The sequence below is a fragment of the Polynucleobacter sp. P1-05-14 genome, assembly GCF_018881675.1.
Taxonomy (GTDB): Bacteria; Pseudomonadota; Gammaproteobacteria; order Burkholderiales; family Burkholderiaceae; genus Polynucleobacter.
Genome location: NZ_JACVPV010000011.1, coordinates 1 through 108110, shown reverse-complemented (window position 1 = coordinate 108110; position 108110 = coordinate 1). Strand labels below are relative to the sequence as shown.

The 108110-nt window shown below is 45.0% G+C and carries 98 protein-coding genes, 4 tRNA genes and 1 pseudogene; 81 read left to right on the top strand and 22 right to left on the bottom strand.

The annotated features are described in order from the left end of the window. The 3 genes from ICN37_RS07200 to ICN37_RS07190 form a co-directional block, all read left to right on the top strand. Nucleotides 1-1598, top strand: a 1598-nt coding sequence (locus ICN37_RS07200; RefSeq protein ID WP_216156132.1) for an autotransporter domain-containing protein, incomplete at its 5' end; no start/stop codon positions are given. A gap of 63 nt (nucleotides 1599-1661) precedes the next feature. After that, a complete protein-coding gene (locus ICN37_RS07195; RefSeq protein ID WP_216156129.1) occupies nucleotides 1662-2498 on the top strand; it encodes a peptidylprolyl isomerase in 837 nt (278 codons plus the stop codon). 16 nt (nucleotides 2499-2514) lie between these two features. Further along, on the top strand, nucleotides 2515-3636 hold the full coding sequence (locus ICN37_RS07190) for a peptidylprolyl isomerase (RefSeq protein WP_216156126.1): 1122 nt from the start codon (nucleotides 2515-2517) through the stop codon (nucleotides 3634-3636). Between the two features lie 14 nt (nucleotides 3637-3650). On the opposite strand, the gene ICN37_RS07185 is transcribed toward ICN37_RS07190, so the two are convergent. Next, nucleotides 3651-4298 carry a GDSL-type esterase/lipase family protein gene (locus tag ICN37_RS07185; RefSeq protein WP_216156123.1) on the bottom strand — a complete coding sequence of 216 codons (648 nt, stop codon included), beginning with the start codon at nucleotides 4296-4298 and terminating at the stop codon, nucleotides 3651-3653. A 471-nt stretch (nucleotides 4299-4769) separates the two neighbouring features. On the opposite strand from ICN37_RS07185, the gene ICN37_RS07180 reads away from it, so the two are divergent. Beyond that, nucleotides 4770-5099, top strand: coding sequence for a hypothetical protein (locus ICN37_RS07180; RefSeq protein WP_216156121.1), 330 nt, complete (start codon nucleotides 4770-4772; stop codon nucleotides 5097-5099). An 84-nt stretch (nucleotides 5100-5183) separates the two neighbouring features. Here ICN37_RS07180 and ICN37_RS07175 read toward each other — a convergent pair whose 3' ends face one another. Continuing rightward, entirely contained in the window at nucleotides 5184-6440 is a 1257-nt protein-coding gene (locus tag ICN37_RS07175) for a patatin-like phospholipase family protein (RefSeq protein WP_068948658.1), read from the bottom strand. 157 nt (nucleotides 6441-6597) lie between these two features. On the opposite strand from ICN37_RS07175, the gene ICN37_RS07170 reads away from it, so the two are divergent. Continuing rightward, on the top strand, nucleotides 6598-8709 hold the full coding sequence (locus tag ICN37_RS07170) for an alkyl/aryl-sulfatase (RefSeq protein WP_216156117.1): 2112 nt from the start codon (nucleotides 6598-6600) through the stop codon (nucleotides 8707-8709). Between the two features lie 72 nt (nucleotides 8710-8781). On the opposite strand, the gene ICN37_RS07165 is transcribed toward ICN37_RS07170, so the two are convergent. Genes ICN37_RS07165 through rph form a run of 4 tightly spaced genes read right to left on the bottom strand, consistent with a single transcriptional unit; the run spans nucleotide 8782 to nucleotide 12370 of the window. Next, nucleotides 8782-9795 carry a tripartite tricarboxylate transporter substrate binding protein gene (locus tag ICN37_RS07165; RefSeq protein ID WP_216156114.1) on the bottom strand — a complete coding sequence of 338 codons (1014 nt, stop codon included), beginning with the start codon at nucleotides 9793-9795 and terminating at the stop codon, nucleotides 8782-8784. Nucleotides 9796-9839: 44 nt separating this feature from the next. Further along, on the bottom strand, nucleotides 9840-11027 hold the full coding sequence (hemW, locus tag ICN37_RS07160; RefSeq protein ID WP_216156111.1) for a radical SAM family heme chaperone HemW: 1188 nt from the start codon (nucleotides 11025-11027) through the stop codon (nucleotides 9840-9842). Continuing rightward, nucleotides 11020-11610: an RdgB/HAM1 family non-canonical purine NTP pyrophosphatase gene (gene rdgB / locus ICN37_RS07155; protein ID WP_216156108.1), complete on the bottom strand. Its 591-nt coding sequence runs from the start codon at nucleotides 11608-11610 to the stop codon at nucleotides 11020-11022. Before rdgB ends, hemW begins: the two co-directional genes overlap by 8 nt. 19 nt (nucleotides 11611-11629) lie before the next feature. Continuing rightward, on the bottom strand, nucleotides 11630-12370 hold the full coding sequence (gene rph / locus ICN37_RS07150) for a ribonuclease PH (protein WP_216156105.1): 741 nt from the start codon (nucleotides 12368-12370) through the stop codon (nucleotides 11630-11632). A gap of 78 nt (nucleotides 12371-12448) precedes the next feature. On the opposite strand from rph, the gene ICN37_RS07145 reads away from it, so the two are divergent. Genes ICN37_RS07145 through ICN37_RS07130 form a run of 4 tightly spaced genes read left to right on the top strand, consistent with a single transcriptional unit; the run spans nucleotide 12449 to nucleotide 16713 of the window. Continuing rightward, nucleotides 12449-13378, top strand: a complete 930-nt coding sequence (locus ICN37_RS07145) for a YicC/YloC family endoribonuclease (protein ID WP_216156102.1) — start codon at nucleotides 12449-12451, stop codon at nucleotides 13376-13378. A 15-nt stretch (nucleotides 13379-13393) separates the two neighbouring features. Beyond that, entirely contained in the window at nucleotides 13394-14032 is a 639-nt protein-coding gene (gene gmk, locus ICN37_RS07140; RefSeq protein WP_216156099.1) for a guanylate kinase, read from the top strand. 44 nt (nucleotides 14033-14076) lie between these two features. Continuing rightward, on the top strand, nucleotides 14077-14280 hold the full coding sequence (gene rpoZ, locus ICN37_RS07135; RefSeq protein WP_011902918.1) for a DNA-directed RNA polymerase subunit omega: 204 nt from the start codon (nucleotides 14077-14079) through the stop codon (nucleotides 14278-14280). Nucleotides 14281-14295: 15 nt separating this feature from the next. After that, nucleotides 14296-16713, top strand: coding sequence for a RelA/SpoT family protein (locus ICN37_RS07130; protein ID WP_216156096.1), 2418 nt, complete (start codon nucleotides 14296-14298; stop codon nucleotides 16711-16713). Between the two features lie 3 nt (nucleotides 16714-16716). Here the strand turns inward: ICN37_RS07130 and greB are convergent, their stop codons facing one another. Then, nucleotides 16717-17217, bottom strand: coding sequence for a transcription elongation factor GreB (greB, locus tag ICN37_RS07125; protein ID WP_216156093.1), 501 nt, complete (start codon nucleotides 17215-17217; stop codon nucleotides 16717-16719). A gap of 18 nt (nucleotides 17218-17235) precedes the next feature. On the opposite strand from greB, the gene ICN37_RS07120 reads away from it, so the two are divergent. From ICN37_RS07120 to ICN37_RS07055, 14 genes are all read left to right on the top strand, one after another. Next, a tRNA-Arg gene (locus ICN37_RS07120) sits at nucleotides 17236-17312 on the top strand. Nucleotides 17313-17966: 654 nt separating this feature from the next. Then, entirely contained in the window at nucleotides 17967-18806 is an 840-nt protein-coding gene (locus ICN37_RS07115) for a sterol desaturase family protein (protein WP_216156090.1), read from the top strand. A gap of 11 nt (nucleotides 18807-18817) precedes the next feature. Next, complete coding sequence (locus tag ICN37_RS07110) at nucleotides 18818-19348, top strand: hypothetical protein (protein WP_216156087.1); 531 nt, start codon at nucleotides 18818-18820, stop codon at nucleotides 19346-19348. A gap of 770 nt (nucleotides 19349-20118) precedes the next feature. After that, nucleotides 20119-20649, top strand: a complete 531-nt coding sequence (locus ICN37_RS07105) for a hypothetical protein (protein WP_216156084.1) — start codon at nucleotides 20119-20121, stop codon at nucleotides 20647-20649. A 158-nt stretch (nucleotides 20650-20807) separates the two neighbouring features. Beyond that, entirely contained in the window at nucleotides 20808-21545 is a 738-nt protein-coding gene (locus ICN37_RS07100) for a carbonic anhydrase (RefSeq protein WP_216156081.1), read from the top strand. A gap of 183 nt (nucleotides 21546-21728) precedes the next feature. Further along, a complete protein-coding gene (locus tag ICN37_RS07095; protein WP_255538486.1) occupies nucleotides 21729-23117 on the top strand; it encodes an FAD-binding oxidoreductase in 1389 nt (462 codons plus the stop codon). A gap of 188 nt (nucleotides 23118-23305) precedes the next feature. Continuing rightward, entirely contained in the window at nucleotides 23306-23893 is a 588-nt protein-coding gene (locus ICN37_RS07090) for a hypothetical protein (protein WP_216156075.1), read from the top strand. Nucleotides 23894-24017: 124 nt separating this feature from the next. Next, complete coding sequence (locus ICN37_RS07085) at nucleotides 24018-25208, top strand: ABC transporter permease (protein WP_216156072.1); 1191 nt, start codon at nucleotides 24018-24020, stop codon at nucleotides 25206-25208. Continuing rightward, the gene (locus ICN37_RS07080) at nucleotides 25208-25993 is read left to right on the top strand and encodes an ABC transporter ATP-binding protein (protein WP_216156070.1); all 786 of its coding nucleotides are present in this window, start codon (nucleotides 25208-25210) and stop codon (nucleotides 25991-25993) included. Before ICN37_RS07085 ends, ICN37_RS07080 begins: the two co-directional genes overlap by 1 nt. Beyond that, entirely contained in the window at nucleotides 25990-26922 is a 933-nt protein-coding gene (locus ICN37_RS07075; RefSeq protein WP_216156067.1) for an MlaD family protein, read from the top strand. Before ICN37_RS07080 ends, ICN37_RS07075 begins: the two co-directional genes overlap by 4 nt. After that, nucleotides 26919-27545: a membrane integrity-associated transporter subunit PqiC gene (locus ICN37_RS07070; RefSeq protein WP_216156064.1), complete on the top strand. Its 627-nt coding sequence runs from the start codon at nucleotides 26919-26921 to the stop codon at nucleotides 27543-27545. Before ICN37_RS07075 ends, ICN37_RS07070 begins: the two co-directional genes overlap by 4 nt. 4 nt (nucleotides 27546-27549) lie before the next feature. Continuing rightward, nucleotides 27550-28539: a tripartite tricarboxylate transporter substrate binding protein BugE gene (locus ICN37_RS07065; protein ID WP_255538484.1), complete on the top strand. Its 990-nt coding sequence runs from the start codon at nucleotides 27550-27552 to the stop codon at nucleotides 28537-28539. Between the two features lie 28 nt (nucleotides 28540-28567). Then, complete coding sequence (locus tag ICN37_RS07060; RefSeq protein WP_216156061.1) at nucleotides 28568-29353, top strand: SDR family oxidoreductase; 786 nt, start codon at nucleotides 28568-28570, stop codon at nucleotides 29351-29353. Further along, a complete protein-coding gene (locus ICN37_RS07055; protein ID WP_216156058.1) occupies nucleotides 29350-31851 on the top strand; it encodes an ABC transporter permease in 2502 nt (833 codons plus the stop codon). The genes ICN37_RS07060 and ICN37_RS07055 overlap by 4 nt, the downstream gene beginning before the upstream one ends. Here ICN37_RS07055 and ICN37_RS07050 read toward each other — a convergent pair. From ICN37_RS07050 to ICN37_RS07035, 4 genes are read right to left on the bottom strand one after another with little or no spacing between them, the layout of a single operon-like run. Further along, entirely contained in the window at nucleotides 31848-32393 is a 546-nt protein-coding gene (locus ICN37_RS07050; protein ID WP_216156055.1) for an RDD family protein, read from the bottom strand. The genes ICN37_RS07055 and ICN37_RS07050 overlap by 4 nt on opposite strands. Nucleotides 32394-32404: 11 nt before the next feature. Continuing rightward, nucleotides 32405-33010, bottom strand: coding sequence for a DUF3106 domain-containing protein (locus tag ICN37_RS07045; protein WP_255538483.1), 606 nt, complete (start codon nucleotides 33008-33010; stop codon nucleotides 32405-32407). A gap of 25 nt (nucleotides 33011-33035) precedes the next feature. Beyond that, complete coding sequence (locus ICN37_RS07040) at nucleotides 33036-33497, bottom strand: DUF3619 family protein (protein WP_216156049.1); 462 nt, start codon at nucleotides 33495-33497, stop codon at nucleotides 33036-33038. Beyond that, a complete protein-coding gene (locus ICN37_RS07035) occupies nucleotides 33494-34063 on the bottom strand; it encodes an RNA polymerase sigma factor (protein ID WP_216156046.1) in 570 nt (189 codons plus the stop codon). The genes ICN37_RS07040 and ICN37_RS07035 overlap by 4 nt, the downstream gene beginning before the upstream one ends. A 193-nt stretch (nucleotides 34064-34256) precedes the next feature. On the opposite strand from ICN37_RS07035, the gene ICN37_RS07030 reads away from it, so the two are divergent. The 6 genes from ICN37_RS07030 to ICN37_RS07005 all read left to right on the top strand — a co-directional run bounded on the left by ICN37_RS07030 (nucleotide 34257) and on the right by ICN37_RS07005 (nucleotide 40974). Then, nucleotides 34257-36044 (top strand): acetolactate synthase 3 catalytic subunit, encoded by a 1788-nt coding sequence (locus ICN37_RS07030; RefSeq protein WP_216156043.1) that lies wholly within the window; start codon nucleotides 34257-34259, stop codon nucleotides 36042-36044. Beyond that, the gene (ilvN, locus tag ICN37_RS07025) at nucleotides 36044-36535 is read left to right on the top strand and encodes an acetolactate synthase small subunit (protein ID WP_215358998.1); all 492 of its coding nucleotides are present in this window, start codon (nucleotides 36044-36046) and stop codon (nucleotides 36533-36535) included. Before ICN37_RS07030 ends, ilvN begins: the two co-directional genes overlap by 1 nt. 51 nt (nucleotides 36536-36586) lie before the next feature. After that, entirely contained in the window at nucleotides 36587-37603 is a 1017-nt protein-coding gene (ilvC, locus tag ICN37_RS07020) for a ketol-acid reductoisomerase (protein ID WP_046329933.1), read from the top strand. 53 nt (nucleotides 37604-37656) lie between these two features. Next, nucleotides 37657-38304, top strand: a complete 648-nt coding sequence (locus ICN37_RS07015; RefSeq protein WP_215319888.1) for a phosphatidylserine decarboxylase — start codon at nucleotides 37657-37659, stop codon at nucleotides 38302-38304. Nucleotides 38305-38332: 28 nt separating this feature from the next. Then, on the top strand, nucleotides 38333-39196 hold the full coding sequence (gene pssA, locus ICN37_RS07010; protein WP_216156040.1) for a CDP-diacylglycerol--serine O-phosphatidyltransferase: 864 nt from the start codon (nucleotides 38333-38335) through the stop codon (nucleotides 39194-39196). A gap of 230 nt (nucleotides 39197-39426) precedes the next feature. Beyond that, nucleotides 39427-40974 (top strand): 2-isopropylmalate synthase, encoded by a 1548-nt coding sequence (locus ICN37_RS07005; protein ID WP_216156037.1) that lies wholly within the window; start codon nucleotides 39427-39429, stop codon nucleotides 40972-40974. 24 nt (nucleotides 40975-40998) lie between these two features. Here the strand turns inward: ICN37_RS07005 and ICN37_RS07000 are convergent, their stop codons facing one another. Next, on the bottom strand, nucleotides 40999-41595 hold the full coding sequence (locus ICN37_RS07000) for a YSC84-related protein (RefSeq protein WP_216156034.1): 597 nt from the start codon (nucleotides 41593-41595) through the stop codon (nucleotides 40999-41001). Nucleotides 41596-41811: 216 nt separating this feature from the next. Here ICN37_RS07000 and rpsO point away from each other — a divergent pair, with 216 nt between their 5' ends. From rpsO to ICN37_RS06890, 22 genes are all read left to right on the top strand, one after another. Continuing rightward, nucleotides 41812-42081, top strand: a complete 270-nt coding sequence (gene rpsO / locus ICN37_RS06995) for a 30S ribosomal protein S15 (protein WP_011902897.1) — start codon at nucleotides 41812-41814, stop codon at nucleotides 42079-42081. Nucleotides 42082-42350: 269 nt separating this feature from the next. Further along, nucleotides 42351-44510: a polyribonucleotide nucleotidyltransferase gene (gene pnp, locus ICN37_RS06990; protein WP_216156032.1), complete on the top strand. Its 2160-nt coding sequence runs from the start codon at nucleotides 42351-42353 to the stop codon at nucleotides 44508-44510. A 22-nt stretch (nucleotides 44511-44532) separates the two neighbouring features. After that, the gene (locus ICN37_RS06985) at nucleotides 44533-45531 is read left to right on the top strand and encodes an NAD(P)H-quinone oxidoreductase (protein WP_215319878.1); all 999 of its coding nucleotides are present in this window, start codon (nucleotides 44533-44535) and stop codon (nucleotides 45529-45531) included. 17 nt (nucleotides 45532-45548) lie between these two features. Beyond that, the gene (gene tpiA, locus ICN37_RS06980) at nucleotides 45549-46307 is read left to right on the top strand and encodes a triose-phosphate isomerase (RefSeq protein WP_216156029.1); all 759 of its coding nucleotides are present in this window, start codon (nucleotides 45549-45551) and stop codon (nucleotides 46305-46307) included. Nucleotides 46308-46329: 22 nt separating this feature from the next. Further along, nucleotides 46330-46674 (top strand): preprotein translocase subunit SecG, encoded by a 345-nt coding sequence (secG, locus tag ICN37_RS06975; protein ID WP_216156026.1) that lies wholly within the window; start codon nucleotides 46330-46332, stop codon nucleotides 46672-46674. 86 nt (nucleotides 46675-46760) lie between these two features. Beyond that, nucleotides 46761-46845, top strand: a tRNA-Leu gene (locus ICN37_RS06970). Nucleotides 46846-46954: 109 nt separating this feature from the next. Beyond that, nucleotides 46955-47314: an NADH-quinone oxidoreductase subunit A gene (locus ICN37_RS06965; protein WP_012357790.1), complete on the top strand. Its 360-nt coding sequence runs from the start codon at nucleotides 46955-46957 to the stop codon at nucleotides 47312-47314. 5 nt (nucleotides 47315-47319) lie between these two features. Further along, nucleotides 47320-47802 (top strand): NADH-quinone oxidoreductase subunit B family protein, encoded by a 483-nt coding sequence (locus tag ICN37_RS06960; protein WP_011902891.1) that lies wholly within the window; start codon nucleotides 47320-47322, stop codon nucleotides 47800-47802. Between the two features lie 3 nt (nucleotides 47803-47805). Then, a complete protein-coding gene (locus ICN37_RS06955) occupies nucleotides 47806-48405 on the top strand; it encodes an NADH-quinone oxidoreductase subunit C (protein ID WP_215319872.1) in 600 nt (199 codons plus the stop codon). Nucleotides 48406-48408: 3 nt separating this feature from the next. Continuing rightward, a complete protein-coding gene (locus tag ICN37_RS06950; RefSeq protein WP_216156024.1) occupies nucleotides 48409-49662 on the top strand; it encodes an NADH-quinone oxidoreductase subunit D in 1254 nt (417 codons plus the stop codon). 23 nt (nucleotides 49663-49685) lie between these two features. Further along, nucleotides 49686-50192, top strand: coding sequence for an NADH-quinone oxidoreductase subunit NuoE (gene nuoE / locus ICN37_RS06945; protein ID WP_216156020.1), 507 nt, complete (start codon nucleotides 49686-49688; stop codon nucleotides 50190-50192). Beyond that, on the top strand, nucleotides 50189-51487 hold the full coding sequence (gene nuoF, locus ICN37_RS06940; RefSeq protein ID WP_216156017.1) for an NADH-quinone oxidoreductase subunit NuoF: 1299 nt from the start codon (nucleotides 50189-50191) through the stop codon (nucleotides 51485-51487). Before nuoE ends, nuoF begins: the two co-directional genes overlap by 4 nt. Nucleotides 51488-51519: 32 nt before the next feature. Then, nucleotides 51520-53835 carry an NADH-quinone oxidoreductase subunit NuoG gene (gene nuoG / locus ICN37_RS06935; protein WP_216156014.1) on the top strand — a complete coding sequence of 772 codons (2316 nt, stop codon included), beginning with the start codon at nucleotides 51520-51522 and terminating at the stop codon, nucleotides 53833-53835. Between the two features lie 8 nt (nucleotides 53836-53843). Next, nucleotides 53844-54917, top strand: coding sequence for an NADH-quinone oxidoreductase subunit NuoH (gene nuoH, locus ICN37_RS06930; RefSeq protein ID WP_216156010.1), 1074 nt, complete (start codon nucleotides 53844-53846; stop codon nucleotides 54915-54917). 11 nt (nucleotides 54918-54928) lie between these two features. Further along, a complete protein-coding gene (nuoI, locus tag ICN37_RS06925; RefSeq protein ID WP_216156007.1) occupies nucleotides 54929-55420 on the top strand; it encodes an NADH-quinone oxidoreductase subunit NuoI in 492 nt (163 codons plus the stop codon). Between the two features lie 20 nt (nucleotides 55421-55440). Further along, a complete protein-coding gene (locus ICN37_RS06920) occupies nucleotides 55441-56088 on the top strand; it encodes an NADH-quinone oxidoreductase subunit J (RefSeq protein ID WP_215319860.1) in 648 nt (215 codons plus the stop codon). Continuing rightward, nucleotides 56085-56393 (top strand): NADH-quinone oxidoreductase subunit NuoK, encoded by a 309-nt coding sequence (nuoK, locus tag ICN37_RS06915; RefSeq protein WP_072582482.1) that lies wholly within the window; start codon nucleotides 56085-56087, stop codon nucleotides 56391-56393. The genes ICN37_RS06920 and nuoK overlap by 4 nt, the downstream gene beginning before the upstream one ends. A gap of 2 nt (nucleotides 56394-56395) precedes the next feature. Next, a complete protein-coding gene (gene nuoL, locus ICN37_RS06910) occupies nucleotides 56396-58456 on the top strand; it encodes an NADH-quinone oxidoreductase subunit L (RefSeq protein ID WP_216156004.1) in 2061 nt (686 codons plus the stop codon). 24 nt (nucleotides 58457-58480) lie between these two features. Continuing rightward, the gene (locus ICN37_RS06905) at nucleotides 58481-59947 is read left to right on the top strand and encodes an NADH-quinone oxidoreductase subunit M (protein ID WP_216121116.1); all 1467 of its coding nucleotides are present in this window, start codon (nucleotides 58481-58483) and stop codon (nucleotides 59945-59947) included. Nucleotides 59948-59957: 10 nt separating this feature from the next. Continuing rightward, nucleotides 59958-61457 (top strand): NADH-quinone oxidoreductase subunit NuoN, encoded by a 1500-nt coding sequence (gene nuoN / locus ICN37_RS06900; protein WP_216156001.1) that lies wholly within the window; start codon nucleotides 59958-59960, stop codon nucleotides 61455-61457. A gap of 123 nt (nucleotides 61458-61580) precedes the next feature. Continuing rightward, on the top strand, nucleotides 61581-62180 hold the full coding sequence (locus tag ICN37_RS06895) for an NUDIX domain-containing protein (protein WP_216155998.1): 600 nt from the start codon (nucleotides 61581-61583) through the stop codon (nucleotides 62178-62180). 64 nt (nucleotides 62181-62244) lie between these two features. Continuing rightward, the gene (locus tag ICN37_RS06890; RefSeq protein WP_216155994.1) at nucleotides 62245-62730 is read left to right on the top strand and encodes a DUF1178 family protein; all 486 of its coding nucleotides are present in this window, start codon (nucleotides 62245-62247) and stop codon (nucleotides 62728-62730) included. A 69-nt stretch (nucleotides 62731-62799) separates the two neighbouring features. Here the strand turns inward: ICN37_RS06890 and ICN37_RS06885 are convergent. Continuing rightward, nucleotides 62800-64315 (bottom strand): annotated as a pseudogene (locus tag ICN37_RS06885) (CoA-acylating methylmalonate-semialdehyde dehydrogenase). A gap of 162 nt (nucleotides 64316-64477) precedes the next feature. Between ICN37_RS06885 and ICN37_RS06880 the strand changes: the two are divergent. Further along, on the top strand, nucleotides 64478-65599 hold the full coding sequence (locus tag ICN37_RS06880) for an NADH:flavin oxidoreductase/NADH oxidase (RefSeq protein WP_216155992.1): 1122 nt from the start codon (nucleotides 64478-64480) through the stop codon (nucleotides 65597-65599). 32 nt (nucleotides 65600-65631) lie between these two features. Continuing rightward, nucleotides 65632-66606 (top strand): tripartite tricarboxylate transporter substrate binding protein, encoded by a 975-nt coding sequence (locus ICN37_RS06875; RefSeq protein ID WP_216155989.1) that lies wholly within the window; start codon nucleotides 65632-65634, stop codon nucleotides 66604-66606. A gap of 8 nt (nucleotides 66607-66614) precedes the next feature. Here ICN37_RS06875 and ICN37_RS06870 read toward each other — a convergent pair whose 3' ends face one another. After that, nucleotides 66615-67925 (bottom strand): amidase, encoded by a 1311-nt coding sequence (locus tag ICN37_RS06870; RefSeq protein ID WP_216155987.1) that lies wholly within the window; start codon nucleotides 67923-67925, stop codon nucleotides 66615-66617. Between the two features lie 76 nt (nucleotides 67926-68001). Between ICN37_RS06870 and ICN37_RS06865 the strand changes: the two genes are divergently transcribed. Both ICN37_RS06865 and ICN37_RS06860 read left to right on the top strand, forming a co-directional pair. Beyond that, the gene (locus ICN37_RS06865) at nucleotides 68002-68664 is read left to right on the top strand and encodes a SprT family zinc-dependent metalloprotease (protein ID WP_216155984.1); all 663 of its coding nucleotides are present in this window, start codon (nucleotides 68002-68004) and stop codon (nucleotides 68662-68664) included. Nucleotides 68665-68713: 49 nt separating this feature from the next. Continuing rightward, on the top strand, nucleotides 68714-69805 hold the full coding sequence (locus tag ICN37_RS06860; protein WP_216860927.1) for a tartrate dehydrogenase: 1092 nt from the start codon (nucleotides 68714-68716) through the stop codon (nucleotides 69803-69805). Between the two features lie 15 nt (nucleotides 69806-69820). On the opposite strand, the gene dnaQ is transcribed toward ICN37_RS06860, so the two are convergent. The 5 genes from dnaQ to ICN37_RS06835 all read right to left on the bottom strand — a co-directional run bounded on the left by dnaQ (nucleotide 69821) and on the right by ICN37_RS06835 (nucleotide 76340). Further along, nucleotides 69821-70531, bottom strand: a complete 711-nt coding sequence (dnaQ, locus tag ICN37_RS06855) for a DNA polymerase III subunit epsilon (protein ID WP_216155981.1) — start codon at nucleotides 70529-70531, stop codon at nucleotides 69821-69823. Next, on the bottom strand, nucleotides 70531-73629 hold the full coding sequence (locus ICN37_RS06850; protein ID WP_216155978.1) for an efflux RND transporter permease subunit: 3099 nt from the start codon (nucleotides 73627-73629) through the stop codon (nucleotides 70531-70533). The genes dnaQ and ICN37_RS06850 overlap by 1 nt, the downstream gene beginning before the upstream one ends. Beyond that, complete coding sequence (locus ICN37_RS06845; protein ID WP_216155975.1) at nucleotides 73626-74936, bottom strand: efflux RND transporter periplasmic adaptor subunit; 1311 nt, start codon at nucleotides 74934-74936, stop codon at nucleotides 73626-73628. Before ICN37_RS06845 ends, ICN37_RS06850 begins: the two co-directional genes overlap by 4 nt. A 111-nt stretch (nucleotides 74937-75047) precedes the next feature. Continuing rightward, entirely contained in the window at nucleotides 75048-75512 is a 465-nt protein-coding gene (gene rnhA / locus ICN37_RS06840; RefSeq protein WP_215319837.1) for a ribonuclease HI, read from the bottom strand. Between the two features lie 9 nt (nucleotides 75513-75521). Next, entirely contained in the window at nucleotides 75522-76340 is an 819-nt protein-coding gene (locus ICN37_RS06835) for a class I SAM-dependent methyltransferase (RefSeq protein WP_215319836.1), read from the bottom strand. A 6-nt stretch (nucleotides 76341-76346) separates the two neighbouring features. On the opposite strand from ICN37_RS06835, the gene gloB reads away from it, so the two are divergent. From gloB to ICN37_RS06800, 7 genes are all read left to right on the top strand, one after another. Beyond that, nucleotides 76347-77156, top strand: coding sequence for a hydroxyacylglutathione hydrolase (gene gloB, locus ICN37_RS06830; RefSeq protein ID WP_215319834.1), 810 nt, complete (start codon nucleotides 76347-76349; stop codon nucleotides 77154-77156). Then, complete coding sequence (locus tag ICN37_RS06825) at nucleotides 77156-78592, top strand: transglycosylase SLT domain-containing protein (RefSeq protein WP_216155972.1); 1437 nt, start codon at nucleotides 77156-77158, stop codon at nucleotides 78590-78592. Before gloB ends, ICN37_RS06825 begins: the two co-directional genes overlap by 1 nt. Nucleotides 78593-78624: 32 nt before the next feature. Next, nucleotides 78625-80508 carry a propionate--CoA ligase gene (locus ICN37_RS06820; RefSeq protein ID WP_216155969.1) on the top strand — a complete coding sequence of 628 codons (1884 nt, stop codon included), beginning with the start codon at nucleotides 78625-78627 and terminating at the stop codon, nucleotides 80506-80508. Nucleotides 80509-80752: 244 nt separating this feature from the next. After that, nucleotides 80753-81937 (top strand): glutamine-hydrolyzing carbamoyl-phosphate synthase small subunit, encoded by a 1185-nt coding sequence (carA, locus tag ICN37_RS06815; protein WP_215319828.1) that lies wholly within the window; start codon nucleotides 80753-80755, stop codon nucleotides 81935-81937. Continuing rightward, nucleotides 81937-85200: a carbamoyl-phosphate synthase large subunit gene (gene carB / locus ICN37_RS06810; protein WP_216155966.1), complete on the top strand. Its 3264-nt coding sequence runs from the start codon at nucleotides 81937-81939 to the stop codon at nucleotides 85198-85200. The genes carA and carB overlap by 1 nt, the downstream gene beginning before the upstream one ends. A 58-nt stretch (nucleotides 85201-85258) precedes the next feature. After that, nucleotides 85259-85735, top strand: coding sequence for a transcription elongation factor GreA (gene greA / locus ICN37_RS06805; protein ID WP_072582463.1), 477 nt, complete (start codon nucleotides 85259-85261; stop codon nucleotides 85733-85735). Beyond that, nucleotides 85735-86208: a DUF4149 domain-containing protein gene (locus ICN37_RS06800; protein WP_216155963.1), complete on the top strand. Its 474-nt coding sequence runs from the start codon at nucleotides 85735-85737 to the stop codon at nucleotides 86206-86208. The genes greA and ICN37_RS06800 overlap by 1 nt, the downstream gene beginning before the upstream one ends. Before the next feature lie 28 nt (nucleotides 86209-86236). On the opposite strand, the gene ICN37_RS06795 is transcribed toward ICN37_RS06800, so the two are convergent. Then, the gene (locus ICN37_RS06795; protein ID WP_216155959.1) at nucleotides 86237-86863 is read right to left on the bottom strand and encodes a YhbY family RNA-binding protein; all 627 of its coding nucleotides are present in this window, start codon (nucleotides 86861-86863) and stop codon (nucleotides 86237-86239) included. A 126-nt stretch (nucleotides 86864-86989) separates the two neighbouring features. Between ICN37_RS06795 and ICN37_RS06790 the strand changes: the two genes are divergently transcribed. From ICN37_RS06790 to ICN37_RS06760, 7 genes are all read left to right on the top strand, one after another. Continuing rightward, a complete protein-coding gene (locus ICN37_RS06790) occupies nucleotides 86990-87664 on the top strand; it encodes an RlmE family RNA methyltransferase (RefSeq protein WP_216155956.1) in 675 nt (224 codons plus the stop codon). 146 nt (nucleotides 87665-87810) lie between these two features. Beyond that, a complete protein-coding gene (gene ftsH, locus ICN37_RS06785) occupies nucleotides 87811-89688 on the top strand; it encodes an ATP-dependent zinc metalloprotease FtsH (protein WP_216155952.1) in 1878 nt (625 codons plus the stop codon). 48 nt (nucleotides 89689-89736) lie between these two features. After that, the gene (gene folP / locus ICN37_RS06780; protein ID WP_216155950.1) at nucleotides 89737-90576 is read left to right on the top strand and encodes a dihydropteroate synthase; all 840 of its coding nucleotides are present in this window, start codon (nucleotides 89737-89739) and stop codon (nucleotides 90574-90576) included. Between the two features lie 29 nt (nucleotides 90577-90605). Then, nucleotides 90606-91949 carry a phosphoglucosamine mutase gene (gene glmM, locus ICN37_RS06775; RefSeq protein ID WP_216155947.1) on the top strand — a complete coding sequence of 448 codons (1344 nt, stop codon included), beginning with the start codon at nucleotides 90606-90608 and terminating at the stop codon, nucleotides 91947-91949. Nucleotides 91950-92049: 100 nt separating this feature from the next. After that, nucleotides 92050-92877: a hypothetical protein gene (locus tag ICN37_RS06770; protein ID WP_215319814.1), complete on the top strand. Its 828-nt coding sequence runs from the start codon at nucleotides 92050-92052 to the stop codon at nucleotides 92875-92877. Next, nucleotides 92874-93440 carry a chromate transporter gene (locus tag ICN37_RS06765; protein WP_216155945.1) on the top strand — a complete coding sequence of 189 codons (567 nt, stop codon included), beginning with the start codon at nucleotides 92874-92876 and terminating at the stop codon, nucleotides 93438-93440. The genes ICN37_RS06770 and ICN37_RS06765 overlap by 4 nt, the downstream gene beginning before the upstream one ends. Next, nucleotides 93437-93961 (top strand): chromate transporter, encoded by a 525-nt coding sequence (locus tag ICN37_RS06760; RefSeq protein ID WP_216155941.1) that lies wholly within the window; start codon nucleotides 93437-93439, stop codon nucleotides 93959-93961. The genes ICN37_RS06765 and ICN37_RS06760 overlap by 4 nt, the downstream gene beginning before the upstream one ends. Here the strand turns inward: ICN37_RS06760 and ICN37_RS06755 are convergent. Continuing rightward, nucleotides 93958-96021 (bottom strand): TonB-dependent receptor, encoded by a 2064-nt coding sequence (locus tag ICN37_RS06755; RefSeq protein ID WP_216155938.1) that lies wholly within the window; start codon nucleotides 96019-96021, stop codon nucleotides 93958-93960. The genes ICN37_RS06760 and ICN37_RS06755 overlap by 4 nt on opposite strands. A 77-nt stretch (nucleotides 96022-96098) precedes the next feature. Beyond that, on the bottom strand, nucleotides 96099-96467 hold the full coding sequence (locus ICN37_RS06750) for a hypothetical protein (protein ID WP_215271596.1): 369 nt from the start codon (nucleotides 96465-96467) through the stop codon (nucleotides 96099-96101). Between the two features lie 61 nt (nucleotides 96468-96528). On the opposite strand from ICN37_RS06750, the gene ICN37_RS06745 reads away from it, so the two are divergent. From ICN37_RS06745 to ICN37_RS06690, 12 genes are all read left to right on the top strand, one after another. Continuing rightward, a tRNA-Pro gene (locus tag ICN37_RS06745) sits at nucleotides 96529-96605 on the top strand. Nucleotides 96606-96644: 39 nt separating this feature from the next. Beyond that, nucleotides 96645-96721: transfer RNA gene (locus ICN37_RS06740), tRNA-Arg, on the top strand. 406 nt (nucleotides 96722-97127) lie between these two features. Beyond that, nucleotides 97128-98594, top strand: coding sequence for a HAMP domain-containing sensor histidine kinase (locus ICN37_RS06735; protein ID WP_216155935.1), 1467 nt, complete (start codon nucleotides 97128-97130; stop codon nucleotides 98592-98594). Between the two features lie 134 nt (nucleotides 98595-98728). Further along, nucleotides 98729-99376, top strand: coding sequence for a response regulator transcription factor (locus ICN37_RS06730; RefSeq protein ID WP_071466106.1), 648 nt, complete (start codon nucleotides 98729-98731; stop codon nucleotides 99374-99376). A 160-nt stretch (nucleotides 99377-99536) separates the two neighbouring features. Beyond that, the gene (locus ICN37_RS06725) at nucleotides 99537-100913 is read left to right on the top strand and encodes a TolC family protein (protein ID WP_216155932.1); all 1377 of its coding nucleotides are present in this window, start codon (nucleotides 99537-99539) and stop codon (nucleotides 100911-100913) included. After that, nucleotides 100858-101919: an HlyD family secretion protein gene (locus tag ICN37_RS06720; RefSeq protein WP_216155929.1), complete on the top strand. Its 1062-nt coding sequence runs from the start codon at nucleotides 100858-100860 to the stop codon at nucleotides 101917-101919. The genes ICN37_RS06725 and ICN37_RS06720 overlap by 56 nt, the downstream gene beginning before the upstream one ends. Continuing rightward, entirely contained in the window at nucleotides 101897-102802 is a 906-nt protein-coding gene (locus tag ICN37_RS06715) for a hypothetical protein (RefSeq protein ID WP_216155926.1), read from the top strand. Before ICN37_RS06720 ends, ICN37_RS06715 begins: the two co-directional genes overlap by 23 nt. Further along, entirely contained in the window at nucleotides 102790-103653 is an 864-nt protein-coding gene (locus tag ICN37_RS06710) for an FUSC family protein (RefSeq protein ID WP_216155923.1), read from the top strand. The genes ICN37_RS06715 and ICN37_RS06710 overlap by 13 nt, the downstream gene beginning before the upstream one ends. Then, the gene (locus ICN37_RS06705) at nucleotides 103650-104135 is read left to right on the top strand and encodes an ion channel (protein WP_071466101.1); all 486 of its coding nucleotides are present in this window, start codon (nucleotides 103650-103652) and stop codon (nucleotides 104133-104135) included. Before ICN37_RS06710 ends, ICN37_RS06705 begins: the two co-directional genes overlap by 4 nt. Nucleotides 104136-104181: 46 nt before the next feature. Further along, complete coding sequence (locus ICN37_RS06700; RefSeq protein ID WP_216155920.1) at nucleotides 104182-105396, top strand: cytochrome c; 1215 nt, start codon at nucleotides 104182-104184, stop codon at nucleotides 105394-105396. Nucleotides 105397-105444: 48 nt separating this feature from the next. Next, entirely contained in the window at nucleotides 105445-107184 is a 1740-nt protein-coding gene (locus tag ICN37_RS06695) for a thiamine pyrophosphate-dependent enzyme (protein WP_216155916.1), read from the top strand. Between the two features lie 35 nt (nucleotides 107185-107219). Continuing rightward, complete coding sequence (locus ICN37_RS06690) at nucleotides 107220-107840, top strand: hypothetical protein (RefSeq protein WP_216155911.1); 621 nt, start codon at nucleotides 107220-107222, stop codon at nucleotides 107838-107840. Nucleotides 107841-108110 lie beyond the last annotated feature (270 nt).

Below are 108110 nucleotides of genomic sequence, written 5' to 3'. Positions count from 1 at the left end.
CCGGTTCGATTGCCACCTCCAGGGGCGTAGTGGATAACGGCAGCTTTGATATTTCAGCAACGACCAGTGGCGCATCGATCACTACCTTGTCTGGTAATGGTCAAGCTCTCTTAGGAGCGCAAACCTTAACCATTACCAATGGTGCATCCAATGGTGCTGGTAGCGGCACTTTTGATGGCGTGATCAGCGGCACTGGAGGAGTGACCCTGACTGGTGGTACGCAAACACTCACGGGCACTAATACTTATACTGGTGCAACAACGATTAATCCAGCTGCAACTCTGGCCTTATCTGGCAATGGATCGATTACCACTAGTAGTACGGTCAATAACACGGGTAAATTTGATGTGACTGCCAAGACCGGCAATGTTGCCCTAGGCGGTACTTATACCCAGACATCATCCGGCACTTTATTGATGACGATCTCGCCTAATAATAATCAACAGGTTAATGTTGCTGGTGCTGTTACGGTAGCTGGTACTTTAAATTTAGCAGCGAGCGGCGGCACTTACAGAGTAGGGCGGTATACCTTAATGACAGGTAATGGCGTTTCTGGAACGTTTGGGACATTTTCATCTAATCTTTCTAGCGTGACACCATTACGTTACTCCTTGGCATATGATCCGAATGATGTGTATTTGGTATTAGGTCCTGCAACTGCGGACTCACAGCAATCTTTAGTGAATACCGCTAACGCATTGCAACCAATTTTTACCTTGCAAAATACGGTGCTTGCAAATAGCTTTACTTATGATTGTCCAGTGTTTGATATACATAATATTTGTGTATCAGCAGGTGGTCGCAATACTGCTGTGCAAGCCTCCAATGGGTTAAATAATACGAGTGGTCTTTTGATTGCTGCCTATCGACTTGATGATAATACCCGCATCGGCGCTTATGCTGATCAGAACTTATCCGTTGGTAATGCACCTAGTGGAGTCAAATTGGGCAATAACTCACCACTCATTGGTGTCTTTGGGGTGTGGGCAGAAGATGTTGCTAATGGCACAGGCTGGGAAGCCAAAGTAGCAGCAGCCTACGGCAAGAAGAATGCGACTGTGACACGACAAGTAGTAGGTAGCTCTGAGCCGGGTTCTGGTGGTTCTGCCTTAATTAGTCAAGGCGCACAAATTATTGGAAAATATGGTTTTGGTGTCACTGACAACACCGTTGTTTCACCATACCTTGGAATGCGTTATACCCAAAATAATATGGGTGGATATACAGAGCAAAGTACGGCATCCGTCTATGCTCCAATGACCTTTGGTGCGGTTAATACGAATGCGACCACCGCTTTGGCAGGCGTGGGTGCAAGCTATAAAGGCATTCCCGCGACTACTTTCTTTGCAAGTGCTGGTATAGAGTCTGATACCAAAACCAGTAATGGATCTTACTTGGGTACAAATCCCGATTTAGGCACCTTAACAACAATAAACTTTAATCCGAACCCAGTAAAAACCAGACCTACTGCAACTGTGGGTACTTATTATGATGTAGAAAAAAACCAGCGCATTGGTGTGACCGGCATCTATCGACAAGAGCCATTTAAATCCGTTAGCACCACGACTGCAATGGTTACGTACACAGTTGGTTTTTAGTCCCAGCTAATGACGAGCTAAGACTCATTAGTGCGGGGTACAGAAATCTTTTAGAAAGGCAATATGAGTCCTCATATGAATTCAATCTGCAAAGCCTTGCTGCTATTAGCTTTCTTCATCTTTATCAACTCTGCGGGTGCACAAAACCTTTCAGAGCCGCAAGCCGCGCTCGCCAGCGTGAATGGCGTAAAACTAACTACTGCTGAGTATCAAAAGTGGCTAAGACAAGCGATTGCCGATGGCGCTCCAGAAACCCCTGAGCTGCGTAATAAGGTATTTAATGATTTAGTGACGCGTGAAGCAATTGCGCAAGACATTAAAAAAACTAAGCTATTGGAGCGCGATAACAATGCGTTTAAATTAGAGCTGGCGCAAAGTAATGCTCTGCAAGAGATTTGGTTTGCCGAATACTTTAAAGCTCACCCATTGACCGATGCCCAGGTCAGAGCGGAATACGAGAGACAAGTCGCTTTAAGTCGGGAAGCAAAAAACTCGCAAGAGTATCAAATATCGCAAATTGTTGTTACTAGCGAAGATCAGGCAAATGAATTCATTCGCCAGTTAAAAAATGGAACGAACTTTGAAAGCTTAGCCAAACAAAAATCAATCGATCAAAAGACAGCGTCCATGGGCGGTATGTTAGGTTGGGTGCTACCTTCCCAACTGACCCCACCCATTAATTTGGTCGTCCCCAATTTATTAAGGGGGCAGATAACACAAAATCCAATTCAAATTGGAGTCTATTGGCATGTCATCAAAGTGGATGATATTCGACCATTTGTCATGCCTAGTTTTGATCAGGCCAAGGTCGGCATCGCGCAATCTTTGGTTCAGCAACGCAGGCAAGATGCTTTGGCAAACTTAATGAAAAATGTAAAAGTTGCCAAGGTTTATAACTAATTATTTGCGCAAATCCATGGGTAGTTCTTCTCAGAGTTGGATCAAGATAGCGCTTGGCTGCTTTCTGATCGGCGTCTATAGCCTGACGTTTGCAGCGAACAAACATGCCGCAAAGTCTTCTAGTAACACAAGTGCAGGCTCTGGAGCGCTGCCAACACAAAACCGTAGTTCATTTTCACCAGGGGCTGGTGCAGGGGCTCAAGCCCCTTTTACGAAAAAGCCCCTAACTGCGCCATCACCCGAGGTCATAAAGGGTGCGCCTCAGACTCATACTACCGAAGCTCAAGAGCGCGGATTTACAACAATTATTATTGCTTTCATTGTTAGCTTAGCTGCACTGATGGGACTCGGTCTTCTAATTGTCTATCGAAAATACTTTTCGCCTATAGTAACTGTTAATAACAAGAAGATCACTTTGAGGGACTATCGAAAAAAATTAGCCCAGGCCGTTGCGCAAGGCGTGCCCGATACGATGGGGCATCGCGATACGATATTGAATGACATGATTTTGCGCGAAGTTATTGCGCAAGATCTTAACCATACTGAGTATGGCAGCAATTTCTCTCAGTATCGATTTACCGCCGATCAAAAAGAATCTGTCCTAGAAATCTGGTTTTCGAAACAGCACCGCTCATTCGAAATTCAGGAACACGAGATCTTGGCGGAATACAACAAGCGACAAATACTTGCTCAAGACCCTAAGAACGCGTATGAGTACCTACTGTCACAGATTATTGTCCAGAGCGAGCGGGAGGGTATCCGTGTGATTGAGCAACTTCAGCAAGGGGTATCGTTTAGTGCGCTTGCTGAGGAAAAATCGATTGACCAGCAATCTAGAGGGCTTGGCGGCTATATTGGCTGGGCTATACCAGCACAAATCCTTGTGCCATTGAATGATCATGTCGTTAAATTGAAAAAAAATCAATTTTCTGCACAGCCAATTCACACAAAACTGGGTTGGCATATTGTAAAGGTGCAGGATATTCGTCCCTTTGTTGTGCCAGCATTTGAAACTATTAAAGGGGCTCTGTTTGAGTCGTTATTGCATCGTAAGCGTCAAGAGGCAATTACTGCATTGATGGCAAGAAGCAAAGTTGTCAGACACTCAGAAAAAAGTAGACGCACTAAAACAACTTAATTACCTCAGTCATCTTATTGCGATATGTAAGGTGTGATTGCCTTGCTCCACTGCACATAGCCTTGCGCATTTAAGTGGCTGCCATCGGTGGTGTATTGCGATAGCAAACCCTGTAAAGTCGAACTTAATTGCTGATTGAGATCAATGAAAGTGATGTTTTTATCTTTGGCATATTGGCGAAGTAGGGTATTCAGTTTTCGGACATCTTCCACTTCTTTTCCGCAGCGCAGACGTGAACATTCAACAGTAGATTGTATATATACAGTGACACCATTTTTCTGCAAACGCTGCACAATCTTTGTATAAGTATTAAAAGCCTGATCTACGGAAGCACCAGTAGCAAAATCGTTTAGGCCAGCTTGTAAAAATGCTTTCTTAGGCTTAAGTTTGAGTATCGGATCTAGGCGATTCAGAATGTCTACTGTGCGGTCTCCGCCAATACCGCGATTGGCGATTTTGACATTCGGAAACACATCATTCCACATGACATTTGCCGTCAATGAATCGCCAATCATGACTACGTCTACAGGTGGAGAAAAGGTATTGAATAACTCATTTTGAGGTCTGACTTTTGAAACCGCTTCCATCAAAAAAGTTCCTGTCAATACGGAATCATAGCCCATCACTTGACTGCGCAGTTTTTGCAAGTGCAGTCGGATCATATTCTGCCGATCAGCTGTAGCCACCCCAATCAGGTAGGCAAGAAACACCATCAATAAGAAGGTGAGTAGAGTCCGTTTTTTCAAGGGTGAGCCCATTTTTCAAGCATTATGCCGATTGACTTGCGGGAGTCATCGCAGTAAGGTGAATAGTAAGGTGCTACAAAGACCATTTTTTATCCAATATGAAAGAGATGTGTTCATGTGATGAAAAAACTGCTTGTTTACATTCCATTGCTATTGTTACAGTCATGCACTTCAATTGGAAGTCACGTACAAGGCTGGCCACAACTCTAGGTTAGCGTTCATGAAACTTCCATTCTAGAGGTGAACGCGCAGTGCTGGAAATATTTGCCACTTGCAAACAAGATTCTAGGCTCTATTTCTTTTGGGTGTTCCATTTACAACCTCAATCGGCAAACCTGCGATATCTATATACCCAAAGGGGCACCCCAATCCATTTTGGAGCATGAAATGGAGCACTGCAGTGGTGGCGACCATCTGGATCATAGTCTTGAGGAGGCCTTTAATGAATGGTTGGATATGCGTGGTCAGGTTGGGGCAGTTATTTCTGAGCAAGCACCCCGCTTAGTGCCTGATCCCTACGGTAGTGACAGACTGACTTGGGATCACTCTTCTCGATTTGGACCTATTTCGCCAGAGATGAAAGCGGATGCCGATCTAGCTTGCTCGGAATATGATTTATCTTGGCTTACTTTTAAGGCCACTGGCTATCATCCTGCCGCTCAAAATCTTCAGGGGGAAGTTATATCGAATGGTGGTTACTTTTGTGAAGCCCAATAATCTGCTGCACAAATTAAGTCCAATTGCCACACTTGAAGCCATATTTGAAAAATGGCTGAGCATCTCTGAATACGGCACCTCTCCTTAATCGGGCTTATATTTTTGCGGATGATGTTTCTGAATTTGCTGCGCTTCCTTTGGAGTAGCATCATGATCAAAAGCCGCTTGAAAGCCTGGAGGATATTTCTTCCAAGGGTAGCCTTTAACAGCCTGATCGTAGCCGTAGCGGAATAGGGCATTCATATAGGCGCTGTCAAATTCCTGGGTGTGGGGCTCATTAAAGTCAGATCCAATGTAGGCTAAATTAAACCCAACATTGTCGCTTTGAGTAGTGTTGTAGATACGATATAAATCACCTATTCCTTGAGTCTGGATTAATTGTGAAATAGCTCGACCCGCCACGCTAATGGTCCGGCGCTCTGTTTCATTCCAGCGCGGATCTAGGCGAGCATTGCGAATAATGTAGGCTTCTCGATGCTGGCGCCGTGAGATACCCATTGCCTTAGCCTTGGCTGCTGCTAGGGAAGGGTATAAAAAGACTTGCGTACTCGCTCCACCATCGACATGCATTTCCTGAAAAGCTTCTGAGCCGAGTAAAAAATCAAACATCACCGGTGAAAAGGCGCCCGGAATCGAAGCTGAGGCCAGCATAATCTTACGAAAGAGATCTAAAGCCTCGGGCGTGCCAATGCTGGCGATCCGCCCCATATTCCAAATCACGGGCAAGCCTGCATCGATGTTGGTTGTACCAATCAGCAACCATCTGCCATGCGTGTTGTACTCAAGCGCAATTTTTTGCAAAAACTGCGCATCCACATATTTGGAAATCAATTGATATAAGGGTGTGGAGTCAGCAAGACCATCACTGAAAATACCCGACAAAATACCGCGTTCAATATAGACATCGCTCGGGCCAATGCCGGTATACACTTTTCGCAAGAGAGGGTCACAGTCTTTGCCAAGGTATGCAAATGGCGCAATTAGCGCACCCGTACTGATGCCGGTGACTAAGTTAAATGCGGGCCTTGAACCTTGCTCTGACCAACCCACTAAAAGTCCTGCACCAAAGGCGCCATCATCACCACCACCTGACAAGGCCAAGTAATTGGCGTCCCCTGTAAAAGCCTTGACACCACGAGTAGTCTCTAAGGTAACCACATCTTTTACCAAATCATCAATACCCGCTTGGGTTGAAATCAGATATCTGACGCTGGGTAAACCGGCAATTTGCGCTTTATTTAGGGCGTCAGGCGGAATGGCAGATTTGCGCTCTAAAGAGGAGCATCCCGTTAGCAAGAGAAAAAGAGCGCCACAAGCAATTATTTTGATATTGCACATCATTGAATCTCGTTAATTTAAGGGAAGTCACTATAGGGTAATCTTTGATTTTAGATTAAAAATAATGATAATTATCGTATTCTGAAAAGATTAAATTATTGAGATCAATTGTAAGATCCGCTTATTTACCCAAATACATATCATTACATTGGAGTGCTATATGAAAGCATGCATTATTAAGTCAGTTGTTTGTGCGATTGGCGTTATGAGCTCAGGCTATGTATTAGCAGCGGGCGGCGGCGGAGTGGTTGCGGACCCTGGTGCCTTAGAGGGCAAGCATTTTGATGCAAAAGGTAATGCTCCCTCAAAATACACTGTCGAGTTGCAAAAGAGTTTACGCAAAACCTTACCTTTCGAAGATCGGCGCGACTTTGAAGAATCTAAACGCGGATTGATTGCTACTCCCGCTTACAAAACAATCATGGCTGATGCTGGTAATGTTGCATGGGATATGGGAAGTTATGACTTTCTATTACAAGGCAAGGAGTTTGATAGTGTTCACCCATCATTACAGCGCCAAGCAATTCTCAATATGGCCTACGGACTCTATGAAGTGGTGCCTGGAAAGATTTATCAAGTGCGTGGCTTTGACTTAGCTAATATTAGCTTCATTAAAACCAATACGGGTTGGATAGTTTTTGACCCCCTAGCAGCAAAAGAAACTGCTAGAGCCGCTCTTGAGTTGGTCAATGAAAAACTAGGCAAACGTCCGGTAATAGCCGTGGTTTACTCCCACTCCCATGCCGATCATTTTGGTGGAGTCCGCGGCGTAGTGGATGAAGCTGATGTTAAGAGCGGCAAAGTCAAAATCATTGCTCCTGCTGGCTTTATGGATCACGCGATTGCGGAGAATGTCTACGCCGGCAATGCAATGACTCGCAGACTGTATTTTCAATACGGAGTGCTTTTACCTCGAAGCCCATTTGGACACGTTGACCAATCCATTGGCAAGAATACTGCTGCCGGTAATTTAGGCTTGATTGAACCAAATGTTTATATCAACCAACCTTACGAAAAAATGACTGTAGATGGAGTGGAAATGGAGTTCCAGAATACCCCTGGAACGGAAGCGCCAGCCGAAATGAATACCTACTTCCCGCAATTTAAGGCATTTTGGGCTGCGGAAAATATTACCGGTACGATTCACAACATCTACACCTTACGTGGCGCTTTAGTACGAGATTCATTGGCTTGGTCTAAAAATATCAATAATGCTTTGTATCGCTACGGTAATGAAAGCGATGTGATGTTCGCCTCACACACATGGCCTCGTTGGGGTAATGCGCGTATTCAAGAAGTCATGCGGACTCAGCGTGATAGTTATGCACATTTACATAATGAAGTTTTACATTTAGCCAATAATGGTGTCACGATTAACGAGATTCAGAATGTCTATAAGCAGCCTGAGAGTTTGAAAAAGCAGTGGGCTGCTCATAGTTATCACGGTTCTGAAGAGCACAATAGTCGCGCTGTCATTAATCGCTATCTTGGTTATTGGGATGCCAATCCAGCAACATTGGCACCGCTGTCACCCAAAGATGCCGCACCCCTTTACGTGGAGATGATGGGCGGCTCTGCAAAGATCTTGGCTAAGGGCAGAGAGCTATACAAAAAAGGTCAATATCGTGAAGCCATGGAGATTGTGAATAAATTGGTTTACGCGCAACCTAATAATGTGCCCGCAAAAGACTTGCTGGCAGATATCTTTGAGCAAATTGGATATCAAAAAGAGAGTCCCAGTATGCGGAATAGTTTCTTAGGCGCTGCTTACGAGTTGCGTCATGGGATGCCTACTGGAGCCTCTCCGAAGACTAACGGTCCGGACATGATCAGAGGTATGACAACCGAACTTTGGCTAAACGCCCTTGGTATCAGTATGGATAGTAAAAAGGCGGCAGATATGAATTTTGTCATCAATCTTTCCACACCGGATAACGGGGAGCAGTTTGTCATTGAGATGAGCAATTCTGCATTGACCAATATAAAGGGTCAGCAAGCTAAAAATCCAAATCTGACTGTGACACTAAATCGCAGTGATTTAGAGCGGGTGATGGGTGGGCAAACTACCTTTGATCAGTTGCAAGCGCAGGGAAAGGTACAGTTTGATGGTGATCGTAAGGTATTTGATCAGTTGAGAAGCACCTTAACAGTCTTTGTGCCGGATTTCGAATTAATGCCAGGTACTAAGCCAAAGGCAGCGCAAAAACCTGTGGCCCAACCCGCTAAGGACCCATTTGCTGCGCAAGAGATAGCTATTACTGCTGGAGAGTAAAAAAAGGGGGGTAATAAAAAAGGACCTCAATGAATTGCTCATAATCGGTCCTTTTTTTGTAGCATGTTTGTTTTAGTTGAGATCAACCTGGAGTTTTGCATCCTTCACAAGCTTGGCCCATTGATTGCGATCCTTGGCAATAAATTTTGCGAATGATGCTGGTGAGCCACCGCCATCATCAGCGCCAACTTCTGCTAGTTTGGATTGGATCTCTGGTTTGCGCAAAATGGTATTCACGTCAGTATTGATTTTGTCGACGATCTTAGGATCTATACTCGCTGGTCCCATTAAGCCATACCATGCCGTAGCCTCAAAACCGGCGTAACCAAGCTGTTCCATAGTGGGAAGATTTGGGTAAGCAGCAGAGCGTTTTGTGCGTGTTTGGGCAAGCGGAATTACTTTCCCACTTTGAATATGTGGAGTAGCTGCCCCCATGGTTTCAAAGGCATAGGTAATGTGACCTGCCATGAGATCAACTAAAACAGGGCCGCTACCCTTGTATGGTATATGCAAGGCTTGAGTGTTGGCCATATGCATAAAGAGTTCAAAGGCCAAATGTTGTGTGCTACCGTTACCCGCCGAACCAAAACTAAGTTTGCCGGGATTCTGCTTCATGTAGGCCACTAAGTCTTTGACGTTCTTTGCTGGTGCATCTACGTTAGCAATCAGAATATTCGGCGTGATCCCCAATAAAACAATGGGCGTGAAATCAGTGGAAGCGTTGTAGGACATCTTTTGACCTAAGGCTGGAATGATGGACAGAGCGTTCACATGAGCTAAGCCCAATGTGTATCCATCAGCAGGAGATTTGGCGACGAGGTCAGCAGCAATTGTGCCTGCAGCGCCACCGCGATTATCAATAATGACTTGTTGGCCCCACATTTGCGATAGATTAATTGCAATCACTCTGGCTATAGCATCAGAACCGCCTCCCGGGGGAAAACCAACAATTAATTTCACTGGCTTATCGGGCCATGATTTTGTTTGGGCTAGGGCGCCAAAAGAAATGGATTGCGCACAAAGAATGGCGGCAAAGAATACGAGTGCGCGTGCACATACCTTGCTAGTTAAATTACCTTGAATCATTACCTGTCTCCGGATTGGATTTTAATATTTATTAAGGGCTTACTTTAACTGAGAAATAGCTCTTGAAGATTATTGAGATAGCGTAAACCCCGATCTGTGGCTTTAAGCTTAGCGGGATTTTCATCCAATAACCCCTTTTGACTAGCGTTGCTTAAATTTTGACTAATGACGCTAAGAGGTAGGCCAGTGCGTTCACTAAAGGTGCTGGTATTAACACCGTCTTTGAGTCTAAGAACATTTAGCATAAATTCGAACGGCAGGTCTGCAGTCGGGATTGCTTGATTTTCAATGAGGGCATTGCCTTTAGATTCGATTGCCTGCATATAAGTTTCAGGGTGACGTTCCCTTACTTGGCGTGTGATTCGATCAGGGTACGAGATTTTGCCGTGGGCACCTGCGCCAATACCAATGTAGTCACCAAAGCGCCAGTAGTTCAGATTGTGTTTGCATTCTTGATTGTTCTGGGCATAGGCAGAAACCTCGTATCGCTGATAACCTGCTTTAGTCATTAAATCTAAATTCTGCTCAAAGATGGCATCCACTTCATCATCACCAGGCAGTTGCGGTGGGAAGTTTGCAAAGTAGGTATTCGGTTCAAGTGTGAGGTTGTAGAGGGAGAGATGCGGTGTTTTAAAGGAGAGCGCTGTCTCAATATCGTTGCGGGCCTTTTCAAGAGTCTGCTGAGGTAGGCCATACATCAAATCCAAATTTACTGAGTTGAAATGCTTCAGGGCGATCGCGACTGCGCGTTTGGCTTCCTCACCATTGTGAATCCGTCCTAAGGATATAAGCTGTTCATCTTGAAAACTTTGAATGCCCAGTGACACCCTGTTGATACCCGCTTTTGCAAAGCCAGCAAATCTTTCAGTCTCTACTGAGCCGGGATTGGCTTCCATCGTAATTTCAGCATCAGGCTCGAGATTGACTCGTGCGCGGATCGCACACAGCAGCTGATCCATTCCTTGCGCAGAAAGCAGACTCGGCGTTCCTCCGCCAATAAAGATGCTGTGGACTTGACGCCCCCAAATATTTGGTAGCTCAGTTTCTAGATCGGAAATGAGGGCTTGGATATAACGCGCTTCATCAAAGCCTACTTTATCAATACCATTTTTTATTTGATGGGAGTTGAAATCACAGTAAGGGCATTTCTTCTCGCACCATGGAAAATGAATATACAGAGCCAGTGGAGGCAATGCGGTAAGGCTCACTTTATTTGGGTTTGAACTAAGCACGAGATTTTAATTGCGCAATGAGTTCACGCAAGGCTTGACCACGATGACTGATTAAATTCTTCTGGCCAGGTTCCAGTTCGGCTGCAGTGCAGTGTTGATCAGGCAAGAAAAAATGTGGGTCATACCCAAACCCATTACAACCCTTTGCTTGATCCACAATTTGGCCAAACCAACGGGTTTGCACAATAATCGGCTCTGGATCATTGGCGCTATTGATAAATACCAAGGCGCAGACATAATGCGCGCCGCGATCTGTCTGATCTTTTAATTCTTGAATAAGTTTTTGATTGTTGGAAGCATCGTCACCTTGCTCGCCTGCATACCGAGCAGATAAAACACCCGGCATACCATTTAAGGAATGGGCACATATACCCGAATCATCGGCAAGGGCCGGAAGACCACTGGCTGCACTAGCATGGCGCGCCTTAGCAAGGGCATTTTCTACAAAAGTGAGGTGAGGCTCTTCGGCAGCAGGGATCCCTAATTCACCTTGAGGAATGATCTGAAAATTTAAGGGGGCTAGGAGCGCCTGAAATTCCTTAACCTTGCCAGCATTATTCGAGGCGAGAACCAGTTTTTGCATACTATTAAATTGCCCTTGTTTATTTCAAAGAATTAATTTGCAATTGAGTGAGATCTTGAATGCCTTGCTCAGCTAAATCCAAGAGGGCATTTAATTCGATTCTAGAAAATGTAGCGCCTTCGGCAGTGCCTTGAACTTCAATCATGCCACCTTTGCCTGTCATCACGACATTCATATCGGTATCGCAGGAAGAGTCTTCTGGATAGTCTAAGTCCAGTATAGGAGTGCCTTGATAGATTCCAACAGAAATCGCAGCAACGCTATCCATGATCGGATCCTTACTTAAGACACCACTTTTCAGAAGTTGATTTACAGCATCACGGGCTGCCACATAAGCACCGGTAATGGATGCGGTACGAGTACCTCCATCGGCTTGCAATACATCACAGTCCAGATGAATCGTTCTTTCGCCTAGAACTTTTAAATCAAAGACACTACGCATTGCCCGTCCGATGAGTCGTTGGATTTCTTGTGTGCGTCCAGATTGCTTGCCGCGAGCTGCTTCCCGATCACTCCGGGTATGGGTGGAGCGAGGTAGCATGCCGTACTCAGCCGTTACCCAACCTTCTCCAGAGCCCTTTTTATGGGGTGGTACTTTTTCTAGAATGCTAGCGGTGCATAGAACCTTGGTATCCCCAAAGGCGATCAAGACCGAACCTTCAGCATGCTTCGTAAATGCTCTGGAAATAGTCACGGGACGCAGGTCTTTGGGCTGGCGGCCGCTAGGGCGGGCTATAGTGGCTGGGTTTACTGTGCTCATGGAAATGGGGTCCTGTGGGTTTTAGTCTGTTTTGGGTCTAGATCGGGTCTAGATCAATAATGAATTTACAATATCCATATGATATCGAGCATGACTGGTTATGGCAGCGCTTCTCGTCAAGTCTCCTTGGGGGCGGGCGTAGTAGCTGATCTGCAAGTGGAATGTCGGGCTGTCAATAGCCGCTTTCTGGATCTTGGATTTCGTCTACCAGACGAATGTCGCGGGGCGGAGCCTGCATTACGTGAAATGGCCACACAAAGTCTATCTCGTGGCAAGGTGGAGTTTAGGGCGGCATGGCGCGTCAATAGCGTTGCGGCTGGTACTGCTAAAAGTAACCCCCACGCATTAGGCGCTATTCATCGCGATCGTCTGGATGCCCTCTATACCCTTCAAGAAAAAGCCCAGGAATCTTTCCCAAAAGCGCAAGAGCTCAGCATTGCTGAAGTACTTCGTTGGCCTGGCATTATTTCTGAGCCTCGTGGTGAGGAAGATGGCTGGATGACCGCCACAATTGAAGCTGGACGAGCAGCACTTGAGGCTCTTATGGAAGGTCGTCACGCAGAAGGTAAGGCTTTGGTTGGTGTTCTCACCAGCATTACCGGCAAGATGCGCGACATCCTTAAAGTAATTGAACCCAAGGTTCCAGAGTACGTCGCTCAGTATCAAGAAAAACTTACTGAGCGGTTATCTGAAGCATTAGCAGCTCAAGAGCAGGCTAAGGCTGGCGCTGAATTGATGGAACGTATACGTCAGGAAGTGGTGCTCTATGCGGTGCGCATCGATGTGGCCGAAGAGTTCGCGCGCTTAAAGACTCATCTGCAAGCTGTAGATAAAGCATTAGCGGGTCATGGCCCCGTAGGCAAGCGTTTAGATTTTCTGATGCAAGAGCTCAATCGCGAAGCGAATACTCTGAGCTCTAAATCTGTTTCTGAGGAGTGTACGCAAGCCGCTCTTGAGCTTAAGCTGATGATTGAACAACTGCGCGAACAGGTACAGAACCTTGAGTAATTCCATTTTCGACTGATGACTAACTCCACTCTAATACCATCCTATCAAGGCAGCATGTTGATGATTGTTGCGCCATCAGGTGCAGGAAAATCTTCATTGGTAAACGCTTTATTAAAGGAGGATGCTGGACTTAAATTATCTTTATCAACTACGACGCGAGCTCCAAGGCCAGGTGAGATAGATGGCAAGGATTACCGCTTCCTAGCAAAAGAGAATTTTTTGCAAGAGCGTGATCAAGGACATTTTTTAGAGTGGGCTGAAGTTCATGGTCATTTTTATGGCACTTCAAAGCTTTGGATTGACTCGCAAATGCAAGCAGGTAGAGATGTCATGTTGGAGATCGATTGGCAGGGTGCTCAGCAAATCCGCAAACTCATTCCTACGGTGCAGTGGATCTTCATTTTTCCGCCATCGATTGAGGCTCTGGAAGAGCGACTGCGCAAGCGTGGTCAGGATGATGAGGAAACAATTCAGCGCCGCTTGGCGGCTGCCCACGTTGAGCTAACTCATGCCCACGAGGCAGATTACATCGTGGTCAATGATTCATTTGAGCAGGCATTGGTTGATTTGAAGCACATTTTGGCGTCTAGTCGTCTTCGTTCTGGGCCTAGCATGGCCAGGAATCCAGCTCTTTTAAAGCGACTCGGGGTCTAATCAGTTATCCTATAGGTATTGAAGCTAAATTAAGTGAGTTCAGCATGGCCCGAATTACTGTAGAAGATTGCCTTAAAACCATTCCTAATCGTTTTGAACTGGTATTGGCTGCGACCTATCGTGCGCGTCAATTAGTTCAAGGTCACTCCCCACGTGTTGAGTCCAGAGACAAAGCTACCGTAGTGGCATTACGTGAAGTAGCTGCTGGTGTGACCGACCGTGACATGCTGACCAAAGTACCTCTGTAATTAAGGAGTTCCGGTGTGGAGCTCCCTCTAGGCACAGTTAGAACATCGGAAAGAGCAGTGAGCATCTCGCCAAAAGATGCTTCGCTTGAATCTTCACAAGAATCTTCACCAGACTCGGCTCAAGCGCAGTTGTTGGATATAGATTCCAACAACCCAAATCAAAGTGGTAAAAAGTCAATAATTGCAAGTTTGCTAGCGCAATCGAGTCGTCATTTATTTGGCCCCACATCGGCCCCCAATCTCCCCCTAAAGCATCAAGTAGTTTCGATCGAGGGATTGCTTTCTAAACTGTCTTATCTCAAGCCTGAAGAAGTCGCACAGGTCAAAAAAGCATTTCAGTTTTCTGATGCAGCGCATTTAGGTCAATATCGTCATAGCGGTGAGCCCTATATTACTCATCCTGTAGCAGTTGCCGAGCTATGTGCAAGTTGGCGTCTTGATGCCTCATCGATCATGGCGGCTTTATTGCATGATGTGATTGAAGATACGGGCTGCACAAAAAGCGACTTGGTTGAAAAGTTTGGCAGCAAGGTGGCAGAGCTAGTTGAAGGTCTAACTAAACTCGATAAATTGGAGTTTCAAAGTCATGCAGAAGCGCAAGCGGAAAGCTTTCGCAAAATGTTCATGGCAATGGCACGCGATGTCCGCGTGATCTTAGTCAAGCTTGCTGACCGCACTCACAATATGCGTACCTTGGATGCAGTACCAATGGAGAAGCGCCGCCGAGTTGCGGCAGAAACCATTGAAATCTACGCTCCAATTGCGCATCGTCTCGGCTTGAATGTGATTTACCGAGATCTCCAAGATTTAAGTTTCCGCTATTCGTTGCCCATGCGTTTTCGGGTTATCGAGAGTGCCGTCAAGCGCGCACGGGGCAATCGCAAAGAAATGGTGGAGAAGATTTTGCAGACTTCTCGCATGGCTTTTGCCAAGGCTAATCTTGGTGTTGATCTGCGCGGTCGTGAAAAGACGCTTTTTAGCATCTATAACAAAATGCGCTCAAAGCATTTGAGCTTTTCTCAAGTACTCGATGTTTATGCCTTTCGGGTCACGGTAAGTAGTGTTGATGAGTGTTATCGAGCGCTTGGTATTTTGCATTCTTTATACAAGCCAATGCCAGGCAAATTTAAGGATTACATTGCGATCCCCAAATTAAATGGTTATCAATCTTTGCACACCACCTTATTGGGACCATCCGGGGTTCCAGTAGAGTTTCAGATTCGAACCACGGATATGCATGCAGTCGCTGAAGCAGGGGTGGCTGCGCACTGGGCGTACAAGGAGGGCTCACCGGATATGAGTGAGGTGCAGAATCGAGCCCATCAGTGGTTGCAATCCTTGATAGATATACAGGACAGTAGCGGCGACTCTCAAGAGTTTTTGGAGCACGTCAAAATTGATTTGTTCCCAGACGCGGTATATGTCTTTACTCCCGCAGGACAGATTCGTGCCTTACCTAGAGGTGCAACCGCATTAGATTTTGCGTACTCTATTCACAGTGATCTTGGCAACACTTGCGTGGCCGTCAAGATTAATGGCCTGCAATTGCCTTTACGTAGCGAACTTAAAAATAGTGACATCGTTGAAGTCATCACTTCAGTAAGTTCACAACCAAATCCAGGTTGGCTCGCTTTTGTGCGCACTGGTAAGGCTCGAGCTTCGATACGACATTCATTAAAAACTAAACATTATTCTGAGTCGTTGCAATTGGGCGAACGTTTTTTGGCAAATGCACTGCGTCAGCAGGGTGTTGATGCGGCTTTACTGAGCCCAGAAATTTGGGAAAAACTCATGCATTGGACCGGGGATAAGACCCGCGAGGAAGCCTGTGTCAATATTGCATTGGGTAGACGTTCACCACAAGAGCTGGCGATACGCCTCAAAATTTTGATTGATGATGAAGGTGGGTCTGAACAGATGCGCCTTGGCGCAGCAGACTGGGTTGCGCCTAACCAAGAAGTCAGTCATAGCCATCAACGTCAAGCCATTATGGTGGATGGTCGTGAGGGTAATTCAATTCATTTTCAAAGCTGTTGTCATCCCATTCCGGGCGACAACATCATTGGTTATTTAGGGAAGGGCGAAGGGCTGCAAGTGCACACCAATGATTGCCCTGTAGCGTTACGGATGCTTTCCAAGGACAACGATAAATGGGTTGAGGTCGAGTGGGGCAAAGAACTAAATCGTGAGTTTGAGTTAGATCTTGCAATCGATACTCGTCAAGGAAAGGGCGTGTTAGCCCGAGTCGCTAGCAGCGTGACTGCTGCAGATTCGAACATCATGAACGTGTCTATGGAAGATCGCTTCAAAGAAGATTCGGTTACCATCCGCTTTACGATCCAGGTTTACGATCGACTGCATCTGTCTAAAGTCATGCGCAGTTTGCGTACCAATCCGGATGTTATGCGGGTAACTCGTGTCCATGCCGATTGAGAACTATCGGTATTGAACGTCTAGGATTTCAATTTCAGATGGACCGGTGGGCGTCTGAATAAAGACGCAATCACCAATACGAGCTTTTATTAAGGCTTTGGCGATAGGCGAAACCCAACTGACACATCCTTTTTCTAAATCAACCTCATCTACCCCCACTATGGTGATCGTAGTCTTGATGCCTTCCTCGGGCCCTTCAAGAGCCGTATAGGTCACCGTTGCTCCAAAGAACACCTGCTCGGCATCATTTTCACCTGATTTTCGGGCAGAATTATCTACAACTACGGCAAATTCCAGGCGTTTATTGAGAAAGCGAATCCGTCTATCGATTTCTCTGAGACGCTTTTTTCCGTAGATATAGTCACCATTTTCAGACCGGTCACCATTGCTAGCGGCCCAGTGGACAACCTTGACAACCTCCGGCCTATCGAGGTTTAAGAGTTGAAGTAGCTCGCTCTTGATCCGTTCGTGTCCAGCGGGGGTGATGTAGTTTTTCTCATCCATGGCATAATTATGGCTGTTGCGGCTGTAGCTCAGCTGGATAGAGTACTTGGCTACGAACCAAGGGGTCGTGGGTTCAATTCCTGCCAGCCGCACCAACTATAAGGGCCTCCCGTCGGGGGCCCTTACCTTTTGGACAATAAATTGAGATTATTTACTCAATTTTCTATAGGCAGAGCCATATTGAATAATGGCTGGCTGTCTACGCCCACTTTTTTAATGGGACAATTGAAGCAATTTCCCTTCGATACGATTGATTTTTTTTGATCCCGAAATAATTAATATTCCTGTGTTTTTACGGTTAATTTCCTTATCCGTAACTAGATTAGTGCCCATAGATTGGGTTGCTGCCGACTCTAGCGAAGTCCTATTGCCACCTCATGTGACCGCTGCTCCATTCATAACGGTCATTAAATAAGCGTTTTTTGTAGATTCTGACGGGCAGAGAACGGCCAGCAAGAGTCACTCAGATAAGGGCAATTGGTTGTTTTTGACAGACACAAAACCCCTAATACAGCCCGTACAAGAGTGGGGGGTAACCCTAGGTTTTTAATAAACATGCTCAAAAATAGTTGACTGAAATAAAACCGATTGGCACAATTTAATCAACAGACCTTGGAGCTGACTTAACATCTCGTTAAGCCTACCGCCTTAGTGTTGCTACACATTTCAATCCCAAGGGGCATGATGAGTACGGTATTTAAATTGCAGCCTAATATTAATATATTCCTGCTAGAAGTCTAAACTTCCTCATGGGTTATTCTTTCCTTTTTCTCCCTTTATTCATTGTTGCCCTTGTTGCCACTTTTGAAGTCAGGCTCCCGCGGTTTACTTCACCGTTTAAGTTATCTCATTTTTCCACTCCACTTGCCTTTGGCTTGATGGGTATTGGATTGAGCTTGCTATTGTCTTTGACTATCCAAGACTTTCTCATTGGACTAGTTGCCCCATTTCAGATTCTATCGATACCCCAATTACCTCTACCCAATTGGCTTGGTTTTATTCTGTGCTTTTTATTGATTGATTTTGCTAATTATTGGCTTCATCGTCTCAGTCACATGATTCCTGCTCTATGGCGACTGCATAAGATTCATCACGCAGATAAAAGTGTGAGCGCTGCTACAAACTTATTACATCACCCAGGCGAGTTGCTTTTTGGCTACCTTGTGATGCTCACCTTTTTTGTAGTGCTTGGGATGCCACTTCTTGTGATTGTTAGCTACGGACTTGCCAATCAAATCCATGGCACTTTGGTGCATGGCAATATCAACTACCCAACCAAACTCAATGACTACTTCAAGTACATTGTTTATATGCCTGATGTCCATCGCATTCATCATTCAGTCGATATGATTGAGGGTAATTCGAACTTTGGACAGATCTTCCCCTTTTGGGATGTGATATTTGGAACCCATCAAGAGAGCGCTGTTGCGCCCGTCGGTCAATTTAAGATGGGACTTAGTCATCCAGAGCAAGACATCCCATTTTCTATTCTTTCCTTATTGGCTTTACCGATATTGAGTGGCAAAAATTCTCATTCTGAGGGTGCAGTTCAGATTAACGCGTTATCTTTACACGAAATAAATGATTAAAGAAAGGCTTCATGATGAAAATATATGCATCAATTAAAAGTACCCTAGCAGCCCTCAGTTTCGCTGGCATGACAATAGTTTCTAGTCAGGCGTTTGCGGGATATGGCTCGATTTACTTTTCGCCAACTAATTTGAATGCAACTGTAGGTAGTTACTACTCGCAGACATTAACAACAACCGATTTCACCACTGGAAACTATAACTTTAATGTGATTGGTAGTACATTTGGTTTGACGATTACCAATCCGGGTGGTGGAAATGATTTTCTAATAAGCGGCACTCCAACGGGTTCGGGGCGTCCCGAATTTCTCATTACAGGTGCTGATAGTTCAGGCTATGACTTTATTGGTGGCCCTTCCTGTCGCCGCACTTGTTCTAGCCTTGGTCAAACTTTTTACTTAACTATTTCTGATCCAATTAGTGGCGGCGGCGCCCCCGAAATTGACGGCTCACTCGCCCCTAAAGTTGGATTCTTGTTGGGTTGCTTGTTCTTGATGTTTGGTCGTAAGAAGCAGGATACTGAACCGATGATGGCTGCATAGTCTTGTTAGTTCAGCTTTGTTTTTAGCCCGCTTCGGTGGGTTTTTCTTTTGCTCAGTCAATGACCGCTTCGGGTCGGACTCTGCCGATTTGACTTAGGTGGGGCGATTGGCTTCTTTGCATCCAAAAGCCGCCCGACATATTTTTTCAGAGCTTAAAAAATTAAATGCAAGGTTAAAGATTAAGACTATTTTTCTTTGCGAGCAAATCAAGCGCTCAATAGCAAAGAGGCGACTTGTATAAAGAGGCTCTAAATTTGGACAATAGAACAAATAGCAAACCAATATAAACAAGGGTTTAGGAGCGCCTAAACACCAATTCTATTGTCCAGTCTAAAATCTGTAAGTCATTGTTTTATAAAGATAAAGTGTTACTCAGGTGTATGGGCTACGAACCAAGGGGTCGTGGGTTCAATTCCTGCCAGCCGCACCACTTCACATCAGGGCCTAGTTAAGAGACTGGGCCCTTTCCTTTTCAGGTCACCACTAGCCGAATACACAGTTTGCGCTTACTGGTGCAGATATGATTCATTTGATAAATCATTTAAAAGCAGCGAAAACCAGTCAAAAAAGACAGGCTACCCCAGTGAGAGCGCTGATAAACCGCTTAAAGTTGTTTAAATAAGCATTTACAGCTTTTGTGAGGGAAAACAGCTACCACTTGGTCATAAACAGGTGAATTTGTTGTTTTTTGGGTTTAATGATCCGAAAACGGATACATCATGATATAAATTGGTTGTTCGAATTATTTATCCTTCACTTAGGGAGCAAAAATGAGTATAAAAAAACTGCTGGTCGCTTTGTCTGCTGTTCTATTGGCAGGGATGAGCACACAGATAATGGCAGCAATAGTCCCTTATGTTAATCAGGTTTCTGGTAATGAATATGCCTACTTTAATGGCACATCAACAACTAACTATGACTTAAGCACCGTTATTTATAACGGTTCTAATTCGGCGCAAATTACTACGGGCACGCCTTGGTGGTCAAATGCATCAGTTGCAAATTTGTTCGCAGTAGGAGTAGGAGGGAACCTCGGATATCCTAATACTGATTCCACCACTCCATTTTTTCAATACAATAGCAACTCCTATTCAGTTTGGTTGGGTGGTTCTAATTCTGCTGACTTGACCAACAGCTATCCTTTGAGCTCTGGCACTACCTATGCAGTAGCAACAGTCCACTCTAGTGGAGCCCCTGAAATCGATGGATCACTTGCTCCTAAGGTAGCGTTCTTGTTAGGCTGCTTGTTCCTGATGTTTGGCCGCAAGAAGCAAAACACAGAGCCTATGATGACTGCTTAAGGCGCTTAAATTTGTAGTTTCAGAGCCACCTTTGGGTGGCTTTTATTTTTCTATTCTTCAAAGAGCATGCTATCTCAGAAATATAAGACCTTCTATTTTGAAATCCATATACTTAACGAATCTAACAATCGAATCTACTAACGAAGGAATATAGACGTATGAAACAAAAGTTACTAGTTCTAGCTGTTTTATCTTTTACAGCAACATTTTCATTTGCTGATGGCTCTGCCCCCCATTGGACTTATGGTGAAGTCAAGGAGTGGGGCGCACTAGCACCCGCTTATGCGGAATGCAGGCTGGGTAAAACCCAATCGCCAATTGATATTCAAACTAAATCAGTGCAAAAGGCGAATTTATCTCCTATCAAAACCGCTTATAAAACGGCTGCTGCGCAAGTAATTAATAATGGTCATACTATTCAAGTCAATTTGACTGACGCTGGAACTGCGAGAGTTCCTAGCGGTGAATACCAGTTGCTGCAGTTTCATTTTCATACCCCGAGTGAAGAAACGATTAATGGCAAACCTTTCCCATTAGTTGCTCACTTGGTACATAAAAATGCTGAAGGAAAGCTGGCGGTGATTGCCGTGTTGTTCAAAGAAGGTAAAGAAAACCCTGCGCTGACTGCTATTTTTGCGACTATGCCCGCAAAAGAGGGCGAGGCAAAGCTAGCAACTAACTTTGATGCCACCACATTGTTGCCCGCATCTTTGGGTTATTACGCCTTTACTGGATCTTTAACGACACCGCCTTGCAGTGAAGGCGTGGCTTGGCAAGTTCTCAATACTCCGGTAGAAATTTCAAAAGCGCAGATCGAAGCATTTCGTAAAATCTACAAAAATAATGCGCGTCCTGTACAACCCTTAAATGGTCGTATTGTTCAAGAATCAAACTGAACTAGTTTAGTTATTTAGTTTTTTTTCTTGTTTAGATGTGTAGTTTTTACTTTTTTATTTATTAGGTTCAGATCAAGAGTCGCTACTCAAAGAGGCTTTTGATCCTTATGCAAGCATCGAAGGTAGGCAGGAATTTTGCAATTGCCTTCAAGATTGGAGCGCATCATGACAGTTGAACGGCCAATGCTCAATCATCGGTTACTTCCGGCTGCTTTAGTGAATGAACTGAAAGTGATTTTTGGCGACCGGTTTAGTAGTACTGCAGTCGTTTTGGATTATCACGGACGTGATGAATCTTCTTATCCTGCGCAGCCGCCGCAAGCAGTTGTATTTGCTAATTCGACTGAGGAAGTCGCCTCACTGGTCAAGCTATGTAGCCTTCATGAAGTGCCTATCATTCCATTTGGTGCGGGAACCTCACTTGAGGGTCATGTTCTACCTATTCATGGGGGTATTTCACTTGATCTGAACAATATGAATCAGGTCCTAGGTGTCTACCCAGAAGATCTCATTGCAATTGTTCAACCCGCGGTGCGTCGTAGACAATTGAACGATGAGTTAAAAGATACGGGCTATTTTTTTCCGGTAGATCCTGGGGCTGACGCATCGATTGGTGGAATGGCCGCTACCCGAGCCTCTGGCACAAATGCCGTTCGCTATGGCACAATGCGGGAAAATGTGCTGGCATTAGTAGTGGTGACTGCTGCCGGCGAGATCATCAAAACCGGAACACAAGCCAAAAAATCATCTGCTGGATACGATCTCACACGCCTGTTTGTGGGTAGCGAAGGAACACTGGGCATCATTACGGAGATTACTCTAAAGATCTATCCGCAACCAGAAGATATTGCTGCTGCGATTTGTAGTTTTTCTACTGTGACTGATGCGGTGAAGGCGGTGATGCAGGTTATTCAATTAGGAATTCCGGTTGCTCGAGTGGAGCTGGTGGATGCATTAGCAATTCAAGCGATAAATCGCTACAGCAAGCTCACTTTAAATGAGCAACCTACTTTATTTTTTGAGTTTATCGGATCAAGTCACTCAGTAAAAGAGCAGGCAGAACTTGCCCAAGAGATCGTGAGCAATCATGGAGGTCACAACTTTGAGTGGGCAGCGCATCCTGAGGATAGGGCGAGGCTATGGCATGCACGGCACAATGCCTACTTTGCATGCCTACAGTTACAGCCTGGATGTCGAATTATCAATACCGATGTTTGTGTACCGATTTCAAGGCTAGCCCAATGTATTGCTCAAACTCGGCAAGATTTAGATACTTCTTGGTTAAAGGCTACCATTTTGGGGCATGTAGGTGACGGGAACTATCACGTGCTATTGGTAATCGATCCCGATAAGCCCGATGATTTAGTGGAAGCCGAAAGGCTCAATTCCGCCATAGTTCATCGAGCATTACAGCTTGGGGGAACTTGTACAGGGGAGCATGGGGTGGGTATGCATAAAATAGACTTTTTGGTCGATGAGCACGGCATTGGCGCTATTGAAGTGATGCGGACCATTAAAAAGGCGCTAGATCCTAAAAATATTCTCAATCCTGGAAAAATTCTGAAAATCTAAAGCGTTTATTTGATGGTTTTAATAGTGCAATAAATTTTGGTCTGATAAGGACTATTGAGTGCACCAAAAGTGGGAATTTGGTAAATATAACTAAAATTTGAATTGTGTATGATATCAATGTTACTTAGAATATCTGTCACTTGATATGGTAGACCTGTAATTTAAACCCCTCGACTTTGGATATGAGAATGCAGATCAAAAAATTATTAGTTGCAGTGGTACTTTCACTGGGTGCTTTAATGAGTGTTGGGGTGGCTCAGGCGCAGTCAACTACTAATTACGATTTCAGCGCAACTTTTGGCGATCCAGATAGCTTTAATAATTTTGGAACATTAGCTGGTACAGCTGTAGTTGATAGCTCCAACGGCTGGATTCTGTCTTTAACTAACCTTACCGAAAATGGAAAATCAGTGCAATTGGGCCAGCTCTTTAATCAAAGTGGCTTTAGCTACATCAGAACACCCGGCACTGGTATTGACCCAATTACCTACAATGACGGTACCGGAAACTTCAACATTAACTACACATACACTGGCGTTACTGGCATTTCTTTAGGTCAGGTGATTGAGGTTGACTTACTTACATACAATGTGGCTTCAACCCTATATAGCACTACCGGACCTTATTTTGGAAAAGATGGCACGGTTAATGTTTACACTGCCGGCGCCCCTGAAATCGATGGCTCACTCGCTCCTAAGGTCGGCTTCTTATTAGGTTGCTTGTTCTTGATGTTTGGTCGTAAGAAATTCCAAGCAGAACCCATACTTTCTGTCTAAAGCCAGTGTTGCAGCTAGTATTTACTGCCTACTAGCCACCTTAGGGTGGCTTTTTTTCATTTAGGATACTGGGGTAATTTTAAATTTATCAAAGTTTCTTTTAGATACCTTATAGTGATCGCTTATGAGCGTTTCTGACACAATTCCTAAGGTTTCTTTCCCTTCCAGTACCCCAGTGGCGGTTTGGATGCAAATCGATGCAACTCAAGCCAAAGTTGTTCTCAGTGGAGTCATCAACGTCTATACATTAGGCGGTGTTTGGTCTGAAATACAAGATGCCCAAAGTGCTTGGCTTAAGCAAATTTCTCAAACTGACATTAAGGCTGCAACACTAACAGTCGATGCATCCCAAGTAAGCTCTATGGATGGTGCTGGCATTGCCTTTTTGATTGGTATTGAAGAGGCCCAGCAAAAGGTTGCCGCGGTCTTTAATTTAGTGGGATTGGCTGAGCGCTATCAGCCTCTGCTAAAAGAATTTGATCCGATCTCCACTTTGTTTCCAGTGCCAGCGGCAAAACCTCAAAGAAGTTTTATTGTCAGCACTGGCATGGCCACACAGAACTTGATTAATGATGCCAAGGGATTAGTTTCCTTTACAGGACATTTGAGCGCAGATTTATTTTGGTCTATTCGTCATTTGCGGCAGGTGCGCTGGGGTGATTTTGTCAATGCAGCTGTCGAGGCTGGAATTGCCGCTTTGCCGATCGTTGGGCTTGTTGCATTTTTAATTGGCGTGATTCTTTCATTTCAAGCGGCGATTGGATTGAAGCAATTTGGCGCAGTCTCTTATGTTGGTCCTTTGGCTGCTTTAGGTATCGTCCGTGAAATGGGCCCGCTAATTACAGCGATTTTATTGGCCGGTCGTTCATCAGCTGCTTTTGCCGCTGAAATTGGCACAATGACTGTAAATAGTGAGGTTGATGCTTTAGTATCCGGAGGTTTAAGCCCCATTCGCTTTTTAGTGGTTCCCAGAGTATTGGCCGGTATTTTGGTGGCGCCAATCTTGACTCTCTTTGCTGATATTGTCAGCATCATTGCCTCGATGTTTACGATGTTAATTTATGGCATTCCCTTTATCAATTTTTACAACGGCATGTTAAGTGCTGTCGATGTAGAGGATATCTGTTCTGGTTTGATTAAGGCTACGCTCTTTGGTGTTGTAGTTTCGGCAATGGGTTGTTTGCGTGGTATGCAAACTGGCACTGGCGCTGCGGCAGTAGGCATTTCGGCGACACGAGCTGTAGTGAGTAGTATCGTTATGATCGTATTAGTAGATGGTGTTTTCGCCTTCATTTCTTACAAGACGGGTTTCTGATGAATGCACCAGTGATCACTCCCGTTAGTCCATACGCAATTGATGTGCAAAATTTAACCGTTGGCTATGGCTCAAATGTATTGATGAAAGATCTCAACTTCACCGTCAATAATGGTGAGATATTTGTGATCTTAGGTGGCTCTGGTTGTGGTAAATCCAGCCTACTTAAAAATCTCTTTGGCTTATATCAACCCCTATCAGGTGATGTGCTGATCCAGGGTCAAAATATCACAGTGGCGCAAGGCGCGGATCGTCAAAAAATAATGACCAGTTTTGGTGTTATGTACCAGCAGGGCGCTTTATTTGGGTCAATGAATTTGCTTGATAACGTGACTTTGTTTATGCAAGAGTACACCGACTTAACGCAAGATCAGATGAATCTCTTGGCCCGTTGCAAATTAGATTTGGTTGGCTTGTTACCCTATGAAACTTATATGCCTAGCGAGATTAGTGGTGGTATGCAAAAGCGTGCGGCCATTGCTAGAGCGATGGCGCTTGATCCGAAGATATTATTTTTAGATGAGCCCTCCGCAGGTTTGGACCCTATTACTTCGGCCGATTTGGATAGCACCATTCAAGACTTATCTAAAAATTTAGGCATTACTTTTGTGATTGTTTCGCATGAGCTGGCAAGTATTTATGCTATCGCCGATAAGGTCATCATGTTGGACAAAGATGCCAAGGGCATTATTGCCGAGGGTGATCCAAAAGTGTTAAGAGATAACAGCAAAGATCCTAGGGTACATCAATTTTTCAATCGCATTATGAGCAAGGACGCAGCATGAGCAATAACTCAAATCCGAACTATTTCCGCCTTGGCATTTTTGTTTTAGCCGCGATCGGGATTTTAATTGCGGTCATTCTCATTTTTGGGTCTGGGCAGATCTTTAAAAAATCCTTTTATTTAGAAACTTATATCAAGCAATCCGTTACCGGATTGGATGCTGGTGCAGCCGTTCGCTTCAGAGGTGTGAAGATTGGTCAAGTCACCATGATAGGTTTATCGGGTGATATTTATGAAAAAGATATTCCTTTCGATCACCGTCGCCAGTATGTCGTTGTTAGGATGCAAATTTTTGGCGATAAGGTAGATGAAAAGCAGATTTCAGATTTTGTTGTCAATAATTTACGGGCTCGGGTCAAGTCTATGGGTATTACCGGAGTCAATTACATAGAGTTTGACTTTGTCTCTGCTGCAAACCAGACTCCACAATTACCATATGCTTGGAAGTCAGAATACCCAGTAGTGCCATCCCTTCCTAATCAGGCCGATGAAATTATTTCTGGTATTCAGACCTTGATAAGCGCTCTGAATAAAATGGATATCGACGGCACCCAGAAGAAGTTTGATGCCTTGCTCTCCAATCTAAATATTATGATGGCGGGTGATGGCAAGAATAATGGGGGCCTGATTAATTCTGTTCGGGACATGAATGTCATCATGGAACGCATTGCTAAAGTGACTGATAAGGATGAGCTCAATGTCTTGATGCGTGAGTTGGTCGGATCGATGGTTGCCCTGCGCCAGACTATTACTAGTATGCAAGGCGATACGCAGTTAACAGTTGAGAATCTCAAGCAGACTAGTGAGCAGCTAAATGAATTTACTCGCATTGCGAGTCAATCTCCATCCAGTTTGATTTGGGGTGAGCCACCCCCAAGAATTACATTGCCCATGAATGGCTCCCAGGCAAAACCAGGAGCAGCCAAATGATGAAATATTTACTTTCCTGCGTCTTGACTGTAGCTTTAGTAGCTTGCTCTCTGCCAACTCGCGCACCAGTAACTCCAAAGAGTTGGATGGCAAGCCCAGAGCGTACTGGACCTCCCCTCAAGGAGCGTTCCAATTTATGGCTAAAAGTGGGGGCGGTCAGTGTAGCCTCGCCCTTTGATGGAAAGTCTTTGGTTTATCGAATGACAGATCAGCGATATGAAAGGGACTTTTATAACGTCTATGCGACTATCCCTTCTGAGATGATTAGTAATGCTGAGCGTGAATGGTTTAATAATGCCGGCATTTTTGCTGCGACAGTGGGTCAAAATACCAGCTTCTTTCCTTATTACACTCTGCAATTGACGGTGAATGAGTTTTATGGTGATTATCGAGTTAAGCCTGAAGCGGTGGTGAGCGTTGAGTTTTTCTTGTCAGTGACTAATAGCGGTAAAGGTAATCCCTTGATTGGTGCAAATCGATACACCAAGCGCATTGCTCTTCATGACAATACTCCTGAGGCGCTTGTTTTGGGGCAGCAACAGGCCCTTGCTGAAATCTTCAAGCAATATGAAGTACAGCTTTATAAATATGCAGGTAATTTACCAAAGCCGATAGGACAGTAATTTTATGAAATTAACTTCGTCTAAAGCCACATTCAGTGGTGCTTTTGCCGGATTATTATTGAGTCTTGGCTTGCTCTCATGTGCTCAAGCACAAAATTTTCCCACTAAGCCAATCCGCTTAATTGTTCCCTTTGCTCCAGGCGGAAGTACCGACATCATTGCGCGTGCAGTTGGTGATGCCTTAGGTCGTCAATTAGGCCAGCCTATGATTGTTGAAAATAAGGCCGGTGGTGGTGGTTCGGTCGGCGCCCTTGAGGTGATGCGCGCCCCTAAGGACGGTTATACGATTGGCATGGCAACGGTATCAACAACTGCTGCCAATCCAGCGATCAACCCCAAGATTGGCTATGACCCGATTACCGATTTCACGCCGATTAGTAATATTGCTGCAACGCCCAACATCATTGCTGTAAATCCGTCCTTTCCGGCAAAGGATTTCAAAACCTTCATGCAGGTATTAAAGGCGAATCCCGGGAAGTATTCGTATTCCAGCTCTGGTACTGGCGGTATTGGTCACTTGCAAACGGAGTTATTTAAGAGTTTGACTGGCGTTTTTATAGTTCATATTCCTTATCGTGGTGCGGGTCCTGCTTTGGCTGATACGGTTGGCGGACAAGTTTCGATGATCTTTGATAATTTGCCATCTTCCTTGCCGTTTATTAAGGATGGTAAGTTGGTTCCGATTGTGGTTGCTGCGCCAAAGCGTTTAGCGCAATTACCCAATGTACCTACTTTTACTGAAGTAGGCCTTGCGCCTGTGAATCGCATGGCGTATTACGGATTTTTAGGACCAGCTGGTATGCCTAAGGATGTGGTGGATAAATATTACACTGCACTGAAAGTGGTTACCAATGACCCTGCAGTAAAAAAACGGATTGAGGATACTGGATCAATTATTAATGTGAATGGCCCTGATGCTTTCGCTAAGGAGATTAAAGCTGAGTACGCCGTATACAAAGAAGTGGTTGATAAGCAAAAATTGCAACTCGATTAAAAATATAAAATAAGTTTTTGGAGATGAAATGGATTTAGGTATCAAAGGTAAAGTCGCTTTAGTGCTGGCATCAAGCCGTGGCTTGGGACAAGCGATGGCCATATCTTTAGCTCGTGAAGGGGTTAAAGTTGCCGTGACTGGTCGCAATGCTGAAGGTTTACAACAATCTGTCCAGTTAATTGAAGAGGCAGGTGGTCATGCTTTAGCGCTCAACTGGGATCTTTCAGATTCTTCTGTAATTGATTCTTTAGTTTCAAAGGTTGAGCAAGAGCTAGGCCCAATTGATATTCTGATTAATAATACTGGCGGACCACCACCAACCCCTGCTGCTGGACAAGATCCTGCGCTGTGGCAAAAGAGTTTTAACGATATGGTGTTGTCGTTGATTGCAATTACTGATCGCGTTCTCCCGGGAATGCGTCAACGTAAATGGGGTCGTGTTATCACTAGCACGACTTCAGGGGCGATCGCCCCTATTAAGAATCTGGCAATTTCGAATACCTTGCGTGCCGCCTTATTATCTTGGTCTAAGACTTTGGCGGCTGAGGTTGCCTCTGAGGGCGTTACGGTCAACGTGATCATGCCTGGTCGAGTGGCGACTGATCGTTTGCGTCAATTAGATGAGGCCAGAGCTAAACGTGAAAACACCTCTTATGAAGAGGTAGTAAAAGCCAGCTTGCGTCAAATTCCCATGGGGCGTTATGGCGACCCTCAGGAATATGGTGATGCCGCAGCATTTCTGGCCAGCCAGAATGCTTCTTTTATTACTGGTACTGTCATGCGCATTGATGGTGGCCAGATCCAGGCGATTTGATTCATTTCTTAATTGGCCTTTTACAAGGCTTAAAACAAGATCTTCGCTCTAAGGAGTTGAGATGGTTGTTGGTAGCCCTGATTCTTTCGGTAAGCGCCTTAACCAGTGTTAGCTTTTTAGCTGATCGGATGCATCAAGCTTTTGAGTTGGATGCCCGACAATTATTGGCTGCTGATCTGATCATCGTTGCTGACCAACCATTGCCTCAGATTTTTCTTGAAGAAGCGCAAAAAAAACAGCTTCAAGCAGCTCAGACTGTAGTGTTTCCAAGTATGGCTAGTAGCGAGTCGCTGAGCAAGTTGGTTTCCCTAAAAGCGGTCAGTCCTAACTATCCCTTGCGGGGAACATTGCAAGTTCAGCAAGCATGGAATCAAAATTCCCAAAACGTACTAGAAACAAACGTTGGTCCGACCAGTGGATCGGTTTGGGTTGATCCCGCAGTATTCAATAATCTGCATACCAAGTTGGGCGATTCCATTCGAATCGGAGATCGACAATTTGTTATTGCTGGCGTCTTGTTGCGAGAGCTGGACCGCGGCGCCGGCTTTATGAATTTTGCACCACGCGTGATGATGTCACTAGCAGATCTCAATTCGACGGGTTTAATTGGCATAGGAAGTCGTGTTACCTATCGCTTATTATTGGCTTCATCTGATGAACGAATCGCTGCCTACCAGCAATGGATCAGCAGCTACATTGAAACCGTCGGTCTGCGCGGAATCCGCATTGAAACGCTAGAAAATGCCCAGCCTATGATGCGCAAAACGCTCGAGAGGGCGGAGCAATTTCTCTCATTAATTGCACTACTGACAGCAATGATTGCAGCGGTAGCGATTGCACTATCTGCTCGTCGCTACACAATCGGTCAAGCAGATGTCTGTGCTGTTTTGAAATGTTTCGGTGCTACCAGGATCTTGATACTGCAAAAACAGGTGAAAACCTTGCTATCGCTTGGAGTCTTGGCTGCCATTGTCGGTTCGGGATTGGGTTATTTAACCCAAGAGCTACTTGCCGCTGTATTGGGTAGTCTGATGCTTGGTAATTTACCCTCGATTTCAATTGGACCAGTGTTATGGAGTGTGCTATTTACTTGGTTTTTATTGTTGGGGTTTGCTGGGGCACCCATGATGGGGTTGGCCAATGTTTCTCCTGTGCGTTTAATCCGCAAAGAGTTTGAAATGTCAACGATTGCTTCCGCATGGGTAGCAACATTAGCTTTGCTAACTTGTGGCGTATTAATTTGGTTTGCGGCACGAGATGGGAAATTGGCTCTTTGGGTCGGCTTAAGTTTTATGGGCGCCATTGTGGTTTTTTCTGGATGCGCTCGCCTGATTCTGTGGGTAATCCCAAAAATCAGTGCGCCAAACTTTGCTATGCGATTTGTTGTGACTGCAATGACTCGAAGATCGGCATTCGCTGTAATGCAGATAACTGCATTGGGTATTGCCTTAATGGCAATCCTCATGATTCTGTTGCTACGCCAAGATTTATTAAGTGCTTGGCAGGGAAATATTCCTACTGATGCACCTAATCGTTTCATGATTAACATTCAGGGCGATCAAAAAGCGCCTATTAGCGAGGCGCTCGAGGCAGGAGGCTTATTGAGGCCCGATTTTTATCCAATGGTCAGAGGGCGATTAACTGAGATAAACGGAAGCGAAATTTCTCCACTGGATTTTCCTGAAGAAAATGCCAAGCGTTTAATTGATCGTGAGTTTAATCTGTCCTATACAGAGCAATTGCCTCTTGGTAATCGCATTACTTCTGGTGATTGGATTAATGGGGAGCACCCACAAATTTCTATAGAAACAGGCATTGCCAAGACCTTGAAGTTAAAGCTTGGCGATCAACTCACTTTCGAAGTAGCGGGAGAGAAAGTGAGTGCGCCTATTACCTCCTTGCGTAAGCTCGATTGGAGTTCAATGCGCGTGAATTTCTTCGTCATTATGCCGCCATCGCAACTGAGTGAGATGCCGCAATCTTGGATTACTTCTTATTACCAAAGACCCGATAAGGAAGCTCTGGATTTTAAGCTAAATCTGGCATATCCAAATTTAACGATTGTGGATGTATCGGCATCTCTGCAGCAGATTCAGGAGGTGCTCAATAAATTATCTGCTGCACTTGGACTCTTGTTTACCTTTACGGTGATTGCGGCAATTTTGGTATTGGTTGCGTCCATTGCAGCAACCCAAGATGAGCGCTTTAGAAATGCAGCTCTACTAAAGGCAATGGGTGCATCTCGTGCTGTGCTGACACAAATTGCCAGAACTGAGTTACTGGTGATTGGCGCTGCAGCTGGCCTGTTATCAGGCATTGCTTCTGGAGTTGCAGCTTGGGCGCTAGGGCGTTATGTGATGGAAATTGAATTTAATGCTTTTATACAAGCTATTTTGATGGGTATAGTATTTGGTGTTTCTGCTACTCTGATTGCGGGTTTTCGCTTTCAGAGTCGCATTCAAGGAGCAACTGCTGTGGAGTGCTTACGCGAGACTTAATCTGGATGTCTTGAGGGTGCAACACTCTTAGGAAGCACAACAAGTCTTGAGCCAGCGAGACGATCTGGCAAGCTTTGACGAAGACTAGGCGCTCGGCGATCGAGATAAAGACTTAGCGGCCAAATCAAGAGCGCTACCGTGAACAGCATTTCAATAATTTGCCACTTCTCTAAATGAAAAGCCCATTGCAATAAAACACAGGGAATTAGCCAAAGAGAGCCATAGATGTAGCGCCAGAAGGCTTGTCGTTTAGTCAGGTTTCGTCCGCTAGGTCCGATGATGCGAACGCGCCATGTTTGCATAGCAAGTGTTTGACCGGATTTTGTCCAATACCAAACAAAGTAAATGCCTAAGACAGAATAGAGATAGAAAAAAGTGAGCCAACTAGGCAATGAAACATCAAACAGAATACCCAGTCCAAGATTGGGTAGCAGAAATGTCAATGCAATCACGCCAAGCAATACAAGTTGCTCATAAAGACAGCAAGATATATGGCGCCAAAAGTGAGGTGAAGGTAATGCGTTCAGTTCAGCAGGCGTCATCAACTTAAGGTTTATTGGGATTCTGGGTTTGAAGATGTTGGCTGCGTCGCTTCAGGAACTACTATCGCCCTGGGACTTGGGGCTGGAGGTGGCGGGGTAGTTTCTTGTTTGATAGTGTGCTGCTGTAAGGTTGGTGCATTAATGGCGTTTGGTTTTTTCTTAGCCTCCATCTCGGCCAGTTTTTTCTTTTGTTCGTCGCTCAGTTTTTGATAAGCACTCCAGGCTTCGACCTTTTTCTCGGCCGGGAACTTTAGGCTTGCTAAATAATTTTCACGTGCAACGCGTCTATCTTTCTGAGAAAGATTAGACCAGCTAATCATGCGAGATTGAAGACGGTCTTGATCTTGTGCGCTCATCTTCGGATAGATGTTGGCAATTTGAATCCACTTTCTCCGACTATCAGGCAACATGTAGTCCCAGTCACTCTCCAATGGTGCTAATACCTTCTGCTGGATAGCGCTAAGGCTTTCCCAAGTTCCATCTGGAGCCTTGGTGGGAATAGCAGTTGCCTTGCTATGCGTCTGAGCTGGTGCGGTTTGGGCTTGAGCTGTTGATGTGCAGAATAATAAAGTGGTTGCAATCATTGCCATCAGGGTATTCAAGGCGGGTGACTTCATGCGCTGCTGCATTGATCGTATGCAGTTATTTGCTTGGTGATAATGCAGGAGTGCTATCTTCGGAATCGGAGAGCGGACCGTTTTTCAGGAAGGCCATGAACCCGCTATCGGCGTAAGCATCAGGAGGTACATCATCTGACAAGAGTGCGGCATCCACTTCAGCAATGTCATTGATACGGGAGTCATCCTGCCATTGGGCGATGCCAATGAGGCCAAAAACTAAAACCACGAGAGGCGCAATCCATCCCATGCTGTCCCAAAGTCCATTGGATCCAGAGGTCCAATTGCGACCAGAGCCAGCCAAAACAGCCTTTTGAATACGTACTTTTTCAGGTTTCTTGAGTGAAATAGCCTTTATGCGTGCTGCATAGAGATGATCCTTGACGCCCTGAGGAATACTCTGGGTACCTTGACGGAGCAGGGCAGCGCTAGCCTGACCAAACTGGTCGACTTGGGTCTGGGTAAATTGGTCATCAAAGTGTTTCACAGCGTAATTCCTTTTAATTTCAATGCTTTAGCTAATGTTTGAGTGGCCCTGGAACAGTGGGTTTTGACGCTTCCTTCGCTACAACTCATCGCCTGGGCCGTCTCAGTAATGCTTAGCTCATCCCAATAACGCATCAGGAAGGCTTCACGTTGACGTACAGGTAATTTAGATATTTCCGACTCCAGAGCCTGTAAAAGCTGACTCTTTTCAAGCTTAAAAGCTCCATCTTGGTGAATTTCACTGTCATCTGGGGCCGAAAGGGACTCTAAAGGATCAAAATCGTCGTTTTCATCACCTTTTTTGCCCATATTAGAAAACAGGGTGACCCAGGTATTTCGGACCTTTTGACGTCTAAACCAGTCATGAATACGATTTTGCAAAATCCTAGTGAAGACTAGTGGAAGCTCTGCCGCAGGTCTATCACCATATTTTTCAGCCAACTTAATCATCGCATCTTGAACAATATCTAAGGCAGCATCATCGTCACGCACGGCATAAACCGCCTGCTTAAAAGCGCGCTGCTCGACACTACTCAGAAAGTCAGATAGTTCTTGGGCGGATGCCATGCAATGGATTAGACCTGAATCGGTAAGAATTGGTCCATTTTAGGGGATTGCTATAGAATATAGGGCTTACTACCTAGAATCTCATTCAAGAAGTGGTTTTTTCCGGTAGCAGCGCCGTTCGAACTCAGGCCATAAGCAGGAGATAGAACAGACCAAACAATTTTTTGCCGAAAATTGCAAAGGACGAAAGAAAATGAATACAAGCAGCGCCGAATTTTTAGCTACTAAGGCTAATAAAGACTCAATAAATACAAACAATGATGCAGCGCCTCCAGAAATGATTGGCGCAGAAATGCTCGTGCATGCATTGCACAAAGAGGGGGTTGAATTTGTCTGGGGTTACCCAGGCGGATCCGTTCTCTTTATCTACGATGAAATTTTTAAACAAGATAAGTTTGAACATATCTTGGTACGCCATGAGCAAGCAGCAGTTCATGCTGCAGATGGTTATGCGCGCGCAACCGGTAAGGTTGGTGTTGCGTTAGTTACCTCAGGTCCAGGCGTTACTAATGCGGTGACCGGAATAGCAACCGCCTATACGGATTCGATCCCAATGGTGATTATCAGCGGTAACGTTCCAACATACGCTATTGGTGAAGATGCTTTCCAAGAGGCCGATACCGTAGGTATTACACGCCCAGTGGTAAAGCACAACTTCCTCGTGAAGGATGTTAAAGATCTTCCTTTGGTATTGAAGAAGGCTTTCCACATTGCGCAGACAGGTCGCCCTGGTCCTGTATTGATTGATATTCCGAAGGACGTATCTGCAGCTAAAGGACCATTTGTCTATCCAGAGACTCTGGAAATGCGCTCCTACAACCCTGTTGTAAAGGGTCACAGCGGTCAGATTCGTAAAGCGGTAGCGTTACTGCAAGAGGCAGAGCGTCCATACATCTATACCGGTGGTGGCGTAATCCTTTCTGATGCTGCTCCAGAGCTCAAAGAGTTTGCCGACTTACTCGGTTATCCAGTTACCAATACCTTGATGGGCTTGGGTGGTTTCCCTGGCACAAGTCCTCAGTTCTTGGGTATGCTCGGCATGCATGGTACTTATGAAGCCAATATGGCGATGCAACACAGTGATGTGTTGATTGCTATTGGCGCTCGTTTTGATGACCGCGTGATTGGGAATACACAGCACTTTGCAAGTCATCCGCGCAAGATTATTCATATTGATATTGACCCTTCCGTTATCTCTAAGCGTGTGAAAGTAGATGTTCCTATTGTTGGTAATCTCAAAGAAGTATTGGTAGAGATGACTGCCCAATTAAAAGCTGCTGGCCCACGCAAAAATGGCGACAAAGTTGCCGCTTGGTGGGATCAGATTAATGAGTGGCGTAAAAAAGATTGCTTGAAGTACGACGAAGCTTCACAAATTGTGAAGCCACAGTATGTGGTTCAAAAGCTGTGGGAGCTCACTGGTGGTGATGCATTCATCACGTCTGACGTAGGTCAGCATCAAATGTGGGCAGCTCAGTTCTATAAGTTTGATCAGCCACGTCGTTGGATCAATTCAGGTGGTCTGGGTACCATGGGCGTAGGTTTGCCTTATGCCATGGGTATCAAGAAAGCATTTCCTGATAAGGATGTATTCGCCATTACTGGTGAAGGCTCTATTCAGATGTGTATTCAAGAGCTCTCTACCTGCAAGCAATACAACACTCCTGTCAAGATCGTATCCTTGAACAACCGTTACTTAGGTATGGTTCGCCAGTGGCAAGAGCTCACCTATAACAAACGTTATTCCAGCTCATACATGGATTCTTTGCCTGACTTTGTGAAGTTGGCAGAGGCCTATGGTCACGTTGGTATGCGTATCGAGAAAAAATCTGATGTTGAGGGCGCGCTCAAAGAAGCGATTCGCTTAAAAGATCGTACGGTGTTTATGGATTTCCAGACTGACCCAGAAGAAAACGTTTGGCCTATGGTTCAAGCAGGTAAGGGTATTACTGAAATGCTTTTGGGTAGCGAGGATCTCTAATGCGACATATTATTTCTGTACTCATTGAGAACGAGCCGGGTGCCTTATCGCGTGTAGTGGGTTTATTTTCTGCGCGCGGTTACAACATTGACACTTTGAGTGTTGCGCCTACTGAAGACCCATCTTTATCTCGCATGACGATCGTCACATTTGGTTCTGATGACGTCATTGAGCAAATTACTAAGCACTTAAACCGTTTGGTTGAAGTGGTGAAGGTATTTGATTTAAGTGAAGGTCCACATATTGAGCGTGAGCTCATGATGATTAAAGTGCGCGCTGTTGGTAAAGAGCGCGAGGAGCTCAAACGTACTACCGATATCTTCCGCGGTCGCATCATTGATGTGACTGATAAGAGTTACACCATTGAGTTAACTGGCGATGGTGCCAAGTTGGATGCCTTTATTGATTCGATTGATCGCGTTTCGATTCTCGAAACTGTCCGTTCGGGTGGTTCTGGAATTGGTCGCGGCGAACGCATCCTCAAGGTTTAATTTTTTTAACTGATTACTGCATTAATTACATTTTCAATACAAGGAAAGAGCATGAAAGTTTTTTACGATAAAGACGCTGATTTGTCCCTCATTAAGGGCAAGAAAGTCACCATCATTGGTTATGGTTCACAAGGTCACGCACACGCATTGAATCTAAAAGATTCAGGCTGTAACGTTACTGTTGGTTTGCGTAAAGATGGCGCCTCCTGGAGCAAGGCTGCTAATGCTGGCTTGACAGTAAAAGAAGTTGGCGAAGCGGTTAAAGATGCAGACGTTGTCATGATGCTCTTGCCAGATGAGCAAATTGCTGATGTTTACAGCAAAGAAGTGCATGGCAATATCAAACAAGGTGCTGCTTTGGCGTTTGCCCATGGCTTTAACGTTCACTACGGACAAGTTCAGCCACGTGCTGACTTGGACGTAATCATGATTGCTCCAAAAGCTCCTGGTCATACAGTTCGTGGCACATACGCTCAAGGTGGCGGTGTTCCTCATTTGATCGCTGTTTACCAAGATAAATCTGGCTCCGCTCGTGATGTTGCGTTGTCTTATGCAACTGCAAACGGCGGTGGCCGTGCTGGCATTATCGAAACGAACTTCCGTGAAGAAACTGAAACTGATTTGTTCGGTGAGCAGGCTGTTCTTTGTGGCGGCGCAGTTGAATTGATCAAAGCCGGTTTTGAGACTTTGGTTGAAGCTGGTTACGCTCCTGAAATGGCTTACTTCGAGTGCTTGCATGAGCTCAAGTTGATTGTTGACTTGATCTACGAAGGTGGTATTGCCAATATGAACTATTCCATCTCTAACAACGCTGAGTACGGTGAATACGTTACTGGCCCACGTGTTGTAACTGAAGACACTAAAAATGCAATGCGTCAGTGCTTGAAAGATATTCAGACTGGTGAGTACGCCAAGAGCTTTATCCTGGAAAACAAAGCAGGCGCGCCTACTTTGATTTCACGTCGTCGTTTGAATGCTGAACATGACATCGAAGTAGTTGGTGCTAAGTTGCGCGCCATGATGCCTTGGATTGCTAAGAATAAGTTAGTTGATCAGACTAAGAACTAAGCTACAAGCTAAGCATCTACTAATAGCATTTCAATAAAAGGCTCAGAACAAAGATGATGTATCCGCACCCCATTATTGCGAAAGAAGGTTGGCCGTATTTAGCGTTAGTGGGGGCAGTGACTTTGCTAGTTCACTACTTAGGTGGCATAGCTTGGTCATGGCCTCTTTGGATCATTTTTTTCTTTGTTCTGCAGTTCTTTCGTGACCCACAGCGTATTCCTGCTTTAGGTCGCGATCTTGTTTTATCTCCAGCAGATGGCCGGATTGTTGTCGTTGAAAAAACCAATGATCCGTATGCGGGCCGTGAAGCGCTCAAAATCAGCGTATTCATGAACGTTTTTAATGTGCACTCTAATCGAAGCGCGGTAAATGGCTTGGTGAAAGAGATTCAATACTTCCCTGGTAAATTTGTGAATGCAGATTTGGATAAGGCATCTACAGAGAACGAGCGAAATGCCGTTGTTATCGATGCTAATGGTCAAGTAGTTACTTTAGTCCAGGTTGCTGGTTTAATTGCCCGCCGTATTCTTTGCTACATTCATGTTGGCGATCGCCTCAAAGCAGGTGAGCGCTATGGATTTATTCGTTTTGGTTCGCGAGTAGACATTTATTTGCCGCTCACTGCAGAGCCGCTAGTGAGCGTTGGCGATAAAGTATTTGCAACAAATACAGCCTTGGCTCGTTTGCCTGGTTTGGATTAATTCGAAATATTATTCACTGGGATATTCTTTGACTACATTTCGCCGTCGTGGTCGTATTGACCGTAGCCGCCTCTCTCAGAAACGTCTGACTTCTTCACAAGATCAATGGGCTGAAGACTTAGGTGATGGTGTTGATTACGAAGTTGAGGAGTTGCATCCTCAAAAGCCCCGCCTACGCAGCAAGGGCATTTATCTTCTTCCAAACGCTTTTACAACCGCAGCTTTGTTTTGTGGCTTTTATGCCATTGTGAATGCAATGAATCACCAGTTTGAGATTGCGGCAATCGCCATTTTTGCTTCAATGGTATTGGACGGCATGGATGGGCGTGTGGCACGTATGACCAACACTCAAAGCGCTTTCGGTGAGCAGTACGATTCTCTTGCTGATATGGTCTCATTTGGTGTTGCGCCTGCATTGGTCGCTTATGAATGGGCATTAAAAGATTTGGGTAAGTGGGGGTGGTTGGCGGCATTTACATACTGTGCTGGCGCTGCCTTGCGATTGGCGCGCTTTAATGTGAATACCGGTGTAGTGGATAAGAAATTTTTTCAAGGCCTGCCAAGTCCTGCTGCAGGTGCTTTAATGGCTGGTTTTATTTGGTTGGCTGATGACAACAAAATTCCAGTTCGCGATACAGCCATTCCTTGGGTTGCTTTCTTTATCGCTGTCTATGCTGGACTCACTATGGTCTCAAATGCCCGCTTTTATAGCGGCAAGGCCTTGGATGTTCGTTACCGCGTGCCATTTGGCGTAATGGTTTTAATGATCCTGACCTTTGTCTTGATATCCTCAAACCCGCCATTAACGCTGTTTGGTTTATTTGTGATTTATTCCATCTCTGGATATGTAATTTGGGCCTGGGAGCGTCTCAGCGGTAAACGTTTTAGCTAATTCCCTATTTTTGGGGTATATTAATTCCATGTTGATGAATTTCTCGCCTTTAACTGGCCTCCTTCTGCTAGCACTAAGCCTAAGGCTTGGGGCGGGTAAGGCCTGAGTTAATGAGATAAAGCAGAATCATTAACCACCACATACCAGCCCCAGCTAATTGCTGGGGTTTTTGTTTTATGAGTTTGAGTTATCTGAAGAAGTTCAGAATTGTTTAAAACCGGAGAGTAGTGATGAGCGATAAAGTAATCATATTTGATACCACCTTGCGCGATGGTGAGCAATCACCAGGTGCATCTATGACCAAAGACGAAAAAGTACGCATTGCGCGTCAGTTAGAGCGTCTTAAAGTAGATGTGATCGAGGCAGGCTTTGCTGCTAGCTCGGAGGGTGACTTCCAGGCAATATCTGCAGTTGCAGCTGCCGTTAAGGACTCTATTGTTTGTTCATTGGCTAGAGCTAACGACAAGGACATCACACGAGCTGCTGATGCATTGCAAGCAGCAAACGCAAAACGTATCCATGCATTCTTGGCAACAAGTCCATTGCATATGGCCGTGAAATTACGCATGTCTCCAGAAGAGGTTTTAGAGCAGGCTAAGCGTTCCATTCGTTTTGCTCGTAACTTAGCTGAAGATATTGAATTTTCAGCTGAAGACGGTTATCGCTCGGAAATGGATTTCTTATGCAGAGTAGTTGAGGCGGTTATTAACGAGGGCGCATCTACCATCAACATTCCAGATACCGTAGGTTATGCAACTCCCGAGTTATATGGCGAGTTTATTAAGACCTTGCGAACCCGCGTGCCTAACTCTGATAAGGCCGTTTGGTCAGTGCATTGCCATAACGACTTGGGAATGGCTGTTGCCAATTCCTTGGCGGGTGTAAAGATTGGCGGCGCCCGACAAATTGAGTGCACGATCAATGGCTTGGGCGAGCGTGCAGGTAATACTGCCTTAGAAGAAATTGTGATGGCCTTGCGGACCCGCAAGGACTACTTTGATATGGTCTGCGGTATTGATGCAACGCAGATTGTTCCAGCATCTAAATTGGTATCTCAAATTACTGGCTTCGTAGTTCAGCCTAACAAAGCCGTTGTTGGTGCCAATGCCTTTGCTCATACCTCCGGCATTCATCAAGATGGCATTTTGAAGAATCGCGACACCTACGAAATCATGCGCGCTGAAGATGTGGGTTGGTCAGCTAATAAAATTGTTTTGGGCAAATTATCCGGCCGCAATGCCTTTAAACAGCGCTTGCAAGAATTGGGAATCACCGTTGAAGCTGAGGCTGATTTGAACGAAGCTTTTATCAGATTTAAAACATTGGCTGACCAAAAGTCTGAGATATTTGATGAAGATATTATTGCCATCATGTCTGATTCTGCGGCAGCAGAAGAGGGTGAGCACTATAAATTTATCTCATTGAGTCAGCATTCTGAGACTGGTGAGCGACCTAAATCACGTGTGACATTTCGTATGGGTGATAAAGAGATAAGCTCCGAAGCAGAGGGTAATGGTCCAGTGGATGCCAGCTTGAACGCAATTGAGGAGATTGCTAAGAGTGGGGCTGAGCAGTTGCTCTATTCTGTCAATGCCATTACTTCAGGTACGCAGTCTCAAGGTGAGGTTACTGTGCGCTTGGCAAAAGGCGGTCGTATTGTGAATGGTGTAGGAACTGACCCAGATATCATTGCCGCTTCTGCAAAAGCCTATTTATCAGCTTTGAATAAATTGCATGATCCTACCCAAGCTAAGCTCAATGCACAGATGACCCCTTAATCATTGAGTCATCTGTAAAGAGATTTACTTATTTAAGTCAGTGTTCTTATAGTACTTGGTGCCTTTGCCGGTGATTTCAGCGGCAAGGCCAGAGTCTGTTAGTTGGTACATTAAAACTCCTGGAGCTACTACGGTTGCGTCCTGGTATGCGCCGCCATCTTTTTCGTATTTCGCAGCCGCAGTTACCTGGCCACCGAAAGTCCAGCCTGAGTTAATAAAGTCATTCATGGCAGCTTCGGTTTCAAATATAAAAATATTTTGGAATGATTTAATGCCAAGACCCAAGCCAGCCTGTACTTCAGCCATATTCATGTAGACGGGCTTCTTATTTGCTTTGTTGATCACAACGCCGCTACCAGTTCCGCCCCCTGCAATCAGAATTTTCATGCCGAAGTTACTAAAGGTCGCATAGCCAACTGACTTTTCAATAAGCTCCTTTGCTTTTGGCTGCGCCTCATAAAGCTGCTTCAGAATTGCCTGGTTTTTGATCAAAATATCCTGACGTTGCTCGGCAACGGTTTTGTCTTGCCCAAAAAAGGATCCAAATTGGGCATAGGCAGGTTGAAAAAGGCCAAATCCGAGGCAGAGAAATGTGACAAGCGGGCGAAATAGTGAGGACATATTTTATAAGTTATTGTTTATTAAGGGAAAAGTGTATTTATTTGAATAAATCTTAGTCTACAGGATAACAAGTTACATGGGGCAATCCGGTAAATACATGCCGGCTCTGCTACAATTCGATGGCTTTGATTTTTAAAGCTTTTTTGTTTTATTTTGTTAATCGCACGACACGGATTGGGTGAAAGCTCAAGTGTTCGCAAGTAAGGAGTATTAAAAATGGCAGTTGCTGATATTAAAACGGCGGAAATCGTCAAAGATAACGCGCGCAGCGCAAACGATACGGGTAGCCCTGAAGTTCAAGTTTCATTGCTCACAGCCCGCATTAATGAATTAACCCCCCATTTCAAGGCTAACGCTAAAGATCATCACAGCCGTCGTGGTTTGTTGAAGATGGTTTCACGTCGCCGTCGCCTCTTGGATTACCTCAAAGGCAAAGATTTGGATCGCTATCGCGCATTAATTGAGAAATTAGGTCTCCGTAAGTAATTCTTATCGGTATGCAATGCCATCTATCTTAGGGTTGTTTCTTCGCGGATTCAGTCTTAAGCAGATGGCATGTTTTTTTGGGCGCTTCAAGATTATTTGTGTAGGGGATTGTGTCATTCCAATGAGCTTCTGAAAGTTGATTCAGAGTCTCCCTGGAATGGCATCCCTTGTGATCTTAAATCGCTCCAGTGTTGTCGTGACACTGCTTTATCCCACGACAAGCGCAACTCTCATGTGAGTTTTGTGTGAACAATTTGGAGAAGATCAGAATGACAATGTTTAAAAAAGCAGTAAAAAGTTTTCAATGGGGTAATCATCAGGTAACTATGGAAACGGGCGAGATCGCTCGTCAATCTGGTGGCGCCGTTATTGTTAACGTCGATGACACTGTAGTAATGGGCACAGTAGTGGCCTCTAAGTCTGCAAAGCCAGGCCAGTCTTTTTTCCCGTTGACTGTTGACTACCTAGAAAAAACATACGCAGCAGGTAAGATTCCCGGCGGCTTCTTCCGTCGTGAAGGTCGTCCATCTGAAGGTGAGACGTTGATCTCCCGTTTGATCGATCGTCCATTGCGTCCTTTGTTTCCAGAAGGCTTCTTGAACGAAGTTCAAGTTGTGGTTCATGTGTTGTCTATCAATCCTGATGTTCCTTCTGATATTCCCGCTTTGATCGCGGCTTCTGCAGCTTTGGCTATTTCAGGCATTCCATTTGCTGGCCCGGTTGGCGCAGCACGCGTTGGTTATGCTAATGGCCAATACCTCTTGAACCCAACTCGTACAGAGCAAGCTACTAGCGAACTTGATTTGATCGTTGCTGGTACACAAGCCGCTGTATTGATGGTTGAGTCTGAAGCTAACCAGCTTTCTGAAGAAGTCATGTTAGGTGCAGTTGTATATGGTCACGACCAAATGCAGACTGCGATTAACGCTATCAACGAATTGGTTTCTGAAGCTGGCAAGCCAGAGTGGGATTGGACAGCTGCTCCCAAAGATGAGCCATTTATTGCCAAGGTTACCGCTTTGGCTGAAGCGCCATTGCGCGAGGCTTATCAGATTCGTCAAAAAGGGGCTCGCTCAGACAAGCTCAAAGAAATTACTAAAGAAGTTGTTGCTAAGTTACAAGAAGAGGGTGATGTTGACGCGGTAGCTGTTAACGACATTCTGTTTGAAATCGAGGCGAAGATTGTTCGTAGCCAGATTTTGAACGGCGAGCCACGTATTGATGGTCGTGACACGCGCACTGTGCGTCCGATTGAAATTCGCAATGGCGTATTGCCGCGTACACACGGCTCTGCATTGTTTACCCGTGGTGAAACACAGGCACTCGTTGTAGCTACTTTAGGTACTGCACGTGACGAGCAAATCATTGATGCCCTTGAAGGTGAGTACCGTGATCGTTTCATGTTCCACTACAACATGCCTCCATTCGCTACTGGCGAAACTGGCCGTGTAGGTAGCCCAAAGCGTCGTGAAATTGGTCACGGCCGTTTAGCTAAGCGCGCATTGATTCCAGTACTGCCAAGTGCTGAAGATTTTGCATACAGCATTCGTGTGGTCTCAGAGATTACTGAGTCCAATGGTTCATCTTCAATGGCTTCTGTTTGCGGCGGCTGTTTGGCGATGATGGATGCTGGTGTTCCAGTTAAAGCACACGTTGCTGGCGTAGCAATGGGTTTGATTCTTGACGGCAATCGTTTTGCTGTATTGACAGACATCTTGGGTGACGAAGATCACTTGGGCGACATGGATTTTAAAGTAGCGGGTACTGCTAACGGTATTACTGCACTCCAGATGGATATTAAAGTTCAAGGTATTACTAAAGAAATTATGCAAGTGGCTTTGGCACAAGCAAAAGAAGGTCGTTTGCACATCTTGAGCAAAATGCAAGAAGCAATGGGTTCAGTTCGTACAGAATTGTCAGCTCATGCTCCACGTATGGTTTCTTTCAAGATTCATCCAGACAAGATTCGTGAAGTAATCGGTAAAGGCGGCGCAACAATTCAAGCCTTGACTAAAGAAACTGGTTGCAGCATCGACATCAAAGATGACGGTACCGTAACAATTGCCTCTACTTCCGCTGAGGGTATGGCTGAAGCTAAAGCGCGTATCGAAGGTATCACCGCTGAAGCTGAGGTAGGCAAGATCTACGAAGGCCCAGTTGTGAAGTTGCTCGAATTCGGTGCTTTGGTCAATATTCTTCCTGGTAAAGATGGCCTACTGCACATCTCTGAGATTTCAAATGAGCGCATAAAAGAAGTTAAAGACTATTTGGCAGAAGGCCAAGTGGTTCGCGTGAAATTGCTTGCTGCTGATGAGCGTGGCCGTTTACGTTTGTCATTGAAAGCTGCGATGGCTGATGAAGGCGGCACGATTGCTCCTTTAGCTGGCGTTGCTGTTGAAGCAGCTCCTGCATCTGACGAAACTGCCTAAGCAAGAAGCCTCGGGAGTATCTATGCGCGTAATTGAAATCAAGGAATTTGGCGCCCCAGAAATGCTGGTGCCAACTACTCGCCCTGATCCAGCGGCTCCTGCTGCAGGGACTGGCGAAATTCTGATCAAAGTTCTGGCGGCTGGAATTAATCGACCTGACGTTTTGCAGCGTAAGGGGCATTACCCGGTTCCAGCTGGCGCATCTGATATTCCCGGTCTTGAAGTTGCTGGTGAAATCGTTGGTGGCGATTTGGCTCATGCTGATAATGTTTTTAGCTTAAAGCTGGGTGATAAGGTTTGCGCTCTCGTTCAAGGTGGCGGTTACGCTGATTTGTGTACTGCGCCTGTAGCCCAGTGCTTGCCTTACCCTAACGGGTTTACTGACCAAGAAGCTGCAGCATTGCCTGAAACGTTTTATACCGTATGGAGCAACGTCTTTATGCGGGGTCAATTGGCCGAAGGCGAAACATTATTGGTTCAAGGTGGCTCTAGTGGTATCGGCGTGACTGCAATCCTGATTGCTAAAGCTTTGGGCCATAAAGTATTCGTAACTGCTGGTACGGATGAAAAATGTGCCGCATGCGTAGCATTAGGTGCTGATCTCGCTATCAACTACAAGACGCAAGATTTTGTAGAAGAAGTGAAGAAGGCAACTGACGGTAAGGGTGTCAATGTTATTTTAGATATGGTCACCGGCGCTTACGTGCAAAAAGAAATTGACTGTCTCGCTGATGATGGTCGCATTGTGATTATTGCCATCCAAGGCGGCTCAAAAGCGGAAGTGAGTACCAATCAGATTCTGCGCCGTCGCTTAACGATTACCGGCTCAACATTACGTCCACGCCCAGTTTCATTTAAGAAGCAAATTACCAAGCAGCTTTTTGAGAATGTTTGGCCTTTGCTCAATGCTGGCAAACTGAAGCCAGTCATTTATAAAACGTTTTCGCTAGATCAGGCGGCTGATGCTCATGCATTGATGGAGTCATCCGAGCACGTTGGCAAAATTGTTTTAACAGTTTAGAAATATTCATTATCCCTATGCGACCACTCATCGTTATCGGCAATTGGAAAATGAATGGCAGTCTTGCAAGTAATCAGGACTGGATCAAAACCGTTGCTCGTGGCATGGAGAGTGGCATGCCATCAGGACGTAAATATGCGGTCTGCCCGCCATTTCCGTATTTATCTCAATGCGCACAGTTAATTAAAGAGCATTCTTTGGCTTTTTTGAATCTAGGCGCACAAGACGCATCAGCCCATAGTTCAGGTGCTTATACCGGTGAAGTTGCCGCTTCTATGCTCCAAGAGCTCGGTTGTACTTATGTCATCGTTGGGCACTCTGAGCGCCGTCATATGCATCAGGAGGTCGATGAGGTCGTTGCTGCTAAAGCCCTCGAGGTGTTGGACAGTGGGATGACTCCAGTGATTTGTGTTGGTGAGACTGCTGATGAAAGAAATTCAGGTAGGGCGGAAGAGATTGTTTGTGCTCAGGTTGCAAAGCAGACGGGTGTTTTACAAGACCGGCTTGCTGACTGCTTAATAGCTTATGAGCCAGTATGGGCAATCGGTACAGGCAAAGTTGCCAGCGCCCAAGTTGCACAAGATATGCATCGTGCTATTCGTCTGCAATTGGCTGAATTTAATGAGGATGTTGCATCTCACGTTGGAATTTTGTACGGTGGCAGTGTCAAGCCTGACAATGCTGTTGAATTATTTGCCATGCCAGATATAGATGGTGGATTGGTTGGGGGAGCATCATTGAATCCCCAAGACTTTCTGGCCATTTGTCAGGCATAGATTTTTTATTTGGAGATAAGCTGTGGAATGGTTTAAGACTTTATTGATCGTATTGCAGGTAATTTCAGCTTTGGCTGTCATTCTATTGGTGCTATTACAGCAAGGCAAGGGTGCCGATATGGGTGCAGCCTTCGGCTCGGGCTCTTCTGGTAGCCTCTTTGGCGCTAGCGGATCTGCTAATTTCTTGTCCCATACAACGGCTGTTTTTGCAGCAGTTTTCTTCCTTTGTACTTTAGGAATTACTTGGATTGGCAACAAGAAAGAAGTAAGTCCTGGTGTTCTCTCTGGAACTGTAGCCCCGGCAGCAACGCCTGCCGCTCCAGCAGCCCCAACACAGGACCCAAGTAAACCAGCGGTTCCTAAGTAAAAGAGTAGGCTTTTACAGATTTTCTAGCCCAGAATTTGGGGTAGTGCACTTGTGCAATGCAGTAGAATTGATGAGTTTTGCAAGATGCCGACGTGGTGAAATTGGTAGACACGCTATCTTGAGGGGGTAGTGGCTTAGGCTGTGCGAGTTCGAGTCTCGCCGTCGGCACCAAAAAAGGGTATTGATGAGCGTTTTTTGCTCTAAATCAATGTCTTATGTAGTGGAATAAGTAATAATTTGTTGTTTTTAGGAATTACCAGACAAACGAATCAGGGCTATTTTGAATCTCGCTAATTACTTTCCTGTTCTGCTTTTTATCCTCGTAGGTATTGGGGTGGGATTGGTCCCCATGTTCCTCGGAAAAATCTTGGCTCCTTCGAAGCCTGATGCTGAAAAACTCTCTCCCTATGAGTGCGGTTTTGAGGCTTTCGAAGATGCGCGTATGAAGTTTGACGTGCGTTACTACTTAATCGCCATTCTCTTCATCCTGTTTGACTTAGAAACTGCATTCCTATTTCCATGGGGTGTAGCGCTTCGTGACATTGGATGGCTTGGCTACGCCTCTATGGTGATTTTCCTCTTGGAATTTATCGTGGGATTTGTATATATCTGGAAAAAGGGCGCTCTCGACTGGGAGTGATAGATATGGCATTAGAAGGCGTACTCAAAGAAGGTTTTGTAACCACCACTGCGGACCAGTTAATTAACTGGACGCGTAACGGCTCCTTATGGCCTATGACCTTTGGTCTGGCTTGTTGTGCCGTAGAGATGATGCATGCGGGCGCTTCCCGTTATGACTTGGATCGATTTGGCGTTGTATTCCGCCCATCTCCACGTCAATCCGATTTGATGATTGTTGCAGGTACTTTGTGCAACAAGATGGCCCCTGCATTACGTAAAGTGTATGACCAGATGCCAGAACCGCGCTGGGTTATCTCCATGGGTTCTTGCGCAAATGGTGGCGGCTACTATCACAACTCATATTCAGTTGTCCGTGGTTGCGACCGTATTGTGCCAGTGGATATTTATGTGCCTGGTTGCCCTCCAACAGCGGAAGCTTTGATCTACGGAATTATTCAGTTGCAATCCAAGATCGCTCGTACAAGTACGATTGCGCGGAAGGCTTAAATCATGTCAGATCGTTTAATTCAATTAGCGGCCAACTTAGAAAAAGTTTTAGGTAAGCGAGCTAAATCCATTGAGATTGCATTGGGTGAGGTGACTGTAGTTGTTAATGCGGACACTTATTTTGAATCTGCCATGTTGTTACGTGACGATCCTTCGCTTGCTTTTGAGCAAATGATTGATCTGTGTGGTGTTGACTATCAAGATTTCCGTGATGGAGCGTGGAGTGGTCTGCGCTTTGGTGTTGTAAGTCATCTGCTTTCTTTGCAGCACAACTGGCGTTTACGTGTTCGTGTTTTTGCGCCTGATGATAGCTACCCATTAGTGGCCTCAATTACACCAGTTTGGGCTGCGGCCAATTGGTTTGAGCGTGAGGCATTTGATCTCTACGGCATCCTATTTGACGGTCACGAAGACTTGCGTCGTATTTTGACTGACTACGGCTTCATCGGTCATCCATTTAGAAAAGATTTCCCAATTAGCGGCAATGTGGAAATGCGTTATGACCCAGAGTTAAAACGTGTTGTCTATCAACCGGTCACGATCGAGGCTCGAGAAATTACTCCACGCATTGTTCGTGAAGAGCAGTACGGAGGTTCGGTTTAAGTCATGGCACAAATTAAGAACTACACCCTCAATTTCGGTCCTCAGCATCCTGCAGCGCACGGCGTATTACGCTTAGTGCTTGAGCTCGATGGCGAGGTAATTCAGCGTGCCGATCCGCATATCGGTTTATTGCATCGCGCTACTGAGAAATTGGCTGAAACACGTACTTGGATCCAAAACGTTCCATATATGGATCGTTTAGATTACGTTTCTATGATGTCCAATGAGCATGCTTATGTCATGGCCATTGAAAAATTACTGCAGGTTGATGTTCCATTGCGCGCTCAATACATTCGCGTGATGTATGACGAACTCACTCGTTTGCTCAATCATTTGCTATGGATTGGCTGTCATGGTCTGGACGTTGGTGCGATGGCTGTCTTCTTGTACGCTTTCCGTGATCGCGAAGATATCTTTGATATGTATGAGGCGGTATCTGGTGCACGGATGCATGCTGCTTACTATCGTCCAGGTGGCGTATATCGTGACTTGCCTGATCAAACGGCTCAGTACACCAAGAACAAGATTCGCAGTACATCTGCCATTAAGCGTTTGAATGAAAACCGTAGCGGCACATTATTGGACTTCATTGAGCAATTTACTAATGGCTTTGATGCCAATGTTGACGAGTATTGCAACCTTTTAACCGATAACCGGATATGGAAGCAACGATTGGTGAATATCGGTATCGTGACTCCAGAGCGTGCATTGCAGCTCGGCTTCACTGGTCCGATGCTACGCGGTTCAGGTATCGAGTGGGATTTACGTAAGAAACAACCATACGAAGTCTATGACCGTTTAGATTTTGATATCCCAGTTGGCGTGAATGGCGATTCTTATGATCGTTATTTGGTTCGCATGGAAGAAATGCGTCAATCTAATCGCATCATCAAGCAGTGTGTGGCTTGGCTAAAGGCTAATCCAGGCGCTGTCATGAGCGACAACCATAAGGTTTCCCCGCCAAAGCGTGTGGATATGAAAACTAATATGGAGGAGCTCATTCACCATTTCAAATTATTTACTGAAGGCATCCACGTTCCTGATGGCGAGGCTTACTCAGCCGTTGAGCATCCTAAGGGTGAATTTGGCATTTACTTAATTTCTGATGGCGCGAATAAACCCTATCGCATGAAGATTCGTGCCCCAGGATTTGTGCATTTGTCGGCAATGGACGAGATGTCACGTGGCCACATGTTGGCTGATGCAGTAACCATTATTGGTACCCAAGATATTGTGTTCGGGGAGATTGACCGCTAATAAGGCGTGCCAAGGAATATTTAATGACTACGACTCTGCAACTATCCGATAAAACACTGGCTGATATTCATCGCAATATCGCTAAGTATCCTGCTGAGCACAAGCAATCTGCTGTGATGGCTTGTTTGATTGCTGCTCAAACTGAGGTGGGTTGGGTTTCTCCTGAAGTCATTGAAACGGTTGCCCAGATTTTAGAAATGCCAAGTATTGCTGTTGATGAAGTCGCAACTTTTTACAACATGTACAACACCAAGAAAATCGGTAAATACAAATTGGTAATTTGTACTAATTTGCCATGCCAATTAACCCATGGTGAAACTGCAGCAACATACCTTAAAGAGACTTTAGGTATTGGCTACAACGAAACTACCCCATGTGGAACTTTTGCCTTGAAAGAGGGTGAGTGCATGGGTGCCTGTGGTGATTCGCCAGTGATGTTGGTGAATGACAAGCGCATGTGCAGTTTTATGAGTAAAGAAAAGATCGATGCTTTATTGAGTGAGTTACGTGCAGAAGGGAAAGTAGCATGACCAGCTTGCACAATCGCCATATCAAGCCTTTAATCCTCGCTGGATTAAATGGAGATAACTGGTGTTTAAAGGATTACGAAAGCCGTGGGGGCTATCAACAATTACGTCGTTTAATTAACGACAAAGTATCTCCTGATGCCATCATTGCCGAATTAAAGGCTTCTTCATTACGTGGTCGCGGAGGCGCAGGCTTCCCAACGGGTTTGAAGTGGAGCTTTATGCCCCGTCAATTCCCGGGACAAAAATATTTAGTTTGCAATAGCGATGAAGGTGAGCCCGGCACTTTTAAAGACCGGGACATCATGCGCTATAACCCACACGCTTTGATCGAAGGCATGATCATCGGCGCCTATACAATGGGTATTACGGTTGGTTACAACTACATCCACGGTGAAATCTGGGATGTGTATTCTCGCTTCGAAGAGGCGCTTGAAGAGGCGCGTGCTGCTGGATACCTTGGTGACAAAATACTAGGAAGCGATTTCTCCTTCCAGTTGCATGCATCGCCAGGTTGGGGTGCTTATATTTGCGGTGAAGAGACAGCCTTGCTTGAATCTCTAGAAGGTAAAAAAGGGCAGCCACGCTTTAAGCCACCATTCCCTGCAAGTTTTGGCTTGTATGGCAAACCTACAACCATTAATAACACCGAAACATTTGCCGCTGTGCCATTCATTTTGGCCATCGGCGGTCCGGCCTATTTGGAACTTGGAAAACCCAATAATGGTGGAACCAAAATATTCTCGGTATCGGGTGACGTAGTTCATCCAGGCAACTATGAAATTCCGTTGGGAACCCCATTTGCAGAGCTCTTAAAGCTTGCTGGCGGTATGCGTGATGGCAAAGCTTTGAAGGCTGTAATTCCTGGAGGATCTTCTGCGCCAGTTGTTCCTGGTGTGCAGATGATGGATCTGACTATGGATTACGACAGCATTGCAAAAGCAGGATCTATGTTGGGATCTGGCGCTGTGATTGTGATGAACGAGACCCGTTGTATGGTCCGCGCCTTAGAGCGTTTGTCCTATTTCTATCACGAAGAATCTTGTGGTCAATGCACCCCATGTCGTGAAGGTACTGGTTGGTTATGGCGCATTGTTCATCGCATTGAACATGGTGAAGGGCGACCAGAGGACTTGGATTTGCTCAATGACGTAGCTGCCAATATTCAAGGTCGTACGATTTGCGCTTTAGGTGATGCAGCAGCAATGCCGGTACGTGGCATGTTGAAACATTACATGGATGAATTTGCGTATCACGTAGAACATAAGCGCTGCTTAGATTCTGCAAAACCTTTATAAAGATTTAGAGTACGGGATATCTAAAAGTGAGCATGGTAGAAATCGAATTAGATGGTAAGACTGTAGAAGTTCCGCAAGGTTCGATGGTGATGCACGCCGCGAACAAGCTCGGCACCTACGTTCCTCACTTCTGTTATCACAAGAAGTTATCGATTGCCGCTAACTGCCGCATGTGTTTGGTTGAAGTAGAGAAGGCTCCCAAACCTCTACCCGCTTGTGCTACACCAGTAACTCAAGGCATGAAGGTGTTTACGCATTCTGCCAAGGCGGTAGAAGCTCAGCGTTCTGTCATGGAATTCTTGCTCATTAACCATCCATTAGATTGCCCAATTTGCGATCAGGGTGGCGAGTGTCAGTTACAAGACTTAGCAGTTGGTTACGGAAAATCAAACTCACGCTACGATGAAGAGAAGCGAGTAGTCTTCCATAAAAATGTTGGCCCATTGATCTCCATGCAAGAGATGACACGTTGCATCCATTGCACTCGTTGTGTACGCTTCGGACAAGAAGTTGCCGGCGTTATGGAGTTAGGTATGGTTAACCGCGGCGAGCATTCCGAGATCACCACCTTTGTTGGTCAGACGGTAGATTCAGAGTTGTCTGGAAACATGATTGATTTGTGTCCAGTTGGCGCTTTAACCAGCAAGCCATTCCGTTATGCAGCACGTACATGGGAACTCGGACGTAAACGTTCAGTTAGTCCGCACGATAGCTTAGGTGCTAACACTACAGTTCAGACTAAAGCTAATAAAGTCATGCGTGTAGTTGCTCTAGAAAACGAATCCATTAATGAATGCTGGATTAGCGATCGTGATCGCTTCTCTTATGAAGGTTTAAATAGCGCTGATCGTGTAACCACACCTATGGTGAAGCAGGGTGGCCAGTGGTTAGAAACAGATTGGCAGTCAGCTTTAGATTATGTTGCCCATTCTCTGAAAACAATTTCAGCGGAAAGTGGTCCTGAGTTCATTGGGGCTTTAGCTCATCCAATATCTTCCACCGAGGAATTGCACCTCTTGCAAAAGTTGGTGCGTAGCTTGGGTTCCAAACAAATGGAAACTCGATTGCGCCAAACTGATGTAAAAGCTGCAGCAGCAGCGCCATGGTTGGGTATGCCAATCGCCAAGATCAATGAACTGGATCGTGTATTGGTTGTCGGTAGTTTCTTACGTAAAGACCAGCCTGTATTGGCTGCTCGAATTCGTACTGCCAGCAAACGCGCTTTGCAAGTATTACGTATTGATGCAGGTGGTGATGACTGGTTGATTCCAAGTAGCGGTATTTCAGTAGCTCCAAGCGCATGGTTGAATGCATTGAGTGAAGTTGCACTTGCTGTTGCAAAAGCAAAATCATTAACAGCGCCAGTTGGCACATTTAATCTAACCATTTCTCCTGCGGCGCAGAAGATTGCCGATAGTTTGCTTTCCGGCGAGTCAAAAGCTATATTGCTTGGTTCTGCTGCTATTGCGCATCACCATGCTTCTGACTTGCACGTCATGGCGCAATTTATTGCTGATCAGACTGGTGCTACTTTGGGCTTCTTACCAGTTGGCGGCAATGCCGTTGGCGCATCTTTAGTGAATGCTAACGGCGTGGGTGTTGAGTCAGTCTTATCTGGCGAACGTCGCGCAGTGATCTTGATGAATATCGAGCCAGATTCAGATTTGCCAAACCCAGCAGCCGCTCGTGCGGCTTTAGCAAAGGCTAATACCGTTATTGCTTTGAGCGCCTATAAGAGTGCTGACTTGATGGAGGTAGCTGATGTCATTCTGCCTACTTCAGTGTTCTCAGAGACAGTCTCTACCTTTGTGAATTTAGAAGGTAGAGTTCAAACAGTTCAACCTTCAGTGAAGCCTTTAGGCGATTCACGTCCAGCATGGAAAGTTTTGCGAGTATTAGGTGGTCTCTTAGGTTTAGACGGTTTCTTGTTTAATGCTCCTGAGGAAGTGCTAGGAGAAGCATTGGATGATGGTTATTGCAATCGCTTAAATAACAAAGCTACGAGCTCATCGATTGCCAATGGAAATCTGGCACCCTTCAATGGTCTCGAGCGTTTAGCTGATGTCAATATTTATGCTGGCGATCAAATTGTGCGTCGTTCTTCTGCTTTGCAGTCAACACGTGATGCTAAGCGTGGCAACCAGTTAGGCTTAAATAAAACCACTTTCGCTGAATTGGGTCTCAAAGAGGGTGATGCAGTTCGGGTTACCCAAGATTCTCATTCTGTTGATATGCCGGCAACATTAGAAGTTAATTTAGCGCCTGGTGCTGTCAGAATTTCTGCTGGCACCATGGCTAGTGCCAAATTAGGGTCGATGTTTGGTCCGGTAACCGTTAGTAAGGCATAAGGGACGAGATGGATAATTTCTTGAACCTCATTACCACTCAAGGTGAGGCTATTTTCGGCTCACTGTGGCCCTTAGTTTGGGCATTAGTGCGCATTGTGATCATCGTATTGCCAATGTTTGGTTGTGTAGCTTACTTAACCCTCTGGGAAAGAAAGTTAATTGGCTGGATGCATATTCGCCTTGGTCCAAATCGCGTCGGTCCCCTAGGTTTATTGCAGCCAATTGCTGATGCATTGAAGCTCTTGATGAAAGAGATTATTGCTCCTGCTCAAGCTAGCAAGGTTTTGTACTTCATTGCACCAATTATGGTGATCATGCCTGCATTTGCTGCTTGGGCGGTGATTCCATTTCAGGCAAAGATGGTTTTAGCTGATGTAAACGCAGGCTTGCTTTACATCATGGCTATTTCTTCTATTGGTGTTTATGGGGTCATCTTGGCTGGTTGGTCTTCTAACTCTAAATATCCGTTCCTCGGTGCAATGCGCGCATCAGCCCAAATGATCTCCTATGAGATTGCAATGGGATTTGCATTGGTTACCGTCTTGCTTACCTCGGGTTCATTAAATTTAAGTACCATCGTTACTTCACAAGAGCAGGGCTACTTTGCCAGCATGGGCCTTAATTTCCTCTCGTGGAATTGGTTACCTTTATTACCAATGTTCTTGATTTACTTTATCTCTGGCGTGGCTGAAACAAACCGCCACCCATTTGACGTAGTTGAAGGTGAGTCTGAGATCGTAGCTGGACACATGGTTGAGTACTCAGGTATGTCTTTTGCAATGTTCTTCTTGGCGGAGTATGCCAACATGATTTTGATTGCAGCTGTTGCATCTATCATGTTTTTAGGCGGTTGGTTGCCGATTGTTGACTTGCCAATCTTGCGTGATATTCCAGGCTTCTTCTGGTTATTTGGTAAAACATTCTTCCTCTTATCCTGCGTTATCTGGTTACGCGCCACATTACCGCGCTATCGCTATGACCAAATCATGCGCTTGGGTTGGAAAATCTTTATTCCCATCTCAGTTTTCTGGGTGGTTGTTATCGGCGCGTGGGTTGTCTCCCCATGGAATATTTGGAAATAAGTTGATAAATCATGTTTAAGAAAATTTCCCAATTCCTCGATAGCTTGATGCTAAGAGACATCTTGGTCGGTATGTCTATTACGGGCCGCTATATCTTCAAGCCTAAAATTACTGTTCAATATCCGGAAGAAAAGACGCCTTTATCCAGTCGCTTCCGCGGTTTGCATGCTCTTCGTCGTTATGAAAATGGTGAAGAGCGTTGTATCGGCTGCAAGCTTTGTGAAGCAGTTTGTCCAGCTTATGCCATCACTATTGAAACTGCCGAGCGTGATGATGGCACTCGTCGCACCAGTCGTTATGACATCGATCTCACGAAATGTATTTTCTGTGGTTTCTGTGAAGAGGCTTGTCCAGTAGACGCCATTGTTGAAACAAATATTTTTGAGTATTTCGGCGATAAGCGCGGCGACTTGTATTTCACCAAAGATATGCTTTTAGCTGTAGGCGATAAATATGAAAAAGATATCGCCGCTAACCGTGCAGCCGATGCACCTTACCGTTAATCGAATCGAGCTTAACTAATATGACATTCGATCCATCTACTTTATTTGCCATGTTCTTCTATGGTTTTGCAGGCTTATTGGTGATTTCTGCGCTTCGCGTGATCACTGCTCGTAACCCAGTGCATGCAGCGCTATTTTTGGTATTAGCGTTCTTTTGCGCATCAGGCCTTTGGATGTTGCTCAAGGCTGAATTCTTAAGCTTGGCTCTGATACTGGTTTATGTTGGCGCAGTGATGGTCTTATTCCTCTTCGTAGTGATGATGCTGGACTTAGATATTGAACATTTACGTCGCGATTTCAAAAAGTTTCTGCCAGTTGCCTTCTTGATGGGTGCCGTTATTGTTCTAGAATTATCGATTGTGATCATTCGTAGCTTTATTGGAACCAATGTTCCAGTGCAGCCTATGCCAGAAGAAATGATGGCTAACAATACCCAAGCTTTGGGTATGCTGATCTTTGTAGATTATGTATACGCCTTTGAGGTTGCTGGTGTGATCTTGCTGGTGGCGATTATTGCCGCTGTAGCATTGACATTGCGTAATCGCAAAGACTCTAAATCGCAGAATATTCACGAGCAAGTCAATGTCGTTGCGGCAGATCGCATGCGCATTGTGAAAATGGGTTCAGACATGGCTGCAAAGCAAGATACAAGAGGGGAGAAAAAATGAATATCACTCTCGCTCATTATTTAGTGCTGGGTGCAATCTTATTTGCAACTAGCGTTATCGGAATTTTCTTAAACCGCAAGAACGTCATCGTTTTGCTAATGGCAATTGAGCTGATGCTTCTCTCGGTGAACATGAACTTTGTGGCTTTCTCCCATTATTTGGGTGATATGGCTGGTCAAGTATTCGTATTCTTTATTTTGACTGTGGCAGCTGCTGAGGCGGCTATCGGCTTGGCAATTTTGGTTGTGCTCTTCCGTAAGGTTGACACAATTAATGCCGATGATCTTGACCACCTAAAAGGCTAGTCATGCAATTGACCTTAAACATACCTGTACTTTGCGCCATTCCTTTGGCGCCGTTAGTCGGCTCTATCATTGCCGGTTTCTTTGGCACCAAATTAGGCGGCAATCGCATTGGTCATGGGGCCAGTCAGTTTGTAACTATTTTGGGTGTAACCATTGCATTCGTGCTTTCCTGCAATGTATTAGTTCAAGTGATGGATGGCTTCTATTTCAATGGAACTGTTTACCATTGGATGCAATTAGGCGAACTCAATTTAGATATTGGCTTCCTGATTGACCCATTAACAGCAACTATGATGTGTGTAGTGACCTTTGTGTCATTGATGGTTCACATCTATACCATTGGGTATATGCAAGGCGAAGAAGGTTACAACCGCTTCTTCTCCTATATTTCCTTATTTACCTTTGCAATGTTGATGTTGGTGATGAGTAATAACTTGTTGCAACTCTTCTTTGGCTGGGAAGCTGTGGGTGTCGTTTCTTATCTGTTGATTGGCTTTTACTTTGAACGCCAGTCTGCTGTGTTTGCCAATATGAAGGCTTTCTTAGTTAACCGGGTTGGTGACTTTGGTTTCATCTTGGGTATAGGTATTCTTTTGGCTAGCACTGGCTCGATGCAATATGACGTGATCTTCTCTCAGAACTCTGCTTTAGCAGCCCAGACATTGCCTGGTACTAGCTGGAACTTGATGACGGTTGCTTGCATCTGCTTGTTTATTGGTGCAATGGGTAAGTCAGCCCAATTCCCTTTACACGTTTGGCTACCAGATTCAATGGAAGGCCCAACGCCAATTTCCGCATTGATTCATGCTGCAACCATGGTAACCGCTGGTATTTTCATGGTGTCACGCATGTCACCACTGTTTGAACTTTCAGATGTCGCGCTGAGCTTTATCTTGGTGATTGGCTCGATTACAGCGCTCTTTATGGGCTTCCTCGGTATTGTGCAAAACGATATCAAGCGCGTTGTTGCATATTCAACTTTGTCTCAGCTGGGTTATATGACTGTCGCATTGGGTGTTTCTGCATATCCGGTAGCTATCTTTCATTTGATGACGCATGCTTTCTTTAAAGCATTGTTATTCCTTGCTGCAGGTAGCGTAATTCTTGGTATGCATCATGAGCAAGATATGCGTAAGATGGGCGGCCTGTGGAAATATATGCCAATTACTTGCTTGATGATGTTATTGGGCAATCTGGCACTAGTGGGAACTCCATTCTTCTCAGGCTTCTATTCAAAAGACTCCATTATTGAAGCGGTAGCTGCAAGTCATATCCCCGGTTCAGGCTTTGCTTACTTTGCAGTCATGGCTAGCGTATTCGTAACGGCACTATATTCATTCCGTTTGTATTTCTATGTATTCCACGGCAAAGCACGCTGGGGTCATGAGGATTCACATGCTCACGACCATCATCATGATCATGCGGAGCAGGGTGACGATCATGCGCATCATGGTTTAGCTCCAGGTCAAAAGCCACATGAATCACCATTCGTTGTGACTTTGCCATTGATCCTTTTGGCAATTCCATCCGTGATCATTGGCTTCTACACAATCTCGCCGTTGTTATTCGGGACATACTTTGGCGACTCCATATTTATTGACTTAGCGCGCCATCCGGTAATGAAAGAATTGGAAGATGAGTTCCATGGTCCAGTTGCTATGGCAATTCATGCATTCACATCCCCCGTCTTGTTGTTGGTAGCGCTTGGCGTGCTAACTGCTGCAATTGGTTATCTTTGGGCTCCTAAGCTACCAGCAAAAGTTGCTGAAACATTTGCGCCAATTAAGAAATTATTTGATAACAAGTATTACCTCGATGAAATCAACCAAGCCGTGTTTGCTAAAGGTCTAATTTGGATCGGCGGCTTCTTATGGCATCGTGGCGATCAAAAGATCATCGATGGTTTCTTTGTTAATGGTAGTGCCCATGCAGTAGGGCGCTTTGCCGGAGTAATTCGTCATTTGCAATCCGGCTATCTCTACCACTATGCCTTCGCAATGATTGCGGGCCTAGCTGTATTGTTAGCTTGGGTTTTGTATGCTTACCTGCCTTTTGTTCGCTAGGCCTTTGTTACTTAAGTAGCCACTATGATTCTTTCTTACGCCATTTGGACCCCGATTGTCTTTGGACTCATTATTTTGTTTTATGGGTCTGAAAGATCAACTGCCGGTGTACGCTGGTTGACCCTGATCGGAGCTGTGCTTAGCTTTATTGCAACGCTTCCATTGTTGATTAATTTTGATATCGCTAATTCTGGAATGCAGTTCGTTGAAAAGATCAGCTGGATTCCACGTTACGATATTAACTATTACCTAGGCATTGACGGCATTTCTGTTTGGTTCATCGTACTTACTGCATTCATCAACGTCATTGTGGTGATTGCAGCATGGGAAGTGATTCAAACTAAGGTTTCGCAATACATGGCCTCGTTCATGATCCTGTCTGGACTAATGATCGGCGTATTTTGCGCTCTTGACGCATTGCTTTTCTATATGTTCTTTGAGGCGACATTAATTCCGATGTACATCATCATTGGTGTATGGGGCGGCCACAACCGTATTTATGCGGCATTTAAGTTCTTCTTGTATACCTTGCTTGGCTCTTTGCTTACTTTGATTGCCATGCTGTATTTGTACAACGTGACTAATACATTCGATATTTTGGCTTGGCAAAATGCCCGATTAGATATTGTCGAGCAGATCCTATTGTTTGCAGCATTCTTTATGGCGTTTGCTGTCAAGGTTCCAATGTGGCCATTACATACTTGGCTACCAGATGTCCACGTTGAAGCGCCAACAGGTGGCTCAGTGGTTTTGGCTGCAATTATGTTGAAGCTTGGTGCCTATGGATTTCTGCGCTTCTCTTTGCCAATCGCGCCAGATGCGAGCCAATACTTAGGCCCTTTTGTAATCTTCTTATCTTTGGTTGCGGTGATCTATGTAGGTGCAGTTGCTCTTGTTCAAAAAGACATGAAAAAACTGGTTGCCTATTCTTCAGTTGCTCACATGGGCTTTGTAACCTTAGGCTTCTTCCTCTTTAGTCCGCTGGGTATTGAGGGCGGTATTGTGCAGATGATTTCACACGGCTTTGTTGCCGGTGCGATGTTCTTGTCCATTGGCGTACTTTACGACCGTATGCATACCCGACAGATCGCTGATTACGGTGGCGTAGTGCATCGCATGCCTGCATTTACTGCGTTTGCCGTATTAATGGCGATGGCCAACTGCGGTTTACCTGCTACCTCTGGGTTTGTTGGTGAATTCATGGTGATCTTAGCTGCTGTTGACTATGACTTTGTCATCGGTATCCTAGCTGCTACAGCATTGATCTTAGGCGCCGCTTATTCCTTGTGGATGGTGAAACGTGTATTTTTCGGTACCGTTAACAATGCCCACGTTGAAGAGTTAAAGGATTTGAACGGTCGTGAATATTTCTTGATGGCAGTTTTATCTATCTGTGTAATTGGTATGGGTGTCTATCCAAAACCATTTACCGACATCATTCATCCAGCTGTAATTAATCTGTTGCAGCATGTTGCTGTCAGCAAACTCTGAGTAAGTACAAATGCAAGCATTCGACCTTTACGCCATCCTGCCGGAACTTGTTTTACTCGTAGCAACCTGTTTGTTATTGGTTGCTAGCGTTTATGTTCGCGAAAGAGTGGCATCTACCCCTGGTGTTGAGCAAGACATCTTTCATACTCCGCGTGGAGTTGGCTTCGTGTACTTTTTCTCGCTGATCTTATTGGCGTATCTCATTTTTGCTTTCATTGGACGCATGGGCGATCCAGCGCTTGTAGCAATGAATGGGCTATTTCAGTCTGACCCATTTTCTAACTTACTCAAGGCATGTTCTTGCATCGCTGTTTTGGTGAGCTTGATTTATTCTAAGCAATATTTGATGGATCGCGCCTTGTTCCGTCCGGATTTCATTGTCTTAGCTCTGCTTGCTTTGCTTGGCCAGTTTGTATTGATCTCTGGTGCAAATCTGTTAACTCTATACCTAGGCTTGGAGTTGATGGCTTTGCCTACATACGCATTGGTTGCAATGCGTCACAGCAGCGAAAAGAGTGTGGAAGCCGGTATTAAGTACTTTATCTTGGGTGCATTAGCATCCGGTTTCTTACTTTATGGCATGTCGATGCTCTACGGTGTCACCGGATCACTTGACCTTATTGAAATCTTTAAAACCGTTGCTGACCCTCGTGTAAACCATTTGGTGATGGCGTTTGGCTTGGTATTTATTGTTGCCGGTTTAGCCTTCAAGTTGGGTGTGGTGCCATTTCATATGTGGGTACCGGACGTCTATCAAGGTGCGCCAACTGCTGTGACCTTAATGATTGCTGCAGCTCCAAAATTAGCTGCATTTGCATTGTTATTTCGCTTATTGGTAAATACCTTATTGCCTTTATTGGGCGATTGGCAGCCAATGCTGGTTTTGCTCGCAGTTCTATCACTAGTTGTAGGTAACGTGACTGCAATTGCGCAAACCAACATCAAGCGCATGCTGGCTTATTCTGCCATTGCGCAAATGGGCTTTGTTCTCTTGGGCATGTTGTCTGTTTTTGATGATCACGCATTTAGTGCAGCAATGTTCTACGCCATTACCTATGTGTTGACAACCCTTGGCACCTTCGGCTTATTGATGGCTTTGTCGCGCAAAGGTTATGACTGCGAAACCTTGGATGGATTAAAGGGGCTCAATAAGAAGCATCCGTGGTTTGCCTTTATTGGTCTGGTTATGATGTTCTCTTTAGCAGGGATTCCGCCTACAGTTGGTTTTGCAGCTAAATTGGGCGTTCTAGAAGCGCTAGTGGATGCTGAGCATACCTTCTTGGCAGTCATCGCTGTAATGGCTTCTTTAGTGGGTGCCTTCTATTACTTGCGCGTAGTCAAGGTGATGTATTTTGATGAACCTGAGCACGAGATCACAGTTTCTGGTTCAGGCTTTGCTAAAGGGCTCTTGAGTCTTAATAGCATTTTGGTTTTGGTTATCGGCATTGTTCCTGCGGGTCTAATGAGTCTTTGTTTAGATGCAATGCGCCGTACCTTACTGGGGTCTTAGAAGGAATTAACATCTATCTAAAGGCTCCGTAAGGGGCCTTTATCATTTCAGGTGCCATCAAAATGACATTCAATTTAGTTAAGCTGGTTTAATCAATAACAGACGGAATATGTACTAAGACCTATGACTGAAAAATCATTTGAAGATCTGCCGACTGGTGATAAACATTTACGTGAAGTGCGTCTATCTGGAGAGGATATTTACGGCGGCATCTTTTTAAAGATGAAGCGAGATAAAGTGTCATTGCCTGATGGTGAAGAGGCGATACGCGAATATTTAACCCATCCGGGTGCGGTAGCTATTGTTGCGATCTTGGATGATGGTCGTGTGTTGCTCGAGCGCCAGTATCGCTATCCAATCGCAAAAGCCTGCATTGAAATTCCTGCAGGAAAACTAGACCCTAAAGAGGATCAATTAGTATGCGCGAAACGTGAGCTCGAAGAAGAAACCGGATATACAGCAAAAAAATGGAGTTTCATTCGCCGTATTCATCCCGTGATTTCGTATTCAACAGAGTTCATTGATATCTATCTGGCAGAGGAATTGATCCCCGGTAAAAGCCATCTCGATGATGAAGAGTTTTTGGATGTATTTGCTGCTCCATTGGAGCAATTGATTTCTTGGGTTGAGGATGGCGAGATTACGGACGTCAAAACCACGATAGCCACCTATTGGCTTGATCGCTATCGTAGGGGCTTAGTAAAACCGCATCCAATCGAATAGGGCGCATTCAAACCCGATTAAAATAGGGTATTGAATTTATCGTTTTTGCCCCTATATACGTTTTATGAAAGTTTATAACTTATCCTGCCCCCTAGACCATCGCTTTGAAGGGTGGTTTGCTTCGGAAGTGGATTGCCTTGCTCAGCAGGACAAGGGGATGCTTGCGTGTCCAGTATGCGACAGCACAGAGATTACTCGCATGCCCTCAGCTCCGCATATTGGTAAATCATCGTCTACCGAGTTAACTGTATCCAAGTCTGAATCTGAAAGTCTTAGTGGGGGCGTTGTTGCTTTGACTGGAAGCGACCATTCTCATCTCGAGGCTCAAGTACAGGCCGCCTTTTTGAAAGGTATGCGTGAACTAATGGGCCGATCTGAGGATGTTGGCAATTCTTTTGCTGATGAGGCCAGAAAGATTCACTACAAAGAAACTCCTGAGAGAAGTATTCGTGGCCAAACTACTTTCGATGAGGCTGAAGCCTTACGAGAAGAGGGCATCGATGTCCTCTCGATGCCAATGATTCCCGCTCTTAAAAATACGCTACAGTAATTTTTTACTTCATCCTGGCAAATAAAAAAGCGATCCGAAGATCGCTTTTTTGCTAATCACTTCCTGGTATTACTTAGAGGTAGGCATTACAAACTCTGCACCTTTAGCAATACTCTCGGGCCAGCGTTGCATCACACTCTTTTGCTTGGTGTAGAAACGTACGCCTTCTTTGCCGTATGCATGCATATCGCCAAAGATCGACTTTTTCCAACCACCAAAGCCATGCCATAGGTACTGGAATTGGTACGTTAATACCAACCATGCCTACTTGTACACGACGAGCAAATTCACGGGCAATATTGCCATCGCTTGTGAAGCAGGCAACACCATTGCCAAATTCGCAAGAGTTAACTAAGTTAAGCGCATCTGTAAAGTTGGCAACACGCAAGCAGGACAAAACTGGTCCAAAGATTTCTTCTAAGTAAATCTTCATGTCTGGGGTGACATTGTCAAACAATGTACCGCCGATAAAGAATCCGCTCTCGTTGCCAGGAACTTTGAGTCCGCGGCCATCAACAAGGAGTTTTGCTCCCGAAGCTACGCCAGCCTCAATATAGCTGGTAATGCGCTCTAGAGCTGCTTTAGTAACGATTGGTCCCATTTCAGCATCGAGCTCCATGCCGTTTTTAACTTTGAGTGTCTTAGTGCGCTCGATCAGCTTTGGCATGATCTTCTCTGCCACATCACCAACTAATACCGCTACAGAAATCGCCATACAGCGTTCGCCAGCCGAGCCGTAAGCAGCGCCAACCAAGGCATCAATTGCTTTATCAATATCAGCATCAGGCATGATCACCATGTGGTTCTTTGCGCCACCTAAAGCTTGGGAGCGCTTGCCAAAGTGAGCGCAACGCTCATAGATGTAATTGGCAATTGGAGTGGAGCCCACAAAACTCACTGCTTTAACATCTGGATTTTCAAGTAGGGCATCAACCGCTTCTTTGTCGCCCTGAACAACGTTGAATACGCCGTCAGGCAAGCCAGCTTCCTTGAGGAGCTTAGCCATGAACAGTGAAGCAGAAGGATCTGTAGGGCTAGGTTTGAGAATAAAAGTGTTGCCGCAAGCAATCGCAACCGGGAACATCCACATTGGCACCATGACTGGGAAGTTAAATGGGGTGATACCAGCAACTACACCTAAAGGTTGACGCATAACCCAGTTATCGATACCTGTCGATACTTGCTCTGTGTAGTCTCCTTTGAGAAGCTCAGGAATGCCAGTAGCAAATTCCACAATCTCAATACCGCGTGTTACTTCCCCTTGGGCATCGGTAAATACCTTGCCATGTTCTGCTGTAATGATGGCAGCCAACTCATCGCGATGAGCGTTTAGCAATTCAAGATACTTGAACATGATGCGTGCACGGCGCAATGGGGAGGTTTGACTCCACGACACAAAGGCTGTTTGGGCATTGGCTACAACTTCATCAACTTCTTTACGGCTAGCAAGCGCAACACGGCGTGCTACTGTTCCTTTGGTTGGGTTGTAAACATCGGCAAAGCGACCATCTTTAGGGTTAACTACATTGCCGCCAACAAAGTGGCCAATATCTTCTTTTGATTCAAAGGCTTGAGGTGCGTTCATAATCTCTTGTGGTGAGTATTTTTCAGGTTTTGGGTAAAAAAGCCGTTTGGCCAATTAGCCTGCACGACTTCGCTGTCTCGTTTATTCTGCTTTTTAAGTATTCTATCGCTTTACGGTAATTTTCGTATCTTTGACCTATTTTTGGGCTTTTAAAGGCATTCTATGAGTCTTTTATTTTCAAGCTACACCCTCAATTCCCCGCGGGGACCTCTAGAGCTGGCAAATCGCATTGTGGTTGCCCCGATGTGCCAGTATTCGGCCAATAACGGCGAGGCAACTGACTGGCACCTCATGCACTGGGGTAATTTGCTGAATAGTGGCGCAGCACTCTTCATTATTGAGGCTACAGGGGTAAGTCCGGAGGCCAGAATTACGCCTGCTTGTCTTGGGCTCTGGGATGATCGCACTGAAGCAGCTTTGAAAGACAAATTAAGTCGAGCGCGCGGGTTGGCTCCTGCCGTACCTGTTTTTATTCAGTTAGCGCATGCAGGTCGTAAAGCATCCAGTGCAACCCCCTGGGATGGCGGACAATTGCTCCCAACGGATCAGGGCGGATGGGAAACTCTAGCACCCTCAGCGATCCCCCAGTTAGATGGAGAGCGTTTACCTCATGAATTGAGTAAGGTTGAATTAAAAAAGTTGATTGATGATTTTGTAGCATCAGCAAAACGTGCAGATCGTATTGGAATTGATGGGATTGAACTCCATGGTGCCCATGGATACTTGTTGCATCAATTTTTATCTCCTATCGCCAATCAACGCACGGATGAATACGGCGGCTCATTTGAAAACCGCATTCGCTTTCCATTAGAGTTATTTGCTGCCGTAAGAGCCGCATATCATGGAGTTCTTGGCATACGCATTTCAGCTAGCGACTGGATAGAGGGTGGCTGGACTCCGGAAGAAACAGCGAATTTTGCAAGACAACTCAAACCTTTGGGTTGTGATTTCGTACACATTTCTTCTGGTGGCATTTCGCCAAAACAAAAGATTGCAATTGGTCCAAATTACCAAGTGCCTTTTGCAAAGATAGTTAAAGATCAATCTGGTTTGCCAACTATGACTGTTGGACTCATTACCGAGCCACAGCAAGCCGAAGACATTTTGCAGGCGGGTGATGCGGATCTCATCGCTTTGGCTAGAGCATTCCTATACAAGCCTCGCTGGGGTTGGGAAGCTGCAGCAGCTCTAGGTGGCACAGTTACTGCAAATGAGCGTTATTGGCGTTGTTTACCTCGAGAAGCCCAGGCCGTATTTGGTGATGTAAAAGTAGGGCAGCGATAAACATTAAAAAATCATATGTTGGGGGAGCGCTAATGAAAAAATATTCGGTGCTACGCAGTGCGCTTGTAATTTTGGGGTTTGGGATTTCATGCCTAGTTATGGCCCAATCCTTTCCGGATCGTCCAATTACTTTAGTAGTCCCCAATCCACCTGGTGGGCTGGTTGATACTTCGGCACGTCTATTAAGTGAGCCGTTGACGCGTGTGATCGGTCAACCGGTGATTGTTGACAACAAGCCGGGAGCAAGTGGCAATACCGCCTATCAGTATGTTGCCAAAGCAAAACCCGATGGCTACACCTTATTGATTTCCTATTCTGGTTATCACGTTGGTAATCCCGCTTTATTCGATAAGCTTCCGTGGGATCCCATTAAAGATTTTTCTCCAATTGCCTTACTGACTGTTTCAACCAATGTCATTGCAGTGCACCCTTCAGTTCCGGTAAATAATTTGAAGGAATTTATTGCGTACGCAAAAGCTAATCCAGGTAAATTAAATTACGCCTCACAAGGCAATGGTTCTGTGTCGCATATTGGTACTGAGATCTTCAAGCAAACTACTGGTGTGGATATGGTGCATGTTCCATACAAGGGATCTGGTCCAGCCATTCAGGACGTTTTGGCGGGGCAGGTACAGGTATTTATTAGTACGCCACCCTCAGTCATGCAACACGTCCAAAGTGGAAAACTCAAGGGGCTTGCTGTGACCGGCAAAAATCGTCACCCTGGTATGCCAAACGTACCAACTACCGCTGAAGCTGGTCTACCATCATTTCAGTTGGAATCATGGGTGGCCCTCTATGCGCCTGCCGGAACACCTGCACCAGTCGTTACCACGCTCACTAATTCTGTAAAGCAGAGCTTGGCATTGCCTGAAATTAAAGAGCGTGCGGACGCTGCTGGTGTTGAACTTCGTTACTTGGGACCAAACCAAACTGATGCGCTAGTTAAGAAAGAACTTCCTTTCTGGGCTAAAGCAATTAAAGCAGCAAACATTACTCTCGATTAAGAGCTTGGCTAAGCCTGATCTCGCAGGGTGGGGTCAGGCAATGCCAATGTAAATGCCCGGGCAGCGCTCAATAAGAAATGATCTTTACCTGGGCCTGCGATGAGCTGGACTCCTACTGGCAATCCATTGGACCCATTACTTACGTTGATATTGATGCAAGGCAAACCTAGAAGCGTCCAAGCTCTAGAAAAAAGTGGATCTCCTGTGCCATCTTTAATATTAGGTGCTTCTCCATTTGCACTTGGGGCGATCAAGATATCAACTTCATTATTAAATAAGTCTTCCATAGCCGCCCTTGATCTATCGGCAAGGCTCAAATCTTTTGCATATTGCTCATAGCTAATTTCAGCGCCTTCACTGAGTTGCTTCAGAAGTTGTGGGCTAAGTTTTTTTGCATAATGCACGCGTTCAAAAGTAAGGCTGCGTGACATTTCAGAGATCATGATGCGAGTTTGGGCTTGGGTGAGTCCATCACATGTCTTTGGTAACTTCTGATCAATTACGGCTCCTTTAGCAATCTTTTCGGCAGCATGCCGGGCAACAGCAAGCGCTGTAGCAGTTTCTTTTTGTGCAAACGGCCAGCTAGATGTTTTGCAAATGGCGATGCGGGGTTTGTTATGCAAGACTTCAATTTTTGCTAGTCGATGATCACCACTCATAGCTGCTACACCAAGCCCTACATCTTCTACTGTTCTACCAAAGCAACCCATGGTGTCGAGTGTTACAGAAAAACTTTTAATTCCCGCAATACTAACTTTGCCATGACTGGGTTTAAATCCCACTACACCACAAAAGGACGCAGGGCGAATGATTGAGCCAGCAGTTTGACTACCCGTTGCCAGCGGGACCATAAAATCGGCTACTGCAGCAGCAGAGCCGCTAGAAGAGCCACCGGGAGTGTGCTTTGGGTTATGTGGATTCGTTGTTAGTCCACTCTTGAATGTTGCAAATTCTGTTGTAACGGTTTTGCCTAAAATAATGGCGCCAGACTGTCGCATCAGGGCAACCGCCACAGCATCGGCGACTGGATAGTGGTTGGCGTAAATGGGTGAACCATAGGAGGTCGGCAAATCATAGGTGTCATAAAGATCTTTAACCCCAATTGGGAGACCATGTAATAGACCCTGAATGGCGCCTTTATCAAGCTGTTTGGCGCGAGATAAGGCGTTTTCCTTACCCAGGCTTGCCCAGGCCTTAACAACGCTCTCTTTTTGTCCTATGCGGTCTAGGCAGGATAGGAGTAAATCAGTCGCTTTAATTTCCCTCTTATAGAGGGCTTTGATGGCTTGGGTAGCGCTTAGGCTTTCGAGATCTTTCATGGACTCATTCTACTTATGGTGGCGTATGATCGCAATTGATGGTTTTTGTCCTAGATTTCGATAGAAGAGAAGTTAAATGAAGCAACATACAGTCCGTGAGGCCTGGCTTGAAGACGCTGTAAGGCATCTAGAGCCGGTCTTTTCAAAAGCAGGTTATGCCATCCCTCCCGTCCGGGTCTCATGTGGATTTCCAGCCTCTAGTAGCCCTAGAACGACACTAGGGCAATGTTGGCCGCGTGAGCGCTCAGGCGGTGGCGTAAATGAGATATTCATATCCCCTAAGTTAGAAGAACCCGTACAGCTTTTAGATACCTTGGTTCATGAGCTCTGCCATGCGGTGGATGACTGCTTTAGCGGCCATGGCGAAGATTTCAAGGGAATCGCTCAAACGGTCGGTCTGGAAGGCCCCGCAAGAATGGCTCATGCCACTGAGGAGCTCACTGTAAGGCTGATGATGATTAGTCAGGAGCTTGGCCCTTACCCGCATCAAGCGATTGTTTTCCCGCCCCCAAGGCCTAGCAATGCCAGTCGAAGTAAGGCCAAATGTGGTCAATGTGGCTATGAGGTGACCTTGCTCAAGAAATGGGCCAGTTATGGCGCACCCATCTGTCCCAAGGACAATATTCGCATGCTCGAGGCCGTCCCAGAGACCATCGAAAATACCACTGATTACGATAGCGAATCAGTCGAAAAGGGTAGCAAGAAGGCGCCAGATGAAATTCGTCGCGCTATTAGCTAGTTATTTGTAAAATTCATCATCAACAATAATAAAACGAGACACATTATTTATGAACGCAAAGAAAATATTTAAGAATCCCAAGATTGCTGTTATTCCTGGAGATGGTATTGGTAAAGAAGTGATGCCAGAGGGCGTGCGTGCGCTAGAGGCAGCTAATCGTAAATTTAATCTCGGTATGCAATTTGATCATTTCGATTTTGCAAGTTGTGATTATTATCTCAAGCATGGCAAGATGATGCCGGATGATTGGTTTGATACTCTCATGAAGTACGACGCGATCTTCTTCGGCGCAGTCGGTATGCCTGACATCCTTCCTGACCACGTTTCATTGTGGGGAAGCTTAATTCAATTCCGCCGTGGCTTTGATCAGTATGTCAATTTGCGTCCAGTACGTTTATTGCCAGGAGTGCCATGCCCGCTAGCCAATCGTAAGCCTGGTGATATTGATTTTTTTGTAGTGCGCGAGAACACTGAGGGGGAATACTCCAGCGTTGGCGGAAAGATGTTCCCGGATACCGATCGCGAGATTGTGATTCAAGAATCAGTTTTCACAAGACAGGGCGTTGACCGAATTTTGCAATATGCATTCGACTTGGCGCAAAGTCGTCCTAAAAAACACTTAACCTCAGCCACTAAATCTAACGGTATTGCCATAACAATGCCTTATTGGGATGAGCGTGTAGAGGCGATGTCTAAGAAATTTGCCGATGTAAGAGCCGACAAATACCACATTGATATTTTGGCGGCTCACTTCGTTATGAATCCAGATCGCTTTGACGTTGTCGTTGCAAGTAATTTATTTGGCGACATTCTCTCGGATTTGGGTCCTGCATGTACCGGCACCATTGCAGTAGCGCCATCCGGCAGCATCAATCCTGAGGGTAAATTCCCGTCCTTGTTTGAGCCAGTTCACGGTTCAGCGCCTGATATCTTTGGCAAAATGATCGCCAACCCCATTGGTCAGATATGGAGCGGGGCGATGATGTTAGATCACCTTGGTTATCCAGAGGCTGGTAAGGCAATATTTAGTGCCATTGAAAAGGTATTGGCATCTGGTCCAGGACATGCGCCTTTGACACCAGATCTTGGTGGCACCGCTAAGACAGATGATTTGGGTAAGGCGATTGCCGCAGCAATCTAACTAGTAATCTACTAATTAGGCAGTAGCATTTAAAGGACTCCAAACGGGGTCCTTTTTACTTGCCTTGGCAATTTCTGCCAAGATTTTTTCATGGCTTTCAAGGTCATCATCTGATGCAGACAGCACCATGAGATTAGTTGGTAAAGCTTTGGTATGACCAGTAGAGTCTGCTCCCACTGTGTAGTCAATCAGATCAATCAAAAGGTCTTCTTGACCCCTTGTTATCGATACGTAAACTTCAGCTAGTAACTGGGCGTCTAATAACGCGCCGTGCAAAGTACGGTGTTTATTACTAATTGAAAAGCGTTCACACAGCGCATCTAATGAATTGCGCTTTCCAGGGAACATTTGACGCGCGTCGAGCAGTGTGTCGGTAATCTTGGAGGCTAAATTTCTGAAGGGAGGGCGCTTTAGAAGGGCAAACTCGTTATCTAAGAATCCCAAATCGAAGGCTGCGTTATGAATCACAATTTCAGCGCCATCTACAAACTCAATTAACTGCTCAACGATGTTTGCAAAGATTGGCTTATCAGATAAAAACTCTCTAGAAAGTCCGTGGACCGCAAAGGCGCCAGCATCAATATCACGCTCAGGATTAATGTAGTAATGGAAGGTTCTATCGGTAAGTCGACGACCAACCATCTCAACACAGCCAATTTCAATAATGCGGTCGCCGGTGGCTGGATTAAGGCCAGTAGTTTCGGTATCGAGAATCACTTGACGCATCAGGTTCCCTCTAGAACAGCTGGTGGAATATCCATCGGTCCATTGCCTGCATATTTATCCAAATAGAGATAAATCACGGGTGTAATGATCAACGTTACGAACTGAGAAAAAATCAGGCCACCAGCAACGCTGATGCCTAAAGGTTGACGTAACTCTGCTCCAGCACCCAGCCCAAATGCGATCGGAAGTGCACCCATGAGAGCGGCAACGGTTGTCATCATAATAGGCCGGAAACGCAAGATACATGCTTCACGAATGGCTTTTTCAGGAGACATGCCTTGGTTACGTTGAGCATCTAAGGCAAAGTCAATCATTAAGATCGCATTTTTCTTAACAATGCCGATCAATAATAAAATACCGATCGATGCAACGACGGTTAGCTCGAAGCCAAAGATGCGCAAAGCAAGGATGGCGCCAATCGCAGCAGATGGCAAACCAGCCAAAATAGTCAGCGGATGAATGTAACTCTCGTAAAGCACGCCAAGTAATATATAAATTACGCCTAGAGCCGATAGAATTAGTATCAGCTGACCTGATTGGTTGCTTTTAAATACTGCCGCATCTCCACCGTAACTCGTAATGATGGAAGCGGGTAAGCCAATTTCCTTGGTGTATTCCTCAATCTTTTTCGTGGCGTCACCAAGGAAGACATCAGGAGCAAGGTTGAATGACAGGGTTACAGCCGGAATTTGCCCTTGATGGTTTACGGCGGTTGGGCCGATTTCACGAGTGAAGCTAGCTACGCTAGATAGTGGAATCAGCTTGTCGGTTGCGCGACCTCTTACAAAAATCTTATTCAGATCCGTCTCATATTGACGATCTTCTTCAGCAGCTTCTAGGATCACGTAATAAGTATTCACTGGTGTGTAGATAGTAGATACCTGCCTCTCACCGTAGGCAGAATAGAGGGCTGTACGGATGTCAGCAATCGTAACGCCGGCACTAGCCGCTTTTTCACGATCAATATTGATCTTGACGTTGAGACCTTTTAGCTGTGAGTCACTGGTAACGTCACGGAAAAGTGGGTCGGTACGCATCTTTTGCATCAACTTATCAGCCCATTCATTCACGCCTTCAAAGCCAACACTTTGCAAAGTAAATTGGTAGCGGCTTTTACTATTTTTGCCGCCAAGCTGTAAATTCTGGACCGGACGCATGTAGACCTGAAGGCCGGGGATCTCTTTAAATTTATTTCTTAATCCCTCCATCACCTGAGCCATCTTAGCGCGATCGCCCTTGGGCTTAAGAATGATAAAAATCCTGCCGGTGTTGTAGCCTGAGCTCGCACCACCGCCAATGACTGAAATAGAGCTATCCACATTCGGGTCTGTATTCACTAGTTCTGCAGCTCTATCCTGAAGTGCCAACATCGCTTTAAAGGAGATATCTTCAGATGCCTCAGTAGTTGCTTGAATTTGCCCAATATCTTCTTCTGGAAAGAAACCCTTCGGGCTATAGACAAACATCACCACGGTAATGACAAAGGTGGAAAGGGCGCCCCATAAGACTTTCTTACGATTATTAAGGGCCAGATCTAGGTAGTGAATATAGGTTTTCAGCATCCAGTCAAAGACGCGATCAAACTTCTTGTTGATGGCATATTCCTTGGCATGCTGACCTGGTTTTGGTAGGAAGCGACTGCAAAGCATCGGCACAACCGTCAGCGATACGACTGCTGATACCAAAATTGAAAGGGAAACCACTACCGCAAATTCTCTAAACAGAAGGCCAATAGGACCAGCCATAAAGAAGAGTGGAATAAATACAGCCACCAAAGAAATAGAAATGGAAATAATCGTAAAGCCCACTTCTTTGCTACCTTTGAGGGATGCTTTGAGTGGGTCCATACCTTGTTCAACATAACGCATGATGTTTTCAAGCACCACAATTGCATCATCAACAACCAAGCCTACAGCAAGCGTAATACCCAGAAGCGAGATGTTGTCTAAGCTGTATCCCAAAAAATAGAGCAGAAAGAATGCCCCGATCAGTGAGATTGGAAGGCTGATAGAGGGAATAACTGTCGCCGAAACATGTTTCAGGAACAAGAAAATTACCATAACAACCAACAAGATCGTTAAAGCCAATGTGAGATTAACGTCATGTATCGCTTCTAGAATGGAGAGCGAACGATCATTCAACAATTGCATACGAACAGATTCCGGCATCTGCTTTTGTAATTGAGGTAGTAATGCCTTAACGGAGTTAACAACATCCACAGTATTCGCGCTCGGTTGGCGCAATACTGCAATCGCAATAGAGCGCTCTCCATTAGCACTCGCCAATGTTTTTACATCCTCGTAACTCTCGATCACATCGGCAACGTCCTTGAGGTAGATCGGAAGACCATTTTTTTGACTAACAATTAAATTGGCAAACTCTTCAGGTCTTACTAGTTGTGGGTTGGCATAAATAGTGATGGCCTGACGGGGCCCGTCTAAAACCCCTACAGGACTATTGGAGTTGGCTTTGTTGATAGCAACGGCGATATCGTCAATAGTGAGATTGCGGTTAGCAAGAGCGTCGGGATGCACTCGTACGCGAACCGCATAACGCTTTGCACCATAAACAAGAACTTGCGCTACACCACTAATGGTTGATAAGTTAGGTGAAAGTAAATTTTCTGCGTATTGATTGAGATCTGAGAGACTGATTGATGGCGAGCTCATGCGCACCACTAGAACAGGAGTGTCGGCTGGATTTATCTTCCGGTAGGACGGTGGCACCGTCATTTCAATCGGTAAGCGCTTTTGGGCTCTCAACAAAGCTGCTTGAACGTCAACTGCGGCTTTATCAATATCTCGATCGTTATTGAATTCCAAAGTAATGCTCGTACTGCCCAAAGAATTAGTGGAGCTAATTACGGTAATGCCATCAATCGTCGAAAATTCTTTTTCAAGGGGAAGGGCTACCGAGGCAGCCATATTTTCTGGTGATGCACCCGGTAAAGATGCGCTTACAGAAATAACTGGCGTATTAAAACTAGGTAGCGCAGCTACTGGAATTTTCATGTAGGCAACAGCCCCTGCGATGACTGTTGCTATCGAGAGCAACACCGTCATTACCGGGCGCCGAATACATAATTCGGATAGTGTCATTTTTTCTCTGGGGCTGTTGGAGTTGTTGAGGTAGTAGTTGCTTGCGGTGCAGCTGATTTATCCTCGCGGACTTTGCTTCCTGGACGCAAATTCTGCTTACCTTCAACCACTACTCTATCGCCATCATCTATACCGGTAACAACAGACAATCCTTGGTAGTCATAAACTACTTTCACGGGTTTGGCTGCAACTTTGTCATCTTTATCGACCACGTAAACCAATTTTCCGCGGGGATTGATCACTACCGCTTGCGATGGAATAGCTAAGGCATCCTTTAGAGTGTTGGCCACTAGGGATACGCGAGCAAATTCACCTGGCAAGAGGGTTTTGGCGTCATTCGGGATTTGCGCTTTTACGCGTACCGCCGCGATCGAAGGATCGACTTGGTTATCAACGACCAGCACCTTTCCTTCGTAAGTTCTTTTGCCGCTATCGCCTACAGTCACCGTAACATTCATCGCATCACCATCTAACTGGTTCTCTAAGATGATCGGAATATCTTTTTCTGGAATGACAAATTGAACATCAATTGGGTTTAATTGAGTAATGGTCACCATGGATCCAACGCTGGATGTAGCAGTTGAGCTGGTCGCGGTGGAAACAATGTTGCTAGCCTGGACAAGGGAGCCCGGGAATACATTGACGATGCCAGCACGACCATCAATAGGGGACTTAATGTAATCAAAAGAAAGCTGCACTTCTGCCGCGCGGGCTGCTGCTTGTGCTGACTTGGCATTTGCCAATGTAGTTTCTAGAGCGGCTTTAGAAATAAAGTTTTTAGCAACCAATTCTTTGGCGCGTAAGTACTGTTTTTGAGCATCATCAGCAAGAGCTTTGAGCTTTTCATAGTTGGCTTTATCGTTGCGGTCATCCAAGGTAAAAAGCAGATCGCCAGCTTTAACTTCTTGACCATCTTTTACCTGAATTGTGGCGACGGTATTAGTAACCATCGGGCGAATGTCAACGATGCTATTGGAAACGATGGTGCCAGTTGCCTCAATGATTAACGGAACATCTTTTTTCTGGACTACAAACGATGTCACGGTAACGGGGCCACCACTCTTAGCTGAGGCTGGGAAAAAATAGTCATATGCTTTTGAGCCCGCATAGAGCAAAACCAGAATTAATAGCAAGCGCCATTTAAACCTCACTAAAAAGGATTTAACCGTAGCAAAATCCACTCTCTTTGCTTGGCTTAGCTGGGGTGAATATTTTTGCCAAAGAGCGCACAAGCGAACTTTGCCCATCTCTTTAAATTGAACGAGTTTGGCAAATGCCTTATCGAGTGAAGATTCTATTTTTGACACAGTCTCATTTTTCTTGGTTTTTTGTGGGTTTTATGCTGTTTCTAAGCCATTTAGAGCATGATCATTCTCTCATAAGATGGCTAAAAAGGAGGGTGTAGACGTGCATTCGCCCTAGGGCAAAAACTCCTCAACACCCTTATTGGCTAACTGGTCGGCCAACTCATTTCCAGGGTGTCCGTTATGCCCTCTAACCCAGTGCCAGGAGATCTCATGCCCTGGGAGCAGGGAGTCCAGTTCCTGCCAGAGATCTGCGTTTTTGACTGGATCCTTGCTGGCGGTCTTCCACCCCCTTTTTTTCCAGCCCTCTAGCCATTCCGTTACCCCTTTTTGGACATATTGGGAGTCAGTCCACAACTCAACGGTGCTGCGTTGTTTGAGGGCTTTTAGGGCGAAAATGACTGCAGAAATCTCCATGCGGTTGTTGGTGGTGAGCTTTTCGCCCCCGTGAATATGCTTTTCGTGCCCACCAGATCGCAATACAGCCCCCCAGCCTCCAGGGCCGGGATTCCCTTTACAGGCACCATCGGTATAAATCACGATATGAGGGGGGTGGGGGTGTGATTTGGTATGCGGCATGGCGATAATTTACTTGGTATTGCCTCTTTTGAAGCGTTTTTGGATATTGCTGCGCTCGGCGGCGGGAGTTAGTTGTTGCATGGCCGGTATACGGACAAGTGATGCTGGGCCAATGAGGCGCATTCCTTGTTGGCGCTTAATGGCTGAAACTAAAAAAACAGCCCCAAATATAGGCCACCAACGATTCCCCATTTTTTCAAGAAAATTCATCTTGCCCATCGCAGATTCACCCTGCAGGGGAAATTTATAGCAACCAAAGTGACCTCGGTCCAAAGAGAAGTTAAGTAACTCCAGCCAATCTTTTATGCGGATGAGACTAATAAATTGCCCATCTCTAGGAAGGTAAGGGGTTCCAACCAATCTGCTGAGATATTGTCTGGCGCCCCATAGGCTTGCGGGGTTAAAGCCGGAAATAATTAAACGACCTTCGGGTCGAAGTACTCGATCGACTTCGCGCAATATTTGATGGGGATCAGTGGCAAATTCCAAAACATGGGGCAGAACAATTAAATCTATACTTTCGCTGGCAAAGGGGAGGTCTGTCGAGTCACCTTCAATTAAATGCCAGTTGTAATTAGTTGTATGAGAGCGACTATCGTTAGAGTGAATCAGGATGGCATGCAAAGGCATGCGATTTTCACTAAGCGTATTTATCTGAGGTAGGCCTATTTGCACTGCATGAAAGCCAAAGACATCGGCAACAATTTGGTCAAAACACCGTTGCTCCCACGCTAGCACGTAGCGTCCAGGAGGAGATTGGAGCCATTTTTCCCATGAGCTCCAGGGAGGTGCAGGTGTCTGAGAGGGTATGGGTGGGGTTGGTATCATGGGTCTATGGATAAGAATACTTTATTGCAGGTTTGGCCCATTCCGGCTTTTGATGATAACTATATCTGGTGTATTCACGATGGCAGCTCTGCTTTAGTGGTGGATCCAGGTGATTCAGCACCAGTTTTGGAGTACCTGAGCACAAATCATTTGACCCTTAAAGGCATTCTTATTACCCACCACCATGCGGACCATACGGGTGGCATTCTCAACTTATTGGAAAGTTTGGGTGCGGATCTGCCTGTTTATGGCCCAGTTGGTGGCAATATTCCAGGTCGCACTAATGTCGTAATGCAAGACGATAAATTTGAAATTGCTTCCCCGCGCATTAGCTTGAAGGTTCTCGAAGTTCCTGGGCATACCTTAAGTCACATCGCTTATTTTGCAAACATGCAGGCAAATGTTGTTGAGCCAATGCTTTTTTGTGGTGACACGTTATTTGCCTCTGGCTGTGGAAGATTGTTCGAGGGGACACCAACCCAAATGACGGAGTCGCTTGGTAAGTTTGCCGCGCTGCCAAAAAATACTTTGGTTTATTGCACCCATGAGTACACCTTATCGAATATTCGTTTTGCTTTAGCAGTAGAGCCAAACAACCTTAATCTACTCTCATGGGCAGAGCAGGCTAAATCTTTGCGAGAGCAGGGTTTGCCAACTCTTCCAACCACTATTGGACAAGAGCTGCAAGTTAATCCATTCATGCGTTGTGATCAAGCCGAAGTCATTGCAATGGCTAAAGAGGTTTCAGGTCAGACATCATTGCCAACGCCTGCACATGTATTGGCAGTCATTCGTGGCTGGAAAGATCGCTTCTAATGCGAATGATGTATGCAGTAGTAGTGATTACTGCCTTGTTAAGTGGTTGCGCTAGCACTGGCGACTGGTCTTCTGATACGCCAACTAGAGGGAATTCAAAAGCTTCTAGGGCTGCAAGGGTTAACCTCAAAAATCAATCCGTCAGCAAGGTTTATGCGCCTTCAGACAACCTGTGGATCCGCATTCGGGATGGCTTTCAAATGGAGCCCATGAACAGCCCGTTAGAGATCGAACAGGTTCGCTGGTTGGCTGCAAGACCAGACTATGTAAATCGCTCGATGACGCGTTCTTCACGCTATTTGTTTTACATCGTTCAAGAAGTAAATGCGCGCAATATGCCCACCGAGATTGCATTACTACCATTTGTTGAAAGTGCGTTTGTAACCAATGCAAAGTCAAATGCAAAGGCTGTGGGTCTATGGCAATTTATGCCTGCCACCGGCAAAGACTTTCGTCTCACACAAAACGTATTTAGAGATGAGCGACGAGATATTGTGCAGTCAACGGATGCGGCCTTGGATTACCTACAACGTTTGAATAATCAATTCGGTAGCTGGGAGCTCGCCTTAGCAGCTTACAACTGGGGTGCCGGCAATATTACGAAAGCGCAAAAGCGTAATGCCGCTGCAGGCTTGCCTATAGATTATGAGAGCTTGACCTTACCGCGCGAAACTAGAAATTACGTTCCTAAATTAATGGCGTATCGTCAAATTGTGTTGGATCCACAGGCATATGGCATTGTGCTTCCTGAGTTAGAAAATCACCCATATTTTGTTGCAGTTGATGTGGGTAGCGATATTGATGTTGCCCTAGTTATTAAGTTGGCCGATATACCAGCGGATGAATTTTATAGCCTGAATCCATCATTTAATAAGCCGGTTATTTTAAGTAATGCTAACCAGCAAATTCTGTTGCCGTTTGCGCATGCTGAGATCTTTCAAGATAACCTCAAGCAATACCCTAAACCTCTTTCGTCGTGGACTGCTGTTCAAGTATCCAAAACAGAAAGTGTTGATCAGGCAGCTAAAACGTTAGGGGTTGATGTAGATACTCTGCGCGAGGTCAACGGCATTCCAAGGGGAATGCGTATACGGTCGGGCTCTACCGTGCTGGTCCCTAAAACCAGTCGCAGGCCGGGTGATGTTTCAAGTGCCATGGCAGAAAATGCTAGCCTCAGCTTAGAAAAGCCAGCTCCACCTGCACCCAAATGCCCCAAACCGGCAAAGGGTGCAAAAGGGGCTAAATCAAGTAAATGTGTAGCACCCAGAAACACCAAAACAGTAGATAAGGTCGCCTCTAAGGGTAATTCTTCTGGAAAAAATGCTGCATCTCAGCATAAATCCGCATCGACAGGGCTTGCAAAATCTGCGAAAAATGGTAGTTCACCTGCCTCAACCAGCAGCAACGCTAGTAAAGGGGTGAGCAAGAGCCAATAATTTGAGTAACTTTTTAAGAGATCAGGTTGACCATGTCCTACAAAGCACACCACGAACGTTCAATTAAAGACCCGGATGGATTTTGGGGTGAGCAAGCGCAGTTAATACATTGGGAAAAACCTTTTAACAAAGTTCTTTATTACGACAACCCACCATTTGCTAAATGGTTTGAGGGTGGCTCAACGAATCTTTGCTACAACGCAGTTGATCGTCACTTAAAAGATCGTCCAGATCAAATTGCCTTGGTTGCGGTTTCTACAGAAACCAATCAAGAGAAGGTATATACCTTTAAAGAGTTATACGAAGAAGTGAATCGTATGGCAGCAATTTACAAAGCAGCGGGCGTTAAAAAGGGTGATCGTGTACTCATTTACATGCCAATGATTGCTGAAGCTTGTTTTGCTATGCTTGCCTGCGCCCGCATTGGCGCCATTCACTCTGTTGTATTTGGTGGCTTTGCATCCCACAGCTTGGCATCTCGCATTGATGATGCAAAACCAAAGCTGATTGTTACTGCAGAAGCAGGTGCACGTGGTGGCAAAGCAGTTCCTTATAAGCCATTGCTTGATGAAGCAATTACGCTGGCTGAATACAAACCTGAAAAGGTTTTGATTGTGAATCGTGGTTTGACTGAATTCACCACCGTCGCTGGACGTGATTTAGATTACGCAAGCGAACGCCAAAAACATTTAAATGATGTAGTGCCTGTTGAATGGGTTGATGCAACACATCCTTCCTATATTTTGTATACCTCCGGTACAACTGGAAAGCCTAAAGGTGTTCAGCGTGATACAGGCGGCTATGCAGTGGCTCTCGCCGCCTCGATGAAACATATCTTTACCGGCAATGCTGGTGAGACCATGTTCTGTACGTCTGATATTGGTTGGGTTGTTGGCCACAGCTACATTATTTATGCGCCATTGCTATCTGGTATGGCCACGATCATGTACGAGGGCACTCCCTTGCGTCCTGATGCAGGCATTTGGTGGGAGCTAGTAAATAAGTACAAAGTGTCAGTCATGTTTTCTGCTCCAACAGCAGTTCGCGTTCTGAAGAAACAAGATCCCGCTTTCTTAACCAAGTATGACCTTTCTAAATTGCGCGCTCTGTTCTTGGCGGGTGAGCCCTTGGATGAACCGACTGCCAGCTGGATTCATGGCGCAATTAATAAGCCAATTGTCGATAACTACTGGCAGACAGAAACAGGTTGGCCAATGCTGGCAATTCAACGTGGCGTTGAAGTCATGCCACATAAATTTGGTTCACCAGGTGTGCCATCATTTGGTTACAACATGAAGTTGCTTGATGACGCTACTTCCGAAGAGCTGGGTCCAGATCAGAAGGGTGTCATTGCTATTGAAGGTCCATTACCTCCAGGTTGCATGCAAACTATTTGGGGCGATGACAAGCGCTTTGTTAGTACTTATTGGGAAACAATTCCGGGCAAATTAGTCTACTCCACCTTTGACTGGGGCATTAAAGACAAAGATGGCTATTTCTTCATCTTGGGTCGTACGGATGACGTAATCAACGTAGCTGGACATCGCCTTGGTACTCGCGAAATCGAGGAAAGTATTTCCAGTCATCCGAATGTTTCAGAAGTTGCCGTGGTTGGCATTGAAGATAAATTAAAGGGGCAAGCCGCGATTGCCTTTGTGATTCCTAAAGATGCATCCAATACTGCTACTTTGGAAGCTGAGTGCATGAAGACTGTCGATACCACCTTAGGGGCGATTGCACGACCTGGCCGGGTTTATATAGTTACTGCGTTGCCAAAGACACGTTCAGGCAAGATTGTTCGTCGTGCACTACAGGCCGTAGCCGAAGGTCGTGATCCTGGTGATATCAGCACGATGGATGACCAGTCTGTACTAGCTCAAATTAAGACCATTATTGAGCAGAGCGCCAAGGCTTAAAACGCCCAACTTTGAACAAATTGCTCCTCCAGCCATTAGGCCGGGGGAGCTTTTTACCTTCCAGCCCCCATTTGACTTGATATCCAAGGGTTTACGAGCAAAAATGTTATGATTACAGGGTTCGAAACTTAATATATACCCTAGCGCTTAAAGACACTCACCACCCGCAAAAATATCCCCGGGCTAGTCTTTTTTGGGGTTTTGAGCGTCGGATGGAGCAGGGACTGGAGATGGTTTGTCACCCTTGCTTCCTTCTTTTCCCCCAGCCGTGTTGGCCTTAGCCGACGGCACATTATTTCCCGGTTTTAGCATTGGCGCCTCTGGCGAAACTACTGGCGAAGTCGTATTCAACACTGCATTGACTGGCTATCAAGAGATCATTACTGATCCCAGCTACTCACGCCAAATTGTTACCTTAACCTACCCACATATCGGTAATGTCGGTGTCAATGCCCAAGATGCGGAATCAGATCAGATTCATGCAGCAGGCTTAGTAGTGAAGGATCTTCCAAAACGCGTATCCAATTTCCGTTCGGAAGGCTCTTTAGATGACTACCTTACCAAAGCAGATGTTTTAGGGATTGCTGGCATCGATACACGCAAGCTCACCAGAATTCTGCGTGATAAGGGTGCACAATCCGGCGCTATTGTTGCTGGTAAATTAGGTGATAACTATGAATCCTTAGGGGCGAAGGCTCTTGAGCTTGCTAAAGCTTTCCCTGGCATGTCAGGCCTAGATCTTGCAAAGGTAGTGACTACCAAGAAAGCCTATCAGTGGCGCGAGGCTGAATGGGATCTTCATGGGCCAAATGGCAAGCCTGCTTATAGAACATTAGATACTAGCAAGCCAATTAAAAAGGTAGTTGCTTATGACTTTGGTGTGAAACGCAATATCTTGCGCATGCTGACTGAGCGAGGCTGCGAATTAACAGTTGTGCCTGCGCAAACTAGCGCAGCAGAAGTGCTAGCCATGAATCCGGATGGCGTGTTCTTCTCAAATGGCCCTGGCGATCCTGGTCCATGCGATTACGCTATTGCTGCCGCAAAAGAAATTATTGAAAAAGGTGTGCCAACCTTTGGCATCTGTTTAGGCCATCAAATCATGGGTCTTGCAGCAGGCGCAAAAACACTAAAGATGAAATTTGGCCACCATGGCGCTAATCATCCTGTGAAAGATTTAGATACAGGACGTGTTGCCATCACCTCACAGAATCATGGTTTTGCCGTTGATGCTAATACCTTGCCAAGCAATATTCGCGTAACCCATGTTTCTTTATTTGATGGATCCTTGCAAGGTTTGGCGTGGAATGACAAGCCAGCGCTGTGTTTCCAAGGGCATCCTGAGGCCTCACCAGGTCCTCATGACATTGCCTATTTATTTGATCGTTTTATGGAGCTAATGAATGCTACCAAGAAGGAGGGCAAATAATGCCTAAGCGTAGCGACATTAAGAGCATCCTGATTATTGGTGCTGGTCCGATTGTGATTGGACAGGCCTGTGAGTTTGACTACTCTGGAGCGCAAGCTTGTAAGGCATTGCGTGATGAGGGTTATAAAGTTATTTTGGTCAACAGTAATCCTGCAACCATCATGACTGACCCAGAGATGGCTGATGTAACGTACATCGAGCCGATTACTTGGGAAGTAGTTGAGCGCATTATTGCTACCGAAAAGCCTGATGCCATTTTGCCAACCATGGGTGGCCAGACTGCACTGAACTGCGCTTTAGATCTACACCGTCATGGCGTTTTAGAGAAATACGGTTGCGAATTGATTGGCGCTTCACCAGAAGCCATTGATAAAGCAGAAGATCGTCAAAAGTTTAAAGAAGCCATGACCAAAATTGGCCTAGGCTCTGCAAAGTCCGGCATTGCGCACTCAATGGATGAGGCTCATGAGGTTCAGCAGCAAATTCAGAAGCAAACTGGCAGCTCAGGTTTCCCAGTGGTTATTCGTCCATCATTCACCATGGGTGGTTCGGGAGGTGGTATTGCTTATAACCGTGAAGAATTTGAAGAAATTTGTAAACGTGGTCTCGATTTATCGCCAACACGCGAACTCTTAATTGAAGAGTCTCTTTTGGGCTGGAAAGAATTCGAGATGGAAGTCGTGCGCGATCGCAATGACAACTGCATCATCGTTTGTTCAATTGAAAACTTAGACCCAATGGGCGTACATACCGGTGACTCAATTACCGTGGCGCCTGCGCAAACGTTGACGGATAAAGAATATCAAATCATGCGTAATGCATCGATTGCTGTTCTGAGAGAAATTGGTGTTGATACCGGTGGGTCTAACGTTCAGTTCTCGATTAATCCAGTAGATGGTCGCATGATCGTCATTGAGATGAATCCAAGGGTATCCCGTTCATCGGCTTTAGCATCAAAGGCTACAGGTTTCCCAATTGCAAAGATTGCGGCTAAATTGGCCGTAGGTTATACACTTGATGAACTCAAGAATGATATTACTGGTGGTGCCACACCGGCATCATTTGAGCCTTCAATCGATTACGTTGTTACCAAGATTCCACGTTTTGCATTTGAAAAGTTCCCGCAGGCTGATTCCCGCCTAACAACGCAGATGAAGTCAGTTGGCGAAGTCATGGCCATTGGCCGGACTTTCCAGGAGTCTTTCCAAAAAGCGCTCCGCGGTCTTGAGGTTGGTGTTGACGGCTTGGATGAAGTATCCACAGACCTTGATGACATCATTAATGAAATTAATGAGCCGGGTCCAGATCGCATTTGGTATTTGGCAGACGCATTCCGCATGGGTATGGGTCTTGATGAGATCTATAGTGAAACTAAAGTTGATCCCTGGTTCCTGGAGCAAATTGAAGAACTGATCACCATTGAGACTGAGCTTAAGCAGCGCAAGATTGATAGCCTAACAGCCCCAGAGTTGCGCTCTGTAAAGCAAAAAGGTTTCTCCGATCGTCGCTTAGCAAAGTTACTCAAAGTTGACGCTGCGTCCGTTCGTGCAGCGCGCCATCGATTGAAAGTTGTTCCAGTCTACAAGCGTGTTGATACATGTGCTGCCGAATTCTCGACTAACACTGCTTATTTGTATTCAACCTATGAAGCAGAGCATGGCGAGTGCGAATCATACCCAACCAATAAAGAAAAGATTATGGTTTTGGGCGGGGGGCCTAACCGAATTGGTCAAGGTATTGAATTTGACTATTGCTGCGTGCATGCTGCTTTAGCAATGCGTGATGATGGCTACGAAACTATCATGGTTAACTGCAACCCTGAAACCGTATCGACTGACTACGACACCTCAGATCGCCTGTACTTTGAGCCTCTAACTCTTGAAGATGTATTGGAGATTGTTGCTAAAGAAAAACCAAAGGGCGTCATTGTTCAATACGGCGGTCAAACTCCTTTGAAATTGGCTTTAGATCTTGAGCGCAATGGTGTTCCAATTATCGGCACTTCACCAGATATGATTGATGCAGCAGAAGATCGCGAACGCTTCCAGAAGCTACTACAGGATCTCGGATTGCGTCAGCCACCTAACCGTACAGCGCGTACTGAAGAAGAGGCTCTCAAGCTTGCCGAGGAAATTGGTTATCCATTAGTGGTTCGTCCTTCCTATGTCTTGGGTGGTCGTGCAATGGAAATCGTTCATGATGGTCGCGACCTTGAGCGTTACATGCGTGAAGCCGTTAAGGTATCCCATGACTCTCCTGTGCTGCTAGATCGCTTCTTGAATGATGCTATCGAATGTGACGTCGATTGCATCAGTGATGGTACAGCTGTATTTATTGGTGGCGTCATGGAACATATCGAGCAAGCCGGTGTTCACTCGGGTGATTCTGCCTGCTCGTTGCCTCCATATTCGTTATCCGATGCAACGGTAGAAGAGATTAAGCGTCAGACTGCGGCGATGGCTAAAGGTCTGAATGTAGTTGGCTTAATGAACGTCCAGTTTGCGATTCAGAATGTAGATGGCAAAGACGTCATTTATGTCTTGGAAGTAAATCCGCGCGCCTCACGCACCGTACCGTTTGTATCAAAAGCCACTGGTTTGCAGCTGGCGAAGATTGCTGCACGTTGTATGGTTGGTCAGACTCTAGAGCAGCAGGGTATTAAGGCTGAAGTGAAGCCGCCATACTTCTCAGTTAAGGAGGCTGTATTTCCATTTAATAAATTCCCAGGCATTGATCCAATTCTCGGACCAGAAATGCGCTCCACTGGCGAAGTGATGGGTGTTGGCAAGACCTTTGGCGAGGCTTTATTTAAGTCACAGTTGGGTGCCGGCATCAAATTGCCAAAGAGCGGAACAGTTCTTTTGACCGTCAAAGATAGTGACAAGCCAAAAGCAATTGAAGTTGCTAAGTTGTTGCATCAACTGGGCTTCCCGATGGTTGCGACAAAGGGTACAGCAGCAGCAATTGAAGCGGCTGGCTTACCGGTAAAAGTAGTTAATAAAGTAAAGGATGGGCGCCCCCATATCGTGGATTTCATCAAGAATGGTGAGATTTCACTTGTCTTTACTACTGTGGATGAGACCCGGACAGCGATTGCTGACTCTAGATCAATTCGAACCAGCGCTCAGGCTAATGGTGTTACGTATTACACGACCATTAGTGCCGCACGAGCAGTGATGGATGGTTTGTTAGCCTCAGAAAATGGCCGACTCGACTCCCTCGAGGTTTATTCCTTGCAAAACTTACATCGGGAGCTCATTTAATCTAAAATTGACTTTTATACGCGCTATTTTGCGCAAGAATTTAAGTTAGGTTAGTTTCATGAGCACAATTCCGATCACTAAGCGCGGTGCAGAACTTCTCAAAGAGGAGCTGCACCGTCTTAAACACGTTGAACGTCCTTCTGTTATTAATGCCATCTCCGAGGCTCGCGCTCAAGGCGACCTTTCTGAGAATGCTGAATACGATGCTGCCAAAGAAAAGCAAGGCTTTATTGAAGGCCGCATTCAAGAGTTAGAAGGCAAGTTATCGGCAGCTCAAATTATTGACCCTGCTACTTTGGATGTTGCTGGCCGCATAGTATTTGGTGCTACTGTTGATCTTGAGGATTTAGAAGATGGCACTAAGCTCACTTATCAAATCGTTGGGGATGATGAGGCGGATATCGCCGTTAAGAAAATCTCCATCAGCTCACCTATTGCCCGTGCATTAATTGGCAAAGAGGAGGGTGACGTTGTTGCCGTGCAAGCCCCAGGCGGCAATCGCGAAGTTGAAATCTTGGCCGTCCGATACGTTTAATGCACCATATCCGCACCCAGAGAATATTCAGCCTAATTTCAGGTCTTTGGGTAGGTAGTTTTATTACCATTGGATTTTTAGTTGTGCCTATCTTATTCTCTAGTTTGGGAGATAGACAGGTTGCCGGCATGGTTGCAGCAAATCTCTTTAAAACCACGGCGTATATCGGTGTCGCCTTAAGCGTATTTCTAATGGTGATGGCAAATCACCTAGTAAGACATGGTTACGAATATTACCGTATCACCCGCTGGATCCTATTGGGAATATTCTCATGCACTGTTGGGGCTGCATTCATTTTCATTCCTTGGATGGATTCATTACGAGATCAAGCGCTCTATTTAGGCCTGTCAGTTCGCGAGTCTACAAATGCAGCATTATTTGCTCGCCTGCATGGAGTTTCTAGTGCAATCTTTATGATTCAATCGGTACTCGGCCTAGCCTTAGTTTGGCGGTCAACAAAAAACGCCGACTAGCGGCGTTTTTGTATTTCACTTGCCAGAATTAAGAGCCAAGTGACTTTTTCTTAGTGCTGCTCATTCTGACTTTACGCTTCTTAATCGGAGCTGGTGCAGCAACTGCTTTTCTATAGCCGGGAGAAGACCAGCCAATTTTTGATTCCGCCGCTTCAGAGCGCAAAACCCGCTTCTTAGGTGTTGCTGATTTCACTGCGGCAGCACGTGCAAATGGTGCTGCATTTGAAGCGGAGCGACGATCCGATCTTTCGGAAGTGCTAGTACGCACGCCAGCTTTTGCTGGGGCACGATTTGGCTGGCGTTTCGTGCGAGGAGCCTGCAAAGATTTCTTGGTTTGCTTGCTTGATCTACCAAGATTGCTAAAAACTTCATCCACCATATCTTTTGGTTTCCATAACACGAGTAACTTGCCGATATGTTGAACTGGAGCAGCGTCAAGTTTGTCGCAAAGTTCTTCATACATAGCAATGCGTGCTTCGCGCTCATCACCAAAAACACGAATCTTAATTAATCCGTGGTGATTAATGGCCAATTTAGCCTCTTTGATGACAGCAGGTGTTAAGCCATCGCCACCAATCATGACAACAGGACTTAGATCGTGAGCGTCAGCTTTGAGGGATTTACGTTGTGCAGGGGTAATAGTGAGTGCAGTCATGGGGTTGATGATAGAGCATTGAGGGTCTAAATTGCCCTTTTAGCTTGAATTTGCCTGTATTTTGATCGATTCCTTTTGCTTTAGAGCTCAGAAACTAGGAAAATGGAGGGCGAAAGTGGGTAAGTTGTGGCAAAGAATAAATTTAATAAAAGTTGGTTACAGGATCATCTATCCGATCCCTATGTGAAGATGGCTCAAAAAGAGGGCTATCGCGCTAGAGCGGTTTATAAGCTCAGTGAAATTGACGAGCAAGATCATCTTATCAAGGCAGGCATGACTATCGTGGACTTAGGGAGCGCTCCCGGGAGTTGGTCTCAGTACGTCCGCAATCGCCTCACTGAGCTTGGTAAAAGCAATCCCAAAATTGAGTCCGGCAAACCGGATGGTCAGATTATTGCCATCGATATTTTGCCAATGGAAGATATAGCAGATGTGAGCTTTATTCAGGGTGATTTTAGGGAAGAAGAGGGGCTTGCTGCTTTAGAGGCGCTTTTACCGATGAGTGCTGAAGGCAAAGTCGATTTGGTTTTATCAGACATGGCGCCAAACCTTTCTGGGGTTGGTGTTGCTGATGCTGCCAGAATGGCTTTTTTAGCAGAGATAGCCCTAGACTTCGCTACTGCTCATCTGAAACCTGAGGGTGCGCTTTTAATCAAATGTTTTAACGGTAGTGGCTATAGCCAGATAGTGGAATCCTTTAAAAAGGTCTTTAAAACCGTTGCCTCCCGTAAACCTAAAGCATCTAGAGCAAAGTCTTCTGAGATCTTCCTTTTGGGTAGAAACCTAAAACCTCGGAAATAGGCTCTCAATACTGGTTAATACCCCTGTTTTTATAGGGTTTTATCAAATATATACGCCTTTAGCCCTTGAAAAAGGGTGGTAGTAGAATCAAATACTTAGGAAGCAAATCGCTTTAACTCCTGGTTCAATCCAGAAAAGGACTCATTTTGAACAGCAATATGTTCCAAAAAATCGGTGTGTGGCTCATTGTGGGCTTGGTGCTTTTCACTGTTTTTAAACAGTTTGATAAGCCTAAGGACCAAACTCAGGTGACGTATTCCCAATTCATGGATGACGCTAAAGCCGGCAAAGTAAAGCGTGTAGATGTGCAAGGTCGCACATTGCAAGTATCGCCTGCTGACGGCACTAAATACTCCATCATCTCTCCAGGTGATATCTGGATGGTTGGTGATCTCATGAAATATGGAGTTCAAGTTACCGGCAAAGCTGATGACGAACCGAATATGTTGGTTTCTGCTTTGTACTATCTTGGCCCTACTTTATTAATTATTGGCTTTTGGTTTTTCATGATGCGCCAAATGCAAGGTGGCGGTAAGGGCGGTGCATTCTCCTTTGGTAAATCTAAAGCGCGCTTGATTGACGAGAACAGCAATACGGTTACCTTTGCCGATGTTGCAGGTTGCGATGAAGCCAAAGAGGAAGTCTTTGAGATTGTTGATTTCTTAAAGGACCCACAAAAGTTTCAAAAGCTTGGTGGCCGCATTCCGCATGGTGTATTGCTCGTAGGCCCTCCGGGTACTGGTAAGACCCTTTTAGCTCGCGCCATCGCGGGTGAAGCTAAGGTGCCATTCTTCTCGATCTCCGGCTCGGACTTCGTGGAGATGTTTGTTGGTGTTGGTGCATCACGTGTTCGTGACATGTTTGAAAACGCCAAGAAAAATTCTCCTTGCATCATCTTTATTGATGAGATTGATGCTGTTGGTCGTCATCGCGGTGCCGGCATGGGCGGCGGCAATGATGAACGCGAACAAACGCTAAACCAAATGCTGGTTGAGATGGATGGTTTTGAAAGTAATAGTGGCGTGATCGTAGTAGCCGCTACTAACCGCTCTGATGTGCTTGATAAAGCTTTATTGCGTCCAGGACGTTTCGATCGACAAGTGCACGTAGGTTTGCCAGATATTCGCGGTCGTGAACAAATTTTGCAAGTGCATATGCGCAAAGTACCGATTGATCCTGATGTCAACGCCGCCGTTTTGGCAAGGGGCACTCCAGGCTTCTCAGGCGCAGATTTAGCGAACCTGGTGAATGAATCTGCATTGTTTGCAGCACGTCGTAATAAGCGTGCAGTAGATATGAAGGACTTTGAAGACGCTAAAGACAAGATTTATATGGGTCCTGAGCGTAAGTCTGCTGTTATGCGCGAGGAAGAGCGTCGCAACACCGCATATCACGAGTCTGGCCATGCTGTTGTAGCTAAGGTTTTGCCTAAAGCTGACCCTGTTCATAAAGTTACCATCATGCCGCGAGGCATGGCTTTGGGTGTGACTTGGCAGTTACCAGAGTTTGATCGCGTGAACTTGTATAAAGATCGCATGATGGAAGAGTTGGCCATATTGTTTGGTGGTCGTGCTGCTGAAGAGGTGTTCTTGCATTCTTCAAGTACTGGCGCTTCCAATGATTTTGAGCGCGCCACGAAAATGGCTCGTGATATGGTGACTCGTTATGGCATGAGTGATAGCTTGGGCACCATGGTTTATGTTGATACCGAATCAGAAAGTATTTTTGGTCGCAACAGCACCAAAACAGTTTCTGAACTAACCCAACAAAAGGTAGATGCTGAAATACGTACGTTGATTGATAGCCAATATGCCTTAGCTAGATCGATCTTGGAACAAAACCGAGATAAGGTTGAGGCGATGGTTGCAGCTTTACTGGAATGGGAAACCATTGATGCAGAGCAAATCAATGACATCATGGAGGGTCGCCCGCCGCGTGCACCTAAGCCCCCACCCGCAACTCAGTTTGGTAATTCCGCTGGTACCCCTGGCCCTGCTGCTGGCAGCGCTCCAGCCACCGCTTAATTACCCTGTTTAGCTGTGTCTTTGATGCACCATCAAAGCCTTCAAGAGATGCCCACAACTTGGCGTTGTGGGCGTTTTCTTTTTGACTTCTCCAAACGCAAGCGCCCGATTGTGATGGGCATTCTGAATGCAACTCCGGATTCATTTTCTGATGGCGGTAAATTCAGAAATGCTGATAATGCTATTGCACAAGCGGAGTTAATGATCGAAAACGGGGTTGATCTCATTGATATTGGCGGGGAATCAACTCGTCCTGGTGCTGAACCAGTAGCGCTGCAAGAAGAGTTGGATAGAGTGCTTCCGGTCATTGAGGCATTAAAGGATTGCGGTGTCCCTCTATCAATAGATACTTATAAAGCAGAAACAATGCGCCAAGCTTTGCTTGCTGGCGTTGATTGTGTTAATGATATTTGGGCCCTCAGGCAAGTAGGGGCTTTAGAGGTCGTGTTGGAAAGTAGCGACTGCGGGATTGTATTAATGCACATGCAACGCGACCCCTTAACAATGCAATTTAACCCTGAATATCAGGACATCATTGCAGAGGTAAGACAGTTTCTAAATGATAAAGCGAAGCTTTTAATCTCCAAAGGCATTAGTGGTAACCGCATTGCTATTGATCCAGGATTTGGCTTCGGTAAGAGCTTGGAACATAACCTCAATATGCTGGCAAACTTTGCCGACTTCTCCGCTTTAGGCCTGCCCGTATTAGCGGGAATTTCACGTAAATCGATGATTGGCAAAATCACTGGTAAGGATGCTAATGACCGTGTAGCCCCAAGTATAGCGGCGGCAATCATGGCCGCAGATCGTGGCGCTCAAATTATCCGGGTTCATGATGTACCCGAGACTGTTGATGCTCTAAAGCTTTGGGAGGCTATAAACACTTAGTGACGCATCTAAGTTTTATAATGAAATTCATGAAAAAACAATACTTTGGTACTGATGGCATTCGAGGAGAAGTAGGGCTATTTCCAATCGTTCCAGAATTTATGACTCGCTTAGGCTACGCTGCTGGCAAAGTGTTAACAAGTGATGCCAAACCGGGTGAACGGTGCAAAATTCTCATCGGTAAAGATACGCGCGTTTCGGGATACTTATTAGAGGCAGCATTGGAGGCTGGTTTCGCTGCTGCAGGTGTAGATGTGATGCTCTGCGGTCCTATTCCAACCCCTGGCGTTGCATATCTCACTAAGGCATTGCGTTTGTCTGCTGGCTTAGTGATTTCAGCTTCTCATAACCCCTATCAAGATAATGGCATCAAGTTTTTCTCTGCAAAAGGCGATAAGTTGTCTGATGAGTTTGAGCTTGCCATTGAAGCTGAATTAGAAAAACCTATGGGTTGTGTAAATTCAAAAGAGCTTGGTAAAGCCTTTCGCCTAGATGATGCTGCAGGACGCTATATTGAGTTTTGTAAATCAACATTTCCAGGCGAGCTAAATCTGAAGGGGTTAAAGCTTGTGGTAGATTGCGCCAATGGAGCTGCCTATCACACAGCTCCCCATGTTTTTCATGAGCTAGGTGCTGAAGTGATCCCAATTGGCGTTAGCCCTGATGGTCGCAATATCAATGATGGTTGCGGAGCAACGGCACCGGCAGCTTTAATTGCTAAAGTTAAGGAAGTGAATGCAGATCTCGGTATTGCTCTAGATGGTGATGCTGATCGCCTTCAAATGGTTGATGCTTCTGGTCGTTTATTTAATGGTGATGAGCTTTTGTATGTGCTTGCAAAAGATCGCTTGGATCGTGGACAGCAGATTGGTGGTGCTGTAGGCACTTTAATGACTAATCTTGCAGTTGAAAACGCTATTAAAGATCTAGGCATCGGTTTTGAGCGCGCCAATGTAGGTGATCGCTATGTTTTGGAATTACTCAAACAAAATGGTTGGATCATTGGTGGCGAAGGGTCAGGTCATCTGCTTTGCTTAGACCAGCACTCCACAGGTGACGGCACAATTGCGGCACTTCAAGTGCTAGCGGCAATGAGTCAAAACAAAAAGAGCCTTGCGCAACTATTGGATGCTGTCAAAATATTCCCGCAGGTACTTTTGAATGTGAAGTTTAAACCCGGTTACGACTGGAAGAGCGACGAAAGACTAAAAAACCAAATCACCAAGGTTGAGACTGATCTCCAAAACATTGGTAGGGTTCTGATTCGTGCATCCGGTACGGAGCCTTTATTGCGCGTTATGGTGGAGACTAAAGATGCTGATATTGCAATGAGTGCAGCCAAAAGTATTGCTGATTTGGTTCGCACTGCCTAACCCACTCAATTCGCTAAGAGCTTGGTTTACCCACTTACAACCTCATGAACTGATTTAATTTCACGAGTTGGTGATAAGCTCAAGAAAAAAGGATTATTTTATGAAGCTGCATCCATCCATTACCAATAGAGAATTTAAATTACTCATCAAGCCAAAGGGTCTTGATCGTCACGGCAGAATTTTGCTTCTAAGCGAACAAATTGTGAAGTTTTGCAAGAAAAGTAAGGTGGATTTTTTTCACCTTGATAATGCAAATACCGGGCTACGAAATATTTATTTTTACGATACTCCCGGTGAAGATTTCCGTTTAAATAATATTATTTTGCGAGTTCGAGAGTCACGACAAAACGTGTGGGTTGATGACTATGCAGAAGTCACCCTCAAGTGTCGAACCCATGACATGGAGCATGCGTCCAAATTTAATCCAGCCCCACAAAAGAAAATAAAATCCAGGGCTCGCTTTAAAGAGGAAATCTTACGTGGCGATGCCTTGGGTTCTAAACGTCAAATCTTCTCAAACAATGCAATTTTGGATGCCGTTCCAATTGATAGTTTATTTGACAGATCAATTAGTGCGATTTGTGAGTATTTTCCAGGCATGGCAAATCTTTCGATAGATAAAAAAACTCCCGTACATATAGTTGGTGGTCCTACCAATAAGATTCTTGAAGCCTGCTTGCCATTAGGAAACCTGGTTTTTGGAGATGGTGTGCAAGCGCATTGTGAAATTGCCATTTGGATGAGGACTGCTGGCGACCCTATTGTAGGCGAGCTTGCTTTTTCATATCGCGTAAACGATGAAAATCGCTCACAAGCTAAGGCTCATAAGAGGGCGGATAAGTTTTTTAAAAAGCTTCAAACTGAATTGGCTGATTGGTTAGAAATTGGTAGTACAAAAACGGCATTAATCTATGGAAAGCCTGAATGAGCTCCGCAAAATTAACTGATGAAGATTTGTCAGTAAGTTTACATGACCTCTTTTTCCAGTTTTTACTCATCGGCGCAGTAAGTTTTGGTGGAGGAATCATTGCTTATGAACGCATTCTTTTAATTGAAAAAAGACGCTGGCTTACTGCCGATGAATTCATGGGCTATCTTGCAATTAGCCAAACTATGCCAGGCTTAAATTCAGTGAACTTAGCGGTGTTAGCCGGAGATCATTTGCGCGGCATGTTAGGCGCTTTCGTGTCAACCATCGGCCTAATACTTCCTGGATCTCTATTTGTACTAATTATCGGTGTTGCATACACCACGAATACAGATCACCCACTAGCAAATATCATTTTGTCTGGAGTTGCAGCAGCTGCATGTGGTTTACTGGCGGCAATTACTTATCGGATCGGTGACGAGCACTGGAAGCATCTCAAGTCACTTTTCATTATTGTGCCAACCTTTATTTTGATGAGTCTGGTAAAGCTAAGTCTACCCATCGTCCTATTAATAATGGCTCCGATAGCAATTTATATTTATCGCCCAAGAGTTAGATCATGAACCATTTAGTTTCATTAGCACTCAGCTTTGGCTTACTGTCACTCCTGGCGGTAGGTGGCGGGACCGCTGTATTACCGGAGATGCAATCCTTACTAGCTCATCAATTTGGCATTGATCACCTGCGTTTTGTACATATTTATAGTATCGGACAAATTGCACCAGGCCCTAATATGTTGATGGTCTTGGTGATCGGATTTCAGGTTGCTGGCCTAGTAGGAGCGGGAGTTGTTCTGCTCTCATTTTTCTTGCCATCGAGTATTTTGTGCTTTTATGCTGGTCGTATTTGGAATCGCTTTGGTGAAAGCCCTTGGCGCAGAACCATCCAAAATGCTTTGGAGCCCATCTCAGTCGGACTCATGGCATCGGGTGTTTATGCCGTTGGCAAGGCTTCGATTGTTAGCTCGCTAACTGCTGGACTGGCGCTGATTACCCTCTATCTTATTTTGCGTACCAAAATTAACCCTGTCATTGTGATTCTGGGCTCGGGTTTGGTGGCAACCCTCATCACTAAGTTCCTTTAAAAAGCAGTTCGAACCCCAATCATGGCGCTGCGACCCGGTTGGGGTGCGTATAAGCGTACCGTCTCTGGCGTTGTGGCATAACGAATATCTTGATTCAATAAGTTTGTCAGACGCAGATAGCCTGTCCAAGAGATGCTGTTAATTCTTTCAGTGTATGACACGCCTGCATTGAGTAGGTTGTAGCTCGGCGTGGGGCCAATCTCAAAGCTAGCTAAGCGCGTCTGCTCAAAAGCATGGATGTAAGTAGCATTCATTTTCCATTGATTTACTTGTTGGGCAATTTCAGCCCCTAAGCGTGGGGCTGGTTGCAGGGGTAAATTACCGCCACTATTAAAAGTCCCTTGAGAGGCGTCACCAAATAGGCGAGTGCCAACGCCATTTTGCTGCCAGTTGTAGGTTAATTCTCCTTCAACCCCTTTAATGGTGGCATTTGCTTGTTGGGAGGCTACTACTGGATAGTTGGTATATCCATCACCAGAGACTGTATTTCCAGTGTAGAAGCCATAAATGTAGTTACTGAACTGATTTTGATAGATGTTGGCTTTACCTTGGATGAGTCCAATCGTTTTTTGTATACCCAATTCAATGTTGTGCGAAGTCTCTATTTGTAAATTGGAATTACCCACTATGTATGTGGCGGTAGCATCGTGTGGACCGAAAGCGTAAAGCTCGGGTGCACTTGGTGCCCTTTGTGAAACGGTGTAGGCTGCAGCTAGTCCATAGCCTTTAGTCACTTCGTAAATAGTTCCCAAAGAGTAGGAGCCCAAATTAAACTGACGGTTAATTAATGAAGGTGGGCTATAAGTAGAAATCGAGTCGGCGTAAACGCTGGCCTGATTGGGGTTCTGGGTAACATAGTTGTAGCGCAAACCAAGACTATTTTTAAAGTCACCAAAATTACCTTGCTCCACCCAAAATAGCGCATTGGAATTGGTGACTGTTTGCGGAACGATATCTGCATTGCCACTAGCGATATCGGTTGCCGTTAGTTTGGCGGTAGAGGATTGCAAGCCAACACTACCTTTCCAGCCCATCCAGGATTGATGATCTAGTACCGCGCGTAATTCTGTTGCATCATTTACCCAATTAGTTTGCGGCACGCCGTTGTTATCAAATTCATTGTGCATGTAATGGCTATTAGAGATGCTGAATTTGAAAGCGCTAAAACCATCCATAGGATCGCGGGTTTCATGCTGCAAATCATAGCGATTTTGCGATTGGTTAATAAATCCGCCATCAGCAGTAGGAACGCCATAGTCATGATTAAGGCGCAATAGTGAGACCCCGGTATAACCATGATCACCAATATAAGAAGCGCCCAGCCCTAAGTTATTCTCATTATTAAAGGAGAAGGGTAGCTTGCTAGAGTAGGGCACATTTTGCGGAACGCCGGGGCTGATTGCCCAGTTAGCATTCGGCCCACCTTGCTCTGCGTAGCCAGGGATTTGATAGTTATTGGCATTGCTAATGGCGGTATCAATATGAAAGGCAATTGGTCCGGTGGATGTATCGACTACTGCGCTGGCGGTCTTGTCTTGATTGACGGTTTCATAGCTCGTATTTACTGACCCCGTTGGCTCCCCTGGGAGGGAGGTGGCAATGCGATCATTAATCACATTGACCAAGCCGCCGCTCGAGCCAGACCCATACATCAATGCAGATGCGCCGCGTAGGATTTCAATTTGACGCGTGCTTTGTAAGGGGTTGGCGGTAGCATGATCTGCCGAAATACTCGATACGTCACTCACCGATAGGCCATTTTCTAAAATCTGTACCCGCGCACCTTCGAGCCCACGAATGACTGGTCTGGAAGCGCCCGCTCCAAATCCGGTTGCAGAAACCCCCAGTTCATCGGAGAGGGTGGCGCCCAGGTTGTTACCCAGCTTATTTTGCAACTCATCGCCTGACAAAACTTTGCTCGGGCTCATAAGATTATTTTCGGAGATGGCGTTCGATTCAATCACTAAGCCGCCATTCGGATCTTCCGCTCTTGCGGAGTAAGGAAGGCTTACGCCCAAAGCGCTTAATAAAGCCAATTGATAGGGGATTCTAAATTTCATACTTCACTCTTAAAACTATTGAACTATTTCAACAGGTAAATGCACATAAATTCGCTAATAAGGCGAGGGCAATGTAATTAAAGAGTGATGCTGGGGGGAGCTCGAGATTGATAGGGTGAGGCAAGAGCCTGGAAAACCGTTACCACTAAGAGCGGGGTAAAAGTGCCTGAATAAGAAAGCACCCCGATAGAAGATTGAACATCTGGCGCAATAAAACTGGCGAGGGTTAAGGCATCAAATAAATGGCAATCGGCTGCAGCATGAGATATGCCAAAGGAAGTGCGATCGCCAGTGTTGAACTCTAAATTAACGCCCTGGAAGCCGGCATGCGAAACGCTATGTGCAAAGCCTAAATACTGGGTGCCCAAGAGGCTAAATAGCAAAAAGCCAAGAGCGATTAACGCTCGCGTTTGCTTGCTAACTTTGCCGTTAAAAAGGGTGCTCATGGGCCTGAATATTACAGGATTTGGCCCTCAGCAACATGTCGGTGTACAATATCGATTCCGTCGGAGTGTAGCGCAGCCTGGTAGCGCACCTGCTTTGGGAGCAGGGGGTCCAAGGTTCGAATCCTTGTACTCCGACCACTTTCTCAAGTTTCACCATTTAGTCCCAGTACACACATACTGCCTATAGCTCAGCTGGATAGAGCAACGCCCTTCTAAGGCGTAGGTCGCACGTTCGAATCGTGCTGGGCAGGCCAGATTTCATATTGCATCATATAAAAGTAGGCTGGTAGATTGTGCTCAATTGACCTAATCCTGGGTCAAGCTTGGCTAGCGTATAGCTCACCTTGGTCTAGCGTGGTGAATCCTGGTGGACTATCAGCGACTCAGACGAACTTTTGACCCTAACGATCTAGTGTCGGTTTGACCCGACTGTAGGGTGTCACTTATCGCGACGCTCAAGCGACTCTTATGGGGTGGCTTGCTGACGCTCAGATTGTGTGGTTGGCGGTGGCAGAGAATGGTCAGTGGCGGACGTTTCAAAGACTCCGAGACTTCAAGCTAGGTAATTTTTTGCAAAATTACTGAAAGACACTAAGTTGCTCACAAATCCCCCGGCTGAGATCGAAAATCTAATGAAAGCTCAATTACTATATTAGTTCAATGCAAAACATACTTTCTGCCGATTTTTATCTTTTTGGCCTCATCTTATTGGGTTCATTCATTTGCTCGTATTCATTTCTTGTTGCTGAAAAGCCGATCCCGAATCTGATTAAGTTTTGGGCTGCATCAGCCTTATTTGCTATCGCGCAATACTTAATATCAGGATTTGCGACTCAATATGCCACCTCAAGTTTTAACTTTGGGCTTAAAGCTTTTGCCTTTTCCAATATATTTCACATCACTTCAGTAGTTTTTCAAACCTTATTTTGCTATTCGCTACTTACTACTTTTCCAAGAAAAAAAGTAGCGATTGTTTCATTGAGTTTAATTTTATTTGGGGCTCAATTTGTAGCAATACATCAGTTAGGCTATATTTCATTGGCAGCTTTTGAGGTTGCTCTTCTAATGCCTGCTTTTCAGGCATTACAAATTTTATTTTTAGTTAAGTATCGAAAAAAAGATAAATCAACACAGCTTAACTTATTGGTAGTTTTTACTTCAGTCCAATTGATCCTGGCCTGTATAAGATTGGCAGCCGTGAGTTGGAGGGCTATTGGTTCGGATGCATCAGAGTTGGTAATTAATTTTGATGAAATACCTTTGGCCTATATTGTTATTGCAACAGTAAATATGTTTTTTAACGTACTTTCTTACCAGGCCATGGTGGGTTACTGGGCTGAAAGAGCGATACACAGCAAGATTCAGGTTGGTAGTGAAAATAGCCGTATTCTTCAGTTGCTTTCAGAGCGAGATCAGTTAATCAATTCCCTATCAAGGGCCAATAAAACTGCGATAACTGGGGCATTGTCTGCATCACTGGCGCATGAGCTCAATCAACCATTAGGCGCTATAAAGCTGGGAATACAGTTACTTAAAACTTTATTTGATAAAAGCGCTACTTCCCCGATGGCGGAGCAAGTCATGCAAGATATTGAAAATGAAAATCAACGAGCCACCGACCTAATAAAAACTCTACGTTCAATATTTGTTGATGGCGGAATTGAAAAAAAGCAAATCCTACTGGATGACCTAATACGTTCGGTTGGTATGTTGTACAAAACAAAGTTTTTAGAGGATCGCATACAGATACAATATTTCTTGGCTGCCTCAATCCCAATTAACGGTAATAGTCTTGAATTACATCAAGTTATTGTCAATTTGATGAATAACTCGATCGATGCATTTGAGAGCAGTAAAACATTAGCGCCTACATTGGTTATTCAAACGACTCAAAATGATCAATACCTATATTTATCAATTTCGGATAACGGACCAGGAGTTCCCGAGGCTCAAGTTAGAGAGATGTTTGAATTGATTAAAACATCCAATAAAAAGGAGGGGATGGGCTTAGGGCTTTGGCTTGTTAAATTTATTATTGAGCGTCACGGCGGAACAATTTCATACAAAAGATCACAGTATGGGGGAGCTCAATTTGATATCACTTTACCAATGATTTCTAATGGGTGATTGGGAGGGCGGATTGCCATATCAGCGTACCCCTGCAAAATAAGGCAATACCGTTATATTAAAACTCACGATCGTGAGTTTCTATGGAATTCACCTTTTGGCAAAATTAACTGTCCATTATCTTTTTACACAATATGCCCACAAATACAGCTTTAAATAGCCAGGCTCAGAGTTCTAAGGCGGAGCATGTCTTCGTTATCGAAGATGATGATGGCATGCGTCACACTATTCAGGTGACTTTAGAGCTTCTGGGTTATGTCGTGCATGCCTTTAGAGACCCAAGAGAGTTTTTAGCCATTGATTTCCTTGAGGCTCCGGCAGTTGTCATTACGGACATGAGAATGCTAAGCATGAGTGGAATTGAGTTGCAGGCTGAACTTTTGGCAAGAGGTCAAAATATCCCAATCGTATTTGTTAGCGGTCAGAGCTCCTTAGAGCAAGGACTCATGGCCATGAAGCAGGGCGCACTTGAATTTTTGGTAAAGCCATTTAGCCGTGAAGAGTTGATAAAAGCGGTTGTTAAGGGAATTGCTCAGGATATAGAGAGATTGCAAGCCTTGAATAGAAGCGAGAAGGTTGCGCTTCTTTTAAAAACTTTGACAAAAAGTGAGCTTGAAGTATTCAAGCTCTTGGAAAAAGGCTTTAATAATCAAGAGATAGTTCAAGCAACCGGCTTGACTTTATATACGACAAAAAACTACAAAGCCAAAGTCATGCAAAAACTGGGTATTAAGTCCCTTGCCGAGCTACTACGTCTTAAAGAATCTCCGTTAAATATATAGCAATACTCACGATCGAGAGTATTGCTAGCAAGGGATGTATTTGATAATCATTTCAAATAAATCCGCTTTAGATGGCCTTTAAACGAGCATGATCTCTAAAATTATCTCGAAACACAGAATAATTTCTCTCTCGTCCATCGGCATTCTCCTTGGCGGTTGCATGATGTATGGTGATGGGACTCCGCCTGACGTCAAGATGCCAGAACAGTGGCCTGCAATTAAAAATTCTGCTCAAGAGCGGCCTCTACCACTATATCCATGGTGGCAAGAGCTCAAAAGTGATGAATTAAATGAACTCGTCAGCGAGAGTCTAAAAAATAATCGACAAATATTGCAGTCGATTAATAGTATTGAGCAAGCTCAAGCCCAACTTGATACCGTTAAATTAGGTTGGCTTCCTTCCCTAAACTTCTTTGGGGGATCTATAAACGGCAATACGACTTTATTCTTTCAGGGGTTATCTGTTCCCGTAGCTAACGTTGGTGGCTTTGTAGGCTTCTTGCCCACTTATGTAGTGAATTTGCTGCAACAGCCTGCAAGGCAAATGCAGGCTGGGCAAATACTTGAAGCTTCACAGGCGGATTACCTTGCGGTTAGAACGGCAATGATTGCCCAAGTAACTACCGCTTATGTAGCAGTACTGGTAACCGAACGCCAGACTCAGATACTGCAGGATATGCAGGAGTCTTTAAAAAAGCGTGCTCAAATCGCCTCTTCTTTATCTGCAAGAGGCCTAGGTACTCAATATGGCCAGAATCAATTAGAACTAGAGTTAAATGCCATTTCAGGGCAGCTTGCACAAAATAGTGCCAATCAACAAGCAGCACAAAATGCGCTGTTAATTCTGGTGGGAAGAAGCATTGGGCGATTCAAATCCAAGCAATCATTGGATCAAATTAATACCGATGTCCCATCTCCAGGAAATATACCAGCATCTGTAGTGGCTACTAGACCAGATGTCGCTGCTGCAAGAGCAAGATTAGATGCGACAAACTATGGGGTGACCGCAACTGCCAGTTCGCTGTTTCCATCAATTAGCTTAAACGCATTAGTGACTAATATAAAAACCACTCAGAACGGATCAAACGCCAGCTCAAATGCTAATTTTCAGGCTGCGTACGCTGCATTGGTGCTTGACCCTAAGATAATCGGGGCTATTAGCTCCAGTAATGCAGTTTATAGATCGGCTGCTATTGCTTACATTGATATAGTTAATTCTGCATTACGTGAAACGGATGATGCGCTCTCAGCTTATGAGGCTCAAAGAGTAAAGCTGGGGCATGACATAGAGGCATTTTCTAAAGCCAAAAATAATTTAAAGATTTCAGATTCTATGTATCGCCAGGGTCTTTTATCTCAGTCGCAGTTTCTTGAAAATAAAGCCCAATATAACTTGGTAGATGCTGCAGTAACGCAGACAAAGCTGACTGAGTTAATTGCAATGGCTAAGTTATATCAAAGCATGGGCGGTGGATCAATTTATGAAGAACAAAATCTTGAAATATCTAACGGAAAAGTACGACCTACTCAAAAGTAAACTTGCCCAGCTCAATTTGCGTCAGAAATTGGGTAAGCTCAACTTTGCTACAGCAATCTTCGCCTTGGGTGGATTGCTTGCCATCGGATACTTTTTAACTTCTTTATTTACATTAACTGACAATGCTTACATTGTCCGTATTCAAACGCCAGTTTCTTCGAAAGTGGCCGGATCAGTTGCTGAAGTTTTGGTTAAGAATGGGCAGGTAGTTAAGTCGGGAGATACTTTAGTAAAGCTAAATTCGGATAACTATAGATTACTCTTTGAGGCTGCAGATGCGCAATATGAAAAAGGTTTAATCAGTATTAAAGCGCTATCCAAGAAAGTTGATCTTACAAAGCACAACTTACAGGCAGCAAAAGAAAATTTAGAGATTCTTAAAAATCAGTACCGTCAAAAAAATCATCCTTCTGTCAAAGGCGGCATTCCACAAATTGAGCTCTCTGACTTGAAGTATAAGATTGAGGCTCAATCTAATATCACCGCAGGGTTCGCAGATCAGCTAGAAATTGATCAATACGAAGTTGAGATGGCTAAAAATAATTTGACAGTATTAAAGAGCGCCAGAGATCAGGCAGAAATTGTTTTAAATGATTCCACAATTAAGGCTCTTACGGATGGTCAAGTCCAAAACGTCTTTTTAGGTATTGGTAAAAATGTAGCGCCCGGAGAAACATTATTTACTCTAGTAAATAGCGGCAATGCATATGTCCAAGCAAATATTGAAGAAACGGATTTAGCTGGCGTAAAGCAGGGCGACAAAGTAACGGTATACCCAAGAATCTACTTTGGCAGCAAATCGTTCGAAGGGGTTGTTGTTAGCAACCCATTTGGTATTACAAGGCAGATTACCCAGCCATTCACGGGCAATCAGATTATTGCCACAGAAAATAAATGGCTGTTGCTACCCCAAAGACTTCCGGTAATTATTGAAATTACTAACGCTGATCCCAAGTATCCTCTTGAGAATGGAATGTCTGTGTATGTTCGTATACGCAGTCAGTAGCCCCCTATTTGATCGGGCAGATCCTTATTGGGTTTGCCGATTGTCAGCCCTAAAGGTAGCCTATGTTGGGGTTGTGCTTTTTATAGTCAATGCATTTTTTAAGTCGCCAACAGTTCCAGTATTGGAAATGCTAGTAACTGCCGTTGCAGTAGCGGCAACTGAATTGCCGCCAATGAATTCCCATAAGAAAAAGATCTTGGGATACATAGGGATTGTCATACTTTGTGTAACTACCAACAGCATTTTTGGCTTGGTTTCATACTTTAAGTGGGGCTTATTGATCGGAGTAGGGGCATGGGCGCTCATTCTTTACAGATTAATCGCTAAAGATGGATTAACTGCCAATGTAGTCGGGATTTTGATTTTGATTGGGATTGTTTCTCTTGAAGGAGATGTTGCAACAGACCTTAATGGCGTTATAAATCACACTCTTTTCTATTTTGAATATGCTGCTGCGGGATTATTTGCTTTACTTCTTTTTCCAAATCTTCATGATCGGGTTATCAAAAGTGCAGCGCTTCGCTTATTAGAGGCTGATCGCCAATTTATTGGGGGCGATTCAAATTTGAACAAGTTTGATAATCAGACCTTGATGAGCCTTCTGGCGATGCAAAACCAGGCTGAGCAAGTTCAGCCAGCCATCTATGGATTAATGCCATTCTTCAAGTCACTCCAGCTCCAGATCAGGGGTAATTCATTTGCTCAAAAAACACATGCCAAATCCACGCTAGAAGTGCTTGATTTAATTCATCGTTCTATCTGCCAATCACGTGTAATAGAGCTAGATAAGCTGACGCAGAGCACTGAGGTTTTGAGGGATGCCAAATTGGCCGCTACCTTAAAAGATCTAGCTGAGTATTGGAATTCAAAATGCCTAGCCTAAATTTTAAAAATAGAATTTTGCAGGTCGTGGGGCTAATTGTTCTCTCACTTCTAGTTGCTCAAGTTTTGCAGTGGGATCAAGGATTATGGGTAGCAGTATCGGTAACTGCGATCATTGGACCCTTTAGCGCAAGTTTGACAATAGAAAAGTCCCGTAACCGAATTATTGGCACCATTGCTGGATTGCTAATAGCCACAGTTTTGGAAATATTCCTAAGATATAACTATCAGCTTGTGTTTCTTGTGGGCATTATTTTGGCTTATGTGTTGGGGTTTGCTGTTCAGCAAAACTATCGTTACTTCATTATGGTTGTAACCGTGGCGATTTGTCTTAATTTTGAATATATGAATCTACCATTTACTTCTTTTGAGCCAATATCGTTTCTCATTGCACGTTTTATGGCTGTTTTAGCGGGCATCGCTTTATTTCTGTTTATTCAAAAATATGTATATGGAGTCCGTAATGCCAGAGTTGAGTTGGTAGAGTCGACTCAAAAAATTGCAGCTAGTATTTCCAAGAATCTCTTGCAACTTAGCACTTTGGCAGGTATCGATGTAAAGTCTGGCATCGATCAGGCAATAGCGCTAAAAGCAGAGTCAGAATCTTTTGAAGAGTTACTCTCCGCTTCTGGGTATGGACTTGGCGGCCCATGTAATGAGCTACGTGCTGCCAATAGGATTAATAGACTGCAACAAAGAGTGATATCGCTCCTTTTAGATCTCTCCTATGCCCAGCAGGAGCCTATCGAATTGCAAGCCAAAATAAAGTCTACGATTCAAAGAAGGGCGCTGAAGCTAAATAATGCCCTTAGCAAGTTCACCCAAATAACGTCTCTCAACTACAGAACATGACTAATTTTCAAAACCCACTCAAGCTGCTCACTTTTTATGCTGAGAATATCTTTGGCGGAGGTATTGATGTTTTTATGCTCAGCGCAATCCTCATTTTTGTTATTCATAGCTTTTTAGTGCTTTCAATCACAAGAGGTTTCGGACGATTTATTACAGGAACCTCTGTCAGTTGGAAAGCAAGGGTAAGTTTTCTACCTTACGCTTTTGTTATGTTTCTGATTGTGCTCACTCACATGATGGATCTGCTCTTTTATGCTTACATGTTAGATGGTATGGGCGTTTTTTCAGATCCGCTAGCTTCGTTCTATTTTGCTGGTGAGATGTACACCACAGTTGGATATGGAAATTATCAGCTTTCACCCGAATGGCGTGGTCTACCATTGGTCATAGCCTTTTCTGGAATTTTTGCAGTTTCTATCTCAGGCGCTGGGCTTTTTAATATGCTCCAGATTTTATTGGTTGAGCGTAATAAAAATAAGTAAGTTACCAATCATTTTTTATTAAAAGTCGATTTCTGAAAGTCATTAAATGAAAAAAATAAAGCCCCTTCCAGCATTGCTAAATGGCACTGCGACACTTTTGCTTTTTGTAGTCAATCTCACCTTCGCTCAAACTCCTGAAAAAAGAGGGGAGTATCTTGCTACGGCTGGAGATTGCATATCCTGCCATACTGCCCCTGGGGGCCAGCCCTTTGCAGGTGGGCTCAGAATGAATACGCCTTTTGGCTACCTTTTAACTCCTAATATCACCCCTGATGTGAAGACTGGTATTGGGTCATGGAGTAAAGATGAGTTTTTTAGAGCAATCCATGACGGTGTAAACAAAAAAGACCAGGATATGTATCCTGCAATGCCTTTTACATCTTATGCCAAGGTTAGTCGCGAGGATGTCGATGCAATTTACGCTTATTTACAGACCATCAAGCCAGTATCCAATGAAATTTCGATAAATCACCTAGAGTTTCCATTCAATATTCGTTCAACAATGCTGTTTTGGCGTGAGTTATTTTTTACTCCAGGCTTCTTTAAGCCTGATTCCTCTCAATCTGCCTCTTGGAATCGCGGAGCTTATCTTGTTGAAGGATTGGGGCATTGTAGCGAGTGCCATTCTCCACGTAATGTTATGGGAGCAATTGAGCAATCTAAGGCATTTACTGGTGCGCTGGTAGATGGATGGTTTGCACTTAATCTCACATCTAACTTACGTACAGGTTTAGGGTCTTGGACTGCCCAAGATATTGCCAACTATCTTAAATCTGGAAAGTACCCAGGAAAAACCACCGCCCTTGGGCCTATGCAGGAGGTTGTACATAACAGCACAAGCAAGCTAAGTGATAGTGATTTGTTGGCCATGGGCGTTTACCTTAAAACTTTGCCAGCGAGTTCAAGCCTAAATAATCAAGTTAAGACGATTGATAAATCAAAGAGTGAAGGTGCCCGCCTGTATATCGATAACTGTAGCGGCTGTCATCAATCAAATGGGCGGGGAATTCAAAATGTCATACCGCCGTTAGCTTCTAATCCCGCTGTGATAGCTCCAAATGGGGCAGATATTGTCAAAGTCATCATTAGGGGAATTGGTAGTCGAAATGGATATATTCCAATGCCTTCATTTGCCTCTCGATTAAATGACGAGGAAATTGCTCAGCTAAGCAATTATGTTCGTGGCAGCTGGGGTAATTCAGCTGCGCCCATTGTGACGCAGTCGATGGTGAAAAATATCAGAGCTAACCCAGGAATTTAAAAACTATCTGTAGCGTAATTGAGCAATGTATCTAATAAGGAACCTTAAATGAAAAAAAATGCAGCCCAAGTGCTTGTGGAAGTTTTAGAGTCTGCTGGAGTAAAGCATATATATGGAGTTGTAGGCGATACCCTAAATTATGTGACTGATGCTTTATCTAAAAGTAGTATTGAATGGATTCACACCAGGCATGAGGAGGTTGGAGCATTTGCAGCAACCGCAGAATCCTATATGACCGGTAATCTTGCTGGCTGTGCAGGCTCGTGTGGGCCAGGAACCCTGCATTTAATCAACGGTGTATATGAGGCTCATCGCGCTCGTATTCCATTAATCGTGATCGCTAGTCAGATTGATACCATGACTCTGGGTATGGATATGCCACAAGAGGTCGACTATCAAAAGGTATTTTCAGACTGTTCAGTTTTTTGTGAGCAAGTCTATAACGCTGAGCAGGCTAGACATGTTGCTGTATTAGCTTGCCAGGCCGCTATTAGCAAGCAGGGTCCCGCCGTCATTATTTTACCTGTTGATATCAGCAAAACGGAAGTGGAAGATGCGATTCAATATTCCGTGCATTTTCCAAAATCGATTTGCGTTCCCGCTAAAGTAGACCTAGAAAAGGCGGCTGAAATATTAGCTTCGGGTAAGAAGGTTGGGATTTATGCTGGAATTGGTTGTCAAGGAGCTCATGATCTCTTGCTTGATCTTGCCAAAAAATTAAAAGCGCCCATTGCACATACCTCAAGAGCTACTGATATCGTTGCCTACGATAATCCCTATAACGTGGGCATGACAGGCTTATTAGGAATTCACTCTGGCTTTCATATGATGTCGGAATGCGATACCCTGCTGTTGCTTGGCGCTGATTTTGCCTGGGGTCAGTTTTATCCTAAGCATGCCAAAATTATCCAAATTGATCGTGATGCCGCAAGATTAGGTAGAAGGCATCCAATTACTCTTGGGCTTCAAGGAGATGTTGTTCCTACTTTGGAGGGGCTTATTCCATTATTAGCCCAACGTGCAGATGATGAATTTTTAAACCACTGCCTAGAAGTTGCCAAAAAAACTCAAGAAACTCTTAAGGCGGAAGAGGAAATGGGAGATGGCAAGATTATTCACCCCCAATATATGGCTCGCCTCCTAAGTGATTACGCCGCTAAGGACGCATTATTTACCGCTGATACCGGAACATCATGGGTATGGGCCTTGCGTCACATCAAAGTAAACGGCCAGAGGAAATTTTTAATGAGCCTTAGACACGGTACCATGGCTAACAGTATGCCCATGGCACTTGGGCTTAAAAAAGCATATCCCGATCGTCAGGTGATAGCCCTGTGTGGCGATGGAGGCTTGGCAATGCTGATGGGTGATTTGCTTACGATTAATCAAGAAAACTTGCCTATTAAGATTGTTGTTGTAAATAACGGCGCGCTTGATTTTGTAGAGCTAGAAATGAAGGCCGACGGTTTATTAAATAACTACACCGATCTCAAAAACCCTAGTTTTGCCAAGATCGCAGAAGCTGTAGGTATTAAAGGTATTGAAGTTAAAAATGCTATTGACCTAGATAAGTCAATGCAGGAATTTTTGGCTTATCCAGGGCCAGCGCTGCTTGATGTCCATACAAATCGCTCAGAGCTTGTGATGCCTCCAACCATAAATTTGGAAAACGTCGTTGGTATGGCCGCTTATAGTGCTAAAGCAATTCTCAATGGCCGTATTTCTGATGTAGAAAATTTATTAGAAAATACGATGCAAAGTGCTAAGCATGAGATTTTAAAAACTTAAGTAAATTAATTTTTATATTTTATTGCGGGGAATAAATGCTAGACGAGAGTAAAAAAAGCCTTATTGAAGCTGAAGAGCGTTATCGCCACGAAATAGCCAAAAAGATTAGTGATGAGGCTACGATAGTAGAAAAGGATATAGAAACCTCCTCTCATCAAATATGGGCAAAGATTTACGACATACTTAATAGTAATGTGGGTATGCTTATTTTATCTTCGGTATTTATTAGTGGTGGCGCAGCTTTTTATCAAGATATGCAACACAACTACGAAAGCCGTGTGACCTCTCAAAAAGAGATAATTTCCTGCGAATTTGAAATTGCCAATCGTCTTTATGTTGTTAAAAACTTAATAAGTCATGCAAAAACAGTTGGTGACGCTCTAGAGGCGTTAACGGGAGCTAAAAAAAGTCTAGGTCCTGTGAAGCCTGAGTTTCAAAATGTTGGTCTTGCAGTTTTATATTTCAATTTATATCAGCTAACTGGAAATAGAAATCCCAGCGTAGAGCAAGATTTGAGAGAAATTGAAAGAGTGTATTTCTCCTTGCAAGAGCAAGATCCAAAGGCCATCTTTAATGAAGCGGACAAAGAGTCTATGACAAAAATTTTTAACGAGTTATTTGAGCTAAATCTTAAAGACATACATCATTTGAAGTAAAAAGAAGTGCCACAGCTATGTTTTGATTTTTAATTTCAGAATGTCATTCAAACTGCTAAATTAAATCATTTTTACAGTTTCTAAGGTATAGGCTTCACGTTCGAATCATGTTAAGGGGGCAATGTCTGCCAGTCTGCTTTGGGCCGAGGCTGTGTAAAAACTCAAAACACTTCCATTAATTTCGATTTAGAGCGTGCACACGGGTTTTGGTTTCTCAATAAAGCGCCCTGAGGGGCTCAAGCATCCTGTTTCGGTAAATATTGGTCTTTT

Bases quoted from the DNA above. Each gene is read 5' to 3' on its own strand.
- ICN37_RS07145 (WP_216156102.1), top strand. From the start codon at position 12,449: ATGATATCGAGCATGACTGGTTATGGCAGCGCTTCTCGTCAAGTCTCC.
- ICN37_RS06880 (WP_216155992.1), top strand. From the start codon at position 64,478: ATGAGTCTTTTATTTTCAAGCTACACCCTCAATTCCCCGCGGGGACCT.
- gloB (WP_215319834.1), top strand. From the start codon at position 76,347: ATGGATAAGAATACTTTATTGCAGGTTTGGCCCATTCCGGCTTTTGAT.
- rpsO (WP_011902897.1), top strand. From the start codon at position 41,812: ATGGCAGTTGCTGATATTAAAACGGCGGAAATCGTCAAAGATAACGCG.
- ICN37_RS06890 (WP_216155994.1), top strand. From the start codon at position 62,245: ATGAAAGTTTATAACTTATCCTGCCCCCTAGACCATCGCTTTGAAGGG.
- ICN37_RS06875 (WP_216155989.1), top strand. From the start codon at position 65,632: ATGAAAAAATATTCGGTGCTACGCAGTGCGCTTGTAATTTTGGGGTTT.
- ICN37_RS07115 (WP_216156090.1), top strand. From the start codon at position 17,967: ATGGGTTATTCTTTCCTTTTTCTCCCTTTATTCATTGTTGCCCTTGTT.
- ICN37_RS06955 (WP_215319872.1), top strand. From the start codon at position 47,806: ATGTCAGATCGTTTAATTCAATTAGCGGCCAACTTAGAAAAAGTTTTA.
- ICN37_RS07180 (WP_216156121.1), top strand. From the start codon at position 4,770: ATGGAGCACTGCAGTGGTGGCGACCATCTGGATCATAGTCTTGAGGAG.
- ICN37_RS06735 (WP_216155935.1), top strand. From the start codon at position 97,128: ATGCAAAACATACTTTCTGCCGATTTTTATCTTTTTGGCCTCATCTTA.
- ICN37_RS07190 (WP_216156126.1), top strand. From the start codon at position 2,515: ATGGGTAGTTCTTCTCAGAGTTGGATCAAGATAGCGCTTGGCTGCTTT.
- ICN37_RS06825 (WP_216155972.1), top strand. From the start codon at position 77,156: ATGCGAATGATGTATGCAGTAGTAGTGATTACTGCCTTGTTAAGTGGT.
- ICN37_RS07165 (WP_216156114.1), bottom strand. From the start codon at position 9,795: ATGATTCAAGGTAATTTAACTAGCAAGGTATGTGCACGCGCACTCGTA.
- ICN37_RS06795 (WP_216155959.1), bottom strand. From the start codon at position 86,863: ATGACTGCACTCACTATTACCCCTGCACAACGTAAATCCCTCAAAGCT.
- glmM (WP_216155947.1), top strand. From the start codon at position 90,606: ATGAAAAAACAATACTTTGGTACTGATGGCATTCGAGGAGAAGTAGGG.
- ICN37_RS06920 (WP_215319860.1), top strand. From the start codon at position 55,441: ATGACATTCGATCCATCTACTTTATTTGCCATGTTCTTCTATGGTTTT.
- ICN37_RS06820 (WP_216155969.1), top strand. From the start codon at position 78,625: ATGTCCTACAAAGCACACCACGAACGTTCAATTAAAGACCCGGATGGA.
- nuoN (WP_216156001.1), top strand. From the start codon at position 59,958: ATGCAAGCATTCGACCTTTACGCCATCCTGCCGGAACTTGTTTTACTC.
- ICN37_RS07075 (WP_216156067.1), top strand. From the start codon at position 25,990: ATGAGCAATAACTCAAATCCGAACTATTTCCGCCTTGGCATTTTTGTT.
- ICN37_RS07030 (WP_216156043.1), top strand. From the start codon at position 34,257: ATGAATACAAGCAGCGCCGAATTTTTAGCTACTAAGGCTAATAAAGAC.
- ICN37_RS06800 (WP_216155963.1), top strand. From the start codon at position 85,735: ATGCACCATATCCGCACCCAGAGAATATTCAGCCTAATTTCAGGTCTT.
- ICN37_RS06905 (WP_216121116.1), top strand. From the start codon at position 58,481: ATGATTCTTTCTTACGCCATTTGGACCCCGATTGTCTTTGGACTCATT.
- ICN37_RS06755 (WP_216155938.1), bottom strand. From the start codon at position 96,021: ATGAAATTTAGAATCCCCTATCAATTGGCTTTATTAAGCGCTTTGGGC.
- ICN37_RS07095 (WP_255538486.1), top strand. From the start codon at position 21,729: ATGCTCAATCATCGGTTACTTCCGGCTGCTTTAGTGAATGAACTGAAA.
- ICN37_RS06765 (WP_216155945.1), top strand. From the start codon at position 92,874: ATGAGCTCCGCAAAATTAACTGATGAAGATTTGTCAGTAAGTTTACAT.
- ICN37_RS06725 (WP_216155932.1), top strand. From the start codon at position 99,537: ATGATGTATGGTGATGGGACTCCGCCTGACGTCAAGATGCCAGAACAG.
- ICN37_RS07065 (WP_255538484.1), top strand. From the start codon at position 27,550: ATGAAATTAACTTCGTCTAAAGCCACATTCAGTGGTGCTTTTGCCGGA.
- pnp (WP_216156032.1), top strand. From the start codon at position 42,351: ATGACAATGTTTAAAAAAGCAGTAAAAAGTTTTCAATGGGGTAATCAT.
- ICN37_RS07050 (WP_216156055.1), bottom strand. From the start codon at position 32,393: ATGACGCCTGCTGAACTGAACGCATTACCTTCACCTCACTTTTGGCGC.
- ICN37_RS07100 (WP_216156081.1), top strand. From the start codon at position 20,808: ATGAAACAAAAGTTACTAGTTCTAGCTGTTTTATCTTTTACAGCAACA.
- rnhA (WP_215319837.1), bottom strand. From the start codon at position 75,512: ATGCCGCATACCAAATCACACCCCCACCCCCCTCATATCGTGATTTAT.
- ICN37_RS06750 (WP_215271596.1), bottom strand. From the start codon at position 96,467: ATGAGCACCCTTTTTAACGGCAAAGTTAGCAAGCAAACGCGAGCGTTA.
- ICN37_RS06865 (WP_216155984.1), top strand. From the start codon at position 68,002: ATGAAGCAACATACAGTCCGTGAGGCCTGGCTTGAAGACGCTGTAAGG.
- gmk (WP_216156099.1), top strand. From the start codon at position 13,394: ATGACTAACTCCACTCTAATACCATCCTATCAAGGCAGCATGTTGATG.
- ICN37_RS07015 (WP_215319888.1), top strand. From the start codon at position 37,657: ATGATGTATCCGCACCCCATTATTGCGAAAGAAGGTTGGCCGTATTTA.
- ICN37_RS07060 (WP_216156061.1), top strand. From the start codon at position 28,568: ATGGATTTAGGTATCAAAGGTAAAGTCGCTTTAGTGCTGGCATCAAGC.
- ICN37_RS06950 (WP_216156024.1), top strand. From the start codon at position 48,409: ATGGCACAAATTAAGAACTACACCCTCAATTTCGGTCCTCAGCATCCT.
- carB (WP_216155966.1), top strand. From the start codon at position 81,937: ATGCCTAAGCGTAGCGACATTAAGAGCATCCTGATTATTGGTGCTGGT.
- ilvC (WP_046329933.1), top strand. From the start codon at position 36,587: ATGAAAGTTTTTTACGATAAAGACGCTGATTTGTCCCTCATTAAGGGC.
- nuoL (WP_216156004.1), top strand. From the start codon at position 56,396: ATGCAATTGACCTTAAACATACCTGTACTTTGCGCCATTCCTTTGGCG.
- ICN37_RS07185 (WP_216156123.1), bottom strand. From the start codon at position 4,298: ATGATCCGACTGCACTTGCAAAAACTGCGCAGTCAAGTGATGGGCTAT.
- ICN37_RS07195 (WP_216156129.1), top strand. From the start codon at position 1,662: ATGAGTCCTCATATGAATTCAATCTGCAAAGCCTTGCTGCTATTAGCT.
- greA (WP_072582463.1), top strand. From the start codon at position 85,259: ATGAGCACAATTCCGATCACTAAGCGCGGTGCAGAACTTCTCAAAGAG.
- ICN37_RS07005 (WP_216156037.1), top strand. From the start codon at position 39,427: ATGAGCGATAAAGTAATCATATTTGATACCACCTTGCGCGATGGTGAG.
- ICN37_RS06730 (WP_071466106.1), top strand. From the start codon at position 98,729: ATGCCCACAAATACAGCTTTAAATAGCCAGGCTCAGAGTTCTAAGGCG.
- ICN37_RS06700 (WP_216155920.1), top strand. From the start codon at position 104,182: ATGAAAAAAATAAAGCCCCTTCCAGCATTGCTAAATGGCACTGCGACA.
- ICN37_RS06835 (WP_215319836.1), bottom strand. From the start codon at position 76,340: ATGATACCAACCCCACCCATACCCTCTCAGACACCTGCACCTCCCTGG.
- ICN37_RS06715 (WP_216155926.1), top strand. From the start codon at position 101,897: ATGTTCGTATACGCAGTCAGTAGCCCCCTATTTGATCGGGCAGATCCT.
- folP (WP_216155950.1), top strand. From the start codon at position 89,737: ATGCCCACAACTTGGCGTTGTGGGCGTTTTCTTTTTGACTTCTCCAAA.
- tpiA (WP_216156029.1), top strand. From the start codon at position 45,549: ATGCGACCACTCATCGTTATCGGCAATTGGAAAATGAATGGCAGTCTT.
- ICN37_RS07105 (WP_216156084.1), top strand. From the start codon at position 20,119: ATGAGTATAAAAAAACTGCTGGTCGCTTTGTCTGCTGTTCTATTGGCA.
- rph (WP_216156105.1), bottom strand. From the start codon at position 12,370: ATGAGCACAGTAAACCCAGCCACTATAGCCCGCCCTAGCGGCCGCCAG.
- ICN37_RS06960 (WP_011902891.1), top strand. From the start codon at position 47,320: ATGGCATTAGAAGGCGTACTCAAAGAAGGTTTTGTAACCACCACTGCG.
- ICN37_RS07085 (WP_216156072.1), top strand. From the start codon at position 24,018: ATGAGCGTTTCTGACACAATTCCTAAGGTTTCTTTCCCTTCCAGTACC.
- rdgB (WP_216156108.1), bottom strand. From the start codon at position 11,610: ATGCAAAAACTGGTTCTCGCCTCGAATAATGCTGGCAAGGTTAAGGAA.
- ilvN (WP_215358998.1), top strand. From the start codon at position 36,044: ATGCGACATATTATTTCTGTACTCATTGAGAACGAGCCGGGTGCCTTA.
- ICN37_RS07035 (WP_216156046.1), bottom strand. From the start codon at position 34,063: ATGGCATCCGCCCAAGAACTATCTGACTTTCTGAGTAGTGTCGAGCAG.
- nuoE (WP_216156020.1), top strand. From the start codon at position 49,686: ATGACTACGACTCTGCAACTATCCGATAAAACACTGGCTGATATTCAT.
- ICN37_RS06690 (WP_216155911.1), top strand. From the start codon at position 107,220: ATGCTAGACGAGAGTAAAAAAAGCCTTATTGAAGCTGAAGAGCGTTAT.
- ICN37_RS06870 (WP_216155987.1), bottom strand. From the start codon at position 67,925: ATGAAAGATCTCGAAAGCCTAAGCGCTACCCAAGCCATCAAAGCCCTC.
- nuoI (WP_216156007.1), top strand. From the start codon at position 54,929: ATGTTTAAGAAAATTTCCCAATTCCTCGATAGCTTGATGCTAAGAGAC.
- nuoH (WP_216156010.1), top strand. From the start codon at position 53,844: ATGGATAATTTCTTGAACCTCATTACCACTCAAGGTGAGGCTATTTTC.
- ICN37_RS07080 (WP_216156070.1), top strand. From the start codon at position 25,208: ATGAATGCACCAGTGATCACTCCCGTTAGTCCATACGCAATTGATGTG.
- rpoZ (WP_011902918.1), top strand. From the start codon at position 14,077: ATGGCCCGAATTACTGTAGAAGATTGCCTTAAAACCATTCCTAATCGT.
- nuoG (WP_216156014.1), top strand. From the start codon at position 51,520: ATGGTAGAAATCGAATTAGATGGTAAGACTGTAGAAGTTCCGCAAGGT.
- greB (WP_216156093.1), bottom strand. From the start codon at position 17,217: ATGGATGAGAAAAACTACATCACCCCCGCTGGACACGAACGGATCAAG.
- nuoF (WP_216156017.1), top strand. From the start codon at position 50,189: ATGACCAGCTTGCACAATCGCCATATCAAGCCTTTAATCCTCGCTGGA.
- ICN37_RS07170 (WP_216156117.1), top strand. From the start codon at position 6,598: ATGAAAGCATGCATTATTAAGTCAGTTGTTTGTGCGATTGGCGTTATG.
- ICN37_RS06695 (WP_216155916.1), top strand. From the start codon at position 105,445: ATGAAAAAAAATGCAGCCCAAGTGCTTGTGGAAGTTTTAGAGTCTGCT.
- ICN37_RS06895 (WP_216155998.1), top strand. From the start codon at position 61,581: ATGACTGAAAAATCATTTGAAGATCTGCCGACTGGTGATAAACATTTA.
- ICN37_RS06985 (WP_215319878.1), top strand. From the start codon at position 44,533: ATGCGCGTAATTGAAATCAAGGAATTTGGCGCCCCAGAAATGCTGGTG.
- ICN37_RS07110 (WP_216156087.1), top strand. From the start codon at position 18,818: ATGATGAAAATATATGCATCAATTAAAAGTACCCTAGCAGCCCTCAGT.
- ICN37_RS07090 (WP_216156075.1), top strand. From the start codon at position 23,306: ATGCAGATCAAAAAATTATTAGTTGCAGTGGTACTTTCACTGGGTGCT.
- nuoK (WP_072582482.1), top strand. From the start codon at position 56,085: ATGAATATCACTCTCGCTCATTATTTAGTGCTGGGTGCAATCTTATTT.
- ICN37_RS06770 (WP_215319814.1), top strand. From the start codon at position 92,050: ATGAAGCTGCATCCATCCATTACCAATAGAGAATTTAAATTACTCATC.
- ICN37_RS06860 (WP_216860927.1), top strand. From the start codon at position 68,714: ATGAACGCAAAGAAAATATTTAAGAATCCCAAGATTGCTGTTATTCCT.
- ICN37_RS06760 (WP_216155941.1), top strand. From the start codon at position 93,437: ATGAACCATTTAGTTTCATTAGCACTCAGCTTTGGCTTACTGTCACTC.
- ICN37_RS07045 (WP_255538483.1), bottom strand. From the start codon at position 33,010: ATGAAGTCACCCGCCTTGAATACCCTGATGGCAATGATTGCAACCACT.
- dnaQ (WP_216155981.1), bottom strand. From the start codon at position 70,531: ATGCGTCAAGTGATTCTCGATACCGAAACTACTGGCCTTAATCCAGCC.
- ICN37_RS06720 (WP_216155929.1), top strand. From the start codon at position 100,858: ATGAAGAACAAAATCTTGAAATATCTAACGGAAAAGTACGACCTACTC.
- ICN37_RS07070 (WP_216156064.1), top strand. From the start codon at position 26,919: ATGATGAAATATTTACTTTCCTGCGTCTTGACTGTAGCTTTAGTAGCT.
- ICN37_RS06710 (WP_216155923.1), top strand. From the start codon at position 102,790: ATGCCTAGCCTAAATTTTAAAAATAGAATTTTGCAGGTCGTGGGGCTA.
- ICN37_RS07000 (WP_216156034.1), bottom strand. From the start codon at position 41,595: ATGTCCTCACTATTTCGCCCGCTTGTCACATTTCTCTGCCTCGGATTT.
- ICN37_RS06850 (WP_216155978.1), bottom strand. From the start codon at position 73,629: ATGACACTATCCGAATTATGTATTCGGCGCCCGGTAATGACGGTGTTG.
- ICN37_RS07175 (WP_068948658.1), bottom strand. From the start codon at position 6,440: ATGATGTGCAATATCAAAATAATTGCTTGTGGCGCTCTTTTTCTCTTG.
- ICN37_RS06705 (WP_071466101.1), top strand. From the start codon at position 103,650: ATGACTAATTTTCAAAACCCACTCAAGCTGCTCACTTTTTATGCTGAG.